Source organism: Mesorhizobium sp. M0217 (assembly GCF_040321955.1).
In the GTDB taxonomy this organism is placed as follows: domain Bacteria; phylum Pseudomonadota; class Alphaproteobacteria; order Rhizobiales; family Rhizobiaceae; genus Mesorhizobium.
This window is the reverse complement of record NZ_JAMYSN010000015.1, coordinates 54,637-144,152: the sequence shown is the minus strand read 5'-3', so window position 1 is coordinate 144,152 and position 89,516 is coordinate 54,637. Positions and strand designations below refer to the sequence as shown.

The following is an 89,516-nucleotide window of genomic DNA, read 5'->3' as shown; positions in this document are numbered from 1 at the left end:
ATGCCGAGCTTGATGAAGCGCACGACAAGCGGCGTCAGCCCGGTGACGCCGGCCGATGCGAAGGGCGGGCCATTGTCGCTTCTGAAGCGATCCGGCAGGCCATGCTCTTCAAACAGCCGTTCGAACACCGGCCAGGCTTCGCTATCGGCCGTCGACCCCGTCGCTTCGAGCGCCAGAAGATAGCGGCTCGACGCATCCATCACCGTCAAGGGTTCGCAACGCCAGCCGTCGCGGGTCCGGAACCAGCCCTTGTGATCGCCAGTCCACACCGCGTTCGGTTCTTGCGGCTGTGGCCAGGGTCCATTGCCGCAGGCCCGCAGGCGGGGTCGCTTGCGGGCGCGGACAAGCCCATGCCGCGCAAGGATCGCGCCGACCGTCGAGGCTGAAGGCCACATGAACTCGGGAGCCGTGCGACGATCTTCTTTGGACCCCAAAGCGGATGCAGCTCCTTGGCCGCCACAATCCGCTCAACCAGATCCTGAGCTGTCGCCCGGCCATGATTGAGCGGGGCTCGCGGCAGGTCGTGCAAACCCTCAGGCCCAAACGTCCGATAGCGTCCTAGCCATTTGTAGCCGTTCTTGCGTGAGATCCCGTAGGCCGCACAAAGCGCAACCATCGTCTCATCCCCAGAAAGACACTCCACAACAAACCGTAGCCGCTCGTCCATGATGCCAGTCTCTCGCCAAACCATCGCCGGTCCTCCGGCGGACAAGAAAACTGTCACCCATGCTATCGGTCCATTCTGTTACCTATCTATCCGGTTCGGACACGTCTCCCTTCCTCTCCCTCCGGAGGGGGGAGAGGTGGCTCGGCGAAGCCGAGACGGAGTGGGGGAGCCACGTGGCAATCGCCGCGAACGGACAAAGGAAGGGCTATCTCAAGCATTGCCTAGCGCCCAAGGGTCGACCCCCACTCCGTCGAGCTTCGCTCGACACCTCTCCCCCGAACACGGGGAGAGGAAAGCGCCAGTTCGCCGACCTTGATGCGTTCATCTCTCCCGGAGGCCGTGAAGTGACTATCTGCTGGAAATCCTGCAAAACTTTGCGCCTAATTGCGCGCCGCTCCCCAACATCGACAAGAAATTTCGCCGACATATCTGCATCTTGCGGTCGCCTGCCGGCCGTGACGCCGGATGGGTTGCGGCGCCCCATGAATTGGCGCTGTGCCGGGCGCGCGGATGTGCAAATATCACCGCAGCAAATGGGAGGACCATGGTCATGACCGATGCTGGGATGTTGCGGTTTCATGTGCCGGAGCCGGAAGTGCGGCCGGGCGGAACGCCCGACTTCTCCAACGTGCCGATCCCCAAGGCCGGCTCGGTGCCGCGACCGGACATCGATGTCGATCCGCGCACCATCCGCGACATGGCGTTTTCGATCATCCGTGTGCTCAACCGCACCGGTGAGGCGGTCGGGCCGTGGGCCGGGCTGCTCACCGACGAGGAGCTGCTCGAGGGGTTGCGCCACATGATGACGCTGCGCAGCTTCGATGCGCGCATGCAGATGGCGCAGCGCCAGGGCAAGACCTCGTTCTACATGCAGCATCTGGGCGAAGAGGCGGTGAGCTGCGCTTTCCGCAAGGCGCTGGCGCCAGGCGACATGAATTTCCCGACCTATCGGCAAGCCGGCCTGCTCATCGCCGACGGCTATCCGATGGTCACGATGATGAACCAGATCTATTCCAACGAGGCCGATCCGCTCAAAGGGCGGCAGCTGCCGATCATGTATTCGTCGAAGGAGCATGGCTTCTTCTCGATCTCCGGCAATCTGGCGACGCAATACATCCAGGCGGTCGGCTGGGCGATGGCTTCCGCTATCAGCAACGATTCGAAAATCGCGGCGGCGTGGATCGGCGACGGCTCGACGGCCGAATCCGATTTCCATTCCGCACTGGTGTTCGCCTCGACGTACAAGGCGCCGGTCATCCTCAACGTCGTCAACAACCAGTGGGCGATCTCGACGTTTCAAGGCATTGCGCGTGGCGGCTCCGGCACCTTTGCCGCGCGCGGCCTCGGCTTCGGCATTCCGGCGCTGCGCGTCGACGGCAATGATTATCTCGCCGTGCATGCCGTGGCCAAATGGGCGGCGGAGCGGGCGCGGCAGAATCTCGGGCCGACGCTGATCGAATATGTCACCTACCGTGCCGGCGCGCATTCGAGCTCGGACGATCCGTCGGCCTATCGGCCGAAGACGGAATCCGACGCCTGGCCGCTCGGCGATCCGGTGATGCGGCTGAAGAACCATCTGATCCAACGCGGCGTCTGGTCGGACGAGCGTCACGCCCAGGCCGAAGCGGAAATCCTCGAGACGGTGATCGCGGCGCAGAAGGAAGCTGAAGGCCACGGCACGCTGCATGCGGGCGGCAAGCCGTCGACGCGCGAGATGTTCGAGGGCGTGTTTGCCGAGATGCCGCCGCATCTCAGGCGCCAGCGCCAGCAGGCGGGAGTCTGACCATGCCGAGACGGACCATGATCGAGGCGATCCGCGACGCCATGGACGTGTCGATGGCGCGCGACGAACGCGTCATCGTCTATGGCGAGGATGTCGGCTTCTTCGGGGGTGTCTTCCGCTGCACGGCAGGCCTGCAAGCGAAGTACGGCAAGACCCGCTGCTTCGATGCGCCGATCAACGAATCCGGCATTGTCGGCTCCGCCATCGGCATGGCCGCCTATGGGCTGAAGCCATGCGTGGAAATTCAGTTTGCCGACTACATGTACCCGGCTTACGACCAGCTGACGCAGGAAGCAGCACGCCTGCGCTACCGCTCGAACGGCGATTTCACCTGTCCGATCGTGGTCCGCATGCCGACCGGCGGCGGCATCTTTGGCGGCCAGACGCACAGCCAGAGCCCGGAAGCGCTGTTCACCCATGTGTCGGGGCTGAAGACGGTGGTGCCGTCCAATCCTCATGATGCCAAGGGGCTGCTGATCGCGGCGATCGAGGATCCCGATCCGGTGATTTTTCTGGAGCCGAAGCGGCTCTATAACGGACCGTTCGATGGCCATCACGACCGGCCGGTGACGCCATGGTCGAAGCATGAACTGGGCGAGGTCGCCGACGGCCATTACACGGTGCCGCTCGGCAAGGCGGCGATCCGCCGGGCGGGCTCGGCCGTCACCGTGCTCGCCTACGGCACCATGGTCTATGTCGCGCAGGCGGCGGTGGAAGAAACCGGCATCGATGCCGAGATCATCGATTTGCGGACCCTGCTGCCGCTCGATCTCGACGCGATAGTCGCTTCGGTGAAGAAGACCGGACGCTGCGTCGTCGTGCACGAGGCGACACTGACCTCCGGCTTCGGCGCCGAGCTGTCGGCGCTGGTGCAGGAAAATTGTTTCTACCATCTGGAAGCGCCGGTGGCGCGCGTCACCGGTTGGGACACGCCCTACCCGCATGCGCAGGAATGGGATTATTTCCCGGGGCCGGCCCGTGTCGGCCGCGCGCTTCTCGAAACCATGGGAGCCTAGGGATGGGCGAACACATCATCAAGCTGCCGGATGTCGGTGAAGGCGTCGCCGAGGCCGAACTTGTGGAGTGGCACGTCAAGGTCGGCGACCTCGTGCGCGAGGACGCTTTGCTCGCCGCCGTGATGACCGACAAGGCGACGGTGGAAATACCTTCGCCGGTCGATGGCGAGATCCTGTGGCTGGGCGCCGAGATCGGCGACACGGTGGCGATCGGCTCGCCGATCGTGCGGCTGAAGGTGGCGGGTGAAGGCAATGTGAAGGATGCGCTGCCGGGCGAGGCCAGCGCCAAGAGCACCCCCACCCCTGCCGAGGCGAGCCACGGGTCTCGCCCGTCCTCCGGACCCCCACAAGAGGGAGGCGTTTCGGCCACGAAATCCGACGCCAAGTCGCCACCACCTGCACCAGCAGCCAAAAGCGCACGGGCAGCTGAGACTGAATCCCCCTCCCCCTTGTGGGGAGGGGCCAGGGGCGGGGGTACTGCCCCGACATCTAAAGGTGCGGCACCCTCCGGCGCGCCGCGCCCGGAGGGCGAAAAGCCCCTGGCGTCGCCCGCCATCCGGCTCAGGGCGAAGGAGGCGGGGATCGATCTGCGCCAGGTGTCGGGTACCGGCCCTGCCGGCCGCATCAGCCACGAAGATATCGAGGCATTCCTGGCACGCGGACCGCAGGTAGCGAAGGCGTCGGGTCTGGCGCGCAATGACAGCGTCGAGGATATCAAGGTCATCGGACTGCGGCGCAAGATCGCCGAAAAAATGTCGCTGGCGAAGTCACGCATCCCGCACATCACCTATGTCGAGGAGATCGACGTCACAGCACTTGAGGAGTTGCGCGCGGCGCTCAACAAGGAAAAGCGCAAGGGTGTGGAGAGGCCGAAGCTGACGCTGCTGCCGTTCCTGATGCGGGCGATGGTCAAGGCGATTGCCGACCAGCCCAACATCAACGCGCTGTTCGACGACGAGGCCGGCATCATCCATCAGCATGGCGGCGTCCATATCGGCATTGCCGCGCAGACGCCGTCGGGCCTGGTGGTGCCGGTGGTCAAGCACGCCGAGGCGCGCGACCTCTGGGATTGCGCGGCCGAGCTCAACCGCCTGGCCGAAGCGGCGAAGTCCGGCACGGCCAGCCGCGACGAGCTGTCGGGATCGACCATCACCATCACCTCGCTCGGCGCCATGGGCGGCGTGGCGACGACGCCGGTCATCAATCATCCTGAGGTGGCGATCGTCGGCGTCAACAAGATGATGGTGCGGCCGGTCTGGGACGGCACCCAGTTCATCCCGCGCAAGATGATGAACCTGTCGTCGAGCTTCGACCACCGGGTGGTCGACGGCTGGGACGCGGCGGTGTTTGTGCAGCGCATCAAGGCGCTGATTGAGACGCCAGCGCTGATATTTGTGGATTGAGGGGCGGAACGACCGAGATGACGGCGGGACAGCGCCCCCCTCTGCCTTGCCAGGCATCTCCCCCACAAGGGGGGAGATTGGACGTCACGCAGGGTTTCGCCAATCTCCATCGTTGCAGGAATGAGCGAAGCGAAGAAGCTGCTGATCTCCCCCCTCGTGGGGGAGATGTCCGGCAGGACAGAGGGGGGCGCGAAGGATCGCGACGGAACATTCCCTCGCATCAAAGGGTCACGCCATGAAAGAAATCTCCTGCAAGCTGCTGGTCATCGGCGCCGGGCCCGGCGGCTACGTCTGCGCTATCCGTGCCGGCCAGCTCGGCATCGATACGGTGATCGTCGAAGCCGGCAAACCGGGCGGCACCTGTCTCAATGTCGGCTGCATCCCGTCCAAGGCGATGATCCATGCGGCGGAAGAGTTCGAGAAGGTCGCGCATATGGCCGGCGGCAGCAGTCCGCTCGGCATTTCTGTGGCGGCTCCGGTGCTCGATCTCGGCAAGACGGTTGCGTGGAAGGACGGCATTGTTAGCCGGCTGACCGGGGGCGTTGCCGGGCTACTGAAGAAGGCCAAGGTCAAGACCGTCTATGGCTGGGCGACGTTCCGCGACGGCAAGACCGTCGCGGTCGAGACCGAGACCGGCACCCAGATCATCCGCGCCGAAACGGTTGTGATCGCCACCGGCTCGGCGACGGTGGAACTGCCGTTCCTGCCGTTCGGCGGCCCGGTGATTTCATCCACAGAAGCGCTGGCTCTCGGCGAGGTGCCGAAAAAGCTCGCCGTGGTCGGCGGCGGCTATATCGGGCTGGAACTCGGCATGGCGTTCGCCAAAATGGGCGCCGCGGTGACCGTGGTCGAGGCGCTGCCGCGCGTGCTGGCGCAGTATGATGCGGAACTGACCCGGCCGGTGGTGAAACGGCTGGCCCAGCTCGGCGTCGAGGTGATGCTTGGCGCCAAGGCCAAGGGGGTCAAGGGCGACGCGCTGCTGGTCGAGACCGCGGACGGCAAGAGCACCAAAATCGCGGCAGACAAGATCCTGGTCACCGTCGGCCGCAAGCCGGTGACGGAGGGCTGGGGCCTCGATCAGATCGATCTCGACATGGCCGGCAAGTTCATCAAGATCGACGACCAGTGCCGCACCTCGATGCGCGGCATCTATGCCATTGGCGACGTCACCGGCGAGCCGATGCTGGCGCACCGGGCGATGGCGCAAGGCGAAATGGTGGCCGAGATCGTCGCCGGCCACAAGCGCAGCTGGGACAAGCGCTCGATCCCGGCCGTCTGCTTCACCGATCCGGAGCTGGTGACGGCAGGGCTAACGCCGGAGGAGGCGAAGGCTTCAGGCGAAATCAAGATCGGCCAGTTCCCCTTCGCCGCCAACGGCCGGGCGATGACGAAACTCGGCGAGGACGGGTTTGTTCGTGTTGTCGCCCGCGCGGACAACCATCTGGTGCTGGGCATCCAGGCGGTCGGGCAAGGCGTGTCGGAACTGGCGGCGGCGTTCGGCCTGGCGCTGGAAATGGGCGCGCGGCTGGAGGATATCGCCGGGACCATCCATGCGCATCCGACGCAAGGCGAAGGCTTCCAGGAAGCGGCGCTGAAGGCGCTGGGCCACGCGCTGCATATTTGAAGTGCGCTTACCCTCCCCCTTGTGGGGAGGGTCGATCCGCGTAGCGGAGCGGGGTGGGGGTCCTCGCCGACCGTCAGCGCTCACCCCCACCCCGTCTCGCCATCTCCGCTTCGCTCCGATTGCGCGCCGACCCTCCCCACAAGGGGGAGGGTGGCCGCTCAGCCGTTGGTTGTCGCAGATCAGCGGAATGTACTAAGTGTCGGTCCATGGACACCGGCCTGAAGAAATACATCGCCATACGCTACAACATCGCCGCTGGCTTCAAGCCAAGCCAGTGGGACGGAAAGGGCCGCGCCAATCTCGACCCGGTCTGGCTGGTCGAGCGCCTGGCGTTGTTCGACACCTATTGCGCGTCGTCGCTCGAAGGCCAGTCGCTGAAGGATTTTACCGTCCTTCTGGCGTTCGATGCCGATACGCACGAGAACTATATTCGCACCGTGTGCAGCTGCGTGGCCGGTGTCGACGTCAGGCCGATCCTTGTCGAGGCGGGCGAGGATTACAATGATCGCTTCAATGCCTTCGTCCAGGCCGATACCGATGCCGACTATGTTTCGCTCACGCGGCTCGACAGCGACGACGCGCTGGCGCCGACCTTCATGGAGCGCGTCGAGCACTACGCGCGCCGGGAGATCGAAAAGCGTGTGGTGGACCTGCAGCCGCTCTACATTGCCTTTCCGGACGGCCAGAATTTCGACACGGCAAGCGGACGCTACACGCACCACGACTATGTCACGTCGGCGTTCGGCACGCTGGTCGAAAGGAGATCGCCGGCGATGAGCGGCGTCTACAGCGAGCACCACGCAAAAATGGCGACGCGCTTCAACACCGTCGTGGCGGCATCGAAGGGCGCGCAATGGTGCATCGTCATCCATGACAACAACGCCGCCAACGTGTTGAGGGGGAAGCCGGTCTCGGGGCCCTCCTTCACGGTGGGCCGACCGGGTGTCGAACCCAAGGTGCCAGCGCGAAGGCAAAGCGCGCCACGACAGGCGACGCAGCCCCGCATGGCGCCGCGGACCGCAGGCAACTTCATCCGGTTTCTGCTCGGACGACCGATGGCTCTGCGGAAGTAGCGGGCGCTTCACCCTCCCCCTTGTGGGGAGGGTCGATCGCGGAGCGGAGCGGGGTGGGGGTCCTCGCCAACCGTCGGCGCTCACCCCCACCCCGTCTCGCCATCTCCGCTTCGCTCCGATTGCGCGCCGACCCTCCCCACAAGGGGGAGGGTGAAGTAGCTCAGCTTGCCAGCCGGCTTACCATCTCGTGCTGCGCATAAGCGCGCCCAAAACGATTGGCGAGAAACGCATCCAGCGCGATGTTTTCCTGCTTGACGAAGCCGGTCGCCGGCAAGGTGCCGTCGGCCAGCATGTCGAGCACGGCGCAGATGCCGGAGGCGGTGGTGATCTGGATTGCGCTGCGCACCTGGTTGCCGATGCGCTGCGAATAGATCTTGTTGGCGTAGGTTTCCTGCAGCAGGCGGCCATTGCGGCGGCCCGAGACGGTGACGAAGACGATGACCACATCCTGCAGCGTTGCCGGCAGGGCGCTCTCGAAGATATCCTTCAGCACGTCGCGGCGGTGGCGCAGGCCGAGATCGTTGAGCAGCGCCTTCATGATCGCCGCGTGGCCGGGATAGCGGATGGTGCGGTAGTTCAGCGTGCGCACCTTGCCCTTCAGCGTCTCGGCCAGCGTGCCGAGACCGCCAGAGGTGTTGAAGGCCTCATAGGTGACGCCGTCGAGCGAGAACTCTTCGCGCTCCTCCAGCGGCGGCACCTCGATCAGCTCGCCCTCGACGATCGCCTCGCAGGGTTCGCAATATTCGTTGATGACGCCGTCGGTGCTCCAGGTCAGATTGTAGTTCAGCGCATTGGACGGGTATTGCGGCAGCGCGCCGACGCGCATGCGAACGCTTTCCAGCGTGTCGAAGCGGCTGGCGAGATCGTTGGCGACGATCGAGATGAAGCCCGGCGCAAGGCCGCATTGCGGAATGAAGGCGCTGTTGCCCGACTTGGCCAGCTCCTTGACGCGGCGGGTGGAGACGACGTCCTCGGTCAAATCGAGATAGTGTACGCCGGTGGCGGCCGCGGCCTCGGCGATGCGAGTGGTCAAATGGAAGGGGGCGGCGCTCAGCACGGCGAAGGCGCCGGCAAGGGCGGCCTCGAGTGCGCCCGGCGCTGCGATATCGAGCTCCAGCCCCTCGACGCCGGCGGGAAGTTCGGCCGCGGCAAGCTGCGCCGCCGCGCGGTCGACAACGGTGACGTGGTAGTCGCCGCTGTCGGCGAGCATGCCTGCAATGGTGGAGCCGATCTTGCCGGCGCCGACGACGATGATTTTCTTCATGACCTTGCCCCTCGTGAAAACTCTTTGGCCCAGACCGCCGCGCGCTGGACGCGATGCCTTCAAGAATCGCAGCTTGCCTGTCGAAAGGAAGCGTGGGATCGTTCGAAATGAACCCTGCAATTGAACGATACGCCGACGAGGTTCGTCGAAATGCTCAGTGACGCCGAACAAAAACTGCTTTCCCTGCTGCGCGCCAATGCCCGCGCGTCGACCACTGAGCTGGCGCGCCAGCTCGGCGTTTCGCGCACGACAGTGCAGAGCCGGATCGAGCGGCTGGAACAGCGCGGCATCATCACCGGCTATGGCGTGCGGATGGCGCCGGACTACGAGCAGGGGCTGGTGCGGGCACATGTGCTGCTCACCGTCACGCCCAAGCTCGCCGACAAGGTGGTGCGGGCGCTGCAGGCGCTGCCGCCGGTACGGACGCTGCACTCGGTGAGCGGCAATTTCGACATGATCGTCATCGTCGACGCGCCGTCGATCAGGGATCTGGATGCGTTGCTGGACGAGATCGGGGCGATGGACGGGGTCGAGCGGACGTCGTCGTCGATTATTTTGTCGACACGGATCGATCGGTAGGTGGAACGCATGAGCCGCTAATCTCCCCCCTTGCGGGGGAGATGGCCGGCAGGCCAGAGGGGGTCGGTTCGACTGGGCTCGGCCTACCTGCCGCTGCAGAAGGAGGTTAGCGCTCCATGCGAGGCGACCCCCTCTGTCGCCTTCGGCGACATCTCCCCCTCAAGGGGGGAGATTAGCTGCTAAGCCCGCCGCCTTTCCGGCCCGCTATCCAGCCACGCCACATCCTCCGCCGACAGCCTGATATCCAGCGCCTTCAAACTGTCCTCCAACTCGTCCAGCGTGCGCGGGCCGATCAACGGCACCGACGGAAAAGGCTGCGCCAGCACATAGGCGAGCGCGATGTGGATCGGACTTTTGCCCAGGCGCTGCGCCAGCTCGATGGCGCGGTCGCGGCGGCCGAAATTTTTCTCCGAGTACCAGACCCGCACCAGCTCCTCATTGTCCTGCTTGTCGCGGCCGGCGCGGTCGGTGAAGAAGCCGCGGCCCTGGCTCGACCAGGCGAAGTTGGGCATCTGCCTTTTCGTCAGCCAGGATTTCCAGTCGTCGGTCGACGAGGTGATGCAGCCGGCCCAGATCGGCTCCAGCATCTCGGCCAGCGAGAAATTGTTGGAGAGCACGCCGGGCTTCTGCTTGCCGGTGCGCTCGGCATAGGCAATCGCCTCGTCCATGCGCGCCATCGTCCAGTTCGAGCCGCCGAACGGGCCACGGATGCGGCCGGCCTTGACCTCGGCGTCCATCGCATCGACGAATTCGCCGACCGGCACATCCGGGTTGTCGCGGTGCATGAAATAGAGGTCGACATGGTCGGTCTGCAGCCGGTCCAACGACTGGGCGAGCTGCTTGCCGATGACATCGGGATAGCAGAGCGGCGAGTGCGCGCCCTTGGCGATGATCACCGACTGCTCGCGCACGCCGCGATTCCTGAGCCACTGGCCAAGCAGCGTTTCGGTGTAGCCGGCGCCGTAGACGTAGCCGGTGTCGAACAGATTGCCGCCGGCCTCGAAGAAGGCGTCGAGCAGGATTGCGCCCGACGAGAAGGTGCGGAAATCCTCGAAGCCGAGCGCCACCACGGAGGCCGGCTTCGACAGGCCCGGAATCTTGCGCTTGCCAATGGCCGTGCCGCCGGTGCGCAGCGGCTGGCCCGAAATGGTGTTGGTTCGCTTAGCCGGCTTTTCGATCTCATATTCGAGCCCGACGGCGGCGCGCCATCTGTCGAGCACACGCAGCGTGCCGAGGCTGTCGGCCCAGCTCATGCCCGGCCAGGCGAACTCCTGTTTGCCGGCCAGGATCGCCTCGCCGGCGGCGTCGACCTCGAAGGAATAGAGATGGCGGGTTTCGTTGACGCTGATGGTATCGCGCGTGTCGTCGGCGAGGATTACATCGATCCGGCCAGGGCCGCCATCGCGGTTGCCGCCGCCGGCGAACCAGAAATCCGGCACTTCGATGCGGCCCTTGGTGCCGAGGGTGCGCAGCACATTGTCCTGTTTGAGCGAGATGCTGCAGGATACCTCGGCGACGATGCCACCGGGAAAATGCAGCAGCGCCGAGGCCCATTCGTCGACGCCGGACTTGCCGAGATGGGCGGTGCCGACAACCTTGTCCGGCTCGGCGAAGGGTTTGCCTGTGGCAGCGCCCGCGATCAGCCGCACCATGGAGACGGGATAGCCGCCGACGTCGAGAATGCCGCCACCGGCGAGATCGTTGGAATAGAGCCGGTGCTCGGGCATGAAGCCCGGCATGGCGAAGCCGAAGCTCGACTTGATCAGCCTGACATCGCCGATGACGCCCGACTGGATCACCTCGACCAGCTTCGCCGTCTGCGGGTGCAGGCGGTACATGAAGGCTTCGCCGAGGAAGGTGCCGGCCTTGCGCGCGGCATGGATCATGGCGTCGGCCTCGAAGGCGGTCAGCGCCAGCGGCTTTTCGCACAGCACATGCTTGCCGGCTTCCGCCGCCTTGATTGCCCATTCGGCATGGCCGGGATGCGGGATGGCGATATAGACGGCATCGACCTCGGGGTCGGCGAGCAGCGCGTCGTAACCGTCGAGGATGCGGGCGCCGGGAAACGTCTCGGCCAAGCCTGCCTTGCCGGGATTGCGGGCGCCGAGCGCCACGATCGTGCCGGTGCGCGAGCCTGCCACGCCGCGGGCGAACGCTTTGGCGATGTCGCCAGGCCCGAGTATCCCCCAGCGGATGGGCGCGGTTGCAGTCATGGTCATTCTCCTTGCAAGGCTGGAAGCGCTCAGCGCAGCCGCTGGCCGTTTTCGTCGAACAGATAGGATTTGCGGATGGACACGGTGATCTCCTGGGTGTCGGGGACCTTTGCCGCGTCGCGCTGGATCACCAGGTCTTCGCCATGGGCGGTCCTGGCATAGATGAAGCTGGTGCCGCCGAGATGCTCGACCACGTCGATGCCGACGGTGAGGTCGGCGTCGCCTTCGCCGCCATTGCCGAAATGTTCGGGCCGCACGCCGACAATGACCTTGGCTCCTGTTTGCGGCACGGCGCCGGTCAACGGTTGCATAATGCGGGTCATTTCCTCGCCCACCAGCTCGACGGTGACGCTGCTCATGTTGCGCCCGACGACGCGGCCCTTGATGAAATTCATCTTCGGCGAGCCTACAAAGCCGGCGACGAACTGGTTGTCGGGATTGTCGTAGAGATCGAGCGGCCTGCCGATCTGCTCGACATGGCCACCGCGCAGCACGACGATCCGGTCGGCCAGCGTCATCGCCTCGGTCTGGTCGTGGGTGACATAGATCATCGTTGTGCCGAGTTCCTTGTGCAGGCGCGAGATCTCGACCCGCATCTGGACGCGCAGCTCGGCGTCGAGATTGCTCAACGGCTCGTCGAACAGGAAGACTTGCGGTTCGCGCACGATGGCGCGGCCAATGGCGACGCGTTGGCGCTGGCCGCCGGACAATTGCCTCGGCCGCCGCGCCATCAACTCTGTGATGCGCAGGATTTCGGAGGCCCGCTTCACCCGCCGCTCGGTGTCCTCCTTGGGGTTGCCGGTCATCCTGAGACCAAAGCTCAGATTCTGCTCCACGCTCATGTGCGGGTAGAGCGCGTAGGACTGGAACACCATGGCGATGCCGCGCTCGGCCGGCTCGACATCGTTCATCACCTTGCCGCCAATGGCGATCTCGCCGCCGCTGATATCCTCCAGCCCGGCGATCATCCTGAGCAGCGTCGATTTTCCACAACCCGACGGGCCGACAAAGACGACGAACTCGCCATCGGCGATATCGATGTTGGCGCCATGGATGATCTCATAGACGCCGAAGCGTTTTACGACATTGGTGAGGGTGACTGCCGCCATATCGCTCTAGTCCTACTTGACGGCGCCGGCGGCGATGCCGGCGATGAAATGGCGCTGCAGCAGCACGAAGACGACCAGCATCGGTACGGTCAGCATGACGGCGCCGGCCATGATGCCGCCCCATGAGACCTTGGTCAGGCCGATCAGCGTGCCGAGCGCCACAGGGGCCGTCATCGCGCCGGGCTGGCTGTTGATCAAAAGCGGCCAGAGATAATTGTTCCACGAGGCGAGGAACAGAATGATGGCGAGCGCCGCCAGCATCGGCCGCGCCAGCGGCAAAGCGACGAACAGGAAGATACGCCATTCCTTGACGCCTTCGACTCGCGCGGCGTCGAAAAGGTCGGCCGGCATCATCGAGAAAGCCTGGCGCATGAACAGCACGCCCAGCGAATTGAACAAGGGTGGCACGATCAACGCAATCCAGGTGTTGGCGAGCTGGAAGTCGCGCGCCACCATGATGAATTGCGGGATCAGCACCACCGCATAGGGCAGCGTGATGGTGCCGAGGATGATCGCCACCACCGCGCCCTTGCCGAAGAACTGATAGCGGGCGAGCGCCCAGCCGGCCATCGAGGTCAGCAGCACCGAGAAGAAGGTGTAGGTCACCGCAACCGCCACCGAAATGCCGATAGCGCCGACGAAATTGGTGTCACGCTGCAGATTGTTGAAATTGTCGACGAAATTGCCGTGCGGCAGAAGCTCGATGCCGGGGCTGAAAATGCCGTTGTCGGGCATGGTCGAAAACACCACCATCATCCACAGCGGAAACAGCCAGATCACCGCCAGCGGCGTCAGGACCAGATGCAGCAGGACGCTGCGGCCGAGCCGGCGTTGCGAGAGCGAACTCATTTCGGCTCTCTTGTCAGCCACAGCTGCACCAGCGTGATGGCGATGGCCAGCCCCGCCATGGTGTAGGCGACGGCCGAGGCGTAGCCGAAATTGAGCGAACGGAAGCCCTGGCGGTAAAGCAAGAGGCCGAGCGTCTCGGTGCCGCCGCCGGGACCGCCGCGCTCGGTGATCAGGAACGGTTCGGTGAAAAGCTGCATGGTGCCGATGATCGACAGCACCGCGCAAAACACGATGACCGGCTTGAGCAGCGGCAGCGTTATGTAGAAGAACTGCTTGAGCTTGCTGACGCGGTCGAGCGTCGCTGCTTCATAGACGTCCTCGGGGATCGACTGCAGGCCGGCGAGCAGGATGATGGCGTTGTAGCCGGCCCAGCGCCAGGTTACCGCGATCATGATCAGCGCCATGGCCGGTGTGACGTTGGAGAACCAGTCGATCTTGGACAGGCCGACGCCGGCGAGCAATTTGTTGATGATGCCGAAATCGAGATTGAACATCAGCCGGAACACGGCGGAATAGGCGACCTCGCCGACCACCACCGGAGCGAAGAAGGCGAAGCGGTAGAGGCCACGTGCTTTCAGCAGCGGCGAGTTCAGCAGCACCGCCATGATGATCGCCAGCGAGATCATCACCGGCACCTGGATCACGAGGATGAGCAGCGTGTTCTTCAGCGCGTTGAAGAAAGCGGGGTCGCCGATCAGGCGGCCCCAGTTGAACGTCGGCGCAAAGCGCCAGGGCACCGTGCGCGTCGCCTGGAAGGAAATCATGAACGAGGAGATGATCGGCCACACCCAGAAGATGGCGAAGATCAGGAGGTAGGGCGTGAGGAAGCGATAGGCCGTGGCGTTCTGGTAGCGCATGGTTTCCTCCTCCTTCCTCTTTCCCGGCTGATATCCGGCGTGTTGTTAGCCGGCGTCAATTATTAAGGCTTGGCGCCGCCCCTCATCCCCCTGCCGGGACCTTCTCCCCGTATAGTGACGGGGAGAAGGGGCTTGTTGGGACGCCGCCGGCGATTGGCGAACTGTTGGGCGAGAGCGTCCCCCTCTCCGTCACTATACGGGGAGAGGATGCCGGCAGGCAGGTGAGGGGCAGCGCCAACGGTCCGGCAAATTGCCCTATATCTGGCCCGCCAACATCTCCGCCTTCGTCACTTTACCGGCAATCCAGTCGCCGCCGCGATCTGGCTGGCGGCGTCGTCGAGGGCGGCCTTGGCATCGGGATAGCCGCCGCCGAGATATTTGGTCTGCACGGCGCGCATGATGATTTCGGCGTCGCTCTGGAACGGCGTGCCGCGGCTCGGCACCACCTTGGGCAGCGTGGCGAGAATGTCCTTCCACACTGCCTGGCCGCCCCAATAGGGCAGGCCTTGCGAGACATAGGGATCGTCGAGCGCCGAGATCAGTGACGGCACCAGGCCGAAATCCCTGAGCATGGTGATCTGGCCCTCATTGGTCTCGAGCGTGTATTTCAGATAGGCGTAGGCGGCCTCCTTGTTCTTCGAGGCCGAGGTGATGGCGAGCGACGAGCCGCCGAGATTGGCGGCGCGCGGGCCGTCGGCGGTCAGGCTCGGCATCAGATAGACACCCCATTTGCCGTTTTCGCCGGCCGATTCGGTGCGGATGGTGCCCTCATACCAGCCGCCATAGACCTGGGTGGCGACGGTCCCGGCGGTGTTGTTGGTGATCTTGGTGCCCCAGTCGGCCGACGAGATGATGCCGGCGTCCTTCATGTCCTTGATCTTGGCCAGCGTGTCGACGCATTTCGGCTGGTTGACGGTGATCGACTGCCCATCGGCGGCGAAATAGCCGCAGCCCTGTTCGTTGGAAATCATGCGGAAGAATTCGGTGTCGCCGTTGAAATCGGCATTGGTCATGGTGACGCCGGGATTGGCGGCCTGGACCTTCTTGCCGGCGGCGATGAAATCGTCCCAGGTCTTGATCGAGGCCGGATCGACGCCGGCCTTCTCGTAGAAGTCGCGGCGGTAGAAGGCGGCTACCGGGCCGGAATCCCACGGCATGGCATAGGCCTTGTCGCCGACCTCCAGTTCGGTGCGCTTGAAGTCCGGGAATTTCTTCTGGTCGTCGGCGGTGTAGCCCAGCGTGTGCAAATCGACGAAGCAATCGGGGAACTGGCTCCAGTAATTCTCGGCCTCGCCGTTTTCGATCGAGACGATATCGGGCAGGCCGACGCCGCCGGCCGCACAGCCGGCGATCGACTTGTCATAGGTCGGCTGGTTGCCGAGATCCTGAACGGTGACCTTGACGTCGGGATACTGCTTGTTGAAGCCGGCCACCGTCGCCTTCAGCGACGAAGCGGCGATATTCCAGCTCCAGATCGTGATTTCGCCGGACTGCGCCAAAGCCGGGGCTGAGCCCAGGCCAAGCGCCAGCGCGGCACAGATCAGTGTCGTGCGCATTGAAATCCTCCCATTTCATTTGCTCTCTCTTCGCGAGCATGGCTAGACTAGGCGGCGCGGAAGGCTTGTCCCTGACAACGGGAATAAAAGATGGGCGGAAAGTAAGATGCCGGAACGGCCGTTTTACCAGCCTGGCGCCAGCAGCGTCGAAGGCCTGCCGATGGCTTTGCAGATGTTTCACAACCATCCGCTGGTCATGCTGAAGCCGCACTGGCATGCCCAGGTCGAGGTCAATTTCATCGTCCGCGGCAGCGTGCATTACCGCATGAACGAGCACGAGATCTCGCTGTCGGCCGGCGACATGTGCCTGTTCTGGGGCGGGCTGCCGCACCAGATGGACGATCTCTCCGACGACGCCATCTATGCCGGCGCGCATCTGCCGCTGGTGCATTTCTTCCGCCTGCATCTGCCGACGGATGTCCGCCACAGGCTGATGACCGGCGCCACGCTGGTGACATCGGCGACCGACCAGGCCGACCATCACAATTTCGAGCGCTGGAACCGCTATTTCCGCTCGGGCGATGCGGCGATAACCGAGCACGCCGTGAACGAGCTGCTGCTGCGGTTGGAGCGGGTGCGCTTCGAGCCCTACCGGCTGGTGCCGGAAACCGCCATCGGCCAGGAACCCGGCGGCCCGTTCGACCAGCAATCGCTGCGCAATGTCGGTCGCATGTGCGACTTCATCGCCGAGAATTTCCTCTACGACATAGACTGCGTCGACATCGCGGCGGCGGCCGACATCCATCCCAAATACGCCATGAGCATTTTCAAGAAATCGACCGGCATGACGCTCAACGAATATATGAATCTGCTGCGGCTGAGCTACGCGCAGGCGCTGCTGATGCATGAAGACGCCAATGTGCTGCGCGTCGCCATGGATTCAGGCTTCGGCTCGCTCAGCGCCTTCAACAAATCCTTCCGCAAGCTGGCAGGGATGTCGCCCTCGGATTTTCGCCGGGGTGCGGTGGGCCGATAGGTTCAACGGTCATCTTGATCAACCCGCAGCCGTTCCGGGTGGAAACATGTGCAAGGCTAATCGCGACCGCCTTTGTCGGATGCGATCATCAACTTGGAGAAAGTTGTCAGCGACTTGGCGTTTCATGAGCGCCTTCCCCCACTCCGTCGCTGCTTCGCTCGACGGAGTGGGGTCGACCTGGCTCTGGCGTTGTCATTTCAAGCCGGGACCGGTGCCCTCCGCCCGAGGAAACCCGACAATTACCGCCAGCCCAGGCCGGCGATCCTCCAGCGCAATCGTTGCACCATGCAGGTCGGCGATGGCCCGCACAAGGCTGAGGCCAAGGCCGCTGCCGGGCGTGGTGCGGCTGGAGTCCAGCCGGTAGAGCCGCTGGAACACTTTTTCGCGCTCCTGCGCCGGGATGCCGGGGCCATTGTCGGCGACCTCAGCCAGAATGCGGTCGCCTTGCCGCCGCACCGATAGAAGGATTGCCGTGCCATCGGGGCAATGCCGCAGCGCGTTCTCAACCAGATTGGCAAACAATTGCGTCAGCAGGTCGCGGTCGCCGTGGACCAGGCATGGGGTGCCGTGGACGATCGTGGCCGACAGCGACTTGCCGTCATCCTCGGCGACACCGGCGTAGATTTCGGCAATGGCATCGATGACGCCGGTGAGGTCGAGATCGACAAAGCGCGCCTTGCGAGCGCCGGCCTCGATCTGGGCAATACGCAACAGCGCATCGAAAGTATCGTTGATCTGCAGGCTTTCCCCACGTGCCTCCGCCAGCTCATCGGCAACGGCCTCACCCCGCGCGGTCCTGTCGGCCGCAGCTTCCAAAATCATCTGCAGCCGGTTGAGCGGCGTCTTCAGATCATGCGCGATGTCGGCGCTGACCTGGCGCATGCCGTCCACCAGCGCCGCCAGCCGCTCCAGCGCGGCGTTGACCTGGCGCGAGACGCCGTCAATGTCGTCGCCATTGCCGAGCAGTGGAATGCGGGCGTCGAGCCGGCCGTTGGAGACATCGTCCATGGTGGTGGCAATGCCGTCGAGGCGACGCTGCACACGCGACGCCAGCAAGGCGCCGCCAGCCACCGCCAGCCCTGAAATGATCAGGGTGGCCCAGCCGAAGCTCATCAAAACGATGCGTTCCAGCTCCTCGGTTTCGGAGAGCGAGAAGGCGATTGTCAGGCTGTTGGGCCCGACCGAACCGGTCCAGGCGCGGTACATAGTGTCCGGCGCAACGCCAGGCAGGGAAGCGGCAAAATCCGAAAAGCCATCGGGAAGGTCGGCGGCGGTGAAATTCCCGGCCAGGCGATTGCCGGCGGGATCGGTGAGCGAGAACAGCTGTTCCTTGCTCGGGCTGAGCGCGGCGTGGCTGTCGACTGCCGAAACCAGATCCTCCCGGTCGTTTCCGGCATAGGTCACCGCCACGACCGAATAGGTCTCCTTGACCGACTGGTCGAGCTGCTCGGCAAGATCCGCGCTCATCAGCTGGTAGACGATGGCGCCTGACAGGATGAAGGCGAGCACGAACAGCAAGGCGAAGGTCAGGGCCAGCCGAAACGGCGTGCTGCGCAGCAGGCGAGAGCCTGTCTCAGTCATAGTGCGTTTCAGTCATGGCAAGCTTCAGTCATGGCAAGTTTCTGTCATGCCGCGCCTCAGTCGTGAACACTGTAGCCAGTGTTGCGCACGGTGTGGATCAACGTGGTTTCGAACGGCCTGTCGATCTTGGCGCGCAGCCGGCTGATATGGGTTTCGACGACGCTGGTCTTGGGGTCGAAGTGAAAATCCCAGACCCGTTCCAGAAGCATGGTGCGGGTGATGACGCGGCCCTCGCCGCGCATCAGCACTTCGAGCAGGCTGAATTCGCGCGGCTGCAGGTCAATCGCCTGGCCCTGCCTGGTGACGCGGCGCTGGATCAGGTCCATTTCGAGGTCTGCGATGCGCAGCGTCGTCTTCAGCTCCTGCACCGCAGGGCGACGGCCGAGCGCGTTGATGCGGGCGAGCAGTTCGGAAAAGGCGAATGGCTTGACGAGATAGTCGTCGCCGCCGGCCTCGAGCCCTTCAACCCTGTCGTCGACGCCGCCGACCGAGGTCAGAAAGATCGCCGGCGTGCGCACGCCCGCCGCCCGCACCGCCTTGATCATCGACAGGCCGTCGAGGCCGGGCAGCATGCGGTCGACGACGATCACGTCATAGGCATCGCATGTCGCAGCAAACAGCGCGTCGCGGCCATCGCGCCTGAGGTCGCAGATATGGCCTGCCTCGCCAAGGCCCTTGACGACATAGTCGGCGGTGCGTGGGTCGTCCTCGACAAGGAGAAGTCGCATCGTTGTTCCGATGGTTGGCGATTGAGCAGTTCGCGGCTCTCGAACCTTATCCGGTTGCGACAACAGGTCGACCACCAAGCACCCAGCCTTGCGGCTTTTTCTTGGCGGCAGATCGCTCCGCTCAGCAGGTTGCTCAAAGGGACATTGACACTCGAAAGCTGCGCTCTAGCGTGCGACACATCCGGTTACGCAATCATTAGGCTAATCGAGTCAGGGGACAAGAAATGACGACGATTGCCGATGTCGCGCGCCATGCCGGAGTGTCGGTCGCAACCGTCTCGCATGTGATGAACCGCACGCGCCATGTCGAGCCGGAGACGGCTGAGCGCGTGCATTCTGCCATCGCCGCCTTGCGCTACAGCCCGAACACGCTGGCGCGCAGCCTTAGGCGCGGCGAGACCAAGACCATCGGCCTGCTGCTGCCGGACAATTCCAACCCGTTCTTCGCCGGCGTGGCGCGCCAGATCGAGGATGCCGGCTTCCTTGCCGGCTATACGGTGATCTTGTGCAACTCCGACGGCAGCGCCGAGAAGGAGGAGCGCTATCTCCAGGTGCTGATGGCCAAGCAGATCGACGGGCTGATCTTCGCCGGCTCGTCGGATCATGCGCGGGTGTTCTCCAGCCTTCTGCCCGGCGTGCCGGCGGTGCTGATCGACCGCGAGATCCATTCGGTCAATGTCGATTCCGTTCTGGTCGATCACGATCATGGCGGCTATCTCGCCGGCCGCTATCTGGCCGGGCTCGGCCACGAGAAGATCGGCGTCATCGGCGGCCCGCGCGATTCCAGCTCCAGCCCCGCCCGCCTGCGCGGCTTCGCCAGGGCGCTGCAGGAAGCCGGCCTCGACCTGCCGCCGGCCTCGGTGGTGGATTCCGACTACCACTTCGCCGGCGGCCGCATGGCAATGGAGCGGCTGATGGCGCAGGCGCCGGGGATCACGGCGCTGTTTGCCTGTAACGATCTGATGGCCATGGGCGCGCTGACAGTGCTGCGCGGGCGCGGATTGCGGGTCCCCGGCGACATGTCGATGATCGGCTTCGACGACATACCCTATGCCGTCACCACCTGGCCGCCACTGACGACGATCGCACAGCCGGTCGAGAAGATCGGCACGCGGGCGGTCAGCCTGCTGCTCGAGCGGGTTGCCGAGCCGGCGGCGCATTCGCGCCGCGAAGTGCTCACCCCGGTGCTCGTCGAACGGGAGAGCTGCGCGCCGTTGCGCGGCTGAAGCCCCTCAGGCGGCTGCCGGCTGCAGCGCTGCCCTGAGCAGCATGCCGAAGAGGTCGCGCGGCTCGTCGGGATCGGCGAGCAGGTCGAGCTCCTCGTAGAGGCCGGTGGCCTGAAGCTGGTCTCTGATATAGCGCAGTGCGGAAAAATCCTCGGTGGCGAAGCCGACGGAATCGAACAAGGTGATCTGTTCCGCCGTCTTGCGGCCTTCCGCCTTGCCGGTCATCACCTGCCACAACTCGGTCACCGGATGGTCGGCGTGGAGCTGCTGGATTTCGCCCTCGATGCGCGTCTGCGGCGAGAACTCGACGAAGATGTCGGAGCGCAAAAGGATGTCGCGGTGCAGTTCCGTCTTGCCGGGGCAGTCGCCGCCGACCGCGTTGATGTGCACGCCGGAACCGACCATGTTGTCGGTCAGAATGGTGGCGGACAGCTTGTCGGCGGTCACCGTGGTGATGATGTCGACGCCTTCCACAGCATCCTGGCCGGTCGCGCAGATGGTGATGTCAAAGCCTTTGCCGGCGAGGTTGCGGGCGCATTTTTCCGAAGCGGAGCGGTCGATATCATAGAGCCGCAGCCGGTCGACGCCGAGCAGCGCTTTGAAGGCGACAGCCTGGAATTCGGACTGGGCGCCATTGCCGATGATGGCCATCGAGCGCGCGCCTTTGGGCGCCAGATATTTGGCCGCGACAGCGGAGGTCGCCGCGGTGCGCAGCGCCGTCAGGATCGTCATTTCGGTCAGCAGCATCGGATAGCCGGAACCGACATCGGCGAGCACGCCGAAGGCGGTGACGGTCTGGCGGCCTTCCCGCATGTTCTTCGGATGGCCGTTGACATATTTGAAGCCGTACATCTTGCCGTCGCTGGTCGGCATCAGCTCGATGACGCCGTCATGGCTGTGCGAGGCGATGCGCGGCGTCTTGTCGAACAGCTCCCAGCGGCGAAAATCCTCCTCGATATAGGCGGCGAGTTCGGTGAGGAACCGCTCGACGCCGATGGTCAGCACCAGCTTCATCATGCGGTCGACGCTGACGAAGGGGACGATGGCAAGGCGGGAAGGCTGGGTCATGCAATGCTTCCGGAATGGCTGCGGGTCGGGCGGTCCATGATGCGCCGGCCCATCAGGCTGGCGGCGAGGTCGACAATCAGCGTGGCGGTGCGGCCGCGCTCGTCGAGGAACGGGTTGAGCTCGACCAGATCAAGGCTGGAGACCAGGCCGCTGTCGGACAGCATCTCCATCACCAGATGCGCCTCGCGGAAGGTGGCGCCGCCGGGCACGGTGGTGCCGACGGCCGGCGCGATGGAGGGGTCGAGGAAGTCGACGTCGAGGCTGACATGCAGCAGGCCGTTTGCCTTTTCGACGATGGCCAGGAAGGCGCGCAGCAAAGGTGCGACGCCGTGCTCGTCAATGGCGCGCATGTCGTGCACGGTAACCCCCGCTTCGCTCAGCGCCCGGCGCTCCGCCGGATCGACGCTGCGCAGGCCCATGACGCAGATGTGGGCAGGGTCGACGGCGACAGGCAGGTCCGGGAAATAACCGTTGAAGCCCGGCCGGCCGCTGGCATAGGCGAGCGGCACGCCGTGCAGATTGCCGCTGACGGTGGTATCGAGCGTGTGGAAATCGGGATGTGCGTCGAGCCACAGCACGAAGAGCGGCCGGCCGCGTTCGGCGGCGCGGCGGGCTATGCCCGACACCGTGCCGGCCGATATCGCGTGGTCGCCGCCAAGGAAGATCGGCATGGCGTTCCGCGAAGCCGCATAGGCGGTCTCGGCTATCGCCGCGGTCCAGGCGGAAATCTCCGGTAGGGCCTTCAGCGCGAGATTGCCATGGACGATTGCGCGCACGGCGGCCGGTTGCACCGCGCCCCAGTCCTCGACCTCGTGGCCGAGTTCCGACAGCACCGAGACAAGCCCGGCCGTGCGCAGCGCGCTCGGCCCCATCTCGCATCCCATCCTGCCGGCGCCGTCCTGCACCGGCGCGCCAACGATCCTGCAGCGCATGGTTCTTGTTGTCCTTGTAAATTGATTGGGCGGTTGATGCGTGGAATGAACCATCCCGGCCCGGCAGTATGAACAGGCGAAATTGGCATTTCGAGAAGAAGGATTTATCATTCCGATAAGTCGCTTTGGTCAAAGTGGATAGAGTCATGGACTTGCTGGACGAAAGGCTGGTCACGCTGCTCAGGCATGATGCCCGGCGCAGCATCTCCGATCTCGCGGTCGATCTCGGGGTGTCGCGCGCCACGGTCAGGGCGCGCATGGAGCGACTGGAAAAAACGGGCGAGATCATCGGTTACACGGTGGTGCTGCGCGCCGACGCGGTCGACCAGCGGATACGCGGCGTGATGATGATCGAGATCGAGGGCCATGCCGCCGACCGCGTGGTCCGGGCGCTCGGCGGTCTCGCTGAGGTTTCGACCATTCACACCACCAATGGCCGCTGGGACCTGGTGGTCGAACTCGGCACGGCCTCGCTCACCGATTTCGACGCGGTTCTGCGCCGAATCCGGCTCATCCCGGGGATAACCGGCAGCGAGACAAGTCTGCTGCTGGCAACGCCGAGGACGACAAGGGCAAGGTTGGCGTAGCCGTCCTTCCGGCCGGCGTGTTCACGCAAAGCTTTGTGACGGATCTGGCGAATGGGTCGCCTGGCTGACGAATCTCATTGGGGCCGCAGCTATCCTCCACATGACGGAGGAAGCCGGCATGACGCGAGATTGCACCAGCTTCAACGGTGCAAGGACCGGACGCTTGCCACAGGCCAAGGCTGATGGCAGGATAAAAGGCCGCAACGTGCGGCCTCTGGCGGCCGTTGTGTTTCGATGGATTATGAAGCATTTTCCCAAGGTGCGGGTTCTCCTCACAATGTGCGGCAGCCTCGTTTCGCCTTGGTCGCCCTTGATTTTTCGCAATGTGCGCTTTGCCTGCCTCAGGCCGCAGGGCATTTAATTCCACGGGGTCAAGCCTCATGACAGAGATTTGTGCTCGGGCCGTCTATCATCGGCGAAGACAAGGCATGGCGCCACAATCAGCGCCCCCTGGCATTCGTGCCCAGGTGAAGAATGCCGTTGCGTACCTCTCGCCCCCATGTTTCAAAACAGGTCGTTAGACCCGCGAGAATGGTTTCGAAGCCTGCGGGGTTGCCCACGGTCCGGCGAGAATTCTAAAAGACGTTCACAATGACACAGCACGCAAAAGACGCACGAATTCTCATGTACAGCCACGACACGTTCGGGCTCGGCCATTTGCAGCGCTGCCGAACGATCGCGCATTCGCTGGTCGGGGATTTCCGCGGTCTTCAGGTGCTTATCATTTCGGGCGCGACCATCGCCGGCGCCTTCGACTACCGCGCCCGCGTCGACTTCGTGAAGATTCCCAGCGTCATCAAGCTGCGCAACGGCGAATACACCTCGCTCGAAAAGCACATCGATCTGCATGAGACGCTAAGGATGCGGCAGTCGATTATCCGCCACACGGCCGAGAGCTTCCGGCCGGATATCTTCATCGTCGACAAGGAACCGTTGGGGCTGCGCGGTGAGATCGAGGATACGCTGTCCTACCTCAAGACGCGGGGCACCACGCTCGTGCTTGGCCTGCGCGAGGTGATGGACGCGCCGCATTTGCTCGAAGCGGAGTGGGCACGCAGGGATGTGATGCGCAAGATCGGCCTGTTCTACGACAAGGTCTGGGTCTATGGCCCGCCGGATTTCTACGATCCGTTGACCGGCCTGGACGTGCCGCCGGCGGTCAGGGCAAAGATGAAGTTCGTCGGTTTCCTGCAACGGAGCCTGCAGCAGAACCAGTTGCCCGGCCACCGGCCCGAGGGCGACTATATCCTGGTTACCACCGGTGGCGGCGGTGACGGCGCCGACCTGATCCACAACGTCATCGAGGCCTATCAGCAGGATCCGCGATTGCAGCACCGGGCGCTGATCGTGCTTGGGCCCTACATGCCGGCGCGCAAGCGCAACAAGCTGGTCAGGAAAGGGGCCAAGATCCCCTACGTCAAGATCATCGAATTCGACAACCGCATGGAAGAGCTGATTGCCGGCGCCAAGGCGGTGGTGGCGATGGGCGGTTACAACACCTATTGCGAGATACTGTCTTTCGACAAGCCGGCGCTGATCGTGCCGCGCGTCACGCCGCGCGAGGAACAGCTGATCCGGGCACGGCGCGCAGCCGAACTCGGCCTCATCGAGATGCTTTTGCCTGAGGAAGCCGAGGATGCCCAGCGGTTTGCCGATGCGCTGCAGGTTTTGCCGGGCCGGCCCCGCCCATCGCAGAGCAATGCGCATCTGACGCTGGAAGGGCTGCCTCATATTTCCGAAATCGTCGCGGAACTGCTCGACCGGCGGGCCGGCCATCACCTTTCGGTCATTGAAGGCATGAACTGAGTTGCAACACCGCAAGATCGTCGTGGTTCTGAAGGGCTATCCGCGGCTGTCGGAAACCTTCATCGCACAGGAACTGCTCGGTCTGGAGCGTGCGGGGTTCGACCTGATACTTTTCGCGCTCAGGCGGCCGACCGACGCAAAACGTCATCCCGTGCATGACGAGATCAAGGCCCCCGTCCATTATCTGCCGGAATATCTGCACAGAGAGCCGCTGCGCGTGGTTCGATCGCTGTTTGCCTGTCTGCCGCGGCCTGGCTTCTGGCGCGCGCTCAAATCGCTCGCTGCCGATATCCGCCGCGACTTTACCCGCAATCGCGCGCGGCGCTTCGGGCAAGCGCTGGTGCTGGCGGCCGAATGGCCGCAAGATGCCGGATGGCTGCATGCCCATTTCGCGCACACGCCGGCATCGGTGACGCGCTATGCCAGCCAGCTTCGTGGCTTGCCCTGGAGCTGCTCAGCCCATGCCAAGGACATCTGGACGTCGGCGGACTGGGATCTGGCCGGCAAGCTTTCCTCGGCGCGCTGGACGGTCACGTGCACGAAAACCGGCTTCGACCGTCTGAAAAAACTCGCCAACGGCAGTTCGTCCGTGCATCTGAGCTATCATGGGCTCGACCTTGACCGCTTCGGAAGTTTCGGCGAGGCGCGAAAACAGCATGACGGCTCGGCGCCGGCCGAACCGGTCATGATCTTGAGTGTCGGGCGCGCCGTTGAAAAGAAAGGCTACGATACGTTGCTGGAGGCTCTTGCCCTCTTGCCTGGCGATCTGGCGTGGCGTTTCGAGCATATCGGCGGCGGCGAGGAGCTGAAACGGCTCAAGGCGCTGGCGCAAAAGCTCGGACTGGATGGCCGCGTCTCCTGGAAAGGCGCGCTGGCGCAGGAGGAGGTGCTCGAGCGCTACCGCAGCGCCGACATCTTCGCTTTGGCCTGTAGGATCACCGCGGATGGCGACAGGGACGGCCTGCCGAATGTTCTGGTGGAGGCGGCCAGCCAGCGGCTTGCCTGCGTGTCGACCGATATTTCCGGCGTGCCGGAGCTTTTATCGTCGGATGAAACCGGGCTGCTGATTCCCTCGGAAAACCCGACTGCCCTGGCACAGGCGCTGGAGCGCCTGATCCGCGATCCCGTCCTGCGCGCCCGCCTCGGCGACGCCGCGGAGCGGCGCGTGCGAAGCAATTTCGACCATGTGGCAGGCATTGGACAGCTCAAGGAACTGTTCGAGCGGGAGTGGCGGGTCGCCGAATGAAGCGGCTGCGCGCTTTCTTCTATGTTCAGCACCTGCTCGGCATCGGCCATCTCGCGCGCGCCAGCCGCATTGCGGCGGCTCTGGTCGATGACGGGTTCGACGTCACCGTCGTGACCGGCGGAGCGCCGATCGCGGGATTTCCGGGATCGGGTGTAAAATCCGTGACCCTGCCGCCTGTCACCTCCGGTGACGAAGGATTTTCCGGACTTGTCGACCTGCAGGGCAAAGCCATCGACGATGATTTCAAGAGGCGGCGCTCAGAGATGCTGCTGCAGGCTTTCCGGGACTACAGGCCCGACATCGTCATTATCGAGGCGTTTCCCTTTGGACGCCGGCAGATGCGTTTCGAACTCCTGCCGCTGATCGAGGCCATCGAAGCGACATCGCCCAGACCGCTGCTGGCGGCGTCCGTCCGCGACATCCTTCAGGAGCGCGTGAAGCCGAGCCGAAACCAGGAAACGGTCGATCTCGTCAACAGGCATTTCGATCTTGTCATGGTCCATGGCGATCCGGCTTTCGCAACCATCGACAAGACATTTCCGCTGGCTGGGGCGATCAGGGCCGAGGTCGCCTACACCGGGCTCGTTGCCGCGCCGCCGGCGCAAGCGGCCTCAGAGCGCTTCGACGTTCTGGTGTCGGTTGGCGGCGGGGCGGCCGGAAAGAGCCTTGTCAGATCCACCGTCGCGGCGGCGCGAAATGCCGATAACGCCTGGACATGGTGTTTGATCACCGGCCCAAACCTGCCGAAGGACGAGTTTGACGCGATTTCACGCGATGCCTCCCCACGCCTGTCCATCTTCCGGTTCCGCGAGGATTTCGCCAGCCTGCTGACCGGCGCCCGCCTGTCGGTCTCGCAGGCGGGTTACAACACGGTCTGCGATGTCATGCGCGCGGGGTGTCGCTCGCTGCTCGTTCCATTTGCAGCCGGCGGGGAAACCGAGCAGACGCGTCGCGCTCTGATGCTCGAAGAGCTCGGTCTTGCAACGGTGCTGACGGAACAGGACCTGACGCCTGAAGGTCTGGCGCATGCGATCGAGCAGGCGCTTGCGGGACCGCCGCCAGCCGCGCATCGTCTCGATCTGGAAGGGGCGCGGCGATCGGCGCAAATCCTGCGCGAGCGCTTTAAACAGTTCCAATCAGCATGAAGCGTGTATAATTTTTTGTCGGCAATTCGCCGGAGAACCTGATCTGCCGCAGCGCCGCCATTGCTTCGAAGGCTGCAAGTGACGCCACGCAGTTGATGTGCGTCGGCTCGCTGAAATAGTCGTTCGACTGCAGCAGCACGTTCGTACCCCGCGGAAGCAGGGCAAGCCAGGCGCTGAGATCGGCTATGTGTTCGCAGCTCGTATTGACCACCAGGTCGGGTCGGCCGGCGCCATAGTCGAGTGCGTACATATCTGCCGTCAGTGCTTGAAACCGCTCGTCGGCTTGCCGGTTGAGTGTCCGGGCGACCGCGCCGACTTCGGGATCGATGTCGATGCTGTCGATCGCCGCGATGTCGAAGCGGGCGTCGTTGAAAAGCATCGCCGGCAATACGCCGTACCATCCACCCAGAACCCATATGCGTTCGAACCGGCCGCCGTCGCTTTCGAACAGCCTGTCGAGCGCCCACATCTTGCAGGCGACCTGCTTGTGGTTGAAGGCATTGGCGATATCGGCCTGCGGATGCTTGGCGATGACGCGCGCCAGCCCGGCCACGAGAGGGTGGTCGACGTAGGCGGCAATTCCCCGCGTGAGGTCCAGGGCTTGCTCATGCCCACCCATGCCGGCATTGCGTGGTTGCGTGACATCCATCATATTCGTCTTCTATGTTGGGATTTCCGGCGACACAACGCAATCTTGCCTCTTGCCTGTTCGACTTGCGGACGCGACTGTGCCGCAAGCCGTTTCGCCATTGCCCGGAGGAGGCCGATTGAATTTGTCCGGACCATCGGCGCCCATCCGCCTGGCGCGCAGCTGCCGCTTTGAGCTCGTCGTTGGCGGCGAAGACATGGCCGATACACCATTTGCCAGCAGGTGCCTTTACATTCCGCATCCTTCAAACTGACAATCGCATATGGAAACCAGCCTAGCCCGCTATATCTGGACGCACACCAGGAAGCAGCAGCTCTGGATATTGATGATCGTCGTGCTTTCGATGGTCCCGTATTTCATGTCGTTCGACCTGCCGAAGCTGATCGTCAACGGCCCGATCCAGGGCAAGGGGTTCGAGCAACCGGGCGCGACCCTGCCATTCATGCGGTTGCACTATAACCTGCCGTTCATCGGCGAGGTCCAGTTCTTCTCCGGTTTTCAACTGGACCGCACCTCGACCCTGCTTGCGCTCAGCCTTGTGTTCCTCTTGCTGGTCGTCATCAACGGCTTGTTCAAGCTCTACATCAACACTTACAAGGGCCGGCTCGGCGAACGCATGCTGCGGCGTATTCGTTTCGATCTGGTCGATCGTGTGCTGCGGTTTCCGCCGGTTTACTTCAAGCGGGTGAAATCCGCCGAAGTGGCGACCATGGTGAAGGACGAGGTGGAGCCGCTGGGCGGCTTCATTGGCGATGCCTTCCTGCAGCCGGTGCTGCTCGGCGGCCAGGCGCTGACGGCCATGCTGTTCATCATGGTCCAGAACGTCTGGCTCGGAATGATAGCGGTCGTGATCGTGGCGATCCAGATCGTGCTTATCCCGCGAATGCGGCGGCGGCTGCTCGTGCTCGGGCGCCAGCGGCAGTTGACGGCGCGCGCGCTTTCAGGCCGGGTTGGCGAAATCGTCGACGGCATCGGCGCGGTTCACGTCCACGATACGTCGAACTACGAGCGCGCCGACATAGCAGCCCGGCTCGGGCTCATCTTCAAAATCCGCTTCGATCTTTACCAATGGAAATTCATGGTAAAGTTCCTCAACAATTTTCTCGCGCAGCTCACGCCCTTTCTGTTTTACATGATCGGTGGCTATCTGGTCATCCAGGGGCGGTTGGATGTCGGCCAGCTCGTGGCCGTGATCGGCGCTTACAAGGACTTGCCCGGACCGATGAAGGAACTGATCGACTGGGATCAGGACCGGCAGGATGTCCAGGTCAAATATCAGCAGGTCGTCGAACAGTTCACCGTCGAGAATATCATCGCGCCGGAAATCGGAGCACTGACGGTCGACGATCCCGATCCGATGACCAAGCCGCTGTCGGCGGTCAGCCTGTCGATAGCAGACGATGGCGGCGCAATGCTCCTCAATCGCATCTCGCTCGAGGTCAAGCCGGGTGAGACGGTGGCGCTGGTCAGCACCGCAACAGGGGGAGCGGAGGCGCTTGCGGAAGCCTTTGCGCGGCTGACCTGGCCGGACAGCGGAAGGATCGTTTCGGGCTCCGATGACTTGCTCGATCTCCCCGAAGCCGTGACCGGCCGGCGCATGTCCTACGCTTCGTCGGATGTTTTCCTGTTCCAGGCAAGCCTGCGCGACAATTTGCTCTACGGGTTGAAGCATGCGCCGCTGACATCGGTGACATATGACGGCGCCGCGGCGGACCAGCACCGTTGGAATATCGACGAGGCGCGCCGGTCGGGCAATCCGGATCTCGATATCCGCAGCGATTGGATCAACTATGCCTCCGCCGGCGCCACCGGCCCGCACGACCTCTTCGAAGCCGTGCGCCGGGTGCTCGACGCGGTTCTTCTGTCGCGCGACATTCTGGATCTAGGCTTGCGCTCTTCGGCCGACCTCAAGCGCCACACGAAGCTTGCCGGGCGGATCGTCGAATTGCGTGCGGCGCTGCGAACCCGGTTGGAGGAAGAAGGCCTGAGCGCGCTGGTGGTTCCTTTTGAACCGGGCGCCTACAACAAGGAAGCGACGATCGGCCAGAACCTGCTCTTCGGCGCTGCGGCCGGCCCCGAACTGGCTCACAAGGCACTGGCGTCCAATCCCTATTTTGCTTCCGTGCTGAAGCAAGCCGGCCTCGACCGCACGCTCTACGAAATGGGCATGGAGATCGCCGAACAGGCGATCGAGCTGTTTGCCGACCTGCCGCCCGAACACCAGTTCTTCCAGCAGCTCGCCTTCATGAGCGCCGAGGAGATACCCGCCTACGAAACCTTGCTGCAACGGCTCAAGAATCGCCCCTACGATGCGGTTTCGGAGAACGACCGCGCCATGATGGTCACGTTGAGCTTTGCCTATATCGAGCCCCGGCATCGCTTCGGCCTCTTGACCGACGAGCTGATGAGCAAGATCATCGCTGCACGCAACCAGTTCTATGAAAACCTGCCGGCCGAGCTGGAGAAAGCTGTCGAACGGTTTGACCCTGCCAAATACATCGCCGCGGCCACCGTCATGGACAACGTCCTGTTCGGGCGTGTCGGCAACAACCATCCCGACGCGCCGGACCGCATTCGCTCCATCGTCTATGATATTCTTGACGAACTGGGGCTTTATGCCGAGCTTCTGGATGTCGGCCTGGACTTCAACGTCGGCGCCGCCGGCAGGCGGCTGACCGGCGGACAGCGACAGAAGCTCGATGTTGCCCGCGCCTTGCTCAAGCGTCCCGATTTCCTCATTCTCAATCGGCCGCTGTCGGCGCTCGACCAGCGCGTGCAGGACAAAGTGTTGCGGAATGTGCTCGACGAAGCCAGACGCGACGGCCATTCGCCGGCAATTGTGTGGGTGGTGACGAATCCGGCAATGGCGACGATGTTCGACCGGGTTGTGGTCTTTGACTCAGGCCAATTGGTGGAAGACGGAACACACGAGACACTCTTGGCGGGAAACGGTATCTTCAAGGAACTTGTGTCATAGTCTGGCAAACGCGAATTCAGGAAGGTTTGCGACAATGCTGCTCAAGGATGAAGTTGGAATGCTGCAACGCGTTCCCTTGTTCTCTGGCATCGAGCCGACAAAGCTCAAGCTGCTCGCGTTCACGTCCGATCGCGTGAACTACAGTGCCGGCCAGATTCTTTTCCGGCAGGGCGACGAGGCAGACGCCGCCTATGTCATCCTTTCTGGCAGCGCGGATATTCTGGTCGATTCCGACAATGGGCCGATCAAAGTTGCCGAATTGCTGCCAAATTCGATCGTTGGCGAGATTGCCATATTGTGCAACAGCTCCCGTACTGCCACCGTCAAAGCGGCAAGTGAGCTGGAGGCCTTGAGAATCCGCAAGGACCATTTCCTGAGGCTTATGAAGGAGTTTCCCGAAATGACCATCGAGATATTGCGGGTTCTTGCCGATAGGCTAAGCAGTACGACCGCGGACCTGATCGACGCACGAACGGCCGAGAGCGATTCACAGTTGCACTGAAGCGGCGAGCCGCTCTGTTTCTTTGTTTGGATGCAGTTTCCGGAACCGTGTCACACCTTTCCTGGAACGACTCTGGCAGCAGTTGGTTGGCTACGATGGGCGAAAGGGTGCATGGACGACGATTTCTTCCTTGTCAGGTTTTGGGGCGTGCGCGGCAGCATTGCGGTGTCGGGGCCAGAATTTGCTCGCTATGGCGGCAACACGATCTGCATCGAGATGCAATGCGGCAATCATACGCTTCTGTTCGACGCGGGCTCCGGCCTGCGGCCTGCCGGCAGGACGCTTCGAGCGTCGGGCGTCACCGATTTCGACCTGTTTTTTACCCATTGCCATTACGATCACATCATCGGGCTGCCGGCTTTCAAGCCTATTTATGAACGAGGCATCAAAGTTACGCTTTGGTCCGGGCATCTCGCTGGACGCATGACGACGCGGCAGATGGTCGATGAATTCATTCGGCCGCCATGGTTTCCGGTGACACTCGGTGTCTGCAAGGCGAGCCTCGACTGCCGCGATTTCGCATCCGGAGACCTGCTTCGGCCACGCGAAGGAGTTGTTGTACGAACCGGTAGTCTTACCCATCCGGGCGGCTGCATCGGCTACCGGGTCGAATGGGGGGGCCGCGTCGTGGCGGTCATCACAGACACCGAGCACGAGCCGGGCAAACTCGACCAGGCGGTGCTCGGCCTGATCAGAGATGCCGACCTCGTCATTTACGACTGCACCTACACCGAGGAGGAAATGGAGCGCTACCGCGGCAACGGGCACTCGACATGGCAACAGGGCGTCAAGCTCTGCGAGGCGGCCGGCGCGCGCGGGCTTGCGCTGTTTCACCACGATCCGGCACGCACCGACGATGAGCTGGACGAGATGGAGAAACTGGCCAAGGACAGGTTTGCCGGCGCTTTTGCGGCGCGGGATGGCCAGACGCTCACATTCCCAACTTCAGTGAACAAAAAGCGCTGAGCTATTTTCCGGCGCTGCGTTCGGTCAATGTGCTGATCGGAAGCCATGCGCAGGCTTCGGTCCGCGCGGTGATCGTGAACAGCCGTTCGAGGAAAAGCCATGCCGATTCATCATGGACGAGATGGTGGGTGAGCAGGCCGACCGGTTCGCCGCCGTCGAATGCACGCTGCAATTGCGCGACGATGGCCTGAACCAACAGACCATGATCGCGGCAGCCGCGCGTGCCATGCCAATCCATGATGTCGACATTGCTGTTGATGACCGCCAAGGAAGCCGGCCTTGGCGGCCCGAACACCGACAATGCCGCAAATCCTATCGATCCGAGGTCGGGTACCAGGCCGGCGTCGATCCGGTTCCAGGGCGGCACCAGCATCGGAACCGCACGTGCGCCGTGCAGGCCGGTTACACGCGACAGCCCGCCGGCCAGCTCATCCAGCACCACCTCGCGTGGCCGATGCGCGCCGAGCTCCTGCTTTTTTTGACCCTCGGGCGCATGATTTCGGTGCGCCCAGCCATGAATGGCGACCGTGGCATGCGGCGCGGCGTCAAGCCGGACGACAAGCTTCCCGTCGGTCTGGGCCGGAATGACGGCCAGAGTGACCGGAACCGCGAAGTCACCGGTGAGGTCGAGCAACCGATCGAGCGCCGGCGTCGGATCCACGGCGTCGTCGTCGCGCAGCCAGAACTCTGCCTTGCGGCCCCACCGTTGCCGATGCGCCAGCTCGTCCACCAGAGGCTGCCAAATCGGGTCGGACGTCATGACAACGGGATCATCTTGAGAAGTTCCGCCAGACGGGCCTTTGCAGCACCGAGAGAGCGTTCTTCGAGAACGAAACGTCTGGCCTCTGCAGCCATGATGGTTCTTTCGTCATTATTGGCCAGAAGCCTCGCGATGGCCGAAGCGAACGCCCCCACATCGCCCGGCGGGGTGAGAAACCCGGTCTGGCCATGCCGCACGACCTCCGGCACGCCGGCAATGTCCTGAGCCACCACCGGAAGGCCGGCGGCCTGTGCTTCAAGATAGGCAATGCCATAGGCCTCGCCGTAACCCGGCCAGACGTAGATTCCCCCGCGATAAAGGACATCCGGCACGGCGGCAGGCTCGATGGCGCCAAGCCATTCGATACGGTCGGCGGGCAAGCCGGCGAATTGCGCCTTTACCTCGTCACGGGCAGGTCCGTCCCCGACGACCGATAGCGTCCAGGGGAGATGGCCGATCAACCCGAGCGCCTGCGCCAGCATGCGATAGCTCAAGACCTTGTCGCCCGGGCGCATCATGGCGACGGTCACGAGGCGCGTCGGATAATCCAGTACCGGCATTTCGTGGAATGCCGATGTGTCGATGAAGGGTGAAAGCATACCGAGAGCGGCGTGGGGGACAGCATCCGCCAGCCCCTGGCGATCCCTTTGCGTGAAGCAGATGTTCAGCGCCGCCTGTTCGATGGCTCGCGCGACCAATGCCTGGCTATCGGCCCACGAACCGGCGTTGCGCCGTTCGGAATAGGAGGCTTCGGCCGTCACATAGGGGACGGCAAAGGCCAACGCCAGCTCGGGCCCGATCAGGTCGGGCGCCTTGTAGTAGGGATGATAGGAGAACCAGAGATCGGGCTTGCCGTCACGGTCCCAAAGCCTTGTCAGTCGCGCGGCTTCGTCCCGGGCCTCGATCATGAGCGCATCGAAACTTTTCGGTTCCGGCTGGCGTAGATAGAAGCGCAACTCCGATGCCAGTTCGACGCTATGCCCGCCATGCTGCAGCGCCTGGACCAGCATCCGTGCCATCTGGCGGTCGCCGGAGACAACGGGATGATTGGGCGACTTCAGCGGGGCGTAGAAGGCAATTCGCATCGCGCGATCCTATCATCGCAAAGCCTGCCCAAGTCAATTTCGAGGCGTGATCGACTTCACCTTCAAGCGCTGGAATGTGCTATCTGATGCTTATGGAAACAGCTGTCGCGTCCGACCCGTTCGTCGCTTCTTTGCCGGTCTTCGCAAAGTTCGAAAGCGTTGCCGATATCGACAACTATCGGCCTCTCCCCGATGGCTGGGCGCTGGCCACCGCCGACATCGTCGGCTCGACCAAGGCGATCGAGGCCGGGCGCTACAAAACCGTCAATATGGCCGGCGCCAGCGTCATTTCGGCGCTGCTCAACGCGCTGGGACGGCAAGATCTTCCCTTCGTCTTCGGCGGCGACGGCGCGCTCGTGGCGTTTCCCGGCTCGGCGCTGGAGATCGCCCGTAACGCGCTGGCTTCTGTCCAGAGGTGGGTGGCGGACGAACTGGATCTGACCTTGCGTGCCGCAATCGTGCCGATAAAGGACATAAGAGCGCAGGGCCTCGACGTTCGCGTGGCGAGGTTCCAGGCCTCCGAAGCAGCCTTCTATGCCATGTTCGCCGGCGGCGGCGGCAGTTGGGCGGAAGCCGAAATGAAAGCCGGGCGCTACCGCATCGACCCCGCGCCGGCCGGCGCGCGGCCGGATCTGACCGGCCTCTCCTGCCGCTGGAACCCGATCGAAGCCCGGCATGGCGAAATTGTCTCGATCATAGCCGTGCCGGGGGCATCGCGCGACTTGCGTGGTTTCCAGTTTCTGGCTTCCGACATCATCACCCTTGCCGGCAGGCAGGAGCGCGATGGCCACCCGGTGCCGGTGGACGGTCCGGCCTACAGTCTCCTGCCCGCCGGTCTCGATGTCGAGGCACGGGCCACGGCGGCGCCAGGGCGGCGGTGGCTGGCCAAGCTGTGGGTGATCTTCCTGATGACGCTTACGGCCGTCACCGACAAATTGGGCTGGACGATCGGCGGTTTCGATCCGAAGGTCTACAAGCGCGAGGTGGCCAGCAATTCGGATTTCCGCAAGTTCGATGACGGCTTGAAGATGACCATCGACGTCGACGCGGATGTGTTGCAGCGCATCGACAACCGGCTGAAACAAGCGGAAGAGGCCGGCATCTGCAACTATGGCCTGCACCGCCAGAAGTCGGCCTTGATGACATGCCTCGTCATCTCGCCGCTGCAGCGCGATCATGTTCACTTCATCGATGGCGCCGCCGGCGGCTATGCAATGGCTGCCGCAAGCCTGAAGGCGAAGGCGCCGGTCTGACGACGGCTTGGGGAAATCGATTTTCCGCAATGCGCCTCGGCCATGGTTCTTGAAACCCGGCGAGCCCGACGGTGCCTGAGCCGACCAATTTTTTGCGCGATGTCAGGATCGGGATTGCACTTCGCCGGCAGCCTCGCCACATAGTGTTGCAGGTGATTTGTGCGGTCGACGTCTGCTTGCTTCCTGCAAGGACAGTCATTCGGGATATTCTTCGCCGGCTTCTGCCCCCGAAGCCGGCTTCATTGACTTCGAGAATTTTGCGGATCAAAGGAGATGGCTCGTCTTCGACGGGTTTCGAGATAGCATGAGCACAGCGCAAGCAGAAATTTCCAACATTCTCATGGATAAGGTTGCCGATTGGCTGACCCAATCGGCGCTGGCGGGCGACGACCTGGAAACATTGGTCAAGGGTTTTTGTGAACGGCTGGCTGCTGCCGGCCTGCCGCTGAAGCGGGTGCATTTGAGCTTTTCGATGCTGCATCCGCTTTATGACGCGCTCGGTTTCACCTGGATTCGCGGCCAAGGCCTGGAAGTGGAAGGCTTCCGGAGTGAGAACGGCGTCCATTCCGACAGATTCCTGACCAGCCCATACTACCATCTGCTCAGCAACAAGCTCGACCATCTGCGGCGCCGGCTCGACCCGTCGGTGCGGTCGGAGTTTCCTGTTTTCGATGAGCTCAGGCTTATGGGCGTCACCGATTACATGGCTTTCGTCCATCCCTTCAATGGCGATACAAGTCAGGGCATGTTGGGGTCCTGGTCCACCGACAGTGCTTCAGGCTTCAGCGACAGCATGATTTCGGCGCTGCTGCGGATCCAGAACCATCTCGCTATAGCAAGCAAGATGGCGGTGCTCACCAAGCTCGCCGACAACATGATGACCACGTATCTCGGCGGTGACGCCGGCAGGCGCGTGCTGGACGGCCAGATCAAGCGCGGCGAGGGCGACACAATCCGGGCCGCGCTGGTGATGGGCGATATGCGCGGGTCGACAAGGCTCGCCGAAACCTCCGGCCGCGAAGTCTATATCGATACGCTGAACCAGTTTTTCGATGCCATCGCAGCACCTTTCAATCGCAAAGGCGGGCAGATCATGAGTTTCCTGGGGGATGGATTCATTGCCGTCTACCCCTGCGAAAGGCACCGGGCGCAGTCAGAGATCGCCTGCCAGGCTGCTCTTGCGGCTGCGCACAAGGCCAGCATGCGCATGATGGAGCTCAATCTGCGCAGAAAAGAGCAAGGACTGGGCGACATAAAATTTGGTATCGGCCTGCATGTCGGCAATGTGATGTTCGGCAATGTCGGGCTTACCGACCGACTCACATTCTCCGTCTTCGGCTCGGCTGTAAACGAGGTCCAGCGTCTCCAGACCCTGACTAAGAAATATCCGCACAGCGTTCTCGCCAGCAAGGACTTCGCCGGCTATTGCGGGGCCAACAGCTGGCTGACGCTCGGCGAGGAGGAACTGGCGGGCAGCAAGCAGAAGCTGACGGTGCTTTCACCCGATCTGTCGGGTGCTCTCGCACTCGATGAAGACGCTGCGCTGCAGCCGTTTCACGATCGGATATCGGACGCCGAGCAGGTCATGCTGCTTCATCGCGATGCCGCGCGGCTGTCGGCGGGCGACCGGAGGAAGCTCCAGTAGTCACCACCATCCGATCTGGACGCCCTGGTATGCTGTCCGGCCGCCGGTCGCCGGGGAATTCGTTTCGAATCCAAGTTGCTCTGCGCTGACAATGCGCTAGTCTTGCTTTTTGGGGCCGGTCGGGAGGCGCCAGATTGGGGCTGGTGTGGGAATGGATGCAGGCGTTGATCTGCTGCGGATCGAGGATGTTGGCATCTCTTTTGCCATTGTCGGGGGACCGTTGCATGCCGTCAGGCGGGCAAATCTTCGCGTCCTGCCCGGCAAGGTCACCGCACTTGTCGGTGAGTCCGGTTCCGGAAAATCGGTTCTCAGCCAGGCCGTGATGGGCATCTTGCCGAACACGGCCCATGTTCGCGGCCGTATCCTGTTTTCCGATCCCAAAAAGCCCGGCACGACGCAGGATATCCTGCAGATGCCGCGAGACGGACCCGAAATCCGGGCGTTGAGAGGCAGCCGCATCGGCAAGATCTTTCAGGAGCCGATGACATCGCTGTCGCCGCTGCACACGATCGGCAACCAGGTCAGCGAATCCCTGCAGATTCATACGCACATGGATCGGACGGAGCGCAAGGCACGGACCGAGGAAATGCTCGGCCTCGTCGGGTTTCCCAATCCCAAGCGCGCCTACGACATGTATCCATTTGAACTTTCGGGAGGATTGCGGCAACGCGCTATGATCGCCATGGCGCTTATCTGCCGGCCCGCTCTGTTGATCGCCGATGAGCCGACGACGGCGTTGGACGTCACCATCCAGGCGCAAATCCTGCAATTGCTGCGTGGGCTCCAGACCAAGCTCAACATGGCAATGCTGCTGATCACGCACGACCTCGGCGTGGTCGCCAATGTCGCCGACGAGGTGGTCGTCATGTACCATGGCGAGATCATGGAAGCAGGCCCTGTGGAGGCAATATTCCGCCGGCCAGGCCATCCTTACCTGAAGGGCCTCATGGCAGCCGTTCCGCATTTCGACCTGAAGCCTGGCGAAAGACTGAAGGCGCTCCGCGAGGTGCCGGTGAATGTCGGGACCCTGCTGGGCAAGCAGACGGCGCCGGAAGCGAAGGGGCCGGACGACATTCTGCTGTCGGTCAGGGATCTGAAAAAGGTCTACACCATCCGCAACTCCGGATGGTTCAGCGGGAGCCATCAGACCTCTGTTCGCGCCGTGGACGGCGTCAGCTTCGACATCAGGCGAGGTGAGTGCCTGGGCCTGGTTGGCGAAAGCGGTTGCGGCAAAACCACCGTCAGCAAGATCCTGATGCGGGCCGTCACCCCTACCGGCGGCTCCGTGATCTTCAACGGCCGCGACGGACCGATCGACGTCCTGGAAGCCGAGGGAGACGCCCTGCGCTTGCTGCGGGCGAAACTCCAGATGGTTTTCCAGGATCCGGTCTCGTCGCTTTCGCCTCGCATGACCGTGGAAAACATCTTGAGCGAGCCGCTGGAAATCCATCAACGTGGCAATGCCGCGTCCCGGCTAGCCACGGTCAAGAGCCTGATGCAGGCAATCGGGCTCGATCCGCGCTTCATCCAGCGCTATCCCCACAGCTTCTCCGGCGGGCAGCGTCAGCGTATCGGCATTGCGCGCGCCTTGGCGCTGGGGCCTGAACTGCTGATCTGCGACGAGCCGGTTTCGGCGCTCGATGTCTCCGTGCAGGCGCAGATCCTGAACCTTCTGAAGGACCTGCAGAAGGAACTGGGCCTGACCTACCTGTTCATATCCCACAATCTGGCGGTGGTGGACTACATGGCGGACCGCATCGCGGTGATGTGCGGCGGGCGTATCGTCGAGCTTGCACCGCGCGAAATTCTGCTCAGGAAACCGATCCACCCCTACACGCGCTCGCTGCTCGCCGCAGTCCCCTTCCCCGATCTCGACCGGCCGATGGATTTCAAGACGCTGAAGCTCGGCGGCGCTTCCGACACCAGCGCATGGGGCCCGCAATTCCGCGACGAGGGCGAAGAGGATATGCTGTCGCCGCTCGATCTCGGCGGCGGCCATCTCGTGCTGGCCCGACGTTCGGCCGATGTCAGCGAGTTACGCCATTGATCAGCCGCCGCACTGTCCTTGGTCTCATGGCTTCGGCATTTCTGCCGGGCACGGCGCGCGCCGGCGATCTGGAGCCGGATTTTCTTCAGCCGCAGCTGAAAGCCAGGGCTCTGCCGCCACTCGCGGAGCGCCTGCCCAAAAGCCCGCGCGCGTTGAACCTCGCGGCGATGGGCCGGCAGCCCGGCCAGTATGGCGGCACGCTGCGTACGATCATCGGCAGCCAGAAAGATATCCGGATGATGACGATCTACGGGTATTCCCGGCTGGTCGGCTATGACGAGAAGCTTAACTTTCAAGCCGACATTCTCGAAAGTTTCGACGTAAAGGACGATCGCGTCTTCACGTTCAAGATTCGGGAAGGCCATAAATGGTCAGACGGCAGCCTGCTGACGCCGGAGGATTTTCGTTATTGCTGGGAAGATGTCTGGCTGAACGATGAGCTTTCGCAAGGGGGGCTCGCCCCTGCCCTGCTGGCGGACGGCAAGCCGCCACGTTTCGAGATCGTCGATCCGTTGACGGTCCGCTACAGTTGGGACGCGCCCAATCCCGACTTCCTGCCCAAACTTGCCGCTGCTTCGCCGACACCGCTTGTTTTGCCGGCCGCCTATCTCAAGCAGTTCCATAAGAAATATCAGGATCCATTCCGGCTCGCCGGCCTGATGAAGGAGAACCGGACCGCAAAATGGACGCTGCTGCACATCCGCATGTCGCGGCAGTATCGCCCGGAGAACCCGGATCTGCCGACACTCGACCCTTGGCAGAACCGGACCAAGCCGCCGGCCGAGCAGTTCATCTTCGAGCGCAACCCGTTCTTTCATCGAACAGACGAGAACGGCCGGCAACTGCCCTATGTCGACCGGATCATCATGAATGTCAGCTCGTCGGCGATCATCTCCGCCAAGACCGGTGCGGGCGAGAGCGACCTGCAATGCATGGGAATCGACTTCAGCGATTACTCCTTCCTGAAGGACGCGGAGAAGCGCTACCCGGTGAAGATGCATCTGTGGAAACGCACACAGGGTTCGCGGCTGGCGCTCATGCCCAATCTGAATTGTGCCGACCCGGTGTGGCGCGGCCTTTTGCGTGACGTGCGCGTGCGCCGCGCACTTTCGCTCGCTGTGGACCGGCGCGAGATCAACATGGCCGTCTTCTACGGATTGGCGCAGGAAAGCGCCGACACGGTCTTGCCGGAGAGCCCGCTCTACCGGCCGGAATTCGCGAAAGCCTGGGTCGCCCACGATCCCGACCAGGCCAATGCACTGCTTGACGAGGTCGGGCTTCAGGCCCGTGACGATGACGGCCTGCGGCTACTTCCCGATGGACGCCCGGCGCAGATCATCGTGGAAACGGCCGGCGAAAGCACGCTGGAAACCGATGCGCTCGAACTCATCACCGATCACTGGCGCAAGATCGGCATCGCTTTGTTCATCCGGACTTCGCAGCGCGACATCTTCCGCAGCCGTGCGCTTGGCGGCCAGATCCTGATGTCGATGTCGTCGGGCATCGACAATGGCGTGCCGACCGCCGACATGAATCCATACCAGCTGGCCCCCACCATCGACGACCAGCTGCAATGGCCGCTCTGGGGCGCTTACTATCTGTCGCATGGCAAGATGGGTGAGGCGCCCGATGTTCCTGAAGTGGTCGAGTTGATGGCTTTGCTCAAGCGCTGGAACGGATCGACCCAATCCAGCGAGCGCGCCGAAATCTGGAACTCGATGCTGTCGATCTACACCGATCAGGTGTTCTCTATCGGTACGGTGAACGAAACACTTCAGCCGATTCTGGTATCCTCGCGGCTGCGCAACCTGCCTGACAAAGCACTCTACGGCTACGACCCGACCTCCTATTTCGGTGTCTACATGCCGGACACATTCTGGCTTGGAGGCTCCTGAGCGTGCTTCGATATCTTGTCTGGCGCATCGCCGTGATGGTTCCAACGCTGCTGGTCATATCGGCGCTTGTGTTCACCATCATCGAACTTCCACCGGGCGACTATTTCGACAGCTATGTCGCCGAGCTTCGGGCCCAGGGCGAAGCGGTAGATTCCGACCGCATCCAGATGATGCGCAAGGAATATGGTTTCGACCAGCCGCCGGTCATTCGCTACTTCTACTGGGTGGGCGGGATGCTGCACGGCGATTTCGGCTATTCCTTCGAATATGAGCTGCCGGTTCGCGACGTCGTCGGCGACCGAATGTGGCTGACCGTGCTGGTTTCCTTCGTCACGATCATCTTCACCTGGCTCATCGCCTTTCCGATCGGCATGTACTCCGCCACGCATCAATACAGCTGGGGCGACTACGGCCTGACTTTCTTCGGCCTTCTCGGTCTTGCCATTCCGAATTTCATGCTGGCGCTGATCCTGATGTATTTCGCCAACATCTGGTTCGGCACGTCCATCGGCCACCTCATGGACCAGCAATATCTCGGCGAGCCGATGAGCTGGGCCAAGGCGAAGTCGATCCTCGCCCATCTCTGGATCCCGGTCCTGATCATCGGCACCGGCGGCACGGCGAGCATGATCCGGCGGCTGCGCGCCAATCTGCTCGACGAACTGCACAAGCAATATGTCGTTACGGCGCGCGCCAAGGGCCTGCATCCGTTCAAGGCGCTGGTCAAATATCCGCTGCGCATGGCGCTCAATTTCTTCATTTCCGACATCGGCTCGATCCTGCCGGCCATCATCTCCGGCGCTGAGATCACGGCTATCGTTTTGTCTTTGGAAACGACCGGGCCGATGCTGATCAAGGCGCTGCAAAGCCAGGATATGTATCTGGCAGGGTCATTCCTGATGTTCCTTGCCTTCCTGACGGTTATCGGCGTGCTGATTTCCGACCTGGCGCTGGCGCTGCTTGATCCACGAATTCGTTTGCAGGGTGGCAGCACCAAATGAAGCAGGACTCGCCGCTGCCCGCTCCGGGTGCTCCACTGCAACACTACATTTCCGGCGCGCCCCTCGACCTGCAGTCGGTCGAGGCGATGACGCAGGAGCAATCGAAGGTCTTTCAGGCATCGCAGTTGCGGCTGATGTGGTGGAAATTCCGCAAACACCGGCTTGCGCTTATATCCGGCATATTCCTGGCAGTGCTGTATTTAGGGATACTGATCTGCGAGTTCCTGGCGCCCTACAATCTGCACTCGCGCAACATGGACTACATCTATGCGCCGCCGCAGCACGTGCACCTGTTCCACAATGGCGAGTTCGTCGGGCCGTTCGTCTACGGCCGCCAGATGACGCTGGATATGGACACGCTCAAGCGGAACTACATCGAGAACCACGACGATGTTCAGCGGCTCCGTTTCTTCTGCAAGGGCGACACTTATCGGTTCTGGGGCCTGATCGAAGGTGACAGGCATTTTGTCTGTCCTGCCGAAAACGGGCAGCTGTTTCTGGCCGGCACCGACAGGCTGGGGCGCGACGTGCTCTCGCGCATGATCTATGGCGCACGCATTTCACTGACTATCGGCCTCGTCGGCATCAGTTTCAGCTTCCTGCTCGGCATCGTCATCGGCGGGCTGGCCGGCTATCACGGCGGTATCTTCGACCTGATCGTCCAACGGATAATCGAAGTCCTGCAATCGATTCCCAGCATTCCGCTATGGCTGGCCCTGGCGGCGATCATGCCGATAACGTGGAGTCCGATCCTGATCTATTTCGGCATCACCGTCATCCTCGGGCTGCTCGACTGGACCGGACTGGCGCGGGCCGTGCGTTCAAAGCTTCTGGCCTTGCGCGAGGAGGATTACGTTCTGGCCGCGCAGTTGATGGGCGCCGGAAGCAGCCGCATCATCAGGCGGCATCTCATTCCCGGCTTCATGTCGCATCTGATCGCGACGGCGACGCTCTCCATCCCTGGCATGATCCTGGGCGAAACGGCGCTGAGCTTCCTCGGGCTCGGCCTGAGGGCGCCGATAACCAGCTGGGGCATCCTGCTCACCGAGGCGCGCAGCGTCAGCGTGATCGCGTTCTATCCATGGCTGCTTTTGCCGATGCTGCCGGTCATCCTCGTTATCATGGCGTTCAACTTCCTCGGCGACGGCTTGCGGGACGCCGCAGACCCCTACAAGTGATATCGCTGTTCCACCGCGCGGCCTGCCGAACACTCCACCCGGTATGACGCTTGTCGGCGGCCGGTTGCGTTATTGCAGGGTTCGTCGTTCGCCTTTATATGCAGCAAGCCTCGATCGGGGCTGCTGGTTCAGGACACACAATCGCATATGAGTCGCCTCGATAATTTCATCAGCAGGATGACCGCGCAGCGCGACATTCTTAATCGAATCTGCCCCGAGGTGGCGAAGATGGAGGGGCTTGTGCTTGAGCTCGGCCTCGGCAATGGCCGGACATTCCACCATCTGCGCGAGCTTCTGCCCGGGCGCCGGATCGTGGTGTTCGACCGCGAAGTTGGCGCGCACACTAGCTCAATTCCCGAAGCTGAAAACCTCGTGCTCGGCGAAATACGCGAGACGGGCCGCAAGTTCATTGGCATCGAAGCCGCCCTTGTTCATGCCGACATCGGCACCGGCTATGACGATCGCGATGCAGTGACCGCTACCTGGCTTCCCGATCTGATTGCGAGCCTGCTTCGCGTCGGCGGCTTCGCGGTCAGTGGCACGCCGCTCGATCACCCGCTGCTGCAACACCTCCCGGCGCCCACTTCGGAGCCCGCCGACCGTTATTTCCTCTGCAAGCGCGTGTAAGCGGTAGAGAACTCTTCAGGGGATCGTATAAACCGCAATCTCCCGCTCGATGCCGCGCAGCGAGACCTCGTGCGGCACGGGCGTCAGCGCGTTCCTGTGCAACAGATCGGCGGTGAGATTATCGTCGACCACCGCACGCGTGGCGAAGATCGCCTGTGCGTTGGCGAGGTTCTGGACCCGCGAAGCAATGTTGACCGTCTGGCCGAAATAATCCTGCCGCTCGTTCATGGACACGGCTATGCAGGGGCCGGCATGAACACCGATCTTGAGCAGAAGGTCCTCGCGCCCGCTTTTGTCATTGAGCGCCCGCATGGCGTCGCGCATCCGCAGCGCCGCGGCAATCGCACGGTCAGGCGTCGCGAAGGTCGCCATCACCGCATCGCCGATCGTCTTCACAACCGCGCCTGCCTCCGCCGCGACGATCTCGTGCAGAACCTGGAAATGCTCGCGCACGAGATCGAAGGCTGAAAGATCGCCCACCCGCTCGTAAAGCTCGGTCGATCCGCGCAGATCGGTGAACAGGAAGGTCAGGCTGGTGATCTTCAGGCGCTGGTTGATGTCGAGCGTATCCGTGCGATAGAGATCCCGGAACGTCTGGTTGGTGAGCAGGCGCTTGGCGGTCACGAAGGGCCGGCGCTTGCCCAGGAAATCATGCAATACCGGGCAGGCGATGAAGACCGTCGGCAGCACGCGCGTGTCGGTCCTGTTTTCCAGCGAAATGCGCAATGGGCCGGGCTGCATCTCCAGCGTCTGGCTCTGGACATGGTCGCGGTCGAAGGCCAGAGAGAGGTTTCGCCGCTCTTTTGCCGGTTCGCCCTTCGCGTCGATGAACTGGGCCGAATGCGTGACCGGCTCGAAGACGATGATAAATTGGGGCGGAAGCTGGATGTGCAGAACCGCCTTTTCACCGGGCGCAAGCTCGATATCTTCCAGCGAGAACGCTTCCATCTTTTCCGCCAGATCCTCGTCCGGCAGATCGGCCCCGGACGCCCAGTAGATCTGGCGGTAATATTCCACCAACGGCAGTTCGTGTGGATTGTGGGCGGCAATCCTGCGCACACGGGGACTGACGGTGAATGTCACCTCGACCATCTCGTCGAGTGTCGGCGAATAGCCCTGGGAGCACAGCGCGCAGGTGTATTCGTCCTTCTGCATGGTTTTCAGCGTGGCGTTGGTGTCGAGCACGCCGCCACAGCCGGGGCACAGAACATTCCAGGAAATGTCGAAGATGCCCACCCGCGCCGCATGGAGAAAGGCGCTTATGGTGCGTTCCTCGTCGAGGCCATGCTTGCTGGCGAAGGCCAGCGCATTGATGCGGCAAAGTTCGCGGTCCTTGCCCTCGGCGATGGTTTGCCGGATTGCGTCGATTGCCTGCGGATCGACATCGGTCGATTGCCGCAGAAGCGAGAACAGATCCTGAGCTTCGGTCATCGTGCAGGCTCCGGAAATTGCGCCGTTAGGGCATGATGCCGAAAAGTGTGAAGCGGTTTTCGGACGACATCATGCTCTATTTCCTGATTTAGAGGCGGATTCAGATTTCAGGTCGGACAGACCTGAAATCATCCGGCTCTAGGCGTGTTGGCCGGACCGATCTTCGACCCGAACGCTCCATCATACTGCGAAATGGACCGTACGGCCATTCGAATGGACAAGCCTGGTGACAGGTCAATTTCCATTTGTTGAATTCCAAACTATGATAGCCCATGGGGCATTCATCTCTGGGGTTTTCTCCATGCCGACACGCGACAACCCGCCGTTTCCGGCGGCCCTGCGCCTTTTCTCGGCGGGGGTCATCATCGTCCTGATCGTCGGGGCCGGCCTGTTTTTCGCGCCCGCGCTGGTCAAGCCGCGCTGGCCCTGGGCCGTCACGCCGTTCAATGCCCGCTTCCTCGGCGGCTTCTACACCGCCGAAATGGCAGTGATGGCGGCGCTGCTGGTCTGGAATCGCTGGTCGCCCGGCAGGCTCGTGCTGGTCATGGCCTTCATCTTCACCGTCATCGTGTCGGCGGCTTCGTTCATCAACCTTGGCTATTTCAACTTCGAGCGCAAAGCCCCCTGGCTCTGGTTTCTGGTCTATCTTGCGTCAGCCGCGGTATCCGGGCTGTTCCTGTGGCTGGCAAGGGCTCGCCCTTCTGCAAAAGGCGTGATCTTGAACTCCGCATGGCGCGCCTACCTACCGGCGGAAATGGCAGTCCTGGGGCTCTACGGCGTCGGCCTGTTGCTGTTTCCCCTGACATTCGGTGGCTTCTGGCCATGGCCGATCGATGCTTTTCACGCCCAGGTCTACAGCGCCATCTTCCTCGCCGGCGCCGGCGGCACCTATCTCGTCTGGAGAAGTGCACCGCGTGAGGAATTGCTGGTGCTCGGCCTGGCGCAGTTTCTGGTTGGCCTGCTTGCTGTTCTTGGCCTCTTCATCACCGACGCTGCCGTGCACCGGATCGACTGGACGGCGGCCGGGACATTGTGCTGGCTCGCCCTTTTCGGCTGGATCGGCATCAGCGGTATCCTCAAACTCTACGCCGCCCCCCGGCATTTTGCCGCGCAATCGGCATAGGTCGCAGAGACGGCTGGATTTTCAGGTGACGTCCGGTGCATCGTGCCGGGCATATTGCCTCTGTCGCTTTGTTCTGACGCAATTCCGGACGGAAAACCGCTCACACTTTTCCTGAAATTGCGTTAGGCGGGAAAGCCATGACCAGCACGACCTCCTTATCCGAGAAAATCCAGCCGCAGCTCCGGGCCGTCCGGCCAAACGATGCCGAGGCGCTGTGCGCTATCTTCAATATGCCGGGGTTCCGCTGGGGCACGCTCAGGATGCCGTTCGAGATGGTGGAGCAGGTGGAGCGGCGCATCGCCAAGTCCGGCCCGGAAACCACCTGGATCGTTGCGGAGCTGGACGGCAAGGTTGTCGGCCATGGCAGCCTGGTCGCGCAGGGTTCGCCCCGCCGCTCGCATATCGGCGAGATCAATATCGGCCTTGACGATGGCTTTGTCGGCAGAGGCATCGGCTCTGCCATCCTTGGCGCGCTGCTTGACGTGGCCGACAACTGGCGCGCCCTGAAGCGGGTCGAGTTGACTGTCTATGCCGACAACGAACCGGCCATCCGTCTCTACACAAGCCACGGCTTCGGGGTCGAGGGACGGCATGTGAAGGCCGGTTTTACCGACGGGCAGTACCACGACCTCCTGAGCATGGCCCGGCTGCGGTTCTGATGACCGCCGTCCCTGCCCCTGCGCCTCCGGTGGACATTTTGGCTGTGCTGTCGCTGCTCTGCCCGGAGGTCGTGCGTGACATCGAGCAGAACTGGAATGCGCCGGTTTCCGATTATGCCCGCCATCTGTGGCGGCCGGTGGCAAGGCCTGGATCGGCCCCGTCGATCGCTGCCCGCTCGATCCTGCGCGACGTCCTGCAGCAGCGCCTCGGTGCGATCATGCAGCCCGAAGCGATCGACAAGGCCCTCGACGAATTCGACCACAGACCGGTTATCCAGTCCGGCCTGCACTGCCTGCTTCTGATGGATCGCATCACCTTCGATGCCCTGCTGCTTGCCTGGCTCGGCGCGGTCGAAAACGGGCTGTCGGCTTTTTTCGGCTTCATGGGAACGACGATGACCATGGAGACAACCGGCCGGGAGGGGCCGGGATGGCTCGATGTCGGCGACGACAAGGTCAATTTGTTTGGCATGGGGCGCCACAAACTGTGCCGCAAAAGCGCCTGCGCGGCCGGTCCCGTTACCCTCAACGGGCGCGCGCTCGAAACGGTGGGCAATGAGACGGATGCCAGAAGCTGGCTGGGCACGCTGCTTGCCAGCCAGGGCAAGGTATTTGCAACAGCCGCCGATGCGCTGACAGAACTCAACGAGGATCTGGTCGCCGATTGGGATCGTTCCGGCATGGCCCGGCCGGTTTTCGTCGATGATAGGCTGGCCGCGACTGTCGTGGCGCGGCATCTGGAAGATGAAGGCAGTCTTCTTTCCAGGCTGCTCCTCAAGCCCCCAAGGCGCCGGCGTCTCGACCATGCCTTGCAAGAAGCCGCATCGGGCCCATTTGGCAGGTTCCTGCCCAATGCCACGGCCTATTTCTGGGGCATCCGCGAGCAGCGCGTGCGCAAGCTCGTCCTCGAGAACGGGCGGCTGATCGAGCCTGACAGGCCGCATGGTCTTTCCATCCCGTTCGAGCGGCCGCATCTCCAGCAGGCACTGCTGGACGGCATGCTTTTGCCGGACTTGTTCCTGATGTTCCTTGCCCTTGCCATATTGCCGCGCGTGCGGGTTGTGGGCGGCCTGAGACAGATTGGCTATGTCGCGCTTTTCCACTCGATCCTGCTGGCTGCGCTGGATGAACACGCGCCAGAAGAGCGCGATCTGGCCGCCGAGCTGCAGGTTCGGGAAAATGCCTGGGGCATGCGGGTCATCGATGAAAAGATCTCGGTCCGCGAGCAGCTTGCCGGCCTGCCGGAAGGGGCGCTCTTCCCGGACCTGCTCCGGCAATACCGGTTGCGGACATTTGCCGAGACGACCGACGACCTGAAACCGGTTCGCGAAAACCCCCGATGGCGCAAGATCGGCCGGGCCTCACGCCTCTGATCCGGCCGGGCTTTAGCCCGTCATTGCACCACACCGGCCTTGCGGAGCCCCTCGACCATGAGTTCGAAATCGGCAGGGTTCTTGTAAGGCAAGACCTTGCGGCGGTGTTCCAGCGAATAGGCGGGATTGACGCGAAGCAGGTCCTGCCATGCCGTATGGGCCTCCTCCAGACGGCCCAGATGGCCGTAGGTGGCGGCCAGAAGCGCGCGCGAGAGGTCGGTGACAGCGTTGCGAGCCAGCCGTTGCAGCAAGAGGTCGACCGCCTCTTCGTACCTTCCCAGTTGAAACGATGCCAAAGCCTGGAAGTGCAGAAGCACATCCGGGAAGTATGGATTCAAGGTCTTTCCCCGGGCGAAACTCTCTAGCGCCTCCGCGGGTCTACCCGAATAATACAGCGCCTCGCCGCGGGCGACGTGGGCTTCGGCGAAGTTCGGATTGAGGGCTATCGCGCGCTCCACCTCGCCGATGGCCTCATCGTGCCGTCGTGTGTAAAGCTTGGCCGATGCCAGCGCCCAGTGCGCCCAGGGATCGCTGTCATCCAGCGTTACCGCTCGCGTTGCTGCCTCTTCCGCTTGCGCCATCGAGTCCGACGCACCCCACCTGTTGAGGTAATCGAGCCCGTACGTGAGGGCTAGGAAAGCGTGGGCAGAGGCAAATTTCGGGTCCAGTTCGATGGCCCGCTGCAAGAGCTCGCGGGCCGCGACGTTCGTGTCCTTCGTCAGCCGGTGCCATAGCTCCCGGCCCCGCAGGAAACAGTCATACGCCTCCGGGTTGCGCTGGTGTTCGGGCGCCAGCCGCAGACGGTCATCCTCGGTCAGATTGAGCGCCAGTGCACCGACGATGTGCTGCGTCACGTCATCCTGCACGGCGAAAATGTCGGTCAGATCGCGATCGAACCGCTCCGCCCAAAGATGGCCGCCTGAGATTGCATCGATGAGCTGCGCGGTGATGCGTACCTTGTTCCCCGACTTGCGTACGCTGCCTTCAAGGACATAGCGCACGCCGAGCTTCGTGCCGACATCCTGCACATGGACGTTCTGGCCCTTGAAGATGAAGGACGAATTGCGAGCGATGACGAAGAGCTGTGACAGTTTGGACAGCGCCGTGATGATGTCTTCGGAGATGCCGTCGGCGAAGTAGTCCTGTTCGGCATCACCGCTCATATTGGCGAACGGCAGCACGGCGATCGACAGTTTCGGCGGCGCTGCCGCAGCCGGAGGGCTCGTCGGGGTTTGCGAGGTCACGGCCACCTTGGCCCCGGCGCCGACCTGCAGCGAATACACCCGGATCGGCTCGGCGATGTTCTTGAGCTGTGTGCTGCCGAGATCGCTGACCGAGAGGTCAAGCCTGGCCTTGACCTGGCGATAGGCATCCTCGGACAGGCAGATGGCGCCGGGCGCCGCAACGCCCTCCAGACGCGAGGCGATGTTGACGCCGTCACCCATCAGGTCGCCATCGCTCTCTTCGACCACGTCGCCCAGATGGATGCCGATCCTGAACTCGATGCGGCGCTCCTGCGGTACGCCGGCATTGCGCTCAACCATACCGTTTTGAATCTCAACGGCGCAGCGCACGGCATCCACCACACTGCGAAACTCAACCAGCGCCCCGTCTCCGGTACGCTTGATAACCCGCCCGTGGTGCACTGCAATGATCGGATCGATCAGGTCGCTGCGCAGTGCCCGCAACCTCGCCAAGGTACGATCTTCGTCCGCGCTCGCGAGCCGGCTGTATCCGACCACATCTGCAGCCAGGATTGCGGCCAGCTTACGGTTCTCGCTCATGGGTCGCCTCCTCATCTCCATCATAGCAGGAAGACGGCGGGACGAGGGAATTTTCGCAAATCACGGCCACGCAGCCGCGCTACCGGCAGCGCTCTGACACCAGCCCACGCGGATGCCCATTTGCGCTGCCGCACCGACCAGTTCGGCGTTTATCCGAGCACGGCCTCCACAGTGGCGACAAAGTCATCGAGCGAGCGGTCGCCGCGAATCTCGATGCGCGGAAGGTCGATGAGATCGCTATCGAGGTCCGCCGGCCCGTGCCTGCGGCCGAAGCCTACTCGATAGCCGCACTCCCTGGCCAGCCGGCCAAGCCGTCGGTCGGTGACGGAGAAGGGTGCCGCGAACGCCGTGGTTGGACGGCCGGTCCAGCGTTCGATGAACAGACGAGAGCGCAGGAGCTCGGCGGCCAGGTCAGCGCTCGACAGACCATCGATGGCGCGATGCGTCGCCATGTGGCTGCCGAAGAAGGCGCCTTCGGCAGCGAGGCGTCGCACCGTCCCGGCGCCCATAAGCGGCGTCGGCGGACCGATGTCGGTGTCCCACTTTGCACTTTCGCCCACCAGGTCCGTCACCAGGAACACTTCCGCAGTCAGGTCGTTGGCGCGCAAGATCGGCCAGGCACGGTCGGCGAAGTTCTGGAAGCCGTCATCGAAGGTGATGAGCACCGGGCGGCCGACGAAAGGCTGACGGTTGGCGATGGAGGCTTCCAGCTGCTCGGAGCCAATGGCGTGAAAGCCATTGGCGCGCAGCCATCCCATCTGGCTGGCGAATGCGGCGGGCGTGAGCCGAAAGCGAGCGAGCGCGGCCGGACCTTCATCGGCAACGCCGTGATACATGAGGACAGGGATATGCTGGCGCTGCTCGTTACGTGCGACGTCGCGGCGCAAGGCTCGCGCCCCACCCCAGACGATATTTCGCGCGACGCCGATTTCGATGGGCGCGCGGATCGGCACATGATCGATCACCGGGTCCGTCGCCACATCGCCCGGCGATAGGCGGCGGAAGCGGTCTATGCGGTAGAGCTCGGTCTGGATCGATTGCTCGAAGACGAGGCCTTCGGTCGCCGCCAGCGTCTCGGAGATCGCCTGGGCACCGAATGTGTTCCAGTCGAAGCCCGTCTTTTCGACATTGTCACGCAACACGAATGCGTGTGCGCTGATGAAGCTGCCGCCAGGCGCCAACGCCTCGGCGAATTTCCTGGCGATGCGCCGTAGCTCGGCGAGGTCATCCAAGTAGTAGAGCACTTCCGAACAGACGATCAGATCCATCTCACCCGGCAGCGTGTCGGCAGCGAAATCGAGTACGCCGAACTCGACATTCGGCTGATCGGTGCATCGCACGCGGGCCCGCCCGACGGCTATGGCGGAGATGTCGGTTGCGGTCAAATGGCCGACGCGAGGCGCCAGCTGCCGCGTGAAATGACCCTCCGCACAGGCCAACTCAAGCGCTCGCCCGATGGAACCGGGAGGCAGAATTTCGAGCTGGCGCTCATATTTTTCCTGCTCATAGGACGAACCGTAGTTCCAGGGATCTTCGGTCGCGAAATAGCTGTTCCAGAACGCCGTGCGATCCTTGTCGTGCTTGTCCGCGACCCGTGCGCGGCGCGGCGCAACAGGCTCTGACGGTTCAGCGCTCGACCGAACCAGGTCATGCGCCTGTGCGGCCAATTGCGCGAGTTTGCCGAAATGGCTGTCCGGATCGGGCTCGCTTCCCGCCATGGCAAACGATGCCTCGGCTGCAGGCGTGTTTGACGTGGTCGCGCCGGCGCCCTTTTGCGGTGCAGGCGATCCTCCCGCAAGCCGCTCAGCAGGCACTACATCCAGGATCAATTCAATCCAATGATCGCTCGTCACCGTCCCGAGTGCACCGAACTGCACGACAGCCTCGATCCGGCCATCCAGCATCAGATGGGCATAAATCTGATCGATGCCTTCCGGCAGTTCGGTCGCGGTCGGGTTGCGAGCGTCGACGCGAACTCCGAGCGTTCGCGCCAGCCTGCGCGGCGTGGCAAGATCGTCGGGTTCGAGAAGCATTTGCTCAAGCTGGTACTGGACGCGGCGAGCCGCTGCGGGATTGTCCCAGATCTTGCCGAGTTCGATGATCAACGCTGTGATGGCACCGCCGAAGCTGTCCCACCGGGCAGCCAGTTGCCCCGGCACCGAAAGGCTTCCTGCCACAAGGCCATCGAAGATCACCTTGGCGATCTCACGCGCCCACTTGCGTCCCGCCGGGAGCGCGCGCAGGGGCTGCGGGTCTATCGAGCGCGAGCCTGAGCCGCATTCGGACGCGGCGTTCCGCAACGCCAGCCAAGCAAGCGCTTCGGATGCGGTGCCGCCGTTCGCCGAACTGGAAACCAAGGGATTATGCGCCACGCCGTCTTACCTGCGCCTGGTTCTGAGGGAGAACAAGTGTCCCGCAACGCGCTTACATCGCCGGTCTGGAAAAAGCAAAAGGCGCCCCGAAAGGCGCCTCTTCATCGCTTGATTCCCCCTAGAGGAAACTGGAGCGGGTGAAGCGATTCGAACGCTCGACCCCAACCTTGGCAAGGTTGTGCTCTACCCCTGAGCTACACCCGCTCACACGGCCCTCGGGGCCGCAAGCCGGGCCTATATGGCTGAAGAGCGCGGCGATTGCAACAGGGAAATGACGGGCTTTTTGGTCGCGGCAAATCGCTTGGCGGAACCTTGTCGGCCACGCGGGTGGTTCATCGACTTCCCGCATGACGGTCTTGTCTCGGCGGCATCATTGGCCGTAAACGGCTTTGCCGCGCGCCGATACAGGGGGAAGACCACCAATGCCGAAGACCGAAGCTGAGCTTTTCGCCTTTCTTGCCGATCTCGGCATATCAGTGTCGACCGTGCGCCATCCGCCGCTCTATACGGTGGCCGATTCGCAGTCGCTGCGCGGCGAGATACCGGGCGGGCACACGAAAAATCTGTTTCTCAAGGACAAGAAGGACAATTTCTTCCTGGTCAGCGTCGGCGAGGAGGCGGTGGTCGACCTGAAGCAGATCCACACGATCATCGGCGCCGCCGGCCGGGTGTCGTTCGGCAAGCCGGAGATGCTGATGGAGCTGCTCGGTGTCATTCCGGGCGCGGTCACCGTGTTCGGGCTGATCAACGACACCGAAGGACGGGTCAAGGTGGTGCTCGACCAGGATTTGATGGCACATGCGACAGTCAACGCGCATCCGCTGACCAATGAGGCGACGACGTCGATCGCGTCCGCCGACCTCATCAGATTCGTCGAGGCAACCGGACATGATGCTGCTATCTTGAAAGTCTCGGCTTGATCGCCACATGGATGGCGAAAACTGACCTCTAGTTAAGGACGTCGCGCTGCTCCGCTGGGCGCGATCGGAAGGGCGACGAGATGAGCGACAACAACAATCCGTTTGGCGGCCAATTCGGCGGCAATTCTGGCCAGTACACCACGTCCGTGCAATATGGCGGCGCCGAGCCGGCCAAGTCGGCACCTGGCCCGACTCCCGGCGCAGCACCTGCCGCTGGCGAGCTGATCAAGGACACCACGACCGCCACTTTCGCCGCCGACGTCATCCAGGAATCGCGCAAACAGCCGGTACTGGTCGATTTCTGGGCGCCGTGGTGCGGGCCCTGCAAGCAGCTCACGCCGCTTCTGGAAAAGGCGGTCAAGGCCGCCGGCGGCAAGGTCAAGCTGGTCAAAATGAACATTGACGATCATCCCTCGATCGCCGGCCAGCTCGGCATCCAGTCGATCCCGGCGGTCATCGCCTTCAAGGACGGCCAGCCTGTCGACGGCTTCATGGGCGCCATCCCCGAGAGCCAGATCGCCGAGTTCATCACCAAGGTCGGCGGCAAGGGCAATGGCGCGCCGCCGGTGGCCGAAGCACTGGCCGCGGCGGCGGAAGCGCATGCGGCGGGCGATGCGCAGACCGCAGCCGACATTTACGACGCCATCCTGGCGCAAGCGCCGGAGACGATCGAGGCGATTGCCGGGCTGGGCGAGCTTCTGTTCGAGGCCGGCGACAGCGACGGCGCCGAGGCGCTGCTGGCAACGGCGCCGGAGGCCAAGAAAAATGCGCCGGCACTTGCCGCGCTGCGTGCCAAGATGACGCTGGCTGCGGAAGCGGCAGCACTTGGCAATCCAGCTGAATTCGAGCAGCGACTGGCCGCCAATCCCGGCGACCACCAGGCGCGTTTCGACCTCGCCATGATCCAGAACGCCAGGGGCGAGCGCCATGCGGCGGCCGACAATCTTCTGGCGATTATAAAAGCCGACCGGACGTGGAACGAGGACGGCGCCAGGGCGCAGCTGCTGAAACTGTTCGAGGCCTGGGGCATGACCGACGAGGCGACGCTGGCGGCACGGCGCAAATTGTCGTCGCTGCTGTTTTCCTGAGCCGTTTGCCGGCCAAATTGCCGGGGCGTGGCTGTCGGGCCTTGCGGTCGGCGGCCGCCGCGCCAGATTAGGCCGATAACATCGCGCCCGAAGCGGGTCGGAGGAGTGAAGGTGCAGGTCGGAAACGCATTTTACCGGGTCGGCAAGGATCTGCCGGCAACCATTCCGGTGTTTCCGCTTGCCGGCGCGCTGCTGCTGCCGGGCGGGCGCATGCCGCTCAACATCTTCGAGCCGCGCTACCTGCAGATGGTGGATGAGGCGATCGCCGGCGCGCGGCTGATCGGCATCGTCCAGCCCAGCCTCAATGGCGCGTTGCGCGCCGACGGGGAGCCGGAACTGTGCAATGTCGGCTGCGCCGGGCGCATCATCTCGATGGCCGAGAGCGGCGACGGCCGCTATCTGGTTTCGCTGCAGGGCGTCTGCCGTTTCCGCATCACCAGCGAATTGCCGGTGAAGACGCCTTTCCGGCAATGCAAGCTGGCGCCGTTCCTCACCGATCTTGCCGAAGACCAGGCGGCAAGCGAGGTCGACCGGCCGGCGCTGTTGAAAGCGTTTCGCGCTTATCTGCAGGCCAACGATCTCGAAGCCGATTGGGAAAGCGTCAGCCGCGCCGAGAACACCATGCTGGTCAATGCGCTGTCGATGATGGCGCCCTACGGACCGGCCGAGAAACAGGCGCTGCTGGAGGCGCCCGACCTGAAAGCCCGCGCGGAGACGCTGATCGCCATCACCGAAATGGCGCTGGCGCGCGAGAATGAGGACTTTGGCTCCAGCCTGCAATAAGGGCTGAGCCGATGGCTGAAGGGGGATCCAATGGCTGCGGATGGGCGTGACGGCAAGTCGGTCAATGTCGATCCAAAATTGCTGGAGCTGCTGGCCTGCCCGCTGACCAAGGGGCCGCTGGCCTGGGACCCGGTGCGCGGCGAGTTGATCTCGCGGATCGCCAAGCTCGCTTATCCCGTGCGCGACGGCATCCCGATCATGCTGCCCTCGGAGGCGCGGACTATTTCGGCGGAAGACGTGCTGTCGCCGCCGCGATTGGGTGGGCCGGGCTGAGGGACCAGGGGTGGTTCAAACGGACCTCAGCCTAAGAAGCCATTCTGTTGGCGATCCTTCGCGCCCCCCTCTGCCCTTGCCGGCATTAATGTCATGGGCTCCCGACCGCCCTGCACTTGCCTACTGAAAATTCCGCCCCTTGGGCATGACCCTTTCAGCTTTGTCCGAGAGGGTGGCAATGTCGGGCCGGGCAGCCGGCGTCATCTCTTCCAGCAGCACCGTCAGCCACGGTGTCAAATCCTCGATCTTTTCGGCGACGATGTGGATGACGTCGGATTCCGACTGCAGCTTGCCGGTGACCTTGACGAAGCGCGCGCCCATGACGATGGGCCGGAAACGGGTAAAGGTCCGCTCCCAGAAAATGACGTTGGCGACGGCCTTGTCGTCTTCCAGCGTCAGGAAGATCGCATTGCCCTTGCCGGGCCGCTGCCGCACCAGCACCAGGCCGGCGACCGAGACCCGCCTGCCGTCGCGCACCGAGCCGAGATTGGCATTGGGAATGACGCCGGCGCGGTCGAGCCGCTCGCGCAGGAAGGCGACCGGATGCGCCTTCAGCGACAGGCCGAGCGCGCGGTAGTCGTGGATGACGTGCTCGCCGAGCGGCATTGTCGGCAGTTTTGTCTCGGGCTCGAGTTCGCGCAGCCGGATCGCCGGCTGGTCGAACAGCGGCAGCCGTTCGGCGGCGCTCTTGCCATCCAGCGCGCGCACCGCCCACAAGGCTTCACGACGATCGAGGCCGAGTGAGCGGAAGGCGTCAGCCTGCGCCAGTCTTTCGATTTCGCCGACATCGAGGCCCGAGCGCAGCCAGACATCCCTGACGCTTGTATAGCCGGCGCCGCGCCGCGCGGTGAAAGCTTCCATACGCTTCTCGGCCAAGCCCTTGATCTGACGGAAGCCAAGCCGGACGGCGTACCGGGTCTTGATGACACCGCGCATTTCGGCATGGCGCGCCAGGATGCGGCCCGGATCGAATTGGGCTTTCTCCAGGGTGCAGTCCCAGTCGGAAAAATTGACGTCGACGTCGCGGATGTCGACGCCATGGTCGCGCGCGTCGCGCACCAGCTGGGCCGGCTGGTAAAACCCCATCGGCTGCGAATTCAGGATCGCGGCGCAGAACACGTCGGGATAAAAGGTCTTGAACCAGCAGGAGGCATAGACGAGCAAAGCGAAGGAGGCGGCGTGGCTTTCGGGAAAGCCGTATTCGCCGAAGCCTTCGATCTGCTTGAAGCAGCGCTCGGCGAAGTCCTTGGTGTATCCCTTGCCGACCATGCCGTCGATCATGCGCTGGCGGTAATTGCCGATGGTGCCGGTGCGCTTGAAGGTGGCCATGGCGCGGCGTAGTTCGTCGGCTTCGCCGGGTTTGAAACCACCGGCGACGATTGCAATATTCATCGCCTGTTCCTGAAACAGCGGCACGCCGAGTGTCTTCTTGAGAATAGCCTCCAGCTCTGGCTTTTGATATTCAGCCGCTTCCTTGCCCTGCCGACGGCGCAGATAGGGGTGCACCATGTAGCCCTGGATCGGGCCGGGCCGCACGATCGCCACCTCGATGACCAGGTCGTAGAATTCGCGCGGGCGTAGACGCGGCAGCATCGACATCTGCGCGCGCGATTCGATCTGGAAGACGCCGAGCGTGTCGGCGCGGCAGATCATGTCGTACACGTCGTTCTCTTCCGGCGGCAGGGTGGCCAGCACATAGGGTCGGCCGTAATCATCCCGGGCCTTCGGATAATGGTCGGTGAGCAAGGTGAAGGCGCGCTTCAGGCAGGTCAGCATGCCAAGCGCCAGAATATCCACCTTCAGGATCTTCACCGCGTCGAGATCGTCCTTATCCCACTCGACCATCTTGCGCGCCTCCATCGCCGTCTTGACGATGGGGACGATCTCGTCGAGCCGGTCGCGGGTAATGACGAAGCCGCCGACATGCTGCGACAGATGCCGGGGAAAGCCCATGATCTCGTTGGCGTGGGCGATCACGTGACGGGTCGAGGTCTCGTTGCGGTCGAGGCCGCCGGCATGCGCCTCCTTCTCGCCGAGCTCCGAGGTCGACCAGCCCCAGATCGAACTGGAGAGCGCAATGCGGACATCGTCCGATAGGCCCATGGCCTTGGCCACCTCGCGCAGCGCCGAGCGGCCGCGATAGCTGATGACGGCGGCAGCCAGCGCGGTGCGCTTGGCGCTGTATTTGGAGTAGATGTACTGGATCACCTCCTCACGCCGCTCATGCTCGAAATCGACGTCGATGTCGGGCGGCTCGTTGCGCTCCTCGGAAATGAAGCGCTCGAACAACGTGTCGATGCGCTCGGGGCCGACCTCGGTGATGCCGATGCAGTAGCAGACGATCGAGTTGGCGGCCGAGCCTCTGCCCTGGCACAGAATGCCCTCATTGCGGGCGAACTGGACGATGTCGTAAACGGTCAGGAAATAGCGCGCATAATTCAGACGCTCGATCAGAGCGAGCTCCTCACTGATGCGCTGCAAGACGGAAGCGGGGACGCCCGCCGGATAGCGCGTGGCGGCCCCCTCCCTGGCCAGACGCTCTAGCTCGGCCTGCGGCCCAAGCCCTGATTGCGTCGGCTCGTCGGGATAATTGTACTGGAGGTCGCTGAGCGAGAAGGTCAGTTCGCCGGCAAAGCGCAGCGTCTCGGCCAGCGCCGGTGGATGGCGGCGGAAGAGACGGGCCATTTCCAGCGGCGGCTTCAGATGGCGCTCGGCGTTGGCCGTCAGCTCCAGCCCGACCTCGGCGACCGGCAAATTGAGGCGGATGGCGGTGAGCACATCTTGCAGCGAGCGGCGCTCGGCGCTGTGATAAAGCACGTCGTTGGTCGCCATCAGCGGCACGCCGGCGATGTCCGCCATGCCCGCCGCCTGCTCGATGCGGAAACGGTCATTGCCGCGATAATCCGGCGCCATGCCTAGCCGCAAATTAGCGCCGAAACGGTCTTTCAGTTGACGGACCAATGCCAGGGGATCGTCGGCATTCGCCGAGAGATCCGGCAGCACCGCCAGCGACAGCAGGTCGCCCCATTCGAGCAGGTCGCTGCGCTGGAGAAGGGTCGCGCCCTTCTCGTTTTCATCGCGCAAATTGGCTTGCGTCAGCATGCGGCAGAGATGGCCCCAGCCCTTGCGGTTCTGCGGATAGGCGAGAATGTCCGGCGTGCCGTCGCCGAACACCAGGCGGCAACCGGGGTGATAGGCGAGCTTCTCGACCTTGGCCTGCTGCCAGGCGCGCACGACGCCGGCCACCGTGTTGCGGTCTGCCAGTCCGATCGAGGAAAAGCCGAGGAATTTGGCCGCCACCACCAGCTCCTCCGGCTTGGAGGCGCCGCGCAGGAAGGAGAAGTTCGACTGGATGCCGAATTCCGCATAGGGGATGACGGTCAGCGCGTTCATGCGAAGACCCCATGCATGAACCAGCGCGGCGGCACCTGCGGGTTGCCATAGAGGCCTTGCCGGTAGAGCCAGTAGCGGCGGCCGTCGGCATCCTCGATCCGGAAATAGTCACGCGTCGATGTGAGCGGATCGCTTGACGTTTCACGCCACCATTCCGGCGCGATGCGTTCCGGCCCCTCGGCGCGCGCGACCCGGTAGAGCGCGCAGCGCCAGCGGAAATTCATCGGCGGACCCTCAGGCATTTCGGTGGCCGGCACCTCGATCGGCTCGGGCGAACGGAACAGCCGGATCGGCCGTTCCGGCGGGAAGATGGTTGCGCGCGGCGCGTCTTTCGAGCCCGGCTTCCTGGGCGGTGCTTTGCGTTGTGGCGCTTCGGAGAACGGGATGGTGGCGACCGCGCGCTCCGGCAGATGGCTCTCGACGGCAATCGGCTTCAGCACAGCAGCATCGCCGAGCCTGGCGCGGATGCGGTCGGCAAAGAGTGCCATGTCGGCGCCATCATCCTCGGTCTCGCCGGTCAAATCGGCCTGCTGCATGTCGAAGCCGGCGGCCGCCAGCACCGAAAGCCGCACCAGGTCGAAGCCGTAGCCGGCATCGATGTCCTGTTCGAGCGCGGCCAGCCGCTCATGGAACAGGCGCTGGATAAGCTTGGGTTCGCGCAGCGGACGCGAGGTGCCGACAGCGATGCGGCTGACGGCGCCGTCGACGCGAAACAACAGCAGCGCCAGCATCCTTGCGCCTTCGCCGCGGCGTTCGAGATCGGCCTTCAGCGTCACCGCCAGCAAGAGCACCAGCCGTTCGATCTCGGCGGTCAGCACGACCGGCTCGGCCAGGTGGCGTTCGACTGAAAGGGGCGCCACCGGCAGGCGCGGCGATACCGCCTCGTCGAGGCGGCCGAGCGCCTGGTCAAGACGCAACAGCAAGGTCGCGCCGAAGCGACGGGCGAGCGGCGCGCGCGGCGCTGCCATGACCGCGCCGGCGGTCCGCAGGCCGACGCTTTCCAAGCTGGCGCGGATATCGGCCTCGATGCGCAGTGCCGCCAGCGGCAAGGGGGCGAGCAGCGCTTCCTCCTCGCCGGAGACAAAGATGCGGTTGCCGCAGAAGCGCGCCGCCGCCCAGGCTGCACCCGGCGTCGCGGCCAACCCGGCGCGGACATCGAAACCCTGCTGGAAAAACCGCGCAAGGATGTCGTCCAGCATGGCGCGCTCGCCGCCGAACAGATGCGTGCAGCCGGTGACGTCGAGATAAAGGCCATCAGTACCGTCGAGCGCCACCAGCGGCGTATAGCGATCGCACCAGTCGGCGAGGCCTTCGAGCAGCCGGCGATCGGCGTCCGGATCGGCCTCGACGACGTCGATCGAGGGATGCATGGCGCGCGCATCGGCAATGCCCATGCCAGGCTTCAGATGCAGCGCCTCAGCCCGCTCGTCGAGGGCCGATATGCGCTGGGCGTTGCGGTCGCGATGGCTGATCACGAGCGGTGGGTGAGATGGCGGCAGATGATCCGAAGGCCGGGAACGCCACGACCGTCCCAGGCGCTGGCGCAGGATCCGTTCTGCCGCCAGATGCGGGAACCACAGCGACAGAATTCTCTGCCCGTTTTTCGCGGGGCTTTCTTTCTTCGAATGCGTGTTCATCGGGGTTCCACTCCAGTGTGAATTGTCCAGGCAGAGCGGTGCGGCTCTTGCCGATGCTGACGGTGAAGGCAGGCCGGCCGATCGAGCCGGCGAGCGACCCGGCGATCGTCCGGCGGCTCGCCGCTGGTGCAGCCGACACGATGAGGCGCACCGGTGCGGCGGTCGGCTCGGCTTCGCCGGCCTGGCGCAGCAGGAACACCGGCCGGCCGGCGTTTTGGGCGCGCGCGTGCAGCCGGCGCGTCGCGGTGAGGTCGAGCCGCTGCGGGCTGCCACGGATTTCGAGGATGATTGCGGCGAGCGCCGTCATCTTCGCGGCCTCCTCGGCTACCCACAGCGCATCGGTGAGTTTCGGCGCCTCGGAAAACAGCAATTGCTCCGGTGCGATACCGAACATGCCCTGCAATCCCCTGGCATAGGGAAAGCCGGCCTCGCGAAAAATCTCCGATGTGCCGATCCACAGCACGGGCAAGGGCTGGCCCTTGAGGATCAGGCTGACAAGCGACAGCACAAAGCCGGCGACGGCCCCGGCATTGCGGGTCTCAAGGCCATGGATTTCGCTCAAGGCGGCTTTCGGAAGGCCGCCGCTCAGCGCCGCATCGAGGCGCTCGACGCCGGTGGCCAGGAAAGCATCCGGCGAAGCCACGGCAAGCCCGCGCCGGATGATGGTGACATCGGCATCGGGTTCAGGCGCGGCGTCGAGGCCAGGACCCGCGCGCAGCCCCTCGCCAGCCGGCGCGGCCAGGCGCTCGGGCAGCGTTCCCTCGATCTTCGCGATCTGGCGGCGCAGGGCAAAAACAGTCTCCCGCGCCACGGCTGATGTCGCCATGACGGTCAATTTCTTTCACAACTGTTCCTGTTATGTTCCTATAGATTCCAGAGGGTGCCGGAAGAGTCAAGCGGAGTCAGAAGGAATTTATTCCTCTATAGCCATTGACGTCATGGAATTACCGCTTCATTGCCGAGTCCGGAGGGAAAGCCTATATGCCGGGATCAAAGGACAAAGCATGGCCCGCATCTACAAGACCCGCACCTGGCATGACGAACTCTCGCCCTCGATCGAGGAGATGGAGTTTCTGGCGCTGGAGGCGTACGCGCATCTGCCGGACGATTTTCGCAAGCTGACCGGCGAGATCGTCATCATGATCGCCGAATTCCCGACCGACGAGATCATGGACGATCTGTCGCTGGAGACGCCGTTCGACCTGCTTGGCCTGTTCGAGGGCCGCGGCATCGCCGAGCGCTGGAACCCGCAGACCGGCGAAGGCCCGAACCGCATCACCCTCTACCGCCGCGCCATCCTCGACTACTGGGCCGAGAATGAGGAGACGCTGGGCGACATCGTCACCCACGTGCTGATCCACGAGATCGGCCACCATTTCGGCCTGTCGGACGACGATATGGAGAAGCTCGAAGAGGCGGCGGAGTAAGGCTGCGCCGATATTCAGGTGAAGCCGGCCTGCGAACGGCAGCTTCCTGCGCTTCCGGTGCTCGCGTACTTCAAGTACGCTCCGCTCCGGTTCTCGGAAACCACTGTTCTCGGCTCGGCCTGACCTGAATCTCGACACAGCCTGCGTCCGTGCCTGGCAAAGCCTACCAGTCGCTCAGCTTGGTATCCGGCCCGTATTCCTGGCCGTCGATATCCTTCACCACCGCCTGGCCGCAGCGCATCGATTTGGTCTTCTTGTCGTAGGCGTAGGTCGGCGAGCCGTACAGGTGCCAGCCCTTGTTCAGCGCCGCGGTCACCTTGTGGCAGAAGGTTGAATCGTCGGGGGCGGACAAAAAGCGGTAAAGTCTCATGGGTCAGATCCTGTCGTGAGTTCGTCTTTTCGGGGCGGATCATGCGCCGATGGCGGCGGCCTTCGCCAGCAATTTCTCGGCCTGCGCCAGGTGCAGCCGCTCGACCATCCTGCCGTTCAGAGCAATCACGCCCTTGCCGGCATTTTCCGGCAAGGCGAAGGCATGCTTCACCGCGCGCGCCTCGGCGAGAGCTTCGGGCGCGGGTGCAAAGGCGCGGTTGGCGGTTTCGATCTGGGCGGGGTGGATCAGCGTCTTGCCATCGAACCCCATGGCAGCGGCTTCCGTGCATTCGCGCGCAAACGCGTCGAGGTCGCGAAAATCGTTGGAGACGCCGTCGAGCATGTCGATGCCGCCGGCCCGCGCCGCCAGCACCATCTGCATCAGCCAGGCCACAAGATAGCGGCGGTCGGGCGTCGCCAGAATGCCGGTTTCCTTGACCAGATCGTTCGTTCCGGCCACGAAACAAGCTAGGCGCGAGGCCGGGTCGCGGCCGAGTTCGGCAATGGCGCCGATGTTGAGCATGGCCTTGGGCGTCTCGATCATCGCCCAGAGCTTGACGCTGTCGGGGGCAAAATTGTCGTCGAGCACGTCGCCGACTTCGAGGATATCGCGCGGCGTGGCGACCTTGGACAACAGGATGCCGTCGGGCTCGAATTTTGCCGCGGCGAGCAGGTCTTCAGTGCCCCATTCGCTGGACAGCGCGTTGACGCGCACGATCATCTCGCAGCGGCGTTTCGGTCGGCTGGCGAAAATGCCGGCCAGTTTGTCCCGCGCGGCGACCTTGTCGGCGGGCGCGACGGCGTCTTCGAGGTCGATGATCACGGCATCGCAGGCCAGCGTCGCGATCTTGGCCAGCGCCTTGTCGTTGGAGGCGGGGACGTAAAGCACCGAGCGGCGCGGGCGGTAAGGTTCGCTTGTCATGGCCGATCTATGCCGCGTGGGGGCGGGTGAGGCAAGCGTCCGACCGGTACCTGATGACGAGCCAACTGCGAAAGCTTGCGCTGCCCCGCCCGTCCCGCAGCAGTTGCGGAAGGGGGGCCTTTCCTCTCCCCCGTCGAGCGGGGGAGTGGTGTCGAGCGAAGCTCGACGGAGTGGGGGTCGACCCTTGGGCGCAACGCGAGCAATGCGCTCAGTGCCCTTCCGATGTCCGTTCGCGGCGATTGCCAGGTGGTTCCCCCACTCCGTCTCGGCTTCGCCGAGCCACCTCTCCCCCCTCCGGAGGGAGAGGAAAAAGGAGCCTGGCTGGAAGCGCAGGTCCTGCACGAAAACTGCACATCCCTGCGGAAAACCTCCTCCGCTCCGCCCCGCCGTTTCCATGCGAGCCCGCGACAACAGCGGCATGCAACAGCGAAACGCTCACCTTTGGTCCTTGCCCTATCGCCTGCGCAGCGAAAGCTGGTGGTTGGTCGATCCGCCCCGGGCGGAGGCCCGCCCTTACCTGGAAGCGAGCCTGCTCCCTTTTATCCGCCCACCGGCCGAGCGGACCCAGCCCATCAGGAAAATCCGCGCATGACATCGTTTGCAAGCTTTTCCAGCCGCTTCGGCATCGCCGTCCTGCTCGTCGCCCTGGCGGATTTTTTCTTCTATGGCCAGCCCGCCGGGATCACTGTCCTGCTGTTTGCCATCCTGATCGCCGGCGCGGTGGTCGCTGTGCATCCTGCCGCGCTGAATTCCACCCGACCCTGGCTCAAGCCGGCCGCTTTGTTCGTCGCGCTGCTGCCGCTGGCCGAGAACGTCAGCCCGCTGTCGGTGGCGATAGCTGTCGTGTCGCTGGTGGTGTTTGCGCTGTCCCTGTCCGGGCGGCTGCGGCACGGCATCGCCCGCATTGCCGGCCAGGTCGCGCTGTTCCTGCTGGCGGCGCCGCTGCGCCTTATCCGTGACTTTTTCCAATGGCGCCGCACGGTGCGCCGGCTTGGCGGCCGCCGCATCCGCCTGGCGTCCATCATCGTCTGGGTCATGCCGGTGACGCTGGGCGCGGTGTTCCTGTTCTTGTTCGGCGCCGCCAATCCGGTCATCGAATACTGGCTGTCGCTGATCGACCTGATGAAGCTGCTCGATCTCATCCAACTGGCGCGGATCGTCTTCTGGCTGTTCGTGCTCGCCGGCGTCTGGGCTTTCCTGCGGCCTCGCCTGCCGCGTTTCCCGCGCCGCCTTCCACGCCGCCTTCCACCTTTGACGCCGCCTGCAGCTGTGGCCGCACCGGCCGCGACTAAACCAGCGACAACGATCGAGGCCGTCGTCTTCGGCAAGGCCGCGATCTTGCGCGCGCTGATCGTCTTCAATGCCCTGTTTGCGCTGCAGACCGGGCTCGACGCCGCCTATCTCTGGGGCGGGGTCGCCCTTCCCGACGGGTTGAGCTATGCCGCCTATGCCCATCGCGGCGCGTATCCGCTGATCGCCACCGCGCTGCTGGCCGCCGGCTTCGTGCTGGCGGCGCTGCGGCCGGGCAGCGAAACCTCAGGCGATCCGCTGATCCGCCGGCTGGTCTATGCCTGGGTGGCACAGAACATCGTGCTGGTCATCTCGTCGATTCTCAGGCTCGATCTCTATATCGGCGTCTATGCACTGACCTACTGGCGCATCGCCGCCTTCGTCTGGATGGGGTTGGTGGCGTCAGGGCTTGTACTGATCATTGCCCGCATCGCGCTTGGAAAATCCAACGAATGGCTGCTCTCCGCCAATCTTGCGACGTTATCTGCGACGCTTTATGCCTGCTGCTTCATCAACTTCGCCGCAGCGATCGCCAACTTCAATGTCGACCATTCCCTTGAAATGACCGGCGACGGCACGCCTATCGATACCGAATATCTGCGCTCGCTTGGCGCTGCCGCCATGCCGGCGCTGGACCGCCTCTACATGCACCAATTCGGAAACCAAACCACCTGTCTGGCCGACCAAATGATGATCGACGACACTATCGCCGAGCAGAAGCAGTGGCGCGCCTGGAGCTTTCGCGGCTGGAGGCTCCTGCAGGTTCTCGACAAGAGAGGTCCGCTCGTGCTTCCTCCACCTACCCAGCCCTCGCAACCTTCAGTGCCGGACCGTTAGATCCATGCCGCATCAGATCCTGGTCGCCGACGACGATCCGCACATTCGCGAGATCATCTGCTTTGCGCTGGAGAGGGCCGGGATGAAGACGCAGGCCGTCGCTGACGGCGCAGCCGCCCTGCAGGCGATCGAAGGCCGCGAGCCCGACCTCGTCGTGCTCGATATCGGCATGCCGGAGATGGACGGGCTGGAAGTCTGCCGGCGGCTGAGGCAGCGCTCCGATGTGCCGATACTGTTCCTGTCGGCGCGAGACGAGGAGATCGATCGCATCCTCGGGCTCGAAATGGGCGGCGACGACTATGTGACGAAACCGTTCAGCCCGCGCGAGCTGGTGGCGCGCGTCAACGTCATCCTGCACCGCGCCCGCCCGGTGGCGCCGGACCCCGCCGATGACAAGAACTTTGCGCATGGCAAGCTCAGCCTGGTGCCGGCCAGCCACGGCGCCAGTTTCGACGGCAAGGCGCTGGCGCTGACGGCGATCGAATTCTCGATCCTGAAAGGATTTCTGGCGCGGCCGGCGCATGTGCTGGGCCGCGACCTGGTGGTCGCCAGCGCCTATGCCGCCAACATCCATGTCGCCGACCGTACCGTCGATAGCCACATCCGCAACATCCGCGCCAAGCTGGCGGCGGCGGGCTGTCTCGACGCCATCGAAACCGTGCATGGCGTTGGTTTCCGGCTCGGCCGATGCGGCGCCTGAGCGACGCCAAATGGATCGGCACCAAATGGCGGCCAAGGCTGGCCACGGTGGTTCTCGCCATCCTCATCATGGTGCTGGCGCTGCCGCTGGTCGGCCTGTTCTTCTTCCGGCTTTATGAAAACCAGCTGATCCGCCAGACCGAGGGCGAGTTGATCGCGCAAGGCGCCGTCATCGCCGCCATCTATGCACAGAATATCAGTGACGCCGCCATTGCCCCGGAGAAGCTAGGGGTGCCGATGCAGGCTGACAGCGGCGATGCCAGCCGCGGCGACGACTCGCCTTACCAGCCGATCGAGCCGAGCCTCGATCTCGCTTCCGACTATCTGCTGCCGACCCGGCCCGCCGGCATTGCCGCCGCCACCGATCCAGCCTTCACGGCCATCGGCGCGCGACTGTCCGGCATTCTCGACACGACGCAAAAAACCACGCTGGCCGGCTTCCGGCTGCTCGATCCCAAGGGCGTCGTCATTGCCGGGCGCGACGAGGTCGGACTATCCCTGGCCAATGTCGAGGAGGTGCGCGAGGCCCTTGCCGGCCGCTATGCCAGCGCATTGAGGCAACGAATCCCCGATCAGCCGCCGCCGCCGCTCTATTCGGTCAGCCGCGGCACGAAAGTTCGTGTCTTCGTCGCCATGCCGATTGCGGTCGCTGGCCACGTCGCCGGCGTGATCTATCTCTCCCGGACGCCGAACAACATCGTCAAACATCTCTATGGCGAACGCGGCAAGGTGACGCTGGCGGCCATTGCCATGCTGTTCGGCACGCTGCTGATCGCGCTGGTCTTCCTGCGCACCGTCAGCCGGCCGATCTACGCGCTGATGGAGCGCACCAGGCGCATCGCCGCCGGCGACCGCGACGCGATCCGGCCGCTCGACCATCACGGCACGCGCGAAATGGCGGAGCTGTCCGCCGCCTTTCTCGACATGGCCGAAAAGCTGCAAGCGCGCTCCGACAGCATCCAGACTTTTGCCACCCATGTCTCGCACGAGCTCAAATCGCCGCTGACGGCGATCCAGGGCGCGGCCGAGCTGCTGCGCGATTCCGGCGAGGCGATGGATGCCGCCGAGCGCAAGCGGTTCTCCGGCAACATCGTCAATGACGCCGGCCGGCTCAATCTGCTGGTGCGTCGCCTGCTCGACCTGGCGCGCGCCGAAAATCTGGCGCCGAGCGGCGAAAGCACATCGCTCGATGCAGCGCTGGCGCTGCTTCCGGTCGATGGCCGGCTGGCGGTCAACATTGAGGCGGGTGGCGAAATCGGCCTGCGGATATCAGCCGAGAATGCGGCGATCGTGCTTGCCAATCTGATCGACAATTCGGCCAGGCACGGAGCCACCCAGGTTCTTCTCTCTGCGGCCACCGCCGACGGCAAGGCGACCGTTGCGGTCAGCGATGACGGCGCCGGTATTTCGCCGAGCAACAGGGCCCGCATTTTCGAGCCGTTCTTCACCACGCGCCGTGAGTCCGGCGGCACCGGCATGGGCCTCGGCATCGTGCTGGCCCTCCTGAAAGCGCATGATGGCACGATCGCGCTGGTTGACTCCGGACGCGGCACGCGCTTCGAGATCATTGTGCCGGCGGCGTGAAGCATACCGGCGGCCGGATCGGAGAAAACGTGCGCTACGACATTGTCATCATCGGCGGGGCCATCGTCGGCTCCTCTGTCGCCTATTATCTGCGCGAGGAAGGCTTTACCGGCTCGATTGCGCTGATCGAACGCGATCCGCAATTCGCCCATGCGGCAACGACGCTGTCCATGGCCTCGATCCGTCAGCAATTCTCGATCCCGGAAAACATCCGGCTGTCGCAGTTCACGCTAAACCTGTTCCGGCGGCTGAAGGAGACCTTCGGCGCCGATGCCGATATCGGCTTTCGCGAGGGCGGCTATCTCATCCTGGCCGGCGAGGCCGGGTTGCCGATCCTGAAAGCCAACCACGAGGCGCAGGTCGCCGAGGGCGCCGACATTCTGCTCGAGGATGCCGACCAGCTGGCAAAGCGCTTTTCGTGGCTGTCGACGGAAGGCATCAGCGCCGGCGCCTTCGGCCGCAGCGGCGAGGGCTGGTTCGACGCTCATGCGATGCTGACGCTGTTCCGCAAGGCGCTGCGCGACAGACAAATCGATTTCATCGCCGCCGACGTCACCGGCATCGAAAGGCAGGGCAACCGCGTCACCGGCATGGACCTCGACAATGGCGAAAGACTGCAAGCCGGCATCGTCGTCAATGCCGCCGGGCCGAATGCCGGCAAGGTGGCCGGCATGGCGGGACTCGTGCTGCCCGTCGAGCCGCGCAAGCGCAACGTTTTCGTCTTCGAGGCGCGGGAAAAATACGCCGACATGCCGCTGCTGGTCGATCCCTCCGGCATCTATGTCAGGCCGGAAGGCTCGGTCTATCTCACCGGCGGCGCCGAGCCGGAAGAGGGCGACGGTCCCGCCGATCCAGCCGATTTCGAGGTCGACTGGCCGCTGTTCGAAGAGGTGATCTGGCCGGTGCTGGCCACCCGCATCCCCGCCTTCGAGGCGATCAAGCCGACACGCGCCTGGGCCGGCCACTACGACTACAACACGCTCGACCAGAACGCGGTGATCGGGCCGCATCCCGAGGTCGGCAATTTCATCTTTGCCAACGGATTTTCCGGCCACGGCCTGCAGCAGGCGCCGGCGGTCGGCAAGGCGCTGGCGGAGTTGTTGGTGCATGGCGGGTATCGGACGGTGGATTGCTCGGCGTTTGGGTACGCCAGAGTGGCCGAAGGAAGGGCGTTCCGGGAATTGAATGTGATTTGAGGCGGCAAAAGCTCACTGTCGAGTTCCCGCCCACCCCTCTGCCCTGCCGGGCATCTCCCCCGCAAGGGGGGAGATTGGCAGCTTCGGCGAAGGCGCCATTCTTGCAACGTCGGCGATTGGCGAAGCGGTCGCGGCATCTGATCTCCCCCCTTGCGGGGGAGATGGCCGGCAGGCCAGAGGGGGTGCTGTCCCGCGAGCGTCTAAGCAACCATCGCACTGACAGCCATCGCGTTCCCCAGTGCATGCCCGGCGGCCGTGTTGTCGAAAATCCCCCAGACCTCGGCACCGGAAGCGGCCGTTGCTTCCACTTGCCGCGCAAACCGGTCGAGCGTTTCGGTATCGTAACCCGAATAGTAGATGCGCGGCGCGCCGTGCCAGCGGAAATAGGCAAGGCCGGGCCAGCCACCCGGCCCTGCTGCCTCCGGAACCGAAGCCGGGTCGGCGGCGACCCGGGCGACCTGGTGACCGGCCAGCAGTGCGTCCGTCTCGGCACTGAACCAGGTGGGATGGCGCGGCTCGCATGCCAGCCTTGCCCGGATACGCTTGCCCAACATGTCGAAGAAACCGCCGGCGACCTCCGGCTCGAAGGGCAAGCTCGGCGGCAGCTGCACCAGAAGCACGCTCAGCTTTTCGCCGAGACCTTCGACCTGCCCGAGAAAGTCCTCCGTCAGCCCCTCGCAATCGGCGAGGCGATGCTCATGGGTCATGCTCTTCGGTGCCTTGACCGCGAAGCGGAAGTGCTCCGGCACGGCGTGAGCCCAGCGCTCATAGGTCTCGCGGCGGTGCGGCTTGTAGAACGAGGTGTCGATCTCGACGACCGGAAAGCGTTTTCCGTAACGTTCGAGATGCGAACCGGACTGCGGAAACTCAGCCTTGTATCGAGACGGAATTCCCCAGCCGGCGGTGCCTATGAGAGATCGGCGATTTCCCATGCTGGGGATGTGGACCGGATGAAGCGCGGGTCAAGGGCGGCAAGGAGGCGTTGCTCAGCAGGGTCCTGAACACCGTTCCGCATTGCCCGATAACCTTGCCCGCCTTGACTGCCCAACCCGGTCGGCAATTGCGCCCGATGCGGCGTCAGCCCTCGCGGGAGAACCAGAACGCGTCGGCCATGCGCTTCATGCCGATACGCTCGTAGAAGCCGACGGCGTCGGGCATCGAGATCAGGCTGATGGCGACCGAAGGCCCAAGCTGCCGGCGGGCCTCGTCCATCAGGCCCTTGCCGATGCCGACGCCTTGCGCCGATTGCGACACGGCGAGCTCTGAGACGTAGCACACCCAGGAAAAATCGGTGATGGCCCTGATAACGCCGATCAGCGGCCTGCCTTCGATGTCGAGCCGCGCCGTGAGCACCAGGTTCGCGCCTGAAAGCATCGCTTGCAGCCGGGCGTCGTCATCGACGGGGCGTGTTTCGCCGAGCGTGGATTCGACCAGCACGCGGCGGAATTCAGCGACGTCGAGCTCAGGCTCACTGGCATAGATAATATTCGATTGTGTGGTCATGGGCGCAAGGTGCACCAGCGGCGGCCGGTTTTAAAGACGTTTGCCGCCGATCTTTCGATCGGGCCGCGCACCAACAGTTGCCTTTTATTTGCCGGCGGCTTTGTGTAAACCGGGCGCAGCAAACCCTGACGCAACGAATTCGATCAAGAACGGGCAAAAGCCATGGAAAAATTCACCAAGCTCACCGGCGTCGCCGCACCGATGCCGATCGTCAATGTCGACACCGACATGATCATCCCCAAGGATTATCTCAAGACGATCAAGCGCACCGGGCTCGGCAGCGGCCTGTTCGCCGAAATGCGCTACAAGGACGATGGCTCGGAAAACCCCGACTTCGTGCTCAACAAGCCAGCCTACCGCAAGGCGCAGATCCTGGTCGCCGGCGACAATTTCGGCTGCGGTTCGAGCCGCGAACACGCGCCGTGGGCGCTGCTCGATTTCGGCATTCGCTGCGTCATCTCGACGTCGTTCGCCGACATTTTCTACAACAACTGCTTCAAGAACGGAATCCTGCCGATCACCGTCAGCCCCGAAGACCTGGAGAAGCTGATGGACGACGCCTCGCGCGGCTCCAATGCGACGGTGTCGGTCGACCTCGAGGCCAAGGAAATCCGCGGCCCCGACGGCGGCGTGGTCACCTTCGACCTCGACGACTTCAAGCGCCACTGCCTGCTGAACGGTCTCGACGATATCGGCCTGACCATGGAGAAGGCCGGCGCCATCGCCTCGTTCGAGAAGAAGAACGCTGCCGAGCGTCCTTGGGCCTGAGTGGTACGAGATGGCCCGGCCGCCACAAAGCCGGGTTCGTGGCGGCTGAACGGAGGGGACAGTCATGACACGTTTTCTTCTTGCCGGCGCCTGCGCGCTGGCGTGGATGCTGATGCCGGTGGCCGGCGCGCAAGCACAGACCGACACGGTCCTCGTGCCGGCAGAAGATCCGTCCGCCGCCGATCCGGGCGCGTCGAGCAATGCGGCCCTGGCGGACGATGACAGCCAGGGGCCGGTCCCGTTCGAGGGCGGGCAGCTGACCATCACCCAGCCGGAGCAGGATGGCGAAAAGGTGCTGGCCTATGACGGCAAGCAGCTGGCCAGCAATTACGACGTGTTCTTCGACAGAACAGTCAAGGTCGGCGGCGTCGACGTGGCGCTGGTCGATGTTGGCGACGGCGGCAACCAGTGCGGCCCAGCCAAGGTCATCGTCTGGAAACCGGAAGGCGGCGAGATACAAAGCCTCAAGGTCGAACAGGACGAATGCGGCGCGCCGCCGGCGGCGGTGGCCGACAACGCCATCTATTTCGTGCCGTATCTGTTGCCGGGCGATACGAAGCAAGCGCTGCAATGGTCGCCCAGCGATGGGCTGACGATCTCGGGCGACCTGACCTACGCGCCGGAGCCGGGTACGGACTGGAAGGACGTCGATCCGGCCAAATACCAGAACATCATCGACGCCTTCCACAATGAGGCCGTCTACAAGGCGGCGCAGACGCTGCTCGGCGACACCATGCCCGACATGGCGACCAGCCTGCTGGTCGGCGGCGGCACCGAAAAGACGGCGTCGGGCGCCTTCTACGCCACCGGCTGCGTGCCGCACGCATGCGGCAGCAATGACGGTTTCATGGCGGTCGACCCGGCCAAGCACACGCTCTACTTCGCCCGGCGCGGCGACAATGGCGAGCCGCAGGCGTGGCCTGACGTGAAGACCTGGCCTGCGGATGTGAAGGAAGCAATGGACAAGGCGCAGGAGTCGGGGAACTAGAGTTCGCGGCAGCGCGGCGAACACTCGGTGTTCATGCTTGTTTCGTCGCGATCCGTCACACGCCCCTCTGCCCTGCCGGGCATCTCCCCCTCAAGGGGGGAGATCAGACGTCACTCTGGCTTTCGCCAATCGCAAATGTGGAAAGCGAGAAAGGCGTCCGAACTGCTAATCTCCCGCCTTGAGGGGGAGATGGCCGGCAGGCCAGAGGGGGGTGCTGTCCCGCCGACGACCAAGATTTGCACCTGACTTGGCCCATGGCCTGGCCGGCCCTCTTCCTGCAAAGTGTCCGAAACCACAGCGAGGCTCCATGCGCACACTCATCTCCACCGGTTCGCCCTTCGAAAAAACCGCCGGCTATTCGCGCGCGGTGGTGCAGGGCGACTGGTGCTTCGTCTCGGGAACCACCGGCTATGACTATGCGACGATGGCCATGCCGGAAACGGTGGAGGCGCAGACGCGCAATTGCCTGGCGACCATCGCCGAGGCGCTGAGGGATGGCGGCTTCGACATGGCCGATGTGGTGCGGGCGCATTACTACATCACCGACCAGGCCATCGCGGACGTCGTCTTCCCCATCCTCGGCGAGGCTTTCGGCGAGATCAGGCCGGCGGCGACGATGATCGTGTGCCAGCTCAACAAGCCGGAAATGAAGATCGAGATCGAAGTCACGGCGCTGCGGCGCACGGCTTGAGGAGGCCAAAGCCATGACGGTCCGGCGCATCGTAGCCAATATCGGGACGCAGGACGCGGCGGCGGCGAAACGCTTCTATCAGGACGTGCTTGGCCTCGATGTGCTGATGGATCAGGGCTGGATCGTCACCTACGGGTCCGACGAACGGATGCAGGTGCAGATCAGCTTCATGGCCCAGGGCGGCTCCGGCACGCCGGTGCCGGACCTCTCCATCGAGGTCGACGATGTCGATGCGGCGCTGCAAGGCATGAAGGCCGCCGGCTTTGCCGTCGAATACGGTCCGGCCGACGAGCCGTGGGGCGTACGGCGGTTTTATGTGCGCGATCCGTTCGGCCGGTTGGTGAATATTTTGTCGCACAAGTGATTTGTTCCTCTCCCCCGCCTCTGGCCACGGCGAGGAACCCAGGTCTTGAGAGGCGGGCGCCGTCGTAGCGTTCTTCATCCCCTTGCGCCGCAAGCTCTTGGCGTTTAGCAAGGCCGCGGTTTCTCCAAACAGCATCGGACGGTTCTCCATGGCTTCGAAAAATCTTCTCCTGCTCGCCGGCGACGGCATCGGCCCCGAGGCGATGGCCGAGGTGAAGAAGCTGATCGCCGCCATGAACGCAAAGCTCGGCAGCGGTTTTGCCACTGATGAAGGCTTGGTCGGCGGCTGTGCTTACGACGCACATGGCGCGGCGATTTCCGACGCCGACATGGCAAAGGCGATGGCTGCGGATGCGGTTCTGTTCGGCGCCGTTGGCGGGCCGAAATGGGACAAGGTGCCTTACGAGGTGCGTCCCGAGGCCGGGTTGCTACGGCTGCGCAAGGATATGGAGCTGTTCGCCAATCTCCGGCCCGCCATCTGCTATCCGGCGCTGGCCGCGTCGTCCTCGCTGAAGCAGGAAGTCGTCGAGGGCCTCGACATATTGATCGTGCGCGAGCTTACCGGCGGCGTCTATTTCGGCGAGCCCAAGCAGATCATCGATCTCGGCAACGGCCAGAAGCGCGGCATCGACACGCAGGTCTACGACACGTTCGAGATCGAGCGCATTTCCGGCGTCGCCTTCGAGCTGGCGCGCACGCGCAAGAACCATGTGACATCCATGGAGAAGCGCAACGTCATGAAATCCGGCGTGCTGTGGAACGAGGTCGTCACCCAGACCCAGAAGACTCGCTATGCCGACGTCAAGCTCGACCACATGCTGGCCGATGCCGGCGGCATGCAGCTGGTGCGCTGGCCAAAGCAGTTCGACGTTATCGTCACCGACAATCTGTTCGGCGACATGCTGTCCGACATCGCCGCCATGCTGACCGGATCGATCGGCATGCTGCCGTCGGCCTCGCTCGGCGCGCCCGATGTGAAGACCAGGAAGCGCAAGGCGCTGTACGAGCCGGTGCATGGCTCGGCGCCCGACATTGCCGGACAGGGCATCGCCAACCCGATCGCGATGATCGCGTCGTTTGCCATGTGCATGCGATATTCCTTCGGCATGGTCGATGAGGCCGACAAGCTCGAAGGCGCCATAGCCGCCGTGCTCGACGACGGGCTCCGGACGAAGGATATTTTGTCCGACGGCATGACCGAAGTCGGCACTGTCGAGATGGGTGACGCCATCATCGCCAAATTCCTGGCTTAGCGGCCAAACTCAGCGGATCTCGCCGGCCAGCCGTCTCAGCAGGCCGACGAGTTGCGCCTCGTCCACGGTTGAAAAAAAAGCAGCGTCGGCGGCTTCGACGGCGACGATAGCGCGCTGGACTGCGGCCGTCCCCGTCGTGGAGACGCGGATCACCTTGGCGCGGGAATCCCGCGGGTCGGTGTCCCGCACAATCAGTCCCTTTGCCTCAAGCCGGGCGACGACGTCCGACGTCATCTTCACCTCGGTGCCGGCCTGGGCGGCGAGCTGCACCTGGTTAGGCGGCTCGCCATAGCGGCCGAGCCACATCGCCGAAGCCAGCAGCACGAACTGGACATGGGTAAGGTCAAGCGGGGCCAGCGCCGCCGTCATGACGCGCTGCCAGCGCATGGTGGTTCGCCAGAGCAGCAAGCCGGGGCTCTCGGATGGTCCGCTGAAGCGCGTGTTCAGATCCCCTTGATCAGCCACCGTTCGCCAACACCATTGCCTGCTCGAACAGTTTGGCCATCGAAGTGTCGAAATCGCCGCTGATCTGCGGCCCGAGCTCTGGTCCGACCTCGGCGGCCGATGGGCCGGAAATATCGAGGCGATGCGTCACTTGAGTGCCACCCTCGACCGGCGTCAGCGTATGCCTGAACAACAGTTTCGTGTCGCCGAACGAGGTCTCGTCGGCATAGGTTACAGCGTCGACGAGGTCGACGATCGTCGATTCGAAGGTGTCCTGCCCGACGGGCGTTACAGAGACGCGGGTGCCCTTGGCGAACGGGCCGTGCAGCACGAAGGTATCGGACCCTTCGTAGGTGAGGCGGCCTTCGTGCAGCGCCTTGAGCGCGTTCCAGATGGCCTGCGCCGAAAGGGGGGAAATTGCGGTGTACTCGTTGGTCCACATTTGTCTTGGCTCCATCATCCGTTTTCGATCGTCGATTTGATGATTGCACAGATTATCTGTGCACAGACTAAATGGCAAGAGAAATATTTCGTTCGTTCGGTCAAAACAGCAGCTGCCTTCCCGGCTGCGACCTAAGTTATAGCACGGCTGTCCGCAAACAGCCGGCTGCTCATTTCTTGGTGCGGGTCTAGGCTCCGCCTCCTCCAGGCACCGGCCCCCACTGGTTTTCGTGGGCCTGGGTCGGGATCAATCCGAGGATCAGCGCGAGGATCAGCGTAGCCGGAGCGAACATGAAGGTGATTGCGAAGTAAGGTATTGCCAGCCAGCCGGTCAGGCCGATGTCGTGCAAGCGGCGCACGACGAGCCCGACCCAGGGCAGGAACGTCGCTAGCCAAAACAGCCCCCAGACGCCGATCATCACAATCGGCCAGTTGCCGGCATCGAAATTGCCGACGGCCTGGTCGGCGAGGGCGCCGGCAATTCCGACCAGGATGAAGCTGACGGTCCAGAACAGGCAGTAGCCCCAGAATTCCTTGCGGCGGGCGCGTTCGGCGAAGTTGAAGTAGTTGCGCGTCACGCCTCGCCAGAAATAACCCGGCAGTCCGCTATCGCGAACCGCGCCGTCTTCCGCCATGCGGCCGAAATGCTGTGGGGCGGCTGAAGCGGCAGCCGCCTTGGGCGGCGCGGCGCTTGCCGCTGGCGCAGCGGTGGCGGGACTGGCGGGCTGGGCGCGGATTGAAAAAACGTCGCGCGCCTGACCGCTTGCCGGCAGAAACTCGACCACAGCGCCGTTCGCGATCACGGTATCACGGCGCAGATCCTCGCGCGCGAAGGTGTAGCGGTTGCCGTCCGCCCCGGTGATGAACCCGAAACCCTGGGCCTCGTCATAGTGAAGAACTTCCCCGCGCATTTAGCCTCGTCCCCGTGCAGGCACAGACTGTTCAAAGTTGCGGCGGACTGCAAGGGGGTGGACGAAATGGAGGGCAAACGGTTCAGGCATGAGTTGCTTTATTTTCCGGTGCGTTGGCGCTGCCCCTCACCTGCCTGCCGGCATCCTCTCCCCGTATAGTGGCGGGGAGAGGGGTCGCTGTTATCGACGATTCCGCCAATCGCCAACGTTGCAAGAAGAGCGCCAAGGCTGCGGTCAGCCCTTTCTCCCCGTCACTATACGGGGAGAAACGCCCGGCAGGGCAATGAGGGGCAGCGCCTGCATCTGTAATTGGCCGATAAGAGCCTCAAACCGGCCGCTTCTTCGGTTTCTTGTTCTTCGGCGGTCCAGCCTTGTCGAATTTCGGTTTCCCGGCCCAAGGCTTTGCATCGCCGGGGGGCCGTTCCCGCTTCTCGAATTTCGGCTTGTGTGCGCTTTGCGGCGCCTCGAACGGGCGCTTGCCGCGATGCGGCTTCTTGTCGGGCTTCGGCGCCTGGTAGCCGGCCCGCGACAGGTCGGGCGTGCCGTCCAGGCGCTTCACCGCAATGTTGCCCTGCAATTTCTTGTCGGGGCCGACGGCGGCGAGGAAGCGATCGGCCCAGTCGGCCGCGATCTGCACGTAGGTCTCATCCTGCTGCATCTTGATGGAGCCGATCTCGCGCTTGGAGATGTTGCCGGTGCGGCACAGCATCGGGATCAGCCAGCGCGGCTCGGCATTCTGCTTGCGCCCGATCGACAGCGAGAACCAGACGCTGTCGCCGAAATCGTCGCGGCGGCTGGGCGCTTCGTCGCGGCGTTCGAATTTTTCGCCCGCCGGTCTGTCTCGCGACGGCGTGAAGGCCGCGACCTCCGTCAGTTCCTCGGGCGCCGAGCGGCTGGCGCGGCATTGGCGCACGAAGGCGGCGGCCACCTGTTCCGCGCCATGCTTGGCCAGAAGCGCGTCGATGAAGCCGCGCTCGTCCTCGGCAATCGGCTCTTCGAAGGCTGGATCGGCAAGGATGCGCTCGTCGTCGCGCTTGATGACGTCGTCGGCGGAGGGCGGGCTCGCCCATGTCGCCTTCAGCCCGGCATTCTGCAGCAGCCGTTCGGTGCGCTTGCGGGCGCCGTTGGGCACGATCAGCGCGCTGACGCCCTTGCGTCCGGCTCGGCCGGTTCGGCCGCTGCGGTGCAGCAGCGTTTCGGGATTGGTCGGCAGATCGGCGTGGATGACCAGTTCGAGATTGGGCAGGTCGATGCCGCGCGCCGCGACATCCGTGGCAATGCAGACCTTGGCGCGGCCGTCCCGCATCGCCTGCAGCGCGTGGGTGCGTTCGTTCTGGCTGAGCTCGCCCGACAGCGCCACGACGGAAAAATTGCGGTTGTTGAAGCGCGCCGTCAGATGATTGACGGCGGCGCGGGTGTTGCAGAACACCAGCGCGTTCTTCGCTTCGTAAAACCGCAGCACGTTGATGATGGCGTTCTCGCGGTCGGGATAGGCGACATTCAGCGCCCGGTACTCGATATCGAGATGCTGCTTTTCCTCGCCGCCGGCCGAGATGCGTACGGCGTCGCGCTGATAGCCTTGCGCCAGCGTGGCGATCGAGCGCGGCACGGTGGCCGAAAACATCAGCGTGCGGCGCTGAGCCGGTGCGGCATCGAGGATGAATTCGAGGTCCTCGCGAAAGCCGAGGTCGAGCATCTCGTCGGCCTCGTCCAGCACCACGGCTTTCAGCGCCGACATGTCGAGGGAGTTGCGGGTGATGTGGTCGCGCAGGCGGCCGGGCGTGCCGACGACGATGTGGGCGCCGCGCTCCAGCACGCGCCGTTCGGAACGCATGTCCATGCCGCCGACGCAGGACGCGACGGTGGCGCCGGTCGGCGCGTAGAGCCATTGCAATTCGCGCATCACCTGCAGAGCGAGCTCGCGCGTCGGCGCCACGGCCAGCGCCAGCGGTGCGCCAGCCTGGTCAAAACGCTCGGCGCTTCCAAGAAGGGTCGGCGCCAAAGCCAGGCCGAAGGCGACAGTCTTGCCGGAGCCGGTCTGCGCCGACACCAGAGCGTCGGCCTCGCCGAGTTCCAGCACCGCCTTCTGCACCGGCGTCAGCTCGGTATAGCCGCGTTTTTCCAGCGCCTCTGCCAGCGCAGGAACGATACGTTCGAAATTGGACATCTCACTCTTTCGGAATTCGGGGCATGGGCTCATCATGCAGCACATGCCGGGGCTGGCGCCACGCCAGCCAAACACTATTTGGGCGTTCGTACTTCTTGCGGCCGCTATTGTACAGGGCAAGCGAGTGCCTTGCCGCAATTGACTCCTGACGCAAACCGCGTAAAAGCCGGCATCGAACGGGATCATTTTCGATGCGCGGCCTTCTGATGGCTCTTCTTGCCTTCGACTTCCCCGGCCACAATCATGGGGCCGGGCGCGTCGGCGCGTCTTACCGTTCCAGCAAAACCATGGCCAAAAAAACCACCACCACGGTGTGATTCCCTTGGCCTAACCACCCTCTCCCGGGTCCGGCCCGGGGGACGAAACCCGCTTGGCCGGCGGGTTTTCTCCAAAAACCAAGCGGAGAGGGACAGGAGATTTCTGATGAGTTTCAAGGTTGCGGTAGTCGGCGCCACGGGCAATGTGGGTCGCGAAATGCTCAACATACTGGAAGAGCGCGGCTTTCCGGTAAGCGAAGTCGTGGCGCTGGCCTCGCGGCGCAGCCAGGGCACCGAAGTGTCGTTCGGCGACCGTTCGCTGAAGGTCAAGACGCTCGACCAGTATGATTTTTCCGACACCGACATCTGCATCATGTCGGCCGGCGGCAACGTCTCGAAGGAGTGGTCGCCGAAGATCGGCAAGCAGGGCTGCGTCGTCATCGATAACTCGTCGGCCTTCCGCTACGACCAGGACGTGCCGCTGATCGTGCCGGAAGTGAACCCGGATGCGATCTCGCTGTTCACCCGCAAGAACATCATCGCCAATCCGAACTGCTCGACGGCGCAGCTGGTAGTGGCGCTGAAGCCGCTGCACGATGTCGCCACCATCAAGCGCGTCGTCGTCGCCACCTATCAATCGGTATCCGGCGCCGGCAAGGAAGGCATGGACGAACTCTTTACACAGACCCGCGCGGTGTTCGTCGCCGATGGCGTCGAGGTCAAGAAGTTCACCAAGCGCATCGCCTTCAACGTCATTCCGCATATCGACGTCTTCCTCGATGACGGCTCGACCAAGGAAGAGTGGAAGATGGTCGCCGAGACCAAGAAGATGCTCGACCCCAAGATCAAGCTGACGGCGACCTGTGTGCGCGTGCCGGTGTTCATCGGCCATTCCGAAGCCGTCAACATCGAGTTCGAAAAGCCGATCACCGCCGACGAGGCGCGCGATATCCTGCGCGAAGCGCCGGGCTGCCAGGTCTTGGACAAGCGCGAGGATGGCGGCTACATCACGCCGCTGGAATCGGCCGGCGAGGACGCCACCTTCATCTCGCGCATCCGCGAGGATTCGACCATCGACAACGGCCTGTCGATGTGGATCGTCTCCGACAATCTGCGCAAGGGCGCGGCGCTCAACGCGGTGCAGATCGCCGAGCTTCTGGTCGAGCGCGGCCTGATCCAGCCGAAGAAGAAGGCGGCCTGACGGCTGGTTTGTTTTCGCTCACGGGGTTCGGCCTTCGGCCGATTCCGTTTATCGCTCACGGGCCGTATCGCCGCTGCCGCGGCTGGCCCTCCGCGGGGGCGCCGGAAAGCCGGCGACCCGCAGTCGCGGGCTCGGCCTTCGGCCGAAGCCTTCCTTCTCCCCGTCCTCGGGGAGAAGGTCCCGGCAGGGGGATGAGGGGCAGCGCTGACCTCTGTTGAGAAACGCCTTTGAACGATCCCACCAAAATCGTGCTGCGCCCCGCCACGGCTTTGGATGCCGCGACCATCGCCATTGTCATGCGGGCCGCACTTGGCTCGTTCTCCTGGATGCCGGTCATCCACACGCCGGATGAGGATATTGCCTTCATCCGCGAGATCGTGCTGTCCCGGCAGCAGGTGACGGTCGCCGAGGTCGGCACCGGCATTGTCGGCTTCATTGCCCTCAGCGGCGATTGGGTGGAACAGCTCTATCTCGACCCCGCCTGGACGGGGCAAGGCATAGGCAGCCGGTTGCTGGTGCAAGCGACGGCGGCACTGCGGATCGTTAAACTGCATTGTTTCCAGGCCAACACCGGCGCGCGTCGCTTCTACGAGCGCCATGACTTTCGCCCCGAGGCGTTCGGCGACGGCACCACCAATGAAGAAGGCCTGCCGAATATTCTCTACGTGCGTCGAGCTTGATACTCAGCCGGCGCTATCCTTGGCCAGTTGGCGCAATAACTCCATCGCTTCCTCGGCCCGCTCAGCGGGCACGAACAGATGGTCATGATGGAAAGCAGAGACCGGATTGACGCCCATGCCGGCGGCGGCCAGCCGGGCGGTGATGGCGGCGAGGAAGCCGACGGCTTCCAGCGAGGAGTGGACGTTCAGGGTGATCATGCGGCAGCGGAAGGCGGACTGCAGCCCGGCGGCCTGGTCTTCGGGCAAGATCAGCGTCGTGCCCTCCTTCTCGCGAAACCACATCACCGGATTGAGCGTCTCGGGAACCGGTGCACCGGGGACCAGGGTGGCGAAGACATGGACGCCGGGAAGCAGTTCCGGCGTCATCGCCGCCAGCAGCTTTTTCAGATCAGTCTCGCCGGCCATTCGCTCGTCTCTCTCCCAGCCCTATCAATAGCCGTGACTGGTGGATGTCGATAGTCCGTCAAGGGACAGCACCCCCCTCTGCCCTGCCGGGCATCTCCCCCGCAAGGAGGGAGATCGGCGGTTTCGATGCTCCGCTCATTCATGGAACATTGCCGAAGCGGTCGAGCGTGTAATCTCCCCCCTTGCGGGGGAGATGGCCGGCGGGCCAGAGGGGGGTGTGAAGGATCGCCACGCAGCGGCTTTTGCTTGCTGCTACCCAAAAAGAATCCGCACCCTGTAGGATCGCCGCCCCATCGCTCGTCCTTGGTCCGAAGCCAGCAAACGGCTCGAGCCGCTTAGGAGGGAACACCCGTGAGTATTTCTCAAACCATGCCCGTCTCATCGGGCGCCCTGTGGACCGGCCGCGTGCTCAGCGGCCTCATCATCCTGTTCATGATCTTCGACGACGTCATCAAGCTGCCGCCGCTCGATGTCGTCACCCAGACCATGGTGCCGCTCGGCTGGCCGGCCGATGTCAATGTCGCGCGCACGCTCGGCATTATCGGGCTGATCTCGACCGCGCTCTATGCGCTGCCCCGCACCTCGGTGCTCGGCGCCATCCTGCTCACCGGCTATCTCGGCGGCGCCATCGCCACAAATATGCGCGTCGGCAGCCCGTTGTTTTCGCACACGCTGTTTAGCGTCTATCTCGGCATCATCCTGTGGGGCGGTCTCTATCTGCGCGACCCAAGCGTGCGCACCCTGATCCCGTTCAGCCGTTAAGCGAGGAGAAAAACATGCCCAGCACCATTCTCATCATCCTGGTCGTCATCATCGCCGCCGTGCTCATCTATGCGGCGACGAGGTCGAATGATTTCGTCACCGCCCGCACCGCCAGCATCAAGGCCGCGCCGGAAGCGATCTTTCCGCTGATCAACAATTTCAAGCACTGGCCGGAGTGGTCACCCTACGAAAAGCTCGACCCCGAGATGAAGCGCACGCTGTCGGGCGCTGATGCCGGCAAGGGCGCCGCCTACGCCTGGGAAGGCAATGCCAAGGCCGGCAAGGGACGCATGGAGATCGTCAATTCCGTGCCATCCTCGCTGGTGTCGCTGAAGCTCGACTTCGAGAAGCCGTTCCGGGCCAACAACAGCGTCGACTTCACCCTGAAGCCCTCGGGCGACACCACCGCAGTCACCTGGGCAATGCGCGGCAGCCGGCCCTTCATTGCCAAGCTTTTGGGCCTCTTCATGAATTTCGATACGCTGATCGGCAAGGATTTCGAGGCTGGCCTCGCCAATCTGAAGAAGGCCACTGAAAGGTAAAACGTCCTGCATTTCAACAAGCTCGGCGGCGGTCGTTACGAATGTGACAGGCGCGCGCACCGCGATCTCTCACGTCATCGGGATCAAATCAGCCGTCTGGGAGTTAGAGCCGTGGCGGCGAGGACGGCGATCCGCGTGAGAGAGGAACGATAATGAAAAGAGCGATGATCATTCTGGTACTGGCGACCGCACTGGGTGCGTGCTCGCAAACCGAAAAGGGTGCCGCGGTCGGCGGCCTCGGCGGCGCGGCGGTTGGCGCAGCTGTGGCAAATGATCCGGTTCAGGGCGCCGTCGTCGGCGGCGCCGTCGGCGCCGTGGCCGGCGCGCTGATCGGCCGTGCCAGCGAAAGCGGTCAATGTCGCTACCGCGGCCGCAACGGGCGCACCTACATCGCCAGCTGCCCCGACGGTTATTGAACACAGCCAGGTCCAACATCGGAAACCGGCGGCTATAGATCGCCGGTTTCGCTGTTGCCCAAGGCAGCTGGACCATGGCTGCCTGCGCTACAGCAATCCCCGGATATGCTCCCAAGCCAGGCGGCCCAGGCGCGTGTCGGCGTCGTCATTGCCGCCATGGGCATGCAGCCTCGAGCGCGGCGTGATTTCGCCCGGCAGCAGAATGCGGTGGCCGGCGTCGGGCACTGAGACGAGGCAGGTGGTCATTGCTGTGTCCTGGCGACGCCGAACGATCGACTGGGCAAAATCCAGCGATGGCCATAGCGCGTCGTCGCCGCCCGCAACCAGAACAATGTCGGCTGAAATAGCTTCGGCGGGAATGGCAGCCTTGGCCGCTGCGTCCTTGAAGGTTTGCAAGGCACGTAGGAAGAGCCGCCGGTAGGACACCAGACCATCGACATACTCAGCGTTCCAAGCGGGATTGCTTGGGACAAACGGCAAAGGAATCCCCTCGAGCGTCCACGACGATCGTTCCGGCCAGCTGACGCCGTCGCGGCCCGGCCCGATATTGCCCCAGACCACCGATGTCGGGCTGATCGCAACCACGAGGCCGATGCGTGGATCGTGAGCCGCCGCAAGCAGGGAGGCCTCGGCGCCTTTCGAGGTCCCGACATAGACGATGCGCCGGCATCCCATCTGGACAAGATAGTCGGTCGCCGCGAAAAACGTTTCGAGCGGGATCTCGCAAATGCCGGGCACCTGACCTTCGCCGCCAAACCATTGCAGCGCGAGAGCGGATGCTCGTTCCTTGGCAAAGAGCCGGGCGCGGGTGACGTCGATGCGGCCGCTCGATCCGCTGAGCACGACGACGCCTGTCGTGGCGCCGGCGCATCGCAACAGCGTTCCGGCTACGCCGCCGAAAAGGGTCTCTTCCGTGACGGTCCGCTCAGTCATCTTTCGTTCGAACGCATATGACATCGCCGCACATTAGCAAAACGGCGGGCACAGGCCCGCCGTTTTGTCGATGCGATGACGCGATGCTTATTCTGCGGTGGCGGCTTCCGCTTCGGCCGGGGCTGCAGCAGCGGCGGCAACGGCGGCGGCAGCGTCTTCCTGGGCCTTCTTCAGCAGAGAGGCGCGTTCCTGCGCCTTCTTGCCGGGCTCGGCCTTCTTCGGGTTGGAGCGGGCTTCGCGCTTGAGGAGGCCGGCCTCATCGAGGAAGCGCAGCACGCGGTCGGTCGGCTGGGCGCCGTGCGACAGCCAATGCTTGACGCGGTCGGCGTCGACCTTGACGCGCTCGCCGTCCTTGGGCAGCAGCGGGTTCCACGAGCCGATCGACTCGATGAACCGGCCGTCGCGCGGCGAACGGGCGTCGGCGATGACGACGTGGTAGTAAGGGCGCTTCTTCGAGCCCGCACGGGCCAGTCTGATCTTCAAGGGCATTTCATTTCTCCTAAAATTTCTGATCTCAGTGTTGGGTTAATGGCTTTGTCTGGTGCAGGTCGTTGTCCCAAAACCGCTGCGCACTTTTGGGCGACATGCACTTTGTTAGCCGGTTTTGCTTGCGCCGTTGGACGCGGCGATCTGCTCGTGATGGCGGATCACTTCGCGGACGACGAAGTTGAGGAATTTTTCCGCGAAATCGGGGTCGAGATGAGCGTCCTTCGCCAGCTGGCGAAGGCGGGTGATCTGCTCCTGCTCGCGCGCCGGGTCGGCGGGCGGCAGGCCATGCTCGGCCTTGAGCACGCCGACCGCCTTGGTGCAGCGGAAGCGCTCGGCCAGCATATGAATGAGGGCGGCGTCGATGTTGTCGATCGAGGCGCGATAGCCGGCCAGGATGGTGCGTGCGTCGGCTATGTCTTTTTCTTCGTTCATAGCGTCCTCACTTCTTCTTTCCGAGGCCGGGCAGACCACCGCCGCCAAGGCCGGGAAGCTTCATGCCGCCGGGCAGACCGGGCAGGCCACCGCCGCTCGGGGTGGGCGGGCCCTTCATGCCGCCAAGGCCGGGCATCTGCTTCTGCAAGGCTTCGAGCTGCTTGGGATCCATCTTGGAGAGGTCGGGCATGCCGCCACCCATCATGCCGCCGGGGCCACCCGGCATCATGCCGCCGAGGCCCATCTTGGAGGCAAGGCCGCCCATCATGCCGCGCATCAGGCCGCCGCCTTTGCCCTTGCCGCCCATCGCCTTCATCATGTCGGCCATGCCGCGATGCATTTTCAAGAGCTTGTTGATCTCGGCCGCATCCGTGCCTGAGCCGGCGGCGATGCGCTTCTTGCGCGAATGTTTCAGCATGTCCGGATTGGCGCGCTCGGCCTTGGTCATCGACGAGATGATGGCGAGTTGGCGGCCGAACATCTTGTCGTCGAGGCCGGCGGCCGCCATCTGGTCCTTCATTTTGCCCATGCCGGGCATCATGCCCATGATGCCGCCCATGCCGCCCATTTTCGACATCTGCTGAAGCTGGCCGGCAAGGTCGTTCAGGTCGAACTTGCCCGACTGCATCTTTTTGGCCATCGCCGCCGCCTGCTCGGCGTCGATGTTTTCGGCGGCCTTTTCGACCAGCGAGACGATGTCGCCCATGCCGAGGATGCGGTCTGCAATACGCTTGGGGTGGAATTCCTCCAGCCCGTCCATCTTTTCGCCGGTGCCGATCAGCTTGATCGGCTTGCCGGTGACGGCTCGCATCGAAAGCGCGGCACCGCCACGGCCATCGCCGTCCATGCGGGTCAGCACCAGGCCGGTGATGCCGACGCGCTCGTCGAAGCTTTTGGCAAGGTTGACGGCGTCCTGGCCGGTCAGCGAATCCGCGACCAGCAGGATTTCGTGCGGGCTCGACATCTTCTTGATGTCGGCCATCTCCACCATCAGCGGCTCGTCGATATGGGTGCGGCCGGCGGTGTCGAGGATGACGACGTCGTGACCGCCGAGCTTGGCTGCCTGGACGGCGCGCCTGGCGATGTCGACCGGGTTCTGGCCCGCAATGACAGGCAGCGTCGCGACTTTGACCTGCTCGCCGAGCTGGCGCAGCTGCTCTTGTGCCGCGGGCCGCCGCGTGTCGAGCGAGGCCATCAGAACCTTCTTGTTCTGGCGCTCGGTCAGGCGCTTGGCGATCTTGGCCGAGGTCGTCGTCTTGCCGGAGCCCTGCAGGCCGACCATCATGATGACGACCGGCGCCGGCGCATTGAGGTCGATGGCGACGCCCTCGGCGCCGAGCATGTCGACCAGCTCGTCATGGACGATCTTGACGACCATCTGCCCGGGCTTGATCGACTTTACGACAGCCGCGCCGACGGCCTTCTCGCGCACCTTGTCGGTGAAGGAACGCACCACTTCCAGCGCAACGTCGGCTTCGAGCAGCGCACGGCGCACCTCGCGCAACGCCGCCGAGACATCAGCCTCCGACAGCGCGCCGCGGCCGGTCAGGCCGTTCAGGATGGAGCCAAGGCGCTCCTGAAGTGATTCAAACATTGGTCAACCCGCCGCCCGAGAGCGCCTCGGATTCATGGTGATCCCTGTCGGGCCGATGGCCCTCCACGCCTCTTGTGCGCTCCTGCAGCGATTCAAACATTCCGTTTCCTTTTTCTCAGGCACCCCGATGGTGCCCGAGAGGTAGTGCGTTCGCGCCGCTCATCCAAGCAAAGCTCAAAACCAAAAAGCACCCGGGGGCGCTCAGCGCTGCCGGGTGTTGGCCTCCAGGATCTGTTTACAGCACCCACCTCAAAAGGTTTTGGCGTCCTGGTCGGCTTGCTCAGAGGGATACTCGTCGCGGATTTCGGGGCTGTAGACAGGAAATCGGCCGAAGAGTCAAGACAAGGGCGGCCTCCCGGTCTCTGGATCGGTCCCTGTTTAGTTCACCCTGCACCCCGAGGGTCGGCCGTAACCTTCAGCGGCGAGCGCGGGTGCAGAAGCAGCAGGATCGTCAGCAAGGTGCAGACGATACCGATGGCGGCGATGATGACGGCATCCGTCGTCGTCCAGTCCGGACCTTCCAGCGGCTTGGCGTTGAACAGGGCGAAGGAATTGTAGTTCTCCTGATGCGAGATCAGCAGGAAGCCGGTGAGATTGTTGCCGAGATGGGCGCCGAAGGCGGCGCCGAGATTGCCGGTGACATAAACCACCAGCGTCAACAGCAAGGCGAAGGCGGCGATCGAGGCCAGCACGCAGGCGTTGATGGCGGGGGTCGAGCCCGGGCTCCAATGCAAGGAGGTGAACAGCAAAGCGGGCAATAGCGCCCACATGTAAGGGCTCTCGAAGCGCCTGGCCAGGCCGCGCAGCAGATAGCCGCGAAACAGCATCTCCTCGGACGAGGTCTGCAGCAGGGTCAGCGCCACGATCGGGAGCAGGAACAGCAGCCAGGTCGACAGGTTGATCGTGCCGCGGGCGATTTCGGGCTGTAGCCAGTAGAGCAGGATTTCGGAAAGCGCCGATGTGATCAGCACCGCGACCAGGCCCTTGAGGAAGCCCGACAAGGACACGCGGCGACTGGCGCCGAAAAGCGCCGAGAGCGGCTCGCCATGGACGAAACGCATGGCAAGCCAGAGGCCGAGCCAGATGCCGGTAAACGAGGTGAGTGCGGTGAGTATGCCGATGGGCGAGGTCAGAAAGCCCTGAAGCGGCCCGCGCGGATCGTCCGGCAATACATGCCAGACGATCGCGACATAGGTGCCGCCAAGCACCACAACCAGGGTGATCGCCACCCAGAACAGGACGACGACCGCCGTTCCAATTATCAGCCGCGGCAGGTTCGTCTTTTCGGTGGCCGTGTTGCGATAGCGCTCGAAGGCGGCTGGATCTGATATCACGCGAGTTCCTCTGCCGAACGCATCGGGTCGCATGATCTAGGGGATCGTCGGCTCTCGCGCAATTGCTGCTGTTCAGCGACCCTTTTGCCGCCCTCAGCCTCGGCAGGAGGGCGGCACGAGTTCACTTGTCATTCTTTCCAGGCAAAATCAGCGCACGACGTACATGATGCGCCGTGTCTGCGGGTCGACCAGCGCCTGCTGGCCATTCACATAGACGTAGCGGTAGCGGTAGTCGGGGATTTCGCGCAGTTCGACCGTGTCGGGCAAGGTGGCACCGGTCACCACCTCGCCCTCGAGATAGACAGGATCGAGCCGGTGCGTGCTGACATAGGTGCCGACTTCCGCCGGTGGCCTGTCGATGGCGTCGACGGGGCCGTCGTCGGACAGAATCGCACCGGTATAGGTATCGGGATAATCATCCTGCGGCGGTGCAACCACGGTGATGGCGGCGTCGGCGGGGCGGCGTGTCAGAACGACCCGGTTGCCGCCGAAATCGGCCGTGACATAGTCGGAATAGACCCAGCCCTGGCCTCCGGCTTCGGCAATGGTGCACCATTTGCTGTTTTCGATGCAGCCATTGAGCGTCGCCGACTGGCCGGCGGCGAGCACGCCGATCACGGGATATTGCGGGCCGGGGCCGGCGCGCACATTAAGATCGGTGACGGCCGAGACGGCGGTATCGGCGAGTGCCGCACCCGACATCGCGACAAGCGCCCCGGCGACGGCCGGAAACAATATGCGTCTCATGGTTTCTCTCCCTTTCATGGTCCCTCGCGACACCCAACGAAACCAGAGCGCATGCGTTCCGGCTAAAATACCGACGCCAGCTCACGATTTGTTCCGGTTTCTTTCGGCAAACCGGTCAAAAGCTCATGCACGAAGCTGAGTTTCTGCGCCGTCACGTCCGAAATGACGAAGGGATAGAGGTCGGGCAGGCCCATGCAGCGGTTGATCGAGTTTGAGGCTTCCGAGAGTACCAGCCAGCGGGCGAGAATCTTTCCGAACGGCTCGGGCACGGCGTTGGGTTCCGCGGGCGCCGCCTGCAACCGGCCGCCGGTGTCGCCTTGCGGCAGCACGTTGGTCTCCATCGTCTCAAGCTGGCCGAGTGGAAAATTCAGCGCGTGCACCATCTCCAGCGTGTCGGTGATGTGGAGATGGTGCGCCCAGCTCTCGGCCCAGTCTTCCCATGGATGCGACGTCGCATAGGCGGAGATGTGGTTCTGCTGCCAGTCGGGCGCAGCGCCATTGGCGTAATAGGCCTTCAGCGCCTGCTCGTAGTCGGGGCGTTCGTCGCCGAACAGCGCCCGGAAGGCATCGAGCCGTTGCGGCACGTCGCGGATGAGCCGGTCCCAGTAGTAGTGGCCAAGCTCATGACGGAAATGACCAAGCAGCGTGCGGTAATTTTCGCCCATCTCGACGCGCCGCCTCTCGCGCTCGGCCGAGTCCGCCTCGGCGACGTTGAGCGTGATCAGGCCGTTGTCGTGGCCGGTAAGGATGCGTTCGCCGCCGGGACCGCCGCCGATCGGATCGGCAATGAAGTCGAAGGCGAGGCCGATTTCATCGCCGGGGTTGTGCTTGGGCGCTACCGGAAGGCCGAAGGCGAGCAGCGAGTAGACGGCGCGCTTCTTGGCCGCCTCGACGCGAATCCAGCGGCGGCGGTTGCCGTCGACGGAGAGGTCGGGGATCAGCTGGTTCAGCACGCAGGCGCGGCAGTAGGTATGGCCCGGTTCGGCCATCCAGTTGCAGGCGCATTCATCCGCATTGGTGCAGTGGAAGATGCCGTCGACGTCAGACAAGGCAAAGCGCGCATGCTCGGGATCGTAAAGCACGAGACTCCCGCAATTCAGGCACTGCGCATTCTCGAAGTAGAGGCGGTGGCCGCAATGCGGGCAGTCGAACAGTTTCATGT

Annotated in this window: 80 protein-coding genes, 1 tRNA gene and 1 pseudogene; 45 read left to right on the top strand and 37 right to left on the bottom strand. The window is 63.6% G+C overall.

Annotated features, from left to right (window positions below):
• A pseudogene (locus NKJ18_RS22375) lies at positions 1 to 691 on the bottom strand (helix-turn-helix domain-containing protein); the annotation flags it as partial.
• Positions 692 to 1,217: 526 nt separating this feature from the next.
• Between NKJ18_RS22375 and NKJ18_RS22370 the strand changes: the two are divergent.
• From NKJ18_RS22370 to NKJ18_RS22350, 5 genes are all read left to right on the top strand, one after another.
• On the top strand, positions 1,218 to 2,450 hold the full coding sequence (locus tag NKJ18_RS22370) for a 3-methyl-2-oxobutanoate dehydrogenase (2-methylpropanoyl-transferring) subunit alpha (protein WP_023687602.1): 1,233 nt from the start codon (positions 1,218 to 1,220) through the stop codon (positions 2,448 to 2,450).
• Between the two features lie 2 nt (positions 2,451 to 2,452).
• Positions 2,453 to 3,466 (top strand): alpha-ketoacid dehydrogenase subunit beta, encoded by a 1,014-nt coding sequence (locus NKJ18_RS22365; RefSeq protein ID WP_023672171.1) that lies wholly within the window; start codon positions 2,453 to 2,455, stop codon positions 3,464 to 3,466.
• Between the two features lie 2 nt (positions 3,467 to 3,468).
• Positions 3,469 to 4,869 (top strand): dihydrolipoamide acetyltransferase family protein, encoded by a 1,401-nt coding sequence (locus NKJ18_RS22360; RefSeq protein ID WP_352759710.1) that lies wholly within the window; start codon positions 3,469 to 3,471, stop codon positions 4,867 to 4,869.
• A gap of 235 nt (positions 4,870 to 5,104) precedes the next feature.
• Positions 5,105 to 6,493 carry a dihydrolipoyl dehydrogenase gene (gene lpdA / locus NKJ18_RS22355; protein ID WP_352498845.1) on the top strand — a complete coding sequence of 463 codons (1,389 nt, stop codon included), beginning with the start codon at positions 5,105 to 5,107 and terminating at the stop codon, positions 6,491 to 6,493.
• A gap of 206 nt (positions 6,494 to 6,699) precedes the next feature.
• Entirely contained in the window at positions 6,700 to 7,566 is an 867-nt protein-coding gene (locus NKJ18_RS22350; RefSeq protein ID WP_023707473.1) for a glycosyltransferase, read from the top strand.
• Positions 7,567 to 7,726: 160 nt separating this feature from the next.
• On the opposite strand, the gene NKJ18_RS22345 is transcribed toward NKJ18_RS22350, so the two are convergent.
• Positions 7,727 to 8,830, bottom strand: a complete 1,104-nt coding sequence (locus NKJ18_RS22345) for a saccharopine dehydrogenase family protein (RefSeq protein WP_352519419.1) — start codon at positions 8,828 to 8,830, stop codon at positions 7,727 to 7,729.
• 150 nt (positions 8,831 to 8,980) lie between these two features.
• Here NKJ18_RS22345 and NKJ18_RS22340 point away from each other — a divergent pair, with 150 nt between their 5' ends.
• Positions 8,981 to 9,409 carry an Lrp/AsnC family transcriptional regulator gene (locus NKJ18_RS22340; RefSeq protein WP_023672167.1) on the top strand — a complete coding sequence of 143 codons (429 nt, stop codon included), beginning with the start codon at positions 8,981 to 8,983 and terminating at the stop codon, positions 9,407 to 9,409.
• 179 nt (positions 9,410 to 9,588) lie between these two features.
• Here NKJ18_RS22340 and NKJ18_RS22335 read toward each other — a convergent pair whose 3' ends face one another.
• From NKJ18_RS22335 to NKJ18_RS22315, 5 genes are all read right to left on the bottom strand, one after another.
• The gene (locus tag NKJ18_RS22335) at positions 9,589 to 11,622 is read right to left on the bottom strand and encodes an aldo/keto reductase (protein ID WP_352759707.1); all 2,034 of its coding nucleotides are present in this window, start codon (positions 11,620 to 11,622) and stop codon (positions 9,589 to 9,591) included.
• 29 nt (positions 11,623 to 11,651) lie between these two features.
• Positions 11,652 to 12,731 (bottom strand): ABC transporter ATP-binding protein, encoded by a 1,080-nt coding sequence (locus NKJ18_RS22330; RefSeq protein WP_023706780.1) that lies wholly within the window; start codon positions 12,729 to 12,731, stop codon positions 11,652 to 11,654.
• Between the two features lie 12 nt (positions 12,732 to 12,743).
• Entirely contained in the window at positions 12,744 to 13,580 is an 837-nt protein-coding gene (locus NKJ18_RS22325) for a carbohydrate ABC transporter permease (RefSeq protein WP_023672164.1), read from the bottom strand.
• Positions 13,577 to 14,437, bottom strand: coding sequence for a carbohydrate ABC transporter permease (locus NKJ18_RS22320; RefSeq protein WP_352513600.1), 861 nt, complete (start codon positions 14,435 to 14,437; stop codon positions 13,577 to 13,579). The genes NKJ18_RS22325 and NKJ18_RS22320 overlap by 4 nt, the downstream gene beginning before the upstream one ends.
• Before the next feature lie 287 nt (positions 14,438 to 14,724).
• Entirely contained in the window at positions 14,725 to 15,993 is a 1,269-nt protein-coding gene (locus NKJ18_RS22315; protein ID WP_352759705.1) for an ABC transporter substrate-binding protein, read from the bottom strand.
• Between the two features lie 106 nt (positions 15,994 to 16,099).
• On the opposite strand from NKJ18_RS22315, the gene NKJ18_RS22310 reads away from it, so the two are divergent.
• A complete protein-coding gene (locus NKJ18_RS22310) occupies positions 16,100 to 16,969 on the top strand; it encodes a helix-turn-helix domain-containing protein (protein WP_023672161.1) in 870 nt (289 codons plus the stop codon).
• Positions 16,970 to 17,161: 192 nt separating this feature from the next.
• On the opposite strand, the gene NKJ18_RS22305 is transcribed toward NKJ18_RS22310, so the two are convergent.
• Positions 17,162 to 18,550, bottom strand: coding sequence for a HAMP domain-containing sensor histidine kinase (locus NKJ18_RS22305; RefSeq protein WP_023736720.1), 1,389 nt, complete (start codon positions 18,548 to 18,550; stop codon positions 17,162 to 17,164).
• 56 nt (positions 18,551 to 18,606) lie between these two features.
• Positions 18,607 to 19,278, bottom strand: coding sequence for a winged helix-turn-helix domain-containing protein (locus NKJ18_RS22300; RefSeq protein WP_023752839.1), 672 nt, complete (start codon positions 19,276 to 19,278; stop codon positions 18,607 to 18,609).
• 224 nt (positions 19,279 to 19,502) lie between these two features.
• Here NKJ18_RS22300 and NKJ18_RS22295 point away from each other — a divergent pair, with 224 nt between their 5' ends.
• Positions 19,503 to 20,504 carry a LacI family DNA-binding transcriptional regulator gene (locus NKJ18_RS22295; protein ID WP_023752840.1) on the top strand — a complete coding sequence of 334 codons (1,002 nt, stop codon included), beginning with the start codon at positions 19,503 to 19,505 and terminating at the stop codon, positions 20,502 to 20,504.
• 6 nt (positions 20,505 to 20,510) lie between these two features.
• On the opposite strand, the gene ocd is transcribed toward NKJ18_RS22295, so the two are convergent.
• The gene (gene ocd, locus NKJ18_RS22290) at positions 20,511 to 21,572 is read right to left on the bottom strand and encodes an ornithine cyclodeaminase (RefSeq protein WP_023752841.1); all 1,062 of its coding nucleotides are present in this window, start codon (positions 21,570 to 21,572) and stop codon (positions 20,511 to 20,513) included.
• A complete protein-coding gene (rocF, locus tag NKJ18_RS22285) occupies positions 21,569 to 22,504 on the bottom strand; it encodes an arginase (RefSeq protein WP_023752842.1) in 936 nt (311 codons plus the stop codon). The genes ocd and rocF overlap by 4 nt, the downstream gene beginning before the upstream one ends.
• Positions 22,505 to 22,650: 146 nt before the next feature.
• Here rocF and NKJ18_RS22280 point away from each other — a divergent pair, with 146 nt between their 5' ends.
• From NKJ18_RS22280 to NKJ18_RS22265, 4 genes are all read left to right on the top strand, one after another.
• Entirely contained in the window at positions 22,651 to 23,091 is a 441-nt protein-coding gene (locus NKJ18_RS22280) for an Lrp/AsnC family transcriptional regulator (protein WP_023685065.1), read from the top strand.
• Positions 23,092 to 23,682: 591 nt separating this feature from the next.
• Positions 23,683 to 24,897, top strand: coding sequence for a glycosyltransferase family protein (locus tag NKJ18_RS22275; RefSeq protein ID WP_352759700.1), 1,215 nt, complete (start codon positions 23,683 to 23,685; stop codon positions 24,895 to 24,897).
• A 1-nt stretch (position 24,898) separates the two neighbouring features.
• Positions 24,899 to 26,143 (top strand): glycosyltransferase, encoded by a 1,245-nt coding sequence (locus NKJ18_RS22270; protein ID WP_023752844.1) that lies wholly within the window; start codon positions 24,899 to 24,901, stop codon positions 26,141 to 26,143.
• Complete coding sequence (locus tag NKJ18_RS22265) at positions 26,140 to 27,288, top strand: glycosyltransferase family protein (RefSeq protein WP_023752845.1); 1,149 nt, start codon at positions 26,140 to 26,142, stop codon at positions 27,286 to 27,288. Before NKJ18_RS22270 ends, NKJ18_RS22265 begins: the two co-directional genes overlap by 4 nt.
• On the opposite strand, the gene NKJ18_RS22260 is transcribed toward NKJ18_RS22265, so the two are convergent.
• Entirely contained in the window at positions 27,266 to 27,940 is a 675-nt protein-coding gene (locus NKJ18_RS22260; protein ID WP_502906174.1) for a class I SAM-dependent methyltransferase, read from the bottom strand. The two genes, NKJ18_RS22265 and NKJ18_RS22260, sit on opposite strands and share 23 nt — an antisense overlap.
• Positions 27,941 to 28,199: 259 nt before the next feature.
• Between NKJ18_RS22260 and NKJ18_RS22255 the strand changes: the two genes are divergently transcribed.
• From NKJ18_RS22255 to NKJ18_RS22245, 3 genes are all read left to right on the top strand, one after another.
• Positions 28,200 to 30,914 (top strand): ABC transporter transmembrane domain-containing protein, encoded by a 2,715-nt coding sequence (locus tag NKJ18_RS22255; protein WP_023732839.1) that lies wholly within the window; start codon positions 28,200 to 28,202, stop codon positions 30,912 to 30,914.
• Positions 30,915 to 30,948: 34 nt separating this feature from the next.
• Positions 30,949 to 31,416: a cyclic nucleotide-binding domain-containing protein gene (locus NKJ18_RS22250; protein WP_023672144.1), complete on the top strand. Its 468-nt coding sequence runs from the start codon at positions 30,949 to 30,951 to the stop codon at positions 31,414 to 31,416.
• A gap of 111 nt (positions 31,417 to 31,527) precedes the next feature.
• Complete coding sequence (locus tag NKJ18_RS22245; RefSeq protein ID WP_352626936.1) at positions 31,528 to 32,382, top strand: MBL fold metallo-hydrolase; 855 nt, start codon at positions 31,528 to 31,530, stop codon at positions 32,380 to 32,382.
• A gap of 1 nt (position 32,383) precedes the next feature.
• On the opposite strand, the gene NKJ18_RS22240 is transcribed toward NKJ18_RS22245, so the two are convergent.
• Together NKJ18_RS22240 and NKJ18_RS22235 are read right to left on the bottom strand one after the other, a co-directional pair.
• Positions 32,384 to 33,142, bottom strand: coding sequence for a polysaccharide deacetylase family protein (locus tag NKJ18_RS22240; protein WP_023685073.1), 759 nt, complete (start codon positions 33,140 to 33,142; stop codon positions 32,384 to 32,386).
• The gene (locus NKJ18_RS22235; RefSeq protein ID WP_023685074.1) at positions 33,139 to 34,227 is read right to left on the bottom strand and encodes a glycosyltransferase family 4 protein; all 1,089 of its coding nucleotides are present in this window, start codon (positions 34,225 to 34,227) and stop codon (positions 33,139 to 33,141) included. The genes NKJ18_RS22240 and NKJ18_RS22235 overlap by 4 nt, the downstream gene beginning before the upstream one ends.
• Before the next feature lie 74 nt (positions 34,228 to 34,301).
• On the opposite strand from NKJ18_RS22235, the gene NKJ18_RS22230 reads away from it, so the two are divergent.
• The 7 genes from NKJ18_RS22230 to NKJ18_RS22200 all read left to right on the top strand — a co-directional run bounded on the left by NKJ18_RS22230 (position 34,302) and on the right by NKJ18_RS22200 (position 43,873).
• Positions 34,302 to 35,480 carry a DUF3095 domain-containing protein gene (locus NKJ18_RS22230; protein ID WP_352759696.1) on the top strand — a complete coding sequence of 393 codons (1,179 nt, stop codon included), beginning with the start codon at positions 34,302 to 34,304 and terminating at the stop codon, positions 35,478 to 35,480.
• 304 nt (positions 35,481 to 35,784) lie between these two features.
• Positions 35,785 to 37,125, top strand: a complete 1,341-nt coding sequence (locus NKJ18_RS22225; RefSeq protein ID WP_023672139.1) for an adenylate/guanylate cyclase domain-containing protein — start codon at positions 35,785 to 35,787, stop codon at positions 37,123 to 37,125.
• Positions 37,126 to 37,276: 151 nt separating this feature from the next.
• Positions 37,277 to 39,172 (top strand): ABC transporter ATP-binding protein, encoded by a 1,896-nt coding sequence (locus tag NKJ18_RS22220; RefSeq protein WP_023672138.1) that lies wholly within the window; start codon positions 37,277 to 37,279, stop codon positions 39,170 to 39,172.
• Positions 39,169 to 41,067 carry an ABC transporter substrate-binding protein gene (locus NKJ18_RS22215; protein WP_023692891.1) on the top strand — a complete coding sequence of 633 codons (1,899 nt, stop codon included), beginning with the start codon at positions 39,169 to 39,171 and terminating at the stop codon, positions 41,065 to 41,067. Before NKJ18_RS22220 ends, NKJ18_RS22215 begins: the two co-directional genes overlap by 4 nt.
• Before the next feature lie 2 nt (positions 41,068 to 41,069).
• Entirely contained in the window at positions 41,070 to 42,068 is a 999-nt protein-coding gene (locus NKJ18_RS22210) for an ABC transporter permease (protein WP_023672136.1), read from the top strand.
• Positions 42,065 to 43,246: an ABC transporter permease gene (locus NKJ18_RS22205; protein ID WP_352759693.1), complete on the top strand. Its 1,182-nt coding sequence runs from the start codon at positions 42,065 to 42,067 to the stop codon at positions 43,244 to 43,246. The genes NKJ18_RS22210 and NKJ18_RS22205 overlap by 4 nt, the downstream gene beginning before the upstream one ends.
• 147 nt (positions 43,247 to 43,393) lie before the next feature.
• The gene (locus NKJ18_RS22200; protein WP_023672134.1) at positions 43,394 to 43,873 is read left to right on the top strand and encodes a class I SAM-dependent methyltransferase; all 480 of its coding nucleotides are present in this window, start codon (positions 43,394 to 43,396) and stop codon (positions 43,871 to 43,873) included.
• A gap of 15 nt (positions 43,874 to 43,888) precedes the next feature.
• On the opposite strand, the gene NKJ18_RS22195 is transcribed toward NKJ18_RS22200, so the two are convergent.
• Positions 43,889 to 45,304, bottom strand: a complete 1,416-nt coding sequence (locus NKJ18_RS22195; protein ID WP_023685078.1) for an adenylate/guanylate cyclase domain-containing protein — start codon at positions 45,302 to 45,304, stop codon at positions 43,889 to 43,891.
• 301 nt (positions 45,305 to 45,605) lie between these two features.
• Between NKJ18_RS22195 and NKJ18_RS22190 the strand changes: the two genes are divergently transcribed.
• From NKJ18_RS22190 to NKJ18_RS22180, 3 genes are all read left to right on the top strand, one after another.
• The gene (locus NKJ18_RS22190) at positions 45,606 to 46,427 is read left to right on the top strand and encodes a hypothetical protein (RefSeq protein WP_023702558.1); all 822 of its coding nucleotides are present in this window, start codon (positions 45,606 to 45,608) and stop codon (positions 46,425 to 46,427) included.
• Between the two features lie 137 nt (positions 46,428 to 46,564).
• Complete coding sequence (locus NKJ18_RS22185; RefSeq protein ID WP_352759690.1) at positions 46,565 to 47,086, top strand: GNAT family N-acetyltransferase; 522 nt, start codon at positions 46,565 to 46,567, stop codon at positions 47,084 to 47,086.
• 29 nt (positions 47,087 to 47,115) lie between these two features.
• Positions 47,116 to 48,459, top strand: coding sequence for a hypothetical protein (locus tag NKJ18_RS22180; protein WP_352759689.1), 1,344 nt, complete (start codon positions 47,116 to 47,118; stop codon positions 48,457 to 48,459).
• Positions 48,460 to 48,479: 20 nt separating this feature from the next.
• Here NKJ18_RS22180 and NKJ18_RS22175 read toward each other — a convergent pair whose 3' ends face one another.
• The 3 genes from NKJ18_RS22175 to NKJ18_RS22165 form a co-directional block, all read right to left on the bottom strand.
• Positions 48,480 to 50,243, bottom strand: coding sequence for an adenylate/guanylate cyclase domain-containing protein (locus NKJ18_RS22175; RefSeq protein ID WP_023702561.1), 1,764 nt, complete (start codon positions 50,241 to 50,243; stop codon positions 48,480 to 48,482).
• A gap of 149 nt (positions 50,244 to 50,392) precedes the next feature.
• Positions 50,393 to 52,615, bottom strand: a complete 2,223-nt coding sequence (locus NKJ18_RS22170) for an SAM-dependent methyltransferase (RefSeq protein ID WP_352759686.1) — start codon at positions 52,613 to 52,615, stop codon at positions 50,393 to 50,395.
• Positions 52,616 to 52,744: 129 nt separating this feature from the next.
• Positions 52,745 to 52,819, bottom strand: a tRNA-Gly gene (locus NKJ18_RS22165).
• 218 nt (positions 52,820 to 53,037) lie between these two features.
• Here NKJ18_RS22165 and NKJ18_RS22160 point away from each other — a divergent pair.
• From NKJ18_RS22160 to NKJ18_RS22145, 4 genes are all read left to right on the top strand, one after another.
• Positions 53,038 to 53,535: a prolyl-tRNA synthetase associated domain-containing protein gene (locus NKJ18_RS22160; protein WP_352759683.1), complete on the top strand. Its 498-nt coding sequence runs from the start codon at positions 53,038 to 53,040 to the stop codon at positions 53,533 to 53,535.
• Positions 53,536 to 53,615: 80 nt separating this feature from the next.
• On the top strand, positions 53,616 to 54,623 hold the full coding sequence (gene trxA, locus NKJ18_RS22155) for a thioredoxin (RefSeq protein WP_352759681.1): 1,008 nt from the start codon (positions 53,616 to 53,618) through the stop codon (positions 54,621 to 54,623).
• A gap of 111 nt (positions 54,624 to 54,734) precedes the next feature.
• Entirely contained in the window at positions 54,735 to 55,406 is a 672-nt protein-coding gene (locus NKJ18_RS22150) for an LON peptidase substrate-binding domain-containing protein (RefSeq protein ID WP_023685086.1), read from the top strand.
• A gap of 30 nt (positions 55,407 to 55,436) precedes the next feature.
• Complete coding sequence (locus NKJ18_RS22145; RefSeq protein WP_023687636.1) at positions 55,437 to 55,679, top strand: Trm112 family protein; 243 nt, start codon at positions 55,437 to 55,439, stop codon at positions 55,677 to 55,679.
• A 120-nt stretch (positions 55,680 to 55,799) separates the two neighbouring features.
• On the opposite strand, the gene NKJ18_RS22140 is transcribed toward NKJ18_RS22145, so the two are convergent.
• From NKJ18_RS22140 to NKJ18_RS22130, 3 genes are read right to left on the bottom strand one after another with little or no spacing between them, the layout of a single operon-like run.
• Complete coding sequence (locus NKJ18_RS22140) at positions 55,800 to 59,072, bottom strand: error-prone DNA polymerase (RefSeq protein ID WP_352759679.1); 3,273 nt, start codon at positions 59,070 to 59,072, stop codon at positions 55,800 to 55,802.
• On the bottom strand, positions 59,069 to 60,547 hold the full coding sequence (locus NKJ18_RS22135; protein ID WP_352759676.1) for a DUF6504 family protein: 1,479 nt from the start codon (positions 60,545 to 60,547) through the stop codon (positions 59,069 to 59,071). The genes NKJ18_RS22140 and NKJ18_RS22135 overlap by 4 nt, the downstream gene beginning before the upstream one ends.
• Positions 60,489 to 61,535 carry an ImuA family protein gene (locus tag NKJ18_RS22130; RefSeq protein WP_023736737.1) on the bottom strand — a complete coding sequence of 349 codons (1,047 nt, stop codon included), beginning with the start codon at positions 61,533 to 61,535 and terminating at the stop codon, positions 60,489 to 60,491. Before NKJ18_RS22130 ends, NKJ18_RS22135 begins: the two co-directional genes overlap by 59 nt.
• A gap of 178 nt (positions 61,536 to 61,713) precedes the next feature.
• On the opposite strand from NKJ18_RS22130, the gene NKJ18_RS22125 reads away from it, so the two are divergent.
• Positions 61,714 to 62,136, top strand: coding sequence for a metallopeptidase family protein (locus tag NKJ18_RS22125; RefSeq protein WP_023699282.1), 423 nt, complete (start codon positions 61,714 to 61,716; stop codon positions 62,134 to 62,136).
• A gap of 163 nt (positions 62,137 to 62,299) precedes the next feature.
• On the opposite strand, the gene NKJ18_RS22120 is transcribed toward NKJ18_RS22125, so the two are convergent.
• A complete protein-coding gene (locus NKJ18_RS22120; RefSeq protein ID WP_023673921.1) occupies positions 62,300 to 62,506 on the bottom strand; it encodes a DUF1737 domain-containing protein in 207 nt (68 codons plus the stop codon).
• 39 nt (positions 62,507 to 62,545) lie between these two features.
• On the bottom strand, positions 62,546 to 63,427 hold the full coding sequence (locus NKJ18_RS22115; protein ID WP_352498831.1) for an HpcH/HpaI aldolase/citrate lyase family protein: 882 nt from the start codon (positions 63,425 to 63,427) through the stop codon (positions 62,546 to 62,548).
• 588 nt (positions 63,428 to 64,015) lie between these two features.
• Between NKJ18_RS22115 and NKJ18_RS22110 the strand changes: the two genes are divergently transcribed.
• From NKJ18_RS22110 to NKJ18_RS22095, 4 genes are read left to right on the top strand one after another with little or no spacing between them, the layout of a single operon-like run.
• Complete coding sequence (locus NKJ18_RS22110; RefSeq protein WP_023694562.1) at positions 64,016 to 65,554, top strand: DUF4153 domain-containing protein; 1,539 nt, start codon at positions 64,016 to 64,018, stop codon at positions 65,552 to 65,554.
• A gap of 4 nt (positions 65,555 to 65,558) precedes the next feature.
• Positions 65,559 to 66,254, top strand: a complete 696-nt coding sequence (locus NKJ18_RS22105) for a response regulator (protein WP_352759672.1) — start codon at positions 65,559 to 65,561, stop codon at positions 66,252 to 66,254.
• Positions 66,242 to 67,837: a sensor histidine kinase gene (locus NKJ18_RS22100; RefSeq protein WP_023694560.1), complete on the top strand. Its 1,596-nt coding sequence runs from the start codon at positions 66,242 to 66,244 to the stop codon at positions 67,835 to 67,837. The genes NKJ18_RS22105 and NKJ18_RS22100 overlap by 13 nt, the downstream gene beginning before the upstream one ends.
• Before the next feature lie 29 nt (positions 67,838 to 67,866).
• Complete coding sequence (locus NKJ18_RS22095) at positions 67,867 to 69,033, top strand: NAD(P)/FAD-dependent oxidoreductase (protein ID WP_023736743.1); 1,167 nt, start codon at positions 67,867 to 67,869, stop codon at positions 69,031 to 69,033.
• A gap of 200 nt (positions 69,034 to 69,233) precedes the next feature.
• Here the strand turns inward: NKJ18_RS22095 and NKJ18_RS22090 are convergent, their stop codons facing one another.
• Positions 69,234 to 69,965 (bottom strand): DUF72 domain-containing protein, encoded by a 732-nt coding sequence (locus NKJ18_RS22090; RefSeq protein ID WP_023694558.1) that lies wholly within the window; start codon positions 69,963 to 69,965, stop codon positions 69,234 to 69,236.
• 145 nt (positions 69,966 to 70,110) lie between these two features.
• Entirely contained in the window at positions 70,111 to 70,536 is a 426-nt protein-coding gene (locus NKJ18_RS22085; RefSeq protein ID WP_023694557.1) for a GNAT family N-acetyltransferase, read from the bottom strand.
• Positions 70,537 to 70,698: 162 nt separating this feature from the next.
• On the opposite strand from NKJ18_RS22085, the gene leuD reads away from it, so the two are divergent.
• The 5 genes from leuD (at position 70,699) to leuB (ending at position 74,599) form a co-directional block, all read left to right on the top strand.
• Entirely contained in the window at positions 70,699 to 71,304 is a 606-nt protein-coding gene (leuD, locus tag NKJ18_RS22080) for a 3-isopropylmalate dehydratase small subunit (RefSeq protein WP_023694556.1), read from the top strand.
• 64 nt (positions 71,305 to 71,368) lie between these two features.
• Positions 71,369 to 72,292 carry an Ivy family c-type lysozyme inhibitor gene (locus NKJ18_RS22075; RefSeq protein WP_023683819.1) on the top strand — a complete coding sequence of 308 codons (924 nt, stop codon included), beginning with the start codon at positions 71,369 to 71,371 and terminating at the stop codon, positions 72,290 to 72,292.
• 307 nt (positions 72,293 to 72,599) lie between these two features.
• Positions 72,600 to 72,983 carry a RidA family protein gene (locus NKJ18_RS22070; RefSeq protein WP_023699291.1) on the top strand — a complete coding sequence of 128 codons (384 nt, stop codon included), beginning with the start codon at positions 72,600 to 72,602 and terminating at the stop codon, positions 72,981 to 72,983.
• 13 nt (positions 72,984 to 72,996) lie between these two features.
• Positions 72,997 to 73,347 (top strand): VOC family protein, encoded by a 351-nt coding sequence (locus tag NKJ18_RS22065; protein ID WP_023671691.1) that lies wholly within the window; start codon positions 72,997 to 72,999, stop codon positions 73,345 to 73,347.
• A 148-nt stretch (positions 73,348 to 73,495) separates the two neighbouring features.
• Positions 73,496 to 74,599, top strand: coding sequence for a 3-isopropylmalate dehydrogenase (leuB, locus tag NKJ18_RS22060; protein WP_352759670.1), 1,104 nt, complete (start codon positions 73,496 to 73,498; stop codon positions 74,597 to 74,599).
• Positions 74,600 to 74,608: 9 nt separating this feature from the next.
• On the opposite strand, the gene NKJ18_RS22055 is transcribed toward leuB, so the two are convergent.
• The 4 genes from NKJ18_RS22055 to NKJ18_RS22040 all read right to left on the bottom strand — a co-directional run bounded on the left by NKJ18_RS22055 (position 74,609) and on the right by NKJ18_RS22040 (position 78,562).
• The gene (locus tag NKJ18_RS22055; RefSeq protein WP_352759667.1) at positions 74,609 to 74,986 is read right to left on the bottom strand and encodes a MarR family winged helix-turn-helix transcriptional regulator; all 378 of its coding nucleotides are present in this window, start codon (positions 74,984 to 74,986) and stop codon (positions 74,609 to 74,611) included.
• 70 nt (positions 74,987 to 75,056) lie between these two features.
• Complete coding sequence (locus tag NKJ18_RS22050; protein WP_352741069.1) at positions 75,057 to 75,485, bottom strand: SRPBCC family protein; 429 nt, start codon at positions 75,483 to 75,485, stop codon at positions 75,057 to 75,059.
• Between the two features lie 187 nt (positions 75,486 to 75,672).
• A complete protein-coding gene (locus NKJ18_RS22045; protein WP_352759664.1) occupies positions 75,673 to 76,395 on the bottom strand; it encodes a DUF805 domain-containing protein in 723 nt (240 codons plus the stop codon).
• 325 nt (positions 76,396 to 76,720) lie between these two features.
• Positions 76,721 to 78,562: a DEAD/DEAH box helicase gene (locus NKJ18_RS22040; RefSeq protein WP_023710257.1), complete on the bottom strand. Its 1,842-nt coding sequence runs from the start codon at positions 78,560 to 78,562 to the stop codon at positions 76,721 to 76,723.
• Positions 78,563 to 78,753: 191 nt separating this feature from the next.
• Between NKJ18_RS22040 and NKJ18_RS22035 the strand changes: the two genes are divergently transcribed.
• From NKJ18_RS22035 to NKJ18_RS22025, 3 genes are all read left to right on the top strand, one after another.
• Positions 78,754 to 78,879, top strand: coding sequence for a hypothetical protein (locus NKJ18_RS22035; protein ID WP_023671697.1), 126 nt, complete (start codon positions 78,754 to 78,756; stop codon positions 78,877 to 78,879).
• A gap of 106 nt (positions 78,880 to 78,985) precedes the next feature.
• A complete protein-coding gene (locus tag NKJ18_RS22030) occupies positions 78,986 to 80,020 on the top strand; it encodes an aspartate-semialdehyde dehydrogenase (RefSeq protein WP_023671698.1) in 1,035 nt (344 codons plus the stop codon).
• A gap of 227 nt (positions 80,021 to 80,247) precedes the next feature.
• Positions 80,248 to 80,700, top strand: a complete 453-nt coding sequence (locus tag NKJ18_RS22025) for a GNAT family N-acetyltransferase (protein ID WP_352759662.1) — start codon at positions 80,248 to 80,250, stop codon at positions 80,698 to 80,700.
• A 3-nt stretch (positions 80,701 to 80,703) separates the two neighbouring features.
• On the opposite strand, the gene NKJ18_RS22020 is transcribed toward NKJ18_RS22025, so the two are convergent.
• Complete coding sequence (locus NKJ18_RS22020) at positions 80,704 to 81,105, bottom strand: ACT domain-containing protein (RefSeq protein ID WP_352759660.1); 402 nt, start codon at positions 81,103 to 81,105, stop codon at positions 80,704 to 80,706.
• Between the two features lie 351 nt (positions 81,106 to 81,456).
• Here NKJ18_RS22020 and NKJ18_RS22015 point away from each other — a divergent pair, with 351 nt between their 5' ends.
• The 3 genes from NKJ18_RS22015 (at position 81,457) to NKJ18_RS22005 (ending at position 82,825) form a co-directional block, all read left to right on the top strand.
• Positions 81,457 to 81,867: a DoxX family protein gene (locus tag NKJ18_RS22015; protein ID WP_352759657.1), complete on the top strand. Its 411-nt coding sequence runs from the start codon at positions 81,457 to 81,459 to the stop codon at positions 81,865 to 81,867.
• Between the two features lie 14 nt (positions 81,868 to 81,881).
• Positions 81,882 to 82,409 carry an SRPBCC family protein gene (locus tag NKJ18_RS22010; RefSeq protein ID WP_352759656.1) on the top strand — a complete coding sequence of 176 codons (528 nt, stop codon included), beginning with the start codon at positions 81,882 to 81,884 and terminating at the stop codon, positions 82,407 to 82,409.
• A gap of 152 nt (positions 82,410 to 82,561) precedes the next feature.
• Positions 82,562 to 82,825 (top strand): YMGG-like glycine zipper-containing protein, encoded by a 264-nt coding sequence (locus NKJ18_RS22005; RefSeq protein ID WP_023687657.1) that lies wholly within the window; start codon positions 82,562 to 82,564, stop codon positions 82,823 to 82,825.
• Positions 82,826 to 82,912: 87 nt separating this feature from the next.
• On the opposite strand, the gene NKJ18_RS22000 is transcribed toward NKJ18_RS22005, so the two are convergent.
• The 7 genes from NKJ18_RS22000 to NKJ18_RS21970 form a co-directional block, all read right to left on the bottom strand.
• Positions 82,913 to 83,758, bottom strand: coding sequence for an acyl-CoA thioester hydrolase/BAAT C-terminal domain-containing protein (locus tag NKJ18_RS22000; RefSeq protein ID WP_352759653.1), 846 nt, complete (start codon positions 83,756 to 83,758; stop codon positions 82,913 to 82,915).
• Positions 83,759 to 83,845: 87 nt separating this feature from the next.
• Positions 83,846 to 84,247, bottom strand: coding sequence for a 30S ribosomal protein S16 (rpsP, locus tag NKJ18_RS21995; RefSeq protein ID WP_023671705.1), 402 nt, complete (start codon positions 84,245 to 84,247; stop codon positions 83,846 to 83,848).
• A 105-nt stretch (positions 84,248 to 84,352) separates the two neighbouring features.
• Positions 84,353 to 84,679, bottom strand: a complete 327-nt coding sequence (locus tag NKJ18_RS21990) for a chorismate mutase (protein ID WP_352759650.1) — start codon at positions 84,677 to 84,679, stop codon at positions 84,353 to 84,355.
• 7 nt (positions 84,680 to 84,686) lie between these two features.
• Positions 84,687 to 86,273 (bottom strand): signal recognition particle protein, encoded by a 1,587-nt coding sequence (ffh, locus tag NKJ18_RS21985; RefSeq protein WP_023671707.1) that lies wholly within the window; start codon positions 86,271 to 86,273, stop codon positions 84,687 to 84,689.
• A 383-nt stretch (positions 86,274 to 86,656) separates the two neighbouring features.
• Positions 86,657 to 87,607, bottom strand: coding sequence for a CPBP family intramembrane glutamic endopeptidase (locus NKJ18_RS21980; RefSeq protein ID WP_352759648.1), 951 nt, complete (start codon positions 87,605 to 87,607; stop codon positions 86,657 to 86,659).
• Positions 87,608 to 87,754: 147 nt separating this feature from the next.
• A complete protein-coding gene (locus tag NKJ18_RS21975) occupies positions 87,755 to 88,354 on the bottom strand; it encodes a DUF1236 domain-containing protein (RefSeq protein WP_352759646.1) in 600 nt (199 codons plus the stop codon).
• A gap of 62 nt (positions 88,355 to 88,416) precedes the next feature.
• Positions 88,417 to 89,514, bottom strand: coding sequence for a zinc-binding metallopeptidase family protein (locus tag NKJ18_RS21970; RefSeq protein WP_352759644.1), 1,098 nt, complete (start codon positions 89,512 to 89,514; stop codon positions 88,417 to 88,419).
• Positions 89,515 to 89,516 lie beyond the last annotated feature (2 nt).

Excerpts from the sequence above, each read along its gene's own strand:
- NKJ18_RS22370 (WP_023687602.1), top strand. The coding sequence starts at position 1,218 with ATGACCGATGCTGGGATGTTGCGGTTTCATGTGCCGGAGCCGGAAGTG.
- NKJ18_RS22365 (WP_023672171.1), top strand. The coding sequence starts at position 2,453 with ATGCCGAGACGGACCATGATCGAGGCGATCCGCGACGCCATGGACGTG.
- NKJ18_RS22360 (WP_352759710.1), top strand. The coding sequence starts at position 3,469 with ATGGGCGAACACATCATCAAGCTGCCGGATGTCGGTGAAGGCGTCGCC.
- lpdA (WP_352498845.1), top strand. The coding sequence starts at position 5,105 with ATGAAAGAAATCTCCTGCAAGCTGCTGGTCATCGGCGCCGGGCCCGGC.
- NKJ18_RS22350 (WP_023707473.1), top strand. The coding sequence starts at position 6,700 with ATGGACACCGGCCTGAAGAAATACATCGCCATACGCTACAACATCGCC.
- NKJ18_RS22345 (WP_352519419.1), bottom strand. The coding sequence starts at position 8,830 with ATGAAGAAAATCATCGTCGTCGGCGCCGGCAAGATCGGCTCCACCATT.
- NKJ18_RS22340 (WP_023672167.1), top strand. The coding sequence starts at position 8,981 with ATGCTCAGTGACGCCGAACAAAAACTGCTTTCCCTGCTGCGCGCCAAT.
- NKJ18_RS22335 (WP_352759707.1), bottom strand. The coding sequence starts at position 11,622 with ATGACTGCAACCGCGCCCATCCGCTGGGGGATACTCGGGCCTGGCGAC.
- NKJ18_RS22330 (WP_023706780.1), bottom strand. The coding sequence starts at position 12,731 with ATGGCGGCAGTCACCCTCACCAATGTCGTAAAACGCTTCGGCGTCTAT.
- NKJ18_RS22325 (WP_023672164.1), bottom strand. The coding sequence starts at position 13,580 with ATGAGTTCGCTCTCGCAACGCCGGCTCGGCCGCAGCGTCCTGCTGCAT.
- NKJ18_RS22320 (WP_352513600.1), bottom strand. The coding sequence starts at position 14,437 with ATGCGCTACCAGAACGCCACGGCCTATCGCTTCCTCACGCCCTACCTC.
- NKJ18_RS22315 (WP_352759705.1), bottom strand. The coding sequence starts at position 15,993 with ATGCGCACGACACTGATCTGTGCCGCGCTGGCGCTTGGCCTGGGCTCA.
- NKJ18_RS22310 (WP_023672161.1), top strand. The coding sequence starts at position 16,100 with ATGCCGGAACGGCCGTTTTACCAGCCTGGCGCCAGCAGCGTCGAAGGC.
- NKJ18_RS22305 (WP_023736720.1), bottom strand. The coding sequence starts at position 18,550 with ATGACTGAGACAGGCTCTCGCCTGCTGCGCAGCACGCCGTTTCGGCTG.
- NKJ18_RS22300 (WP_023752839.1), bottom strand. The coding sequence starts at position 19,278 with ATGCGACTTCTCCTTGTCGAGGACGACCCACGCACCGCCGACTATGTC.
- NKJ18_RS22295 (WP_023752840.1), top strand. The coding sequence starts at position 19,503 with ATGACGACGATTGCCGATGTCGCGCGCCATGCCGGAGTGTCGGTCGCA.
- ocd (WP_023752841.1), bottom strand. The coding sequence starts at position 21,572 with ATGACCCAGCCTTCCCGCCTTGCCATCGTCCCCTTCGTCAGCGTCGAC.
- rocF (WP_023752842.1), bottom strand. The coding sequence starts at position 22,504 with ATGCGCTGCAGGATCGTTGGCGCGCCGGTGCAGGACGGCGCCGGCAGG.
- NKJ18_RS22280 (WP_023685065.1), top strand. The coding sequence starts at position 22,651 with ATGGACTTGCTGGACGAAAGGCTGGTCACGCTGCTCAGGCATGATGCC.
- NKJ18_RS22275 (WP_352759700.1), top strand. The coding sequence starts at position 23,683 with ATGACACAGCACGCAAAAGACGCACGAATTCTCATGTACAGCCACGAC.
- NKJ18_RS22265 (WP_023752845.1), top strand. The coding sequence starts at position 26,140 with ATGAAGCGGCTGCGCGCTTTCTTCTATGTTCAGCACCTGCTCGGCATC.
- NKJ18_RS22260 (WP_502906174.1), bottom strand. The coding sequence starts at position 27,940 with ATGATGGATGTCACGCAACCACGCAATGCCGGCATGGGTGGGCATGAG.
- NKJ18_RS22255 (WP_023732839.1), top strand. The coding sequence starts at position 28,200 with ATGGAAACCAGCCTAGCCCGCTATATCTGGACGCACACCAGGAAGCAG.
- NKJ18_RS22250 (WP_023672144.1), top strand. The coding sequence starts at position 30,949 with ATGCTGCTCAAGGATGAAGTTGGAATGCTGCAACGCGTTCCCTTGTTC.
- NKJ18_RS22245 (WP_352626936.1), top strand. The coding sequence starts at position 31,528 with ATGGACGACGATTTCTTCCTTGTCAGGTTTTGGGGCGTGCGCGGCAGC.
- NKJ18_RS22240 (WP_023685073.1), bottom strand. The coding sequence starts at position 33,142 with ATGACGTCCGACCCGATTTGGCAGCCTCTGGTGGACGAGCTGGCGCAT.
- NKJ18_RS22235 (WP_023685074.1), bottom strand. The coding sequence starts at position 34,227 with ATGCGAATTGCCTTCTACGCCCCGCTGAAGTCGCCCAATCATCCCGTT.
- NKJ18_RS22230 (WP_352759696.1), top strand. The coding sequence starts at position 34,302 with ATGTGCTATCTGATGCTTATGGAAACAGCTGTCGCGTCCGACCCGTTC.
- NKJ18_RS22225 (WP_023672139.1), top strand. The coding sequence starts at position 35,785 with ATGAGCACAGCGCAAGCAGAAATTTCCAACATTCTCATGGATAAGGTT.
- NKJ18_RS22220 (WP_023672138.1), top strand. The coding sequence starts at position 37,277 with ATGGATGCAGGCGTTGATCTGCTGCGGATCGAGGATGTTGGCATCTCT.
- NKJ18_RS22205 (WP_352759693.1), top strand. The coding sequence starts at position 42,065 with ATGAAGCAGGACTCGCCGCTGCCCGCTCCGGGTGCTCCACTGCAACAC.
- NKJ18_RS22200 (WP_023672134.1), top strand. The coding sequence starts at position 43,394 with ATGAGTCGCCTCGATAATTTCATCAGCAGGATGACCGCGCAGCGCGAC.
- NKJ18_RS22195 (WP_023685078.1), bottom strand. The coding sequence starts at position 45,304 with ATGACCGAAGCTCAGGATCTGTTCTCGCTTCTGCGGCAATCGACCGAT.
- NKJ18_RS22190 (WP_023702558.1), top strand. The coding sequence starts at position 45,606 with ATGCCGACACGCGACAACCCGCCGTTTCCGGCGGCCCTGCGCCTTTTC.
- NKJ18_RS22185 (WP_352759690.1), top strand. The coding sequence starts at position 46,565 with ATGACCAGCACGACCTCCTTATCCGAGAAAATCCAGCCGCAGCTCCGG.
- NKJ18_RS22175 (WP_023702561.1), bottom strand. The coding sequence starts at position 50,243 with ATGAGCGAGAACCGTAAGCTGGCCGCAATCCTGGCTGCAGATGTGGTC.
- NKJ18_RS22160 (WP_352759683.1), top strand. The coding sequence starts at position 53,038 with ATGCCGAAGACCGAAGCTGAGCTTTTCGCCTTTCTTGCCGATCTCGGC.
- trxA (WP_352759681.1), top strand. The coding sequence starts at position 53,616 with ATGAGCGACAACAACAATCCGTTTGGCGGCCAATTCGGCGGCAATTCT.
- NKJ18_RS22145 (WP_023687636.1), top strand. The coding sequence starts at position 55,437 with ATGGCTGCGGATGGGCGTGACGGCAAGTCGGTCAATGTCGATCCAAAA.
- NKJ18_RS22140 (WP_352759679.1), bottom strand. The coding sequence starts at position 59,072 with ATGAACGCGCTGACCGTCATCCCCTATGCGGAATTCGGCATCCAGTCG.
- NKJ18_RS22130 (WP_023736737.1), bottom strand. The coding sequence starts at position 61,535 with ATGGCGACATCAGCCGTGGCGCGGGAGACTGTTTTTGCCCTGCGCCGC.
- NKJ18_RS22125 (WP_023699282.1), top strand. The coding sequence starts at position 61,714 with ATGGCCCGCATCTACAAGACCCGCACCTGGCATGACGAACTCTCGCCC.
- NKJ18_RS22120 (WP_023673921.1), bottom strand. The coding sequence starts at position 62,506 with ATGAGACTTTACCGCTTTTTGTCCGCCCCCGACGATTCAACCTTCTGC.
- NKJ18_RS22115 (WP_352498831.1), bottom strand. The coding sequence starts at position 63,427 with ATGACAAGCGAACCTTACCGCCCGCGCCGCTCGGTGCTTTACGTCCCC.
- NKJ18_RS22110 (WP_023694562.1), top strand. The coding sequence starts at position 64,016 with ATGACATCGTTTGCAAGCTTTTCCAGCCGCTTCGGCATCGCCGTCCTG.
- NKJ18_RS22105 (WP_352759672.1), top strand. The coding sequence starts at position 65,559 with ATGCCGCATCAGATCCTGGTCGCCGACGACGATCCGCACATTCGCGAG.
- NKJ18_RS22100 (WP_023694560.1), top strand. The coding sequence starts at position 66,242 with ATGCGGCGCCTGAGCGACGCCAAATGGATCGGCACCAAATGGCGGCCA.
- NKJ18_RS22090 (WP_023694558.1), bottom strand. The coding sequence starts at position 69,965 with ATGGGAAATCGCCGATCTCTCATAGGCACCGCCGGCTGGGGAATTCCG.
- NKJ18_RS22085 (WP_023694557.1), bottom strand. The coding sequence starts at position 70,536 with ATGACCACACAATCGAATATTATCTATGCCAGTGAGCCTGAGCTCGAC.
- leuD (WP_023694556.1), top strand. The coding sequence starts at position 70,699 with ATGGAAAAATTCACCAAGCTCACCGGCGTCGCCGCACCGATGCCGATC.
- NKJ18_RS22075 (WP_023683819.1), top strand. The coding sequence starts at position 71,369 with ATGACACGTTTTCTTCTTGCCGGCGCCTGCGCGCTGGCGTGGATGCTG.
- NKJ18_RS22070 (WP_023699291.1), top strand. The coding sequence starts at position 72,600 with ATGCGCACACTCATCTCCACCGGTTCGCCCTTCGAAAAAACCGCCGGC.
- NKJ18_RS22065 (WP_023671691.1), top strand. The coding sequence starts at position 72,997 with ATGACGGTCCGGCGCATCGTAGCCAATATCGGGACGCAGGACGCGGCG.
- leuB (WP_352759670.1), top strand. The coding sequence starts at position 73,496 with ATGGCTTCGAAAAATCTTCTCCTGCTCGCCGGCGACGGCATCGGCCCC.
- NKJ18_RS22055 (WP_352759667.1), bottom strand. The coding sequence starts at position 74,986 with ATGCGCTGGCAGCGCGTCATGACGGCGGCGCTGGCCCCGCTTGACCTT.
- NKJ18_RS22050 (WP_352741069.1), bottom strand. The coding sequence starts at position 75,485 with ATGTGGACCAACGAGTACACCGCAATTTCCCCCCTTTCGGCGCAGGCC.
- NKJ18_RS22045 (WP_352759664.1), bottom strand. The coding sequence starts at position 76,395 with ATGCGCGGGGAAGTTCTTCACTATGACGAGGCCCAGGGTTTCGGGTTC.
- NKJ18_RS22040 (WP_023710257.1), bottom strand. The coding sequence starts at position 78,562 with ATGTCCAATTTCGAACGTATCGTTCCTGCGCTGGCAGAGGCGCTGGAA.
- NKJ18_RS22035 (WP_023671697.1), top strand. The coding sequence starts at position 78,754 with ATGCGCGGCCTTCTGATGGCTCTTCTTGCCTTCGACTTCCCCGGCCAC.
- NKJ18_RS22030 (WP_023671698.1), top strand. The coding sequence starts at position 78,986 with ATGAGTTTCAAGGTTGCGGTAGTCGGCGCCACGGGCAATGTGGGTCGC.
- NKJ18_RS22020 (WP_352759660.1), bottom strand. The coding sequence starts at position 81,105 with ATGGCCGGCGAGACTGATCTGAAAAAGCTGCTGGCGGCGATGACGCCG.
- NKJ18_RS22010 (WP_352759656.1), top strand. The coding sequence starts at position 81,882 with ATGCCCAGCACCATTCTCATCATCCTGGTCGTCATCATCGCCGCCGTG.
- NKJ18_RS22005 (WP_023687657.1), top strand. The coding sequence starts at position 82,562 with ATGAAAAGAGCGATGATCATTCTGGTACTGGCGACCGCACTGGGTGCG.
- NKJ18_RS22000 (WP_352759653.1), bottom strand. The coding sequence starts at position 83,758 with ATGACTGAGCGGACCGTCACGGAAGAGACCCTTTTCGGCGGCGTAGCC.
- rpsP (WP_023671705.1), bottom strand. The coding sequence starts at position 84,247 with ATGCCCTTGAAGATCAGACTGGCCCGTGCGGGCTCGAAGAAGCGCCCT.
- NKJ18_RS21990 (WP_352759650.1), bottom strand. The coding sequence starts at position 84,679 with ATGAACGAAGAAAAAGACATAGCCGACGCACGCACCATCCTGGCCGGC.
- ffh (WP_023671707.1), bottom strand. The coding sequence starts at position 86,273 with ATGTTTGAATCACTTCAGGAGCGCCTTGGCTCCATCCTGAACGGCCTG.
- NKJ18_RS21975 (WP_352759646.1), bottom strand. The coding sequence starts at position 88,354 with ATGAGACGCATATTGTTTCCGGCCGTCGCCGGGGCGCTTGTCGCGATG.
- NKJ18_RS21970 (WP_352759644.1), bottom strand. The coding sequence starts at position 89,514 with ATGAAACTGTTCGACTGCCCGCATTGCGGCCACCGCCTCTACTTCGAG.